109 protein-coding genes and 2 tRNA genes (1 of these 111 only partly in view) are annotated in these 111,865 nt (G+C 73.6%); 47 read left to right on the top strand and 64 right to left on the bottom strand.

The window, feature by feature from the left end; genetic code table 11:
• The 8 genes from ABD249_RS10040 to ABD249_RS10005 all read right to left on the bottom strand — a co-directional run.
• Positions 1–487, bottom strand: partial view of a hypothetical protein gene (locus ABD249_RS10040; RefSeq protein ID WP_344343111.1) — the 5' portion only. The gene continues 128 nt to the left of window position 1, outside the view; only the first 487 of its 615 coding nucleotides appear in the window; it begins with the start codon at positions 485–487; its stop codon lies beyond the left edge, outside the window.
• Entirely contained in the window at positions 487–1,170 is a 684-nt protein-coding gene (locus tag ABD249_RS10035) for a SipW-dependent-type signal peptide-containing protein (RefSeq protein ID WP_344343109.1), read from the bottom strand. The genes ABD249_RS10040 and ABD249_RS10035 overlap by 1 nt, the downstream gene beginning before the upstream one ends.
• A 25-nt stretch (positions 1,171–1,195) precedes the next feature.
• A complete protein-coding gene (locus ABD249_RS10030) occupies positions 1,196–1,867 on the bottom strand; it encodes a SipW-dependent-type signal peptide-containing protein (protein WP_344343107.1) in 672 nt (223 codons plus the stop codon).
• Positions 1,868–2,038: 171 nt separating this feature from the next.
• Positions 2,039–2,794, bottom strand: coding sequence for a signal peptidase I (locus ABD249_RS10025; protein WP_344343105.1), 756 nt, complete (start codon positions 2,792–2,794; stop codon positions 2,039–2,041).
• A gap of 364 nt (positions 2,795–3,158) precedes the next feature.
• A complete protein-coding gene (glpX, locus tag ABD249_RS10020) occupies positions 3,159–4,157 on the bottom strand; it encodes a class II fructose-bisphosphatase (protein ID WP_344343103.1) in 999 nt (332 codons plus the stop codon).
• 127 nt (positions 4,158–4,284) lie between these two features.
• Positions 4,285–5,052 carry a triose-phosphate isomerase family protein gene (locus ABD249_RS10015; RefSeq protein WP_344343101.1) on the bottom strand — a complete coding sequence of 256 codons (768 nt, stop codon included), beginning with the start codon at positions 5,050–5,052 and terminating at the stop codon, positions 4,285–4,287.
• Complete coding sequence (locus ABD249_RS10010) at positions 5,052–5,510, bottom strand: ribose-5-phosphate isomerase (protein WP_344343099.1); 459 nt, start codon at positions 5,508–5,510, stop codon at positions 5,052–5,054. Before ABD249_RS10010 ends, ABD249_RS10015 begins: the two co-directional genes overlap by 1 nt.
• On the bottom strand, positions 5,507–7,240 hold the full coding sequence (locus tag ABD249_RS10005; protein WP_344343097.1) for a dihydroxyacetone kinase family protein: 1,734 nt from the start codon (positions 7,238–7,240) through the stop codon (positions 5,507–5,509). The genes ABD249_RS10010 and ABD249_RS10005 overlap by 4 nt, the downstream gene beginning before the upstream one ends.
• A gap of 127 nt (positions 7,241–7,367) precedes the next feature.
• On the opposite strand from ABD249_RS10005, the gene fbaA reads away from it, so the two are divergent.
• A complete protein-coding gene (fbaA, locus tag ABD249_RS10000; protein ID WP_344343095.1) occupies positions 7,368–8,396 on the top strand; it encodes a class II fructose-bisphosphate aldolase in 1,029 nt (342 codons plus the stop codon).
• A gap of 48 nt (positions 8,397–8,444) precedes the next feature.
• On the opposite strand, the gene ABD249_RS09995 is transcribed toward fbaA, so the two are convergent.
• Positions 8,445–8,825, bottom strand: coding sequence for a DUF2834 domain-containing protein (locus ABD249_RS09995; RefSeq protein WP_344343093.1), 381 nt, complete (start codon positions 8,823–8,825; stop codon positions 8,445–8,447).
• A 53-nt stretch (positions 8,826–8,878) separates the two neighbouring features.
• Between ABD249_RS09995 and ABD249_RS09990 the strand changes: the two genes are divergently transcribed.
• Both ABD249_RS09990 and ABD249_RS09985 read left to right on the top strand, forming a co-directional pair.
• Positions 8,879–9,511: a MerR family transcriptional regulator gene (locus ABD249_RS09990; protein ID WP_344343091.1), complete on the top strand. Its 633-nt coding sequence runs from the start codon at positions 8,879–8,881 to the stop codon at positions 9,509–9,511.
• Between the two features lie 52 nt (positions 9,512–9,563).
• Positions 9,564–10,550, top strand: a complete 987-nt coding sequence (locus ABD249_RS09985) for a hypothetical protein (protein WP_344343089.1) — start codon at positions 9,564–9,566, stop codon at positions 10,548–10,550.
• 58 nt (positions 10,551–10,608) lie between these two features.
• On the opposite strand, the gene ABD249_RS09980 is transcribed toward ABD249_RS09985, so the two are convergent.
• From ABD249_RS09980 to ABD249_RS09965, 4 genes are all read right to left on the bottom strand, one after another.
• The gene (locus ABD249_RS09980) at positions 10,609–11,073 is read right to left on the bottom strand and encodes a hypothetical protein (RefSeq protein ID WP_344343087.1); all 465 of its coding nucleotides are present in this window, start codon (positions 11,071–11,073) and stop codon (positions 10,609–10,611) included.
• A 78-nt stretch (positions 11,074–11,151) separates the two neighbouring features.
• Positions 11,152–11,340 carry a hypothetical protein gene (locus tag ABD249_RS09975; protein ID WP_344343085.1) on the bottom strand — a complete coding sequence of 63 codons (189 nt, stop codon included), beginning with the start codon at positions 11,338–11,340 and terminating at the stop codon, positions 11,152–11,154.
• Between the two features lie 89 nt (positions 11,341–11,429).
• The gene (locus ABD249_RS09970) at positions 11,430–11,750 is read right to left on the bottom strand and encodes a hypothetical protein (RefSeq protein ID WP_344343083.1); all 321 of its coding nucleotides are present in this window, start codon (positions 11,748–11,750) and stop codon (positions 11,430–11,432) included.
• Positions 11,751–11,872: 122 nt separating this feature from the next.
• Positions 11,873–12,847 (bottom strand): 4-hydroxy-3-methylbut-2-enyl diphosphate reductase, encoded by a 975-nt coding sequence (locus ABD249_RS09965; RefSeq protein ID WP_344343922.1) that lies wholly within the window; start codon positions 12,845–12,847, stop codon positions 11,873–11,875.
• Between the two features lie 75 nt (positions 12,848–12,922).
• On the opposite strand from ABD249_RS09965, the gene xseA reads away from it, so the two are divergent.
• A complete protein-coding gene (gene xseA / locus ABD249_RS09960; RefSeq protein WP_344343081.1) occupies positions 12,923–14,137 on the top strand; it encodes an exodeoxyribonuclease VII large subunit in 1,215 nt (404 codons plus the stop codon).
• Between the two features lie 78 nt (positions 14,138–14,215).
• On the opposite strand, the gene ABD249_RS09955 is transcribed toward xseA, so the two are convergent.
• Positions 14,216–15,502, bottom strand: coding sequence for an MFS transporter (locus ABD249_RS09955; protein WP_344343079.1), 1,287 nt, complete (start codon positions 15,500–15,502; stop codon positions 14,216–14,218).
• Positions 15,503–15,538: 36 nt separating this feature from the next.
• Positions 15,539–16,708, bottom strand: a complete 1,170-nt coding sequence (gene argE / locus ABD249_RS09950) for an acetylornithine deacetylase (RefSeq protein WP_344343077.1) — start codon at positions 16,706–16,708, stop codon at positions 15,539–15,541.
• Positions 16,709–16,810: 102 nt separating this feature from the next.
• Here argE and ABD249_RS09945 point away from each other — a divergent pair, with 102 nt between their 5' ends.
• The 8 genes from ABD249_RS09945 to ABD249_RS09910 all read left to right on the top strand — a co-directional run bounded on the left by ABD249_RS09945 (position 16,811) and on the right by ABD249_RS09910 (position 26,929).
• Positions 16,811–17,050, top strand: a complete 240-nt coding sequence (locus ABD249_RS09945) for an exodeoxyribonuclease VII small subunit (protein WP_344343075.1) — start codon at positions 16,811–16,813, stop codon at positions 17,048–17,050.
• The gene (locus ABD249_RS09940; RefSeq protein ID WP_344343073.1) at positions 17,047–17,673 is read left to right on the top strand and encodes a DUF4245 domain-containing protein; all 627 of its coding nucleotides are present in this window, start codon (positions 17,047–17,049) and stop codon (positions 17,671–17,673) included. The genes ABD249_RS09945 and ABD249_RS09940 overlap by 4 nt, the downstream gene beginning before the upstream one ends.
• A 68-nt stretch (positions 17,674–17,741) precedes the next feature.
• Positions 17,742–19,139 carry a class II fumarate hydratase gene (locus tag ABD249_RS09935; protein ID WP_344343071.1) on the top strand — a complete coding sequence of 466 codons (1,398 nt, stop codon included), beginning with the start codon at positions 17,742–17,744 and terminating at the stop codon, positions 19,137–19,139.
• An 87-nt stretch (positions 19,140–19,226) separates the two neighbouring features.
• Positions 19,227–21,281, top strand: a complete 2,055-nt coding sequence (locus tag ABD249_RS09930) for a prolyl oligopeptidase family serine peptidase (RefSeq protein WP_344343069.1) — start codon at positions 19,227–19,229, stop codon at positions 21,279–21,281.
• A complete protein-coding gene (locus ABD249_RS09925) occupies positions 21,278–21,769 on the top strand; it encodes a tetratricopeptide repeat protein (RefSeq protein WP_344343067.1) in 492 nt (163 codons plus the stop codon). Before ABD249_RS09930 ends, ABD249_RS09925 begins: the two co-directional genes overlap by 4 nt.
• Before the next feature lie 40 nt (positions 21,770–21,809).
• Entirely contained in the window at positions 21,810–23,108 is a 1,299-nt protein-coding gene (locus ABD249_RS09920) for an O-acetylhomoserine aminocarboxypropyltransferase/cysteine synthase family protein (RefSeq protein ID WP_344343065.1), read from the top strand.
• Positions 23,105–24,424: an LLM class flavin-dependent oxidoreductase gene (locus tag ABD249_RS09915; protein ID WP_344343063.1), complete on the top strand. Its 1,320-nt coding sequence runs from the start codon at positions 23,105–23,107 to the stop codon at positions 24,422–24,424. The genes ABD249_RS09920 and ABD249_RS09915 overlap by 4 nt, the downstream gene beginning before the upstream one ends.
• Before the next feature lie 141 nt (positions 24,425–24,565).
• Positions 24,566–26,929: a PhoX family protein gene (locus ABD249_RS09910; RefSeq protein ID WP_425546315.1), complete on the top strand. Its 2,364-nt coding sequence runs from the start codon at positions 24,566–24,568 to the stop codon at positions 26,927–26,929.
• 82 nt (positions 26,930–27,011) lie between these two features.
• On the opposite strand, the gene ABD249_RS09905 is transcribed toward ABD249_RS09910, so the two are convergent.
• The 8 genes from ABD249_RS09905 to uppS form a co-directional block, all read right to left on the bottom strand.
• Positions 27,012–28,049: a hypothetical protein gene (locus tag ABD249_RS09905; RefSeq protein WP_344343061.1), complete on the bottom strand. Its 1,038-nt coding sequence runs from the start codon at positions 28,047–28,049 to the stop codon at positions 27,012–27,014.
• 97 nt (positions 28,050–28,146) lie between these two features.
• Positions 28,147–28,827, bottom strand: coding sequence for a methionine ABC transporter permease (locus ABD249_RS09900; RefSeq protein WP_344343059.1), 681 nt, complete (start codon positions 28,825–28,827; stop codon positions 28,147–28,149).
• Positions 28,824–29,855: a methionine ABC transporter ATP-binding protein gene (locus tag ABD249_RS09895; protein WP_344343057.1), complete on the bottom strand. Its 1,032-nt coding sequence runs from the start codon at positions 29,853–29,855 to the stop codon at positions 28,824–28,826. The genes ABD249_RS09900 and ABD249_RS09895 overlap by 4 nt, the downstream gene beginning before the upstream one ends.
• A 66-nt stretch (positions 29,856–29,921) precedes the next feature.
• Positions 29,922–30,824: a MetQ/NlpA family ABC transporter substrate-binding protein gene (locus tag ABD249_RS09890; RefSeq protein ID WP_344343055.1), complete on the bottom strand. Its 903-nt coding sequence runs from the start codon at positions 30,822–30,824 to the stop codon at positions 29,922–29,924.
• Between the two features lie 101 nt (positions 30,825–30,925).
• The gene (locus tag ABD249_RS09885; RefSeq protein ID WP_344343053.1) at positions 30,926–31,474 is read right to left on the bottom strand and encodes a prepilin peptidase; all 549 of its coding nucleotides are present in this window, start codon (positions 31,472–31,474) and stop codon (positions 30,926–30,928) included.
• 58 nt (positions 31,475–31,532) lie between these two features.
• Positions 31,533–32,165 carry a hypothetical protein gene (locus ABD249_RS09880; RefSeq protein WP_344343051.1) on the bottom strand — a complete coding sequence of 211 codons (633 nt, stop codon included), beginning with the start codon at positions 32,163–32,165 and terminating at the stop codon, positions 31,533–31,535.
• Positions 32,166–32,254: 89 nt separating this feature from the next.
• Positions 32,255–33,580 carry an RNA 5'-3' helicase PhoH2 gene (gene phoH2, locus ABD249_RS09875; RefSeq protein ID WP_344343049.1) on the bottom strand — a complete coding sequence of 442 codons (1,326 nt, stop codon included), beginning with the start codon at positions 33,578–33,580 and terminating at the stop codon, positions 32,255–32,257.
• A gap of 230 nt (positions 33,581–33,810) precedes the next feature.
• Positions 33,811–34,581 (bottom strand): polyprenyl diphosphate synthase, encoded by a 771-nt coding sequence (gene uppS / locus ABD249_RS09870; protein WP_344343047.1) that lies wholly within the window; start codon positions 34,579–34,581, stop codon positions 33,811–33,813.
• A gap of 72 nt (positions 34,582–34,653) precedes the next feature.
• Here uppS and trhA point away from each other — a divergent pair, with 72 nt between their 5' ends.
• Together trhA and ABD249_RS09860 are read left to right on the top strand one after the other, a co-directional pair.
• Complete coding sequence (trhA, locus tag ABD249_RS09865) at positions 34,654–35,400, top strand: PAQR family membrane homeostasis protein TrhA (protein WP_344343045.1); 747 nt, start codon at positions 34,654–34,656, stop codon at positions 35,398–35,400.
• Positions 35,401–35,509: 109 nt separating this feature from the next.
• Positions 35,510–36,601: a trypsin-like serine peptidase gene (locus ABD249_RS09860; RefSeq protein ID WP_344343043.1), complete on the top strand. Its 1,092-nt coding sequence runs from the start codon at positions 35,510–35,512 to the stop codon at positions 36,599–36,601.
• A gap of 54 nt (positions 36,602–36,655) precedes the next feature.
• Here the strand turns inward: ABD249_RS09860 and ABD249_RS09855 are convergent, their stop codons facing one another.
• The 8 genes from ABD249_RS09855 to ABD249_RS09820 form a co-directional block, all read right to left on the bottom strand.
• Entirely contained in the window at positions 36,656–37,132 is a 477-nt protein-coding gene (locus ABD249_RS09855; protein WP_344343041.1) for an FBP domain-containing protein, read from the bottom strand.
• 1 nt (position 37,133) lies between these two features.
• Positions 37,134–40,004 carry a preprotein translocase subunit SecA gene (gene secA, locus ABD249_RS09850; RefSeq protein ID WP_344343039.1) on the bottom strand — a complete coding sequence of 957 codons (2,871 nt, stop codon included), beginning with the start codon at positions 40,002–40,004 and terminating at the stop codon, positions 37,134–37,136.
• A 134-nt stretch (positions 40,005–40,138) separates the two neighbouring features.
• Positions 40,139–40,774 carry a ribosome hibernation-promoting factor, HPF/YfiA family gene (hpf, locus tag ABD249_RS09845; protein ID WP_344343037.1) on the bottom strand — a complete coding sequence of 212 codons (636 nt, stop codon included), beginning with the start codon at positions 40,772–40,774 and terminating at the stop codon, positions 40,139–40,141.
• A 110-nt stretch (positions 40,775–40,884) separates the two neighbouring features.
• Entirely contained in the window at positions 40,885–41,514 is a 630-nt protein-coding gene (locus ABD249_RS09840) for a phosphoribosyltransferase family protein (protein ID WP_344343034.1), read from the bottom strand.
• Positions 41,515–41,593: 79 nt separating this feature from the next.
• Entirely contained in the window at positions 41,594–43,237 is a 1,644-nt protein-coding gene (locus tag ABD249_RS09835; protein ID WP_344343032.1) for an LpqB family beta-propeller domain-containing protein, read from the bottom strand.
• Positions 43,238–43,245: 8 nt separating this feature from the next.
• Positions 43,246–44,850: an MtrAB system histidine kinase MtrB gene (mtrB, locus tag ABD249_RS09830; protein ID WP_344343030.1), complete on the bottom strand. Its 1,605-nt coding sequence runs from the start codon at positions 44,848–44,850 to the stop codon at positions 43,246–43,248.
• 10 nt (positions 44,851–44,860) lie between these two features.
• Complete coding sequence (gene mtrA / locus ABD249_RS09825; protein ID WP_344343028.1) at positions 44,861–45,541, bottom strand: MtrAB system response regulator MtrA; 681 nt, start codon at positions 45,539–45,541, stop codon at positions 44,861–44,863.
• A 50-nt stretch (positions 45,542–45,591) separates the two neighbouring features.
• On the bottom strand, positions 45,592–46,857 hold the full coding sequence (locus ABD249_RS09820) for an MFS transporter (protein ID WP_344343026.1): 1,266 nt from the start codon (positions 46,855–46,857) through the stop codon (positions 45,592–45,594).
• 65 nt (positions 46,858–46,922) lie between these two features.
• Here ABD249_RS09820 and ABD249_RS09815 point away from each other — a divergent pair, with 65 nt between their 5' ends.
• Positions 46,923–47,480: an ArsR/SmtB family transcription factor gene (locus ABD249_RS09815; protein WP_344343024.1), complete on the top strand. Its 558-nt coding sequence runs from the start codon at positions 46,923–46,925 to the stop codon at positions 47,478–47,480.
• 206 nt (positions 47,481–47,686) lie between these two features.
• Here ABD249_RS09815 and ABD249_RS09810 read toward each other — a convergent pair whose 3' ends face one another.
• Positions 47,687–49,483 carry an ABC-F family ATP-binding cassette domain-containing protein gene (locus ABD249_RS09810; RefSeq protein WP_344343022.1) on the bottom strand — a complete coding sequence of 599 codons (1,797 nt, stop codon included), beginning with the start codon at positions 49,481–49,483 and terminating at the stop codon, positions 47,687–47,689.
• A gap of 32 nt (positions 49,484–49,515) precedes the next feature.
• Positions 49,516–50,436 (bottom strand): 4-(cytidine 5'-diphospho)-2-C-methyl-D-erythritol kinase, encoded by a 921-nt coding sequence (locus ABD249_RS09805; protein WP_344343020.1) that lies wholly within the window; start codon positions 50,434–50,436, stop codon positions 49,516–49,518.
• 231 nt (positions 50,437–50,667) lie between these two features.
• Here ABD249_RS09805 and ABD249_RS09800 point away from each other — a divergent pair, with 231 nt between their 5' ends.
• On the top strand, positions 50,668–51,054 hold the full coding sequence (locus tag ABD249_RS09800) for an MmcQ/YjbR family DNA-binding protein (protein ID WP_344343018.1): 387 nt from the start codon (positions 50,668–50,670) through the stop codon (positions 51,052–51,054).
• A 128-nt stretch (positions 51,055–51,182) separates the two neighbouring features.
• On the opposite strand, the gene rsmA is transcribed toward ABD249_RS09800, so the two are convergent.
• Together rsmA and ABD249_RS09790 are read right to left on the bottom strand one after the other, a co-directional pair.
• A complete protein-coding gene (gene rsmA, locus ABD249_RS09795) occupies positions 51,183–52,022 on the bottom strand; it encodes a 16S rRNA (adenine(1518)-N(6)/adenine(1519)-N(6))-dimethyltransferase RsmA (RefSeq protein WP_344343016.1) in 840 nt (279 codons plus the stop codon).
• The gene (locus ABD249_RS09790; protein ID WP_344343014.1) at positions 52,013–52,921 is read right to left on the bottom strand and encodes a TatD family hydrolase; all 909 of its coding nucleotides are present in this window, start codon (positions 52,919–52,921) and stop codon (positions 52,013–52,015) included. Before ABD249_RS09790 ends, rsmA begins: the two co-directional genes overlap by 10 nt.
• Positions 52,922–53,072: 151 nt before the next feature.
• On the opposite strand from ABD249_RS09790, the gene ABD249_RS09785 reads away from it, so the two are divergent.
• Together ABD249_RS09785 and ABD249_RS09780 are read left to right on the top strand one after the other, a co-directional pair.
• Positions 53,073–53,591, top strand: a complete 519-nt coding sequence (locus ABD249_RS09785) for a hypothetical protein (protein ID WP_344343012.1) — start codon at positions 53,073–53,075, stop codon at positions 53,589–53,591.
• Positions 53,591–53,962: a hypothetical protein gene (locus ABD249_RS09780; RefSeq protein WP_344343010.1), complete on the top strand. Its 372-nt coding sequence runs from the start codon at positions 53,591–53,593 to the stop codon at positions 53,960–53,962. The genes ABD249_RS09785 and ABD249_RS09780 overlap by 1 nt, the downstream gene beginning before the upstream one ends.
• Positions 53,963–54,078: 116 nt before the next feature.
• Here ABD249_RS09780 and ABD249_RS09775 read toward each other — a convergent pair whose 3' ends face one another.
• The 4 genes from ABD249_RS09775 to rsmI all read right to left on the bottom strand — a co-directional run bounded on the left by ABD249_RS09775 (position 54,079) and on the right by rsmI (position 57,480).
• Complete coding sequence (locus tag ABD249_RS09775; protein WP_344343008.1) at positions 54,079–54,540, bottom strand: SRPBCC domain-containing protein; 462 nt, start codon at positions 54,538–54,540, stop codon at positions 54,079–54,081.
• Positions 54,541–54,624: 84 nt separating this feature from the next.
• Positions 54,625–55,086: a gamma-glutamylcyclotransferase family protein gene (locus ABD249_RS09770; RefSeq protein WP_344343006.1), complete on the bottom strand. Its 462-nt coding sequence runs from the start codon at positions 55,084–55,086 to the stop codon at positions 54,625–54,627.
• Positions 55,083–56,621 (bottom strand): methionine--tRNA ligase, encoded by a 1,539-nt coding sequence (gene metG / locus ABD249_RS09765; protein WP_344343005.1) that lies wholly within the window; start codon positions 56,619–56,621, stop codon positions 55,083–55,085. The genes ABD249_RS09770 and metG overlap by 4 nt, the downstream gene beginning before the upstream one ends.
• 10 nt (positions 56,622–56,631) lie before the next feature.
• The gene (gene rsmI / locus ABD249_RS09760) at positions 56,632–57,480 is read right to left on the bottom strand and encodes a 16S rRNA (cytidine(1402)-2'-O)-methyltransferase (protein WP_344343003.1); all 849 of its coding nucleotides are present in this window, start codon (positions 57,478–57,480) and stop codon (positions 56,632–56,634) included.
• Between the two features lie 63 nt (positions 57,481–57,543).
• Between rsmI and ABD249_RS09755 the strand changes: the two genes are divergently transcribed.
• Positions 57,544–59,097, top strand: coding sequence for a dolichyl-phosphate-mannose--protein mannosyltransferase (locus ABD249_RS09755; RefSeq protein ID WP_344343001.1), 1,554 nt, complete (start codon positions 57,544–57,546; stop codon positions 59,095–59,097).
• Between the two features lie 76 nt (positions 59,098–59,173).
• Here the strand turns inward: ABD249_RS09755 and ABD249_RS09750 are convergent, their stop codons facing one another.
• Positions 59,174–59,785 (bottom strand): TetR/AcrR family transcriptional regulator, encoded by a 612-nt coding sequence (locus ABD249_RS09750; RefSeq protein WP_344342999.1) that lies wholly within the window; start codon positions 59,783–59,785, stop codon positions 59,174–59,176.
• Between the two features lie 38 nt (positions 59,786–59,823).
• Between ABD249_RS09750 and ABD249_RS09745 the strand changes: the two genes are divergently transcribed.
• From ABD249_RS09745 to ABD249_RS09720, 6 genes are all read left to right on the top strand, one after another.
• The gene (locus ABD249_RS09745; RefSeq protein ID WP_344342997.1) at positions 59,824–60,474 is read left to right on the top strand and encodes an NAD(P)H-dependent oxidoreductase; all 651 of its coding nucleotides are present in this window, start codon (positions 59,824–59,826) and stop codon (positions 60,472–60,474) included.
• A 133-nt stretch (positions 60,475–60,607) separates the two neighbouring features.
• Positions 60,608–61,570, top strand: a complete 963-nt coding sequence (locus ABD249_RS09740; protein ID WP_344342995.1) for a hypothetical protein — start codon at positions 60,608–60,610, stop codon at positions 61,568–61,570.
• A gap of 3 nt (positions 61,571–61,573) precedes the next feature.
• Positions 61,574–63,172: an efflux RND transporter periplasmic adaptor subunit gene (locus ABD249_RS09735; RefSeq protein ID WP_344342993.1), complete on the top strand. Its 1,599-nt coding sequence runs from the start codon at positions 61,574–61,576 to the stop codon at positions 63,170–63,172.
• Positions 63,169–63,846, top strand: a complete 678-nt coding sequence (locus ABD249_RS09730) for an ABC transporter ATP-binding protein (protein ID WP_344342991.1) — start codon at positions 63,169–63,171, stop codon at positions 63,844–63,846. The genes ABD249_RS09735 and ABD249_RS09730 overlap by 4 nt, the downstream gene beginning before the upstream one ends.
• 95 nt (positions 63,847–63,941) lie before the next feature.
• Positions 63,942–65,081: an ABC transporter permease gene (locus ABD249_RS09725; protein WP_344342989.1), complete on the top strand. Its 1,140-nt coding sequence runs from the start codon at positions 63,942–63,944 to the stop codon at positions 65,079–65,081.
• Between the two features lie 61 nt (positions 65,082–65,142).
• Positions 65,143–65,808: an alpha/beta hydrolase family protein gene (locus tag ABD249_RS09720; protein ID WP_425546314.1), complete on the top strand. Its 666-nt coding sequence runs from the start codon at positions 65,143–65,145 to the stop codon at positions 65,806–65,808.
• A gap of 53 nt (positions 65,809–65,861) precedes the next feature.
• Here ABD249_RS09720 and ABD249_RS09715 read toward each other — a convergent pair whose 3' ends face one another.
• The 6 genes from ABD249_RS09715 to ABD249_RS09690 all read right to left on the bottom strand — a co-directional run bounded on the left by ABD249_RS09715 (position 65,862) and on the right by ABD249_RS09690 (position 70,262).
• Positions 65,862–66,062: a hypothetical protein gene (locus ABD249_RS09715; protein ID WP_344342987.1), complete on the bottom strand. Its 201-nt coding sequence runs from the start codon at positions 66,060–66,062 to the stop codon at positions 65,862–65,864.
• Positions 66,063–66,067: 5 nt separating this feature from the next.
• Entirely contained in the window at positions 66,068–67,072 is a 1,005-nt protein-coding gene (locus ABD249_RS09710) for a hypothetical protein (protein ID WP_344342985.1), read from the bottom strand.
• A gap of 319 nt (positions 67,073–67,391) precedes the next feature.
• Positions 67,392–68,219 (bottom strand): aldo/keto reductase, encoded by an 828-nt coding sequence (locus ABD249_RS09705; protein ID WP_344342983.1) that lies wholly within the window; start codon positions 68,217–68,219, stop codon positions 67,392–67,394.
• A gap of 110 nt (positions 68,220–68,329) precedes the next feature.
• On the bottom strand, positions 68,330–69,217 hold the full coding sequence (locus ABD249_RS09700) for an alpha/beta hydrolase family protein (RefSeq protein ID WP_344342981.1): 888 nt from the start codon (positions 69,215–69,217) through the stop codon (positions 68,330–68,332).
• Entirely contained in the window at positions 69,217–69,864 is a 648-nt protein-coding gene (locus ABD249_RS09695) for a hypothetical protein (protein WP_344342979.1), read from the bottom strand. Before ABD249_RS09695 ends, ABD249_RS09700 begins: the two co-directional genes overlap by 1 nt.
• A 113-nt stretch (positions 69,865–69,977) precedes the next feature.
• Positions 69,978–70,262, bottom strand: coding sequence for a DUF1540 domain-containing protein (locus ABD249_RS09690; protein WP_344342977.1), 285 nt, complete (start codon positions 70,260–70,262; stop codon positions 69,978–69,980).
• Between the two features lie 191 nt (positions 70,263–70,453).
• On the opposite strand from ABD249_RS09690, the gene ABD249_RS09685 reads away from it, so the two are divergent.
• Positions 70,454–71,143, top strand: coding sequence for a hypothetical protein (locus tag ABD249_RS09685; protein WP_344342975.1), 690 nt, complete (start codon positions 70,454–70,456; stop codon positions 71,141–71,143).
• A 19-nt stretch (positions 71,144–71,162) separates the two neighbouring features.
• On the opposite strand, the gene ABD249_RS09680 is transcribed toward ABD249_RS09685, so the two are convergent.
• Positions 71,163–72,923: a DEAD/DEAH box helicase gene (locus ABD249_RS09680; protein WP_344342973.1), complete on the bottom strand. Its 1,761-nt coding sequence runs from the start codon at positions 72,921–72,923 to the stop codon at positions 71,163–71,165.
• 83 nt (positions 72,924–73,006) lie between these two features.
• Here ABD249_RS09680 and ABD249_RS09675 point away from each other — a divergent pair, with 83 nt between their 5' ends.
• Positions 73,007–73,354, top strand: coding sequence for a hypothetical protein (locus ABD249_RS09675; RefSeq protein ID WP_344342971.1), 348 nt, complete (start codon positions 73,007–73,009; stop codon positions 73,352–73,354).
• 42 nt (positions 73,355–73,396) lie between these two features.
• On the opposite strand, the gene ABD249_RS09670 is transcribed toward ABD249_RS09675, so the two are convergent.
• Positions 73,397–75,088 (bottom strand): ABC-F family ATP-binding cassette domain-containing protein, encoded by a 1,692-nt coding sequence (locus tag ABD249_RS09670; protein WP_344342969.1) that lies wholly within the window; start codon positions 75,086–75,088, stop codon positions 73,397–73,399.
• Positions 75,089–75,169: 81 nt separating this feature from the next.
• Positions 75,170–75,637: a GNAT family N-acetyltransferase gene (locus ABD249_RS09665; protein WP_344342967.1), complete on the bottom strand. Its 468-nt coding sequence runs from the start codon at positions 75,635–75,637 to the stop codon at positions 75,170–75,172.
• Between the two features lie 113 nt (positions 75,638–75,750).
• Between ABD249_RS09665 and ABD249_RS09660 the strand changes: the two genes are divergently transcribed.
• Together ABD249_RS09660 and ABD249_RS09655 are read left to right on the top strand one after the other, a co-directional pair.
• Complete coding sequence (locus tag ABD249_RS09660; RefSeq protein ID WP_344342965.1) at positions 75,751–76,194, top strand: SRPBCC family protein; 444 nt, start codon at positions 75,751–75,753, stop codon at positions 76,192–76,194.
• A gap of 58 nt (positions 76,195–76,252) precedes the next feature.
• The gene (locus ABD249_RS09655; protein ID WP_344342963.1) at positions 76,253–76,438 is read left to right on the top strand and encodes a hypothetical protein; all 186 of its coding nucleotides are present in this window, start codon (positions 76,253–76,255) and stop codon (positions 76,436–76,438) included.
• 5 nt (positions 76,439–76,443) lie between these two features.
• Here ABD249_RS09655 and ABD249_RS09650 read toward each other — a convergent pair whose 3' ends face one another.
• Positions 76,444–77,157: a hypothetical protein gene (locus ABD249_RS09650; RefSeq protein ID WP_344342961.1), complete on the bottom strand. Its 714-nt coding sequence runs from the start codon at positions 77,155–77,157 to the stop codon at positions 76,444–76,446.
• A 16-nt stretch (positions 77,158–77,173) separates the two neighbouring features.
• Positions 77,174–77,374, bottom strand: a complete 201-nt coding sequence (locus ABD249_RS09645) for a hypothetical protein (protein ID WP_344342959.1) — start codon at positions 77,372–77,374, stop codon at positions 77,174–77,176.
• Here ABD249_RS09645 and hrpA point away from each other — a divergent pair.
• Positions 77,316–81,233: an ATP-dependent RNA helicase HrpA gene (gene hrpA / locus ABD249_RS09640; RefSeq protein ID WP_425546313.1), complete on the top strand. Its 3,918-nt coding sequence runs from the start codon at positions 77,316–77,318 to the stop codon at positions 81,231–81,233. The two genes, ABD249_RS09645 and hrpA, sit on opposite strands and share 59 nt — an antisense overlap.
• Positions 81,234–81,254: 21 nt before the next feature.
• On the opposite strand, the gene ABD249_RS09635 is transcribed toward hrpA, so the two are convergent.
• On the bottom strand, positions 81,255–82,985 hold the full coding sequence (locus ABD249_RS09635; RefSeq protein ID WP_344342955.1) for a carboxylesterase/lipase family protein: 1,731 nt from the start codon (positions 82,983–82,985) through the stop codon (positions 81,255–81,257).
• A 52-nt stretch (positions 82,986–83,037) separates the two neighbouring features.
• Here ABD249_RS09635 and ABD249_RS09630 point away from each other — a divergent pair, with 52 nt between their 5' ends.
• The 8 genes from ABD249_RS09630 (at position 83,038) to ABD249_RS09595 (ending at position 91,734) form a co-directional block, all read left to right on the top strand.
• On the top strand, positions 83,038–84,243 hold the full coding sequence (locus ABD249_RS09630) for a thiolase family protein (protein ID WP_425546312.1): 1,206 nt from the start codon (positions 83,038–83,040) through the stop codon (positions 84,241–84,243).
• A 31-nt stretch (positions 84,244–84,274) separates the two neighbouring features.
• The gene (locus ABD249_RS09625) at positions 84,275–85,012 is read left to right on the top strand and encodes an SDR family NAD(P)-dependent oxidoreductase (RefSeq protein ID WP_344342951.1); all 738 of its coding nucleotides are present in this window, start codon (positions 84,275–84,277) and stop codon (positions 85,010–85,012) included.
• An 84-nt stretch (positions 85,013–85,096) separates the two neighbouring features.
• A complete protein-coding gene (locus ABD249_RS09620; protein ID WP_344342949.1) occupies positions 85,097–86,299 on the top strand; it encodes an MFS transporter in 1,203 nt (400 codons plus the stop codon).
• A 73-nt stretch (positions 86,300–86,372) separates the two neighbouring features.
• Complete coding sequence (locus tag ABD249_RS09615) at positions 86,373–87,188, top strand: aldo/keto reductase (RefSeq protein WP_344342947.1); 816 nt, start codon at positions 86,373–86,375, stop codon at positions 87,186–87,188.
• Positions 87,185–88,144, top strand: coding sequence for a TetR/AcrR family transcriptional regulator (locus tag ABD249_RS09610; protein ID WP_344342946.1), 960 nt, complete (start codon positions 87,185–87,187; stop codon positions 88,142–88,144). The genes ABD249_RS09615 and ABD249_RS09610 overlap by 4 nt, the downstream gene beginning before the upstream one ends.
• Positions 88,145–88,251: 107 nt before the next feature.
• On the top strand, positions 88,252–89,142 hold the full coding sequence (locus ABD249_RS09605; RefSeq protein ID WP_344342944.1) for a DUF4349 domain-containing protein: 891 nt from the start codon (positions 88,252–88,254) through the stop codon (positions 89,140–89,142).
• 4 nt (positions 89,143–89,146) lie between these two features.
• A complete protein-coding gene (locus ABD249_RS09600) occupies positions 89,147–90,409 on the top strand; it encodes a chymotrypsin family serine protease (RefSeq protein ID WP_344342943.1) in 1,263 nt (420 codons plus the stop codon).
• 56 nt (positions 90,410–90,465) lie between these two features.
• Positions 90,466–91,734, top strand: coding sequence for a maltokinase N-terminal cap-like domain-containing protein (locus ABD249_RS09595; protein WP_344342941.1), 1,269 nt, complete (start codon positions 90,466–90,468; stop codon positions 91,732–91,734).
• A 15-nt stretch (positions 91,735–91,749) separates the two neighbouring features.
• On the opposite strand, the gene ABD249_RS09590 is transcribed toward ABD249_RS09595, so the two are convergent.
• Complete coding sequence (locus ABD249_RS09590; RefSeq protein ID WP_344342940.1) at positions 91,750–92,091, bottom strand: histone-like nucleoid-structuring protein Lsr2; 342 nt, start codon at positions 92,089–92,091, stop codon at positions 91,750–91,752.
• A gap of 133 nt (positions 92,092–92,224) precedes the next feature.
• Between ABD249_RS09590 and ABD249_RS09585 the strand changes: the two genes are divergently transcribed.
• Positions 92,225–93,262 carry an LCP family protein gene (locus tag ABD249_RS09585; protein ID WP_344342939.1) on the top strand — a complete coding sequence of 346 codons (1,038 nt, stop codon included), beginning with the start codon at positions 92,225–92,227 and terminating at the stop codon, positions 93,260–93,262.
• Positions 93,263–93,413: 151 nt separating this feature from the next.
• Here ABD249_RS09585 and galU read toward each other — a convergent pair whose 3' ends face one another.
• The 4 genes from galU to ABD249_RS09565 all read right to left on the bottom strand — a co-directional run bounded on the left by galU (position 93,414) and on the right by ABD249_RS09565 (position 96,277).
• Positions 93,414–94,298 carry a UTP--glucose-1-phosphate uridylyltransferase GalU gene (gene galU / locus ABD249_RS09580; RefSeq protein ID WP_344342937.1) on the bottom strand — a complete coding sequence of 295 codons (885 nt, stop codon included), beginning with the start codon at positions 94,296–94,298 and terminating at the stop codon, positions 93,414–93,416.
• A gap of 134 nt (positions 94,299–94,432) precedes the next feature.
• Positions 94,433–94,508, bottom strand: a tRNA-Ala gene (locus ABD249_RS09575).
• Between the two features lie 53 nt (positions 94,509–94,561).
• Positions 94,562–95,521, bottom strand: a complete 960-nt coding sequence (locus ABD249_RS09570) for a hypothetical protein (RefSeq protein ID WP_344342936.1) — start codon at positions 95,519–95,521, stop codon at positions 94,562–94,564.
• A 99-nt stretch (positions 95,522–95,620) separates the two neighbouring features.
• The gene (locus ABD249_RS09565; RefSeq protein ID WP_425546311.1) at positions 95,621–96,277 is read right to left on the bottom strand and encodes a GNAT family N-acetyltransferase; all 657 of its coding nucleotides are present in this window, start codon (positions 96,275–96,277) and stop codon (positions 95,621–95,623) included.
• Between the two features lie 30 nt (positions 96,278–96,307).
• Between ABD249_RS09565 and ABD249_RS09560 the strand changes: the two genes are divergently transcribed.
• The 3 genes from ABD249_RS09560 to mscL are packed head-to-tail and all read left to right on the top strand — an operon-like array spanning position 96,308 to position 97,719.
• A complete protein-coding gene (locus tag ABD249_RS09560) occupies positions 96,308–96,880 on the top strand; it encodes a 5-formyltetrahydrofolate cyclo-ligase (protein ID WP_344342934.1) in 573 nt (190 codons plus the stop codon).
• 8 nt (positions 96,881–96,888) lie between these two features.
• Positions 96,889–97,263 carry an FmdB family zinc ribbon protein gene (locus ABD249_RS09555; protein WP_344342933.1) on the top strand — a complete coding sequence of 125 codons (375 nt, stop codon included), beginning with the start codon at positions 96,889–96,891 and terminating at the stop codon, positions 97,261–97,263.
• A 39-nt stretch (positions 97,264–97,302) separates the two neighbouring features.
• The gene (gene mscL, locus ABD249_RS09550) at positions 97,303–97,719 is read left to right on the top strand and encodes a large conductance mechanosensitive channel protein MscL (protein WP_344342932.1); all 417 of its coding nucleotides are present in this window, start codon (positions 97,303–97,305) and stop codon (positions 97,717–97,719) included.
• A 62-nt stretch (positions 97,720–97,781) separates the two neighbouring features.
• On the opposite strand, the gene ABD249_RS09545 is transcribed toward mscL, so the two are convergent.
• The 5 genes from ABD249_RS09545 to ABD249_RS09525 all read right to left on the bottom strand — a co-directional run bounded on the left by ABD249_RS09545 (position 97,782) and on the right by ABD249_RS09525 (position 104,898).
• Positions 97,782–98,801 (bottom strand): LLM class flavin-dependent oxidoreductase, encoded by a 1,020-nt coding sequence (locus tag ABD249_RS09545; protein WP_344342930.1) that lies wholly within the window; start codon positions 98,799–98,801, stop codon positions 97,782–97,784.
• A gap of 41 nt (positions 98,802–98,842) precedes the next feature.
• Positions 98,843–99,022 carry a hypothetical protein gene (locus ABD249_RS09540; RefSeq protein WP_344342929.1) on the bottom strand — a complete coding sequence of 60 codons (180 nt, stop codon included), beginning with the start codon at positions 99,020–99,022 and terminating at the stop codon, positions 98,843–98,845.
• Positions 99,023–99,054: 32 nt separating this feature from the next.
• The gene (locus ABD249_RS09535; protein ID WP_344342927.1) at positions 99,055–102,915 is read right to left on the bottom strand and encodes an AAA family ATPase; all 3,861 of its coding nucleotides are present in this window, start codon (positions 102,913–102,915) and stop codon (positions 99,055–99,057) included.
• A gap of 61 nt (positions 102,916–102,976) precedes the next feature.
• Positions 102,977–103,858: an aldo/keto reductase gene (locus ABD249_RS09530; RefSeq protein WP_344342926.1), complete on the bottom strand. Its 882-nt coding sequence runs from the start codon at positions 103,856–103,858 to the stop codon at positions 102,977–102,979.
• Positions 103,858–104,898: a lipid II:glycine glycyltransferase FemX gene (locus tag ABD249_RS09525; protein ID WP_344342925.1), complete on the bottom strand. Its 1,041-nt coding sequence runs from the start codon at positions 104,896–104,898 to the stop codon at positions 103,858–103,860. Before ABD249_RS09525 ends, ABD249_RS09530 begins: the two co-directional genes overlap by 1 nt.
• A 119-nt stretch (positions 104,899–105,017) precedes the next feature.
• Here ABD249_RS09525 and ABD249_RS09520 point away from each other — a divergent pair, with 119 nt between their 5' ends.
• Complete coding sequence (locus ABD249_RS09520; RefSeq protein WP_344342923.1) at positions 105,018–105,833, top strand: DeoR/GlpR family DNA-binding transcription regulator; 816 nt, start codon at positions 105,018–105,020, stop codon at positions 105,831–105,833.
• 3 nt (positions 105,834–105,836) lie between these two features.
• Here ABD249_RS09520 and ABD249_RS09515 read toward each other — a convergent pair whose 3' ends face one another.
• Positions 105,837–106,706: an aldo/keto reductase gene (locus tag ABD249_RS09515; RefSeq protein ID WP_344342922.1), complete on the bottom strand. Its 870-nt coding sequence runs from the start codon at positions 106,704–106,706 to the stop codon at positions 105,837–105,839.
• 120 nt (positions 106,707–106,826) lie between these two features.
• Between ABD249_RS09515 and ABD249_RS09510 the strand changes: the two genes are divergently transcribed.
• The 4 genes from ABD249_RS09510 to ABD249_RS09495 are packed head-to-tail and all read left to right on the top strand — an operon-like array spanning position 106,827 to position 111,676.
• Positions 106,827–107,630: a class I fructose-bisphosphate aldolase gene (locus ABD249_RS09510; protein ID WP_344342920.1), complete on the top strand. Its 804-nt coding sequence runs from the start codon at positions 106,827–106,829 to the stop codon at positions 107,628–107,630.
• Positions 107,627–108,667: a zinc-dependent dehydrogenase gene (locus tag ABD249_RS09505; protein ID WP_344342919.1), complete on the top strand. Its 1,041-nt coding sequence runs from the start codon at positions 107,627–107,629 to the stop codon at positions 108,665–108,667. The genes ABD249_RS09510 and ABD249_RS09505 overlap by 4 nt, the downstream gene beginning before the upstream one ends.
• A gap of 55 nt (positions 108,668–108,722) precedes the next feature.
• Positions 108,723–110,288 carry an FGGY-family carbohydrate kinase gene (locus tag ABD249_RS09500; RefSeq protein WP_344342917.1) on the top strand — a complete coding sequence of 522 codons (1,566 nt, stop codon included), beginning with the start codon at positions 108,723–108,725 and terminating at the stop codon, positions 110,286–110,288.
• Positions 110,289–110,314: 26 nt separating this feature from the next.
• Complete coding sequence (locus ABD249_RS09495; RefSeq protein ID WP_344342916.1) at positions 110,315–111,676, top strand: sn-glycerol-1-phosphate dehydrogenase; 1,362 nt, start codon at positions 110,315–110,317, stop codon at positions 111,674–111,676.
• A gap of 47 nt (positions 111,677–111,723) precedes the next feature.
• On the opposite strand, the gene ABD249_RS09490 is transcribed toward ABD249_RS09495, so the two are convergent.
• Positions 111,724–111,795, bottom strand: a tRNA-Arg gene (locus tag ABD249_RS09490).
• Positions 111,796–111,865: the final 70 nt, after the last annotated feature.

Genomic DNA, 111,865 nt, shown 5'->3' with positions numbered 1-111,865 from the left:
CCTCTCCCCCGCTCTCGACCGTCTCACCGGCCCCGCTCGCACGGAAGTCGATCGCCGCGGTCGCTCCCCCGATGCGCTGGATCAGCTCGACGTCGATCCTGTACCAGCGCGTCTCCGCAGCGGACTGAGCGCCGAGCTCGATGGCACCATCGACGAGGGTCGCCTCGACGACCGGCGTCGCGCCCGCGGCGCATCCCGTCTCCGACCATGGCGCCGAGCACCACCGGACGGTCGCCGCATAGGCGTTCGGAGTCGCCGCGACCGCGAGCGACAGTTCGATCGTGCCATCCGAGCGCGCGGCGGTGACGCCGACGTCCCACGCGACCGGTCGACCGAGATCCATCGTCGCCATGGCCGCGGCGTCCTGCACGGACTCCAGCCGGATCACCTCGCCCTGGATCACCTCCGTCGACGGCGCGGCGTTCGCAGGCGCCGCCGCGACGAGCGCGAGGCCCGCCGACAGCACGAGGAGGCCGACCGCACGCATCACGTCGAGCCGAGGAAGGGGAACAGGACGGTCATGCCCGACGCGTTCTGCGAGTCGTTCGTCGACCCGATGCTCGGCAGGGTCAGCCGTACGCAGTAGTGCTGGATGGTGGGCGACGGCGTCTGCACGAGGGTCTGCGACACGGTCGCCGCTGTGGTGAGGGGCTGGTCCTCGACGACCGAGACGAAGCCCGTCGCACCCTGTGCGAAGACCGACGAGCACGTCGGCGTCGCAGGCGCCGCGACCGTCCCGGACACGACGCGCACCGAGTAGCGCAGCTGCGCCGCGAGCGCCGTGTTGGCCGCACTCACCGTGCCACCCACGACCGGGGCCTGCAACGTCACCGTGCCCGGCACCGAGCCGGTGGCGAGACGGATGCTGTAGCGGCTGATGCCGGACTGCCCCGGCGCGAGGGCCGTTCCGGCCGTGTAGGCGAGCGTCATGGCGCCCGGCGTTGCCAGGGGATGATCGGTGAAGGCGTTCGCCGCCGCCGGATCGCCGGGTGCGCCCACGATGCCGAACGAGCCCGAGGTCACCGATGTCGTCGCGTACTCCGAGTCGTTCCACGCCGCGAGCGTCGCGGTGGTGCCGACGCCGAGCACGAGGCCTCCCGCGAGCACAGCGCGCAGCCGCACGAGCCATTGGCTCGTGCGGCTGCGCCGCTGTGCTGCGTGCCTGCCCATGTCGCTCGTCGTGCTCCCGTGCCGACTACGGCGCGGTGGACGTGGCGACGAACTGCCAGGTCGCCGTCGTGGTCGTCGTCTGGTTGAGCGTGGCGCCCGACGTGACGACGAAGCACAGCTGCACCGCGGTGCCGGCCGCCGTCACCGGCGTGCCGATCGTGAGCGGCACGGTGCCGCCCGCCACGGAGGCGTTGGACGCGAGCGTCGTGCCCGTGCCGAGGAGGGTGCCGGTCGTGGCGGTCGCGTCGCAGGCAGCGGCGGGTGCGATGGCGTAGACCGAGTAGCCGAGGTTCGCCGCGTTCGCGGTGCCACCGGCCTCGGTCGTCGCAAGCGTGGTGAGGTCGAGCGTCGCGGGGCTCGTCGTGTTCGCTGCGAGGCGCACCCAGAACGGCGCGTACACCGTGCTGTTCGGCGACAGGTTGCCGGCGAGCGGCGTCGTGAACGTGAGGGGCGCAGCGGTCGCGGACGTCGGGTGGTCGGTGAAGCCGGCCGTCGCGCTCGTCGTCGAGCCCTGCAGGTTGAACGTGCCGGCGGTGAAGGTGCCGGTGGCGAACTCGCTGTCGCTCCACACGGCGAGCGTCACGGCGGCGCCGATGCCGAGCACGAGGCCACCGGCGAGGATGGCGCGGATCTTGCGACCGCGGCGACCGCGCTCGGGTGCGACCGCGGGCTCCGCGGCGGTGTCGTGGGCGTGCATGAGCGGCTCCGATTTCGGAAGAGAGACATGAGGACACTTCAAGTGTCGGTGCTTGTCCCCCAAAGGTCAAGGTCGTCGCGTGCATGAGGCGTGCGTCATGGCTCGAACGACGCGCGATGCGTGCGCGGAGGCAGCGCACGACCGCATGCCTCGTGCGAGCAGGGGGACGCGTCAGTCGGCGTGCTGCGCGTCGGCGACCGTGGCGGCACGCTGCTCGCGCGGCCAGAACGCCCACGTGACGAGCGCGGTCGCACCGATCGTGATGCCACCGAGGACGAAGGGGTTCTGGAACCAGACGATGACGTTCGCGAGCCCGGGGATCGACCACAGCACGAGCCGCACGCTCGACTCGGCGTACGGCTCGGGGTCGGGCTGCTCGTTGTCGTCGCCCTGCATGCGGAAGACGACGGCGTCGCCGGACGCATCCACGATCTCGATGACGCGGTGCGTCACCGGCAGCAGCTGCTCCTCGGAGCGGTCGACGGTGACGACGTCGCCGACGGCGATCTCGGATGCCGGGATCTCGCGGACGAACGCGATGGAGCCTGCGGGGATGGTCGGGGACATCGATCCGGTGGCGAACATGACGATCGACACCTTGAGGAGGAATGACGCGGCGACGAGCAGGATGCAGGCGAGCCCGCCGAGGGCCAGCACGTCGAGCACGATGCGCCCGACGAGGCCGCGCGCGCGGCGACCGATGCCGCGGCCACGATCGCGCGGCACGTACGGCGGCGACGCCGTGTCGACGATGCGGTCGACGGGGCTGACCTCGCCTGGGCCGTCGGCGTCCGAGGCGCCGACCTCCCTCGAGGAGGGCGACGAGGGCGACGCGTGATCGGGCTCCTCAGCCGCGGCCGGCGCCGTCGCGACCGATCGCGTCCACGCCGAGGAGGGCCGTGCGCCCGTCGCAGCGGCGGCACGCACCGGCGATCCCGGCGTCGCCGCGTCGCCGTCTCCGCCGGTCCGGGCACGCATGTCGACCGCGGCATCGCCGTCGGCCGCAGCATCGTCGACCTCGTGCGCGAGCTCCCAGTGCGAGCGACCGACCGGCGCGGCATGCCGACGCCGACCGGATGCATGCTGCGGCGCAGCGCCCTCGTCGATCACGACCAGCGCTCCGCGCACTCCGGCGGCTCCGTGCGCAGCGACGTCCGCCGCCACCGCACTCGAGCCTCCCGCATGCCGCCACACGCTACCGGTCGCATCCGGACGATCGCCTGCGCACTGCCACCCCGCACGCGCAGCGACCCCGCAGCGCACGGCGCTGCGGGGTCGCGAGGCGATCGGGTCAGCCCGCGCGCTCGGCGTCGCGGTCGAGCCACTTCGACGCGAGGTGCTCGGCGATGACGCGGCGCGCCGTGCCCGTCTTCGAGCGCAGCACGAGCGACTCGGTGCGGATGAGCGGCCCCTTGCGACGCACGCCGTCGAGCAGGCCGCCGTCGGTGACGCCCGTCGCGACGAAGTACGTGTTGTCGCTCGTCACGAGGTCGTGGACCGACAGGATGCGGTCGAGGTCGTGCCCGGCGGCGACGACCTTCGCGTGCTCGTCGGCGGACTGCGGGTTGAGGCGACCCTCGATGAAGCCGTCGAGCGCCTTGATGGCGCACGCGGTGATGACGCCCTCGGGCGTGCCGCCGACGCCGACGCACATGTCGATGCGCGACTCCCAGCGGGCGGCGTTGATGCCGCCGGCGACGTCGCCGTCGAGCATGAGGCGCGTGCCGGCGCCCGCCGAGCGGATCTCGTCGATGAGGCCCGCGTGGCGCGGTCGGTCGAGCACGGCGACGACCATGTCGGCGACGTCCTTGCCCTTGGCGCGCGCGAGCTCGCGGAGGTTGTCGCCCATCGACTGCGCGAGCGACACGACGCCCTTGCCCTCGGGGCCGCACACGAGCTTGTCCATGTAGAAGGCGTCGACGGGGTCGTACATGGTGCCGCGATCGGCGACGGCGATGACGCTGAGCGCGTTCTGGCGACCCGCGGCGGTGAGCGACGTGCCGTCGATGGGGTCGACGGCGATGTCGCACGACGGGCCGCGGCCGTTGCCGACATGCTCGCCGTTGAACAGCATGGGCGCCTCGTCCTTCTCGCCCTCGCCGATCACGACGACGCCGTCGAAGGCGACGGTGCCGAGGAACGTGCGCATCGCGTCGACCGCAGCCTTGTCGGCGGCGTTCTTGTCGCCGCGGCCGATGAACGGCACGGCGCGGATGGCGGCAGCCTCCGTCGCGCGCACGAGCTCCATGGCGAGGTTGCGATCGGGATGCTGGAAGACGGTGTCGGCCATGTGGCTCCTTCGGCGAGGGTGGCAGGGGCCAGCTGCACCCAGGCTAGTGCCGAGGGCGCCTCGCGCGGCGGGCGCATGCACCGGCCCCCGCATCCGGGTGGACGCGGGGGCCGGCGAGGCGATGCCGTCAGGCGGCGGCGAGCGCCTCGTCGAGCACGCGGCCGAAGCCCGCCGGGTCGTGCGCGAACCGGCCGAGGAACATGCCGTCGACGTCGGGAGCGATGCGCGGCAGCAGCCCGGGCCCCGCCGAGCCGCCGTAGATGACCTGCGCACCCGGGAGCAGTGCGTCGCCGCCGAGGTGGTCGCGCAGCACGCTCGTGACGCCGCGGATGTGCGCCTCCCCCGCGGGCTCGGGCGCGCCGATGGCCCACACGGGCTCGTACGCGACGACGAGCCGCCCGCCGATGCCGCGCTCGCGTGCGAGCCGCAGCGACGCCTCGAGCTGCTGCACGCACGCGGCGGCCGCGGCGGACGCGTCGCCCTGCGCGACCTCGCCGATGCACAGGACGGGCGCGAGCCCGGCCTCGAGCGATGCGGCGACCTTCCGCGCGACGGTCTCGTCGGTCTCGCCGAACATCGCACGGCGCTCGGCGTGGCCGATCTCGACCATCCGCACGCCGTGCTCGACGAGCTCGGGCGCGCCGACCTCGCCCGTGAAGGCGCCCGAGGGCTCCCAGTGCACGTCCTGCGCGCCGACCGTCATGCCCGCGGGCACGGCGATGTCGACGACGGCCGGGATCGACGGGAACGTCGGGATGACGAACGGCTCGACGACGCCCGACGCGACGGCCTCATGCACCCGGCACAGGGCGGCGACGTCGCGCGTCCAGCGCTCCGTCGCCGCCTTGCCGAAGTACATCTTGAGGCTCGAGCCGATCACGAACCTCGCAGGCATCAGTCGCCTTCGTAGGCGCAGATGTCGTCGACGTTCGCCTTCGAGTGGCTCGAGGGGTCGAACGTGTACGTCAGCCACTCCTTCGCGAGCCTGCGCGCGAGCTCGATGCCCACGACCCGCTGCCCCATGCAGAGCACCTGGGCGTCGTTCGAGAGCACGGCGCGCTCGACCGAGTACGAGTCGTGCGCCGTCACGGCGCGGATGCCCTTGACCTTGTTCGCCGAGATCGCGACGCCGAGCCCGGTGCCGCAGATGAGCAGCGCCCGGTCGGCCTCGCCGGCGGCGATGCGCTGCGCGGCGTCGATCGCGACGTTCGGGTAGCTCCTGCCGTCGTCGCCGTCGGGGACGCCGACGTCGACGACGCTGGCGACGAGGTCGTTCGCCTCCAGGTCCGCCTTCAGGATCTCCTTGTAGTCGAAGCCGGCCTTGTCGGATCCGATGATGAGCCGAAGCGTCACTTGTCCTCCTCGAGATGCTGTGCCAGCACGTCCGAGACGGTCGTGCCGATGAGCGCGAACGAGACCGCGCCCGGGTCGGGCGATCCGACCGACTTGTCGCCGTGCGACTTCGCGCGACCGAGCGTGGCCTTGAGCGCCGCGGTCTCCTGCGCCGCCTCCTCCGCCACGCCTGCCGCGTGCGACCAGGCGTCGACGAGCGAGTCGCCCGCCGCGACGCGCTCGCTGAGCTCGTCGGCGAACGGCGTCATGGCGTCGACCATGGTCTTCTGCCCGATCTTGGCCTTGCCGAACTCGACGACGGCGTCGCGTGCCGCCGAGACCGCCGCTGCGACCTCGGTGCGCGTCACGTCCGACGTGTCGCCGAGCTGCTCGGCCATCGAACGCAGGATGCGAGCCCAGATGACGCCGGACGTGCCGCCTGCCCGGTCGCCCCAGGCGTCCGCCGCGCGCAGCAGGGTCGTCTGTGCGCCCGCACCGGCGTCGGCCGCGGCACGGGCCGCGTCGCGACCTGCGTGCGCGCCGCGGCGCATGCCGATGCCGTGGTCGCCGTCGCCGGCGACGGCGTCGAGGCGGCCGAGCTCGTCGGCGGCGCCGTCGATCGCGGTGGCGATCTCGTCGAACGCGGCGCTGATCGTCTGCGCGGCGGCACGGGATGCGTCGGAGGCCTCGGGGATCTCCTGCTCCTCGACCGCGGCGACGACGACGTCCGCGTGCTCCTGCGGGGCGACCGAGCCCTTGCGGTAGCCGGGGGTGTCGGCGGGTGCCTTCCACAGCTCCTCGAGCTCGTCGTCGAGCCACAGCAGCGACAGCGAGCAGCCGGCCATGTCGAACGACGTGCACAGCTCGCCCACGTCGGGCTCGACGACCGTGAGCCCGGCCTCCTCGAGCAGGCGGTGGACGGCGCGGTAGACGACGAAGAGCTCCTCGTACTTCACCGAGCCGAGGCCGTTCAGCAGCGGCACGACGCGCGCGCCCTCGCGGTCGACGCCCGGGGGCACCTCCTCGAGCAGCTTCGAGACGAAGAACTCGGCGAGGCCGTCGGCGGTGGGCACGTCGACCTCGTCGATGCCGGGCTCGCCGTGGATGCCGAGGCCGACCGCCATCTTGCCCTCGGGCACCGTGAAGAGCGGGCCGTCGGCACCGGGCAGCGTGCAGCCGGAGAAGGCGACGCCGAAGGTGCGCGTGCGGTCGCGCGTGAGCTTCGCGATGCGCTCGACGTCGTCGAGGGATGCACCCGACGCGGCGGCCGCGCCCGCGATCTTGAACAGGGCGAGGAGGCCCGCGATGCCGCGACGCTCCTCGGGGCGGTCGGCGGGAGCGCTCCAGATGTCGTCGGTGCCGAGCACGGTGCGCACGTCGTGGCCCTCGGCCTTCAGACGCTCCTGCGCCTCGGTGAAGTTGAGGACGTCGCCCGCGTAGTTGCCGTACGACAGCAGGACGCCCTTGCCCTGGTCGGCGGTCTTCGCGATCGTGTACACCTGCTGCGACGAGGGCGACGCGAAGAGGTTGCCCATGGCTGCTCCGTGCGCGATGCCGGGGCCCACGAGGCCACCGAACGCGGGGTAGTGGCCGCTGCCACCGCCGATCACGAGCGCCACCGTGTCCTCGGAGGACCTGGTGGAGCGGACGACGCCTCCGGGCACCGCGGTGACCCACCGTGCCGATGCGGCTGCGAAGCCCTCGATCATCTCGTCGGCGAAGGCCGACGGCTCATTGAACAGACGCGTCATCGCGTGCTCCCTCGGTTGGAATGCCTCCATCGAACTGCATAGGACATGTCCGTGCAACCTCTTCCCACGCCGGAGGCGACCGCGCTCGTAGACTCGACGCAGCCGCGATCCGCTCGAAGGAGAAGCAATGCCCGTCGCAACGCCCGAACAGTACGCAGAGATGCTCGACAAGGCGAAGTCGAACGCCTTCGCCTACCCCGCGATCAACGTGTCGTCGTCCTCGACGATCAACGCCGTCCTCCAGGGGCTCTCCGAGGCGGGATCGGACGGCATCATCCAGGTCACGACCGGCGGTGCGGACTTCTTCGCGGGCCAGAGCGTCAAGAACCGCGCCGGCGGCGCCATCGCGTTCTCGCGGTTCGTCACCGAGGTCGCGAAGGCGTACCCCGTCACGGTCGCGCTCCACACGGACCACTGCCCGAAGAACGCCCTCGACGACTTCCTGCTGCCGCTCGTCGCGGCCAGCGAGGAGGAGGTCGCCGCCGGGCGCCCCGCGCTCTTCCAGTCGCACATGTGGGACGGCTCGGCCGTGCCGCTCGCCGAGAACCTCGAGATCGCGAAGGAGCTGCTCCCCCGCCTGAAGGCGCTCGACATCATCCTCGAGGTCGAGATCGGCGTCGTGGGCGGCGAGGAGGACGGCGTGAGCCACGAGGGCAGCAACGAGGCGCTCTACACGACCCTCGGCGACGTCGAGCAGGCCGTCGACGCCCTCGGGCTCGGCGAGCAGGGCCGCTACATCGCCGCCCTCACGTTCGGCAACGTCCACGGCGTCTACAAGCCGGGCAACGTCAAGCTGCGCCCCGAGCTGCTCGGCGAGATCCAGGCGGGCATCCAGGCGAGGCACGGCACGGGCGAGAAGCCGCTCGACCTCGTGTTCCACGGCGGCTCGGGCTCGACCGACGCCGAGATCTCGGAGGCCGTGCGCAACGGCGTCATCAAGATGAACATCGACACCGACACGCAGTACGCGTACTCGCGCTCGGTCGCCGGCTCGGTGCTGTCGAGCTACGACGGCTTCCTGAAGATCGACGGCGAGGTCGGGAACAAGAAGGTCTACGACCCGCGCGCGTGGGGCAAGGCGGCCGAGAAGGCCATGGCAGCGCGCGTCGTCGAGGCGACGCAGCAGCTCGGCTCGGCCGGCTGGTCGGGTCGCTGACCCGACGGCGCACGACGAGGCCCCCTGCCGCACGGCAGGGGGCCTTCGTCATGCGGGCTGCGCCGTCGCGCGCGCCCGTCGCTCGAGCGCGAGCTCGCGCAGGCCGAGGAACAGCGGGAACGCGAAGGCGACGGCGATCAGCAGGCTCAGCGGCACGAAGATCCACGCCCAGCGCCGCCAGCCGAGCCTGGCGCCCTCGACGAGCATGAGGATGCCGGCGGCGGTGGCGACGACGAGCAGGTCGACCGTCGCCGACGACGATGCGGCGTTCGCGAACCAGCCCTCGAGGTAGCCGAGGTCGCCCGGGTCGAGGAAGAACGCGACGTTGAACGCCCACGTGCCGACGAGCCCGATCGCGCTGAGCACGAAGAGCGCGATGGCGAGGGCACGGTGCCGCCCGGGGGCGGACGGCGGAGCGGGATGGACCATGGCGACTCCCGTCGTAGATTGACATCGAGACTATCGATAGTCATGATACCGACATGCGCATCGCCGAGCTCAGCCGCCGCACCGGCGTGACGAGCGCCTCCATCAAGCACTACGTGCGCGAGGGGCTGCTGCCCGCCGGCGAGCGCGTCGGCTACAACCAGACCGCCTACGGCGACGAGCACGCGAGCAGGCTCCACCTCATCCGCGCCCTGCTCGACACCGGCGGGCTCTCGGTCGCGGCGACGCGCTCGGTGCTCGCCGCGATCGACGATCCGGCCCTGCCCGTCTCGCACGTGCTGTCCACGGCGCAGGAGGCCGTCTCGCGCACCGACGCCGATCCCTCGACGGATGCGGTCGAGCGCGTGCGCGCGCTCGTGCACGACCGCGGCTGGACGGTGTGCGACGACAACCCCGGCATCGCGCAGTGCGCCGAGGTGCTCGACGGCTTCGCGGGCATCGACCGCGACGACCTCGGCGACATGCTCGAGCGGTACGCCGAGCCCGTCCTCGAGATCGCCCGGGGCGACGTCGCCGCCGTCGCCGCCCATCGGGGCGACCGCGATCGCATGGCCGAGACGGTCGCCGTCGGCACCGCGCTCGGCGACGCCATGCTCGCGGGCCTGCGCCGCATCGCGCAGGAGCACGTGTCCCGCACCTGGGGCCCCGGCGCCGATCCGCAGCCATGACCACCCGCCATCGCATCGCCATCGTCGCGCCGCGCGACGTCGAGGAGCACGCATGACCATCGCACCCGCACCGTCGCCCGTCCGCGCGGCTCCGCTCGGCCTCCCGGCCCCCGACCGCTGGCATCGCGGCCTCGTCGTGCTCGCCGCGGCGATGGGGATGCTCGCCGTCGTCGCCGCCGTGCTCGCCGTCGTCGACCAGCGCGAGATCCTCGGCCAGGGCGCGTGGCTCAAGCCGCTGAAGTTCGCGATCTCGCTCGGCCTCTACGCCGTGACCCTCGCATGGATGCTCGGGCAGCTGCGGCGGTGGCGACGCATCGCCGACGTCGCCGGCACGATCACGGTCGTCGCGATCGTCGCCGAGATCGTCATCATCGTCGGCGCGGCGGCGGCTGGCACGACGAGCCACTTCAACGTCTCGACGCCGCTCGCCGCGGCGCTGTGGGCGGTGATGGGCACCTCGATCGCCGTGCTGTGGATCGCGGGCCTCGTCGTCGCCGTCGCCCTCGCCCTGAACCCCATGCCCGACGCCGCGCGCACGCTCGCGGTGCGCGCCGGCGTCGTGCTCGGCCTCGTCGGCATGGCGCTCGCATTCCTCATGACGGGCCCGACGGCCGCGCAGCTCGACGACTTCCAGGGCATCGCGGGCGCGCACGCCGTCGGCGTCGCGGACGGCGGCGCCGGGCTGCCGCTGCTCGGCTGGAGCACGGTCGCCGGCGACCTGCGCGTGCCGCACTTCGTCGGCATGCACGCGCTGCAGCTGCTGCCGCTCGCCGCGCTCGGCCTCGAGCTCGCAGCGCTGCGCGTGCCGCTGCTGCACGACGGTCGCACCCGCCTCGAGCTCGTCGCGGTCGCGGCCGTCGCCGTCGCGCTGTCGCTCGCGGTGCTCACGGCGCAGGCGCTCTCGGGGCAGTCGGTCGTCGCGCCCGCGGGCGGCATCCTCGTGGCGGGGATCGCGCTGGCCATCGCGACGGCCGGAGGCGCCGCGGCCGTGCTCGTGCGGGGTGCGCGCCGCGCGGCGCGGACGGCCAGCGCCGCCTGATCGGTCGTCCGCGCACGACCGCGCGGCGAGCGGCACGCGCGGCGAGCGACGCGCCGCGTCAGGGCTGGATGCGGTCCGACGCGTTCGGCGGCGGCGGCTGCTGCTGGCCGCCAAGCGGCTGCACCGGGTTCTGCGGCGGCTGCTGCTGCGGCTGCTGCTGCGGCTGCTGCGGCTGCTGCGGCTGCCACGGCTGCGGCTGCTGCCAGCCCTGCTGCTGCGGCTGCTGCCACGCCTGCTGCTGCGGCTGCTGCTGCTGCGCCCTGCCCGCCCGCGAGGTCACGACGTGCGCGACGAGCAGGGCGATGCCGAGCAGGCCGAAGACGAGCGGGCCCCAGACGAAGAAGACGAAGATCGGCGACGTGCCACCCGTGTCGCCCTCGGTCGAGAGGAAGACGGGCAGGAACGTCGTGCCGGGGTACTCCTGCAGCGTCGAGAAGGTCGAGAGCAGGTTCCGCACCAGCGCGAACGCGCCGATGACGAGGCTCGCGATCGCGAGCCGCAGCAGGAGAGGAGATCGTCGCATGCGGCAATCCTGCGCCCTCGATGCTGGACGCGGGCTCGGACGCGGGCTCGGACATCCCGTCCGAGCCCGCGCGAGCGCCTAGAGGCTCGTTCCCAGGCCTGTGCCCGTGCCGTAGCCGTGACGGTTGCGCGTCTGGATCTCGGCGTTCGCCTGCAGGCCCGGGTTCGCCGAGTCCTGCTGGCCGGGCAGCGGGTCGTCGCCGTGCGTCTGCACGCCGGAGCCGGTGAGGGACTGCCAGAATCGGCGCAGTCGGTCGCGGATGCTCATGATGCCTCCTCGCTCGAGCCCGGCGAGGGCGGCGCCCGTCGCCGTCCCCCGACGGTAGCCGTGCACCCTGGACGACGCCAGGGATCCGCTCACTCCCAGTCGCTGCTCTCGTCGACGATCGAGTCGGTGCCCTCGGGCAGCACGGTGTCGTCGACGCCGTCGTCGTCGGTGTCGAGCGAGTGCTGCGCTCCGCCGTGCTCGTCGGGCACGTCGGCCGGGTCGTCGTCGGCGATGTCCTCGTCGCGGTCCTCGTAGCCGTCGGGCACGTCCTGGGCCGAGATGGCCTCGGAGTCGTCGACGCCCGAGGGCGCGGGCTCCTCGGCGGCATCGCCGAGCGTCTCGTCGTAGTCGACGCCCTCGGCGACCTGGTCGCTCCAGTCCCCGGCGTCCTGCACGGTCTCGTCGGTCATGGGATCCTCCGTCCTGCACGCCGCCGGTCGGCGGGCGTCGCATCCAGGATGCCCCCGCGACCGCTCCGCGCGCAGCGCATGTCGCCCGGCGAGGTCGAGGGGATAGGGTCCGGCGCCGCGCGTCAGCGACGCGAGGGGCGAAGCTCCTTCGGCAGCGAGAAGACGAGGTCCTCCTCGGCGGTGCGGACCTCCTCCACGAGCGTCCAGCCCGCATCCGACAGCTCGGCGAGCACCTCGTCGACGAGCACCTCGGGCACGCTCGCGCCGCTCGAGACGCCGATGGTCGCGACGCCCTCGAGCCACTCCTGCCGGATCTCCCGCGACGCGTCGACGCGGTAGGCGGCGCGCGCGCCGTGCTCGAGCGCGACCTCGACGAGTCGCACGGTGTTCGAGGAGTTCGCGCTGCCGACGACGATGACGAGATCGCATCCGGGCGACACCTTCTTCATCGCCACCTGGCGGTTCTGCGTCGCGTAGCAGATGTCGTCGCTCGGCGGATCCTCGAGGTGCGGGAAGCGCTCGCGCAGCCTCCGCACGGTCTCCATGGTCTCGTCGACCGAGAGCGTCGTCTGGCTGAGCCACACGAGCCTCCCGTCCGGCACCTCGACGACGTCGGCCTCCTGCGGCGACTGCACGAGCGTCATGCGATCCGGCGCCTCGCCCATCGTGCCCTCGACCTCCTCGTGGCCGGCGTGGCCGATGAGGAGCATGTGGGCGTGGTCGCGCGCGAAGCGCTGCGCCTCGCGGTGCACCTTCGTCACGAGCGGGCACGTCGCGTCGATGGCCTCGAGCCCGCGCTCCGCGGCGGCCGAGACGACCGCGGGGCTCACGCCGTGCGCGCTGAAGACGACGAGCGCGCCGGGCGGCACCTCGTCGACCTCCTCGACGAAGACGGCGCCGCGTCGCTCCAGCTCGGCGACGACGTGCCGGTTGTGCACGATCTGCTTGCGCACGTAGACGGGTGCACCGTGCTGGGCGAGCGCCTGCTCGACCGTGACGACCGCGCGGTCCACGCCGGCGCAGTAGCCGCGCGGGCTCGCGATGCGGATGCGCCGCGGCCCTGCGTCGCCGGGGTCGACTAGCCTGTTCCGGACGATCGGAGCGCGCGGCGCGGCCAGCGGGATCCGGCCGTTCGTGATCGTCACGACTCGAATCCTACGTTCGGAGGCCGCATGGGCGATCGCGTCACGGGCTCCCCCGAGGAGCCGTGGGCCGTCGGGCGCCTCGCGACCGAGCTGCAGTCGTACGTCGCCCGCCTCGGCGCCGTGTGGGTCGAGGGCGAGCTCACGCAGTGGAACGTGCGTCGCGGCATGGTCTTCGGCAAGGTGAAGGACGTCGACGACGACTTCACGATCGACGCGAAGGCCTTCACCTCGACGCTGCGCGAGCCCTTCTCGCAGGGCGACCGCGTCGTGGCGCTCGTGCAGCCGGAGTACTGGGCGAAGGGCGGCACGCTGTCGATGCAGGTGCGCGCCATGCGCCACGTCGGCCTCGGCGAGCTGCTCGCGCGCCTCGAGGAGCTGCGGCAGCGCCTCGCCGCCGAGGGGCTCTTCGATCCCGCGCGGAAGCGCCGGCTGCCGTTCCTCCCCCACTGCGTCGGGCTCGTCACCGGTCGCGACTCCGACGCGGAGCAGGACGTGCTGCGCAACGCGCGCCTGCGCTGGCCCGGCGTGCGCTTCGAGGTCGTGCACGCGGCCGTGCAGGGCGACGCGGCGCCGCGCGAGGTCGTGCGGGCGATCGAGACGCTCGACGCGCATCCCGACGTCGACGTCATCGTCGTCGCGCGCGGCGGCGGCGACTTCCAGTCGCTCCTGGCCTTCAGCGACGAGCGCGTGCTGCGTGCCGCCGCGGCGGCGACGACCCCGATCGTCTCGGCGATCGGCCACGAGGCCGACCGGCCGCTGCTCGACCTCGTCGCCGACCTGCGCGCCTCCACCCCCACCGATGCCGCGAAGCGCGTCGTGCCCGACGTCGCCGAGCAGCTCGACATGGTCTCGCAGGCGCGCGCCCGCATGCGCTCGCGCATCACGCAGCGCGTCGCGAACGAGGTCGACCGGCTGGCGGCCGTGCGCTCGCGCCCGTCCCTCGCACGCCCCGAGGCCCTCGTCGACGCGCACACGAGCGAGGTGCGGCAGCTCGCGGTGCGCGCCGACGACCTCGCCTCGCGCGCCGTCGAGCGCGCCGAGCACGGCATCCACCGGCTCGCCGACGGCCTGCGCGCCCTGAGCCCGCAGGCGACGCTCGACCGCGGCTACGCCGTCGTCCAGACCGCCTCGGGCGGCGTGCTGCGCGACGCTGCGGACGCCGCGCGCGGCGACGCCCTGCTCGTCACCCTCGCCTCCGGCACGATCGCGGCCGAGGTCGCCGAGGCGCATCCGGCCGACTGACCCTCGCGCGACGGACGCGCCGCGGACGCCGATGGGGGCGGCACGGCCGAGGCCGCGCGCCCCCATCGGCGTCGCAGGTCAGCGCTGGCCGAACCTCCGGCGCACGAAGAAGAGCCCGACGAGCGACAGCACCGCGATGGCCATGTAGTACAGGCTCGGCGCCTGCAGCAGGCCCGTGACGCGCAGCAGCTCGGTGAGCACGAGCGGCGCGATGCCGCCCAGCAGCGTCACGCCGACGTTGTAGGTCACCGACAGCGCCGTGCCGCGGATCTCCGCCGGGAACATCGACGACAGCAGGCCCGGCAGCGGGGCGAAGTAGAAGGCCATGATGAGGCCGAGCAGCGCGATCGACACGATGAGCGCCGGCACGCTGCGCAGCACGACGATGACCTGGAAGATCGGGAACGCGAGCACGAGCGCCGCGATCGCCGCCCACGTCATGACCCGTGCGGGGCCGACGCGGTCGGCGAGCCGACCGACGAAGGGCGAGCCGACGAGCGCGATGGCGCCCGCGACGATGCCGCCGAGGTACGCCGCGGTCGGCGGGATGTCGAGGTTCGTCACGGCGAACGTCGGCATGTACAGGATCATGTAGACCGAGATCGTGGCGACGCCGATGACGGCCGAGCCCGCGAGCAGACGGCCCCAGTGCTCGCGCACGAGCGTGCCGAGCGGCGAGCGCGTGCGCTCGGAGGCGCCGAGCTCGGTGGGCTCGGCGAGACGGGCGCGGATGTAGAGGCCGACCGGGCCGATGAGCAGGCCGACGAAGAACGGCACGCGCCAGCCCCACGAGTCGAGCTGCTCCGTCGTCAGGTACGTGTTGAGCGCGAAGCCGAAGGCCGACGCGAGCAGCATCGAGGCGCCCTGCGCCGCGATCTGCCACGACGCGTAGAACATCTTGCGGTGCGGCGCGGTCTCGATGAGGAACGTCGTGGCCGTGCCGAACTCGCCGCCGGCCGAGAAGCCCTGGATGAGGCGCGACAGCAGGATGACGACGCCGCCCCACACGCCGACGGCGGCATAGCTCGGCGCGACGGCCATGAGCAGCGTGCCGACCATCATGAGCATGAGGGTGATCGTGAGGGCGTTCTTGCGGCCCTTCCGGTCGGCGAACGAGCCGAGGATCATGCCGCCGAGCGGGCGGATGAGGTAGGTCGTCGCGAACGTCGCGAACGTGAGGAGGAGGCCGTACTCGCCCGCGTCGGGGAAGAAGACGCGCGTGATGACGACGGCGAACGAGGCGTAGACGATGATGTCGAACCACTCGAGGGCGGCGCCGATCGACGACGAGATGACCGCCTTGCGGGCGGCGGCGAGCCGTTCGGGCGAGACCTGCGTGGCGGTCTCGGGGGTGCTGGTGCTCATGGATGCTCCGTGGGATGGGATGGGTCGAAGGGGGCGTCAGGCGCGCAGGTCGGCGACGAGGCGGTCGACGAACGCCTCGCACGCGGCGATCTGCGCGAGCTCGACGAACTCGTCGGGCGCGTGGGCCTGGGCGATGTCGCCCGGGCCGCAGACGACGGTGGGGATGCCGGCGTTCGCGAACAGGCCGGCCTCCGTGCCGTAGGTGACCTTGTCGTCGCTCGGCACGGCGCCCCACGCCGCGGCGAGCGCGACGATCTCGGCGTCGGCGGGGGTGTCGACGCCGGGCGCCGCCGCGGTCGTCACGAGCTCGACGGACGCCTGCGGGAACCGCGAGCGCATGTCGGCCTCGATGCGGGCGCACTCGGCGCGGAAGCGCTCGACGAGCGCCTCGTGGTCGACGGTCGTGAGGGCGCGGAACTCGAAGTGGATCGAGCACTCGGCCGGGATGGTGTTCACGGCGATGCCGCCGTCGATGCGGTTGACGCTCACCGACGTGTACGGCACGACGTAGCCCTCGTCGAACGGGCCCTGCTCGCGCATCTCGTCGGCGACGCCCTGCACGAAGCGCACGAGCTCGGCGGCGGCGACGATCGCGTTCTCGCCCTGCGGCGTGAGCGACGAGTGCGCCGCGACGCCGCGCACGTCGACGCGGAAGACGTTCATCGACTTGTGGCCGCGCACGATGCGCATGCTCGTGGGCTCGCCGACGACGCAGCCGCGCGGCAGGTCGCCGCGGCCCGCGAGCTCGGCGACGAGGTCGACGGCGCCGACGCATCCGACCTCCTCGTCGTACGAGAGCGCGAGGTGGATGGGCTCGGACAGCGGCGCCGCGACCATGTCGGCCGCCTTGACGAGCACGACGCCGAGGAACGACTTCATGTCGGCGCTGCCGCGCGCGTAGAGCCGGTCGCCGCGCACCTCGGGCGAGAAGGGGTCGCTCGACCACGTCTGGCCGTCGACGGGCACGACGTCGGTGTGCGCCGACAGCACGATGCCGCCGGTCGTCGAGCCGTCGGCCGCGGGGATCGTCGCGAGCAGGTTCGCCTTCGTGCCCTCGGCGTTCGGGATGCGCGTCGAGGCGACGCCGAGCGCCTCGAGCCGCGCCTCGACGTGCGCGACGAGCTCGAGGTTCGAGTCACGGCTCGTCGTGTCGAACGCGACGAGCGTGCGGATCTCGTCCAGGGTGCTCTCGGACGGCTGGTGCACGGCGGATCCTCTCGGTCTGGGCAGGGATCCCTCGATCCTTCCACCTGGACGGCGAGGTCCTTCCACCCCCGCTGCCGCGTCGGCGGTGCGGCGGTAGGATCGATGCTCGTGAGCGACACCGCTGCGGCATCCGGGCAGACGCCCGCCGACGAGCTCGGCTACGAGGCCGCGCGCGACGAGCTCGTGCGCGTCGTGCAGGCCCTCGAGTCCGGCGACAGCACGCTCGAGCAGTCGCTCGCGCTGTGGGAGCGCGGCAACGCGCTCGCCGAGCGCTGCGAGCACTGGCTCCAGGGCGCGCGCGCCCGACTCGACGCCGCTCGCGGCACCGAGGCGCAGGCATGAGCGCCAAGCCGCCGCGGGTCGTCGCCGAGCTCGGCCGCCCCGAGACGCCCGAGGAGATCGCCGACCGCAAGGCCGCGTCGCGTGCGCGGCACCGGGCGAACCAGACCCTCGTCAACCTCGTCCTGTCCCTGCTGGCATCGCTCGCGATCGTCGCCGTCATCGTCATCGTCGTCATGCGGCCGGGCCCGGCCGCGCCCGAGCCCGTCGACGTCGCCGGCCCCGCCGCCGACGCCTCCGCGTCGCTCGGGGTCGACGTCGTCGCACCCGACGTGCCCGAGGGCTGGGGCGCCAACGCGGCCGAGCTGCGCGACGGCCCCGCCGGCATCGCGCAGTGGTTCGTCGGCTACGTCACCGCCGACGACCAGTTCGCATCCGTGACGCAGGGGGTCGGCGCCGACGCCACCTGGCTCGCCGCGACGACGCGCGAGGCGACCGAGACCGGCACCCTCGACGTCGACGGCGTCGAGTGGACCGTGTCCGACCAGCGCGATCGCGAGTCGGCCGGCAACCTCGCGTGGGTCGCATGGACCGAGACCGACGACTCGACGCTCGTCGTCGCAGGCACCGCCGACGACGCCGAGATGCTCGCGCTCGTCGAGGCCGTCACGGCCGAGCTCGGCTGACGCCGAGCCCCCGAGGACCCCGTGCCGCCACGAGCGGCGGATCAGCACCGAGCAGAGAGGCGAAGAGCATGACCGAGTACCGGATCGAGCACGACACGATGGGCGAGGTGCGCGTCCCCGTCGACGCGCTGTACGCCGCGCAGACGCAGCGCGCCGTCGAGAACTTCCCCATCTCCGGCTCGGGGCTCGAGCCCGCGCAGATCGTCGCGCTCGCGCGCATCAAGCGCGCGGCCGCGATCGCCAACCGGAGCCTCGGCATCCTCGAGGCCGACGTCGCCGACGCGATCGTCGCCGCGGCCGACGAGATCGTGGGCGGCGCGCACCACGACCAGTTCCCCGTCGACACGTACCAGACCGGCTCGGGCACGTCGTCGAACATGAACATGAACGAGGTCCTCGCGACGCTCGCGACGCGCCACCGCGGCTCGGCCGTGCACCCCAACGACCACGTCAACGCCTCGCAGTCGTCGAACGACGTCTTCCCCACCTCCGTGCACGTCGCAGTCACGGGTGCGCTCATCGAGCAGGCCATCCCCGCGCTCGACCACCTCGCGACGGCCCTCGAGGCCAAGGCCGCGCTGTGGAAGGACGCCGTCAAGCCCGGCCGCACCCACCTCATGGACGCGACGCCCGTCACGCTCGGCCAGGAGTTCGGCGGCTACGCGGCGCAGGTGCGCTACGGCATCGAGCGCATCCAGGCGGCGCTCCCCCGCGTCGCCGAGGTGCCGCAGGGCGGCACGGCCGTCGGCACCGGCATCAACACGCCGCTCGGCTTCCCCGAGCAGGTCATCGCCGAGCTCGCCTCGTCGTCGGGCCTGCCCATCACCGAGGCGCGCGACCACTTCGAGGCGCAGGCGAACCGCGACGGCCTCGTCGAGGCGTCGGGCGCGCTGCGCACGATCGCGGTGTCGCTCACGAAGATCTGCAACGACCTGCGCTGGATGGGCTCCGGCCCGAACACGGGCCTCGGCGAGATCGCGATCCCGGACCTGCAGCCCGGATCGTCGATCATGCCCGGCAAGGTGAACCCCGTCGTGCCCGAGGCCGTGCTCATGGTCTGCGCGCGCGTCATCGGCAACGACGCGACCGTCGCATGGTCGGGCGCGTCGGGCTCGTTCGAGCTCAACGTGCAGATCCCCGTCATGGGCACCGCGCTGCTCGAGTCCATCCGCCTGCTGTCGAACGCGTCGCGCGTGCTCGCCGACAAGACCGTCGACGGCCTCGAGGCGAACGTCGAGCGCGCCGCCGCGCTCGCCGGCATGAGCCCGTCGATCGTCACGCCGCTCAACCGCCTCATCGGCTACGAGGCCGCCGCGAAGATCGCCAAGCACTCGGTCAAGGCCGGCATCACGGTGCGCGAGGCCGTCATCGACCTCGGCTACGTCGAGCGCGGCGAGCTCACCGAGGCCGACCTCGACAAGGCCCTCGACCTGCTGTCGATGACGCACCCGGGCGTCGCCCGCTAGCACCGCCCGCCGTGCCCGAGGCCCTCCGCCGCCCCTGCTCGCAGGCTCGGCAGAGGGCCTCGGCTCGTCTCTGACAGCATGGATGGCATGCGTGCATATCCGGCCGTGAGGCGCGACCAGACCGTCGACGAGCTGCACGGGAGGACGATCGCCGACCCGTACCGCTGGCTCGAGGATGCGGACTCGCCCGAGACCGCCGCGTTCGTCGCGGCGCAGAACGCGTTCGCCGAGCCCATCCTCGCCGCGCTGCCCGCGCGCGACGCGTTCCGCGAGCGCGTGACGGCGCTGCTCACGGCGCCCACGCGCGGCTGCCCGTTCGAGCGCGGTGGACGCGTCTTCGCGTGGCGCAACGACGGGCAGAACCAGGACGTGCTCGTCGTCGCCGACAGCGTCGACGAGCTCGAGGGCGGCCGCGTGCTGCTCGACGCCAACGCGCTCTCGGCCGACGGCACCGTGTCGGTGACGGCCGCATCCGTGAGCCCCGACGGCCAGCTGCTCGCCTACGGCGTCGCCGACGGCGGCTCCGACTGGCGCACCCTGCGCGTGCGCGACGTCGTCACGGGCGCCGACCTCGCCGACGAGATCCCGTGGACGAAGTGGAACTCGCCCGTGTGGCTGCCGGGCGAGCGGTCGTTCACGTACTGGGCCTACGACGCCCCGGCAGGCAACGGCCTCACCGACGAGATGGGCGCCGGCCGCCTCATGGCGCACGTCGTCGGCGAGCCGGTCGAGGACGACGCCGTCGTGTGGACGCGGCCGGAGGAGCCGCGCATGTTCGCGCGCCACTGGCCGCGCGACGAGCGCTGGTTCGTGCTCTCGACCGACACGGGCTCCTCGAGCGGCAACGACCTCGCCGTCGCCCGGCACGGCGGCGACGACCGGCTGCGCCTCGTCGACGGGCACGAGCACGAGTGGGATGCCGTCGGCATCCGCGACGACGTGCTCTTCGCGGTCACCGACGAGGGGGCGGCTCGCTACCGCCTCGCCGCGTTCGACCTCGCGACGGGCGCGCAGCGCACCGTCGTGCCCGAGCACGAGACCGACGTGCTGCTCGGCGCCTCCCTCACCGCCGGCGGGCTCGTGCTCGAGTACTCGCACGACGCCTCGCACCGCCTGCAGCTCGCGACCGACGACGGCGCGCTCGGGGACGCGGTGCCGATCGGCGAGGGCGTGAGCCTCACGGGCCTCTCCGCCCGGGCATCGTCGACGACGGTGCACGCGACGACGTCGTCGTTCGTCGACCGCGGCACGCGCCACGTCGTCGAGGTCGACGGCGCGCGGCTCGTGTCGCACCGCACGCTGCCGACGCCCGGCCCCGCCGCGCCCGAGGCGACGACGACGCGCATCCGCGCCACGAGCTCCGACGACGCCGAGGTGCCCGCGTTCGTCGTGCGCCCGGACGGCGACGACGGCACCGAGCCGCGCCCGACGCTCGTGTGGGCGTACGGCGGCTTCAACATCCCCATGAACCCCGGCTTCCGGGCCGTGCTCGCCGCCTGGGTCGACGCGGGCGGCGTGCTCGTGGTGCCGAACCTGCGCGGCGGCGGCGAGTTCGGCTCCGACTGGCACAAGCAGGGCACGAAGGAGCGCAAGCAGCAGGTGTTCGACGACCTGTACGCCGTCGCCGAGCACCTCGTCGCCACGGGGGTCACGACGCCCGAGCGCCTCGTGCTGCACGGCCGCTCGAACGGCGGCCTGCTGGCCGGTGCCGCGCTCACGCAGCGGCCCGAGCTGTGGGCGGCCGTGCTGCCGGGCGTCGGCGTGCTCGACATGCTGCGCTTCCACCGCTTCACGATCGGCTGGGCGTGGACGAGCGACTACGGCGACCCCGACGACGCCGAGGAGTTCGCGGCGCTCGCCGCCTACTCGCCGCTGCACGCGATCCGCGAGGGCGTCGCCTACCCGCCGACGCTCGTGACGACGGGCGACCACGACGACCGCGTCGTGCCCGCGCACTCGTTCAAGTTCGCCGCCGAGCTGCAGCGCGCGCAGGCGGCGAGCGGCGCCGAGGCCCCGATCGTGCTCTCGATCGACACGCGTGCGGGCCACGGCATGGGCAAGCCGAAGGATGCGGCCGCGCTCGAGTTCGCGGACCAGCTGGCCTTCGCCGCGCACCACGCGGGGCTCGAGGTGGCCGGATGAGCGACTGGCAGGAGCGCATCGACGCGTTCTGGGCCGAGCTCGACGAGGACGCCCCGCAGGCGATGATCCGTCGCATGCGGGCGCTCGTCGCCGAGCTCGCCGCCGACGACGCACGCGGACCGTTCGAGCTCGGCGGCGTCTTCGACGCGCTCGGCATGGAGGAGGTCGCTGCGGCGCACTACCGACGCGCGCTCGAGCTCGGGCTCGACGACGAGCGGGCGGCCCGTCTGGCGATCCAGCACGGCTCGACGCTGCGCAACCTCGGCAGGATCGACGAGGCGATCGACGTGCTCGCCCACGCGCCCGACCACGACGCCGTCGGCGACGCGCGCGCGATCTTCCTCGCCCTCGCGCTGCACGACGCGGGCCGCAGCGGCGAGGCCGTCCGCCTGCTCGTCGAGGCGCTCGAGCCGACGCTGCCGTCGTACCGGCGCTCGGTGCGCGCGTACGCCGAGGCGCTGCCCGAGCCGCCTCGTCACGGGGCGTAAGACGCCGTCGCGCGATGGTGCGCGCGTGCCAGCATGACGCATGCTCCGCCGCTCGCCATCCGCTCCCCCGCTGGGCTTCGCGACCAGACAGCTGCAGCCCATCGAGGTCGACGAGCCCATCCGCTCCCGCACCACGCCGCTGCATCTGAGCGCCGGCTTCCCGTTCGACGGGTTCGACGACGCCGCCGAGCACTTCCGCACCGGCGACGGCTACTCGTACACGCGCGTCGCCAACCCGACGATCACGGCGGTCGAGCGGCGCATCGCGGCGCTCGAGGGCGGTGCGGAGGCCGTGCTCGTCGGCAGCGGGCAGGCCGCGATCGCCGTCGCGCTGCTCGGCCTCGTCGGCGCCGGCGGCCACGTGCTCGCCGGCGCGAGCCTCTACGAGGGCACGCGCGGCCTCCTGCTCGACGACCTCGCGCGCCTCGGCGTCGCGACGGACTTCGTCGCCGGCAGCGACCCGGACGCCTGGCGCGCGGCCGTCCGCCCCGAGACGCGCGTCGTGCTCGTCGAGGCGATCCCCAACCCTCGCAACGACCTCGTCGACATCCGTGCGATCGCCGACGTCGCCCACGAGCACGGCATCGCGCTCGTCGTCGACGCCACGCTCGCGACCCCGTACCTGCTGCGCCCCATCGAGCACGGCGCCGACGTCGTCGTGCACTCCGCGAGCAAGTTCCTCGCAGGGCAGGGATCGGTGCTCGGCGGGGCGATCGTGGACGCCGGCACGTTCGACGCCGAGCGCTCCGGCCACCTGTACCCGCACCTCGTCGCGCCGAGCCGAGGCGGCGGGCCCAGCCGCGTCGAGCGCCACGGGCCGCTCGCGCGCATCGCCCACCTGCGCGACGGCGTCGCCGTGCGGCTCGGGCCCACGATCTCGCCCCTCAACGCCTTCCTCGTCGGCCAGGGCCTCGAGACCCTGTCGCTGCGGGTCGAGCGGCAGTCGGCGAACGCCCTCGCGATCGCCACGTTCCTCGACGCGCATCCCTCCGTGGCCTCCGTCGACTACTCGGGGCTGCCCTCGAGCCCGTACCGCGCGCTCGCCGACCGCTACCTCCCGCGCGGACAGGGCTCGGTCTTCGCCTGCACCCTCCACGGCGGGCAGGCCGCCGCCCGGCGGCTCATCGACGCCCTCGCGCTCTTCACGCCGATGACCCACCTCGGCGACGTGCGCTCGCTCATCCTGCATCCGCGCACCACGAGCCACACGCAGCGCACCGACGCCGAGCTGGCGGCCGCGGGCATCGGCCCGGGCACGCTGCGGCTGTCGATCGGCATCGAGGACGTCGACGACCTCGTGCGCGACCTCGAGCGCGGCCTCGCGGCGGCGACGGCATGACGCGCCAGCAGCACCTCGGGTGGTTCCTCGCCCGCGGGTTCGGACCGCACGGGTGGGGGCATCCGTACCTCGACTGGGACTACCGGTGGACGTCGCCGGCGCTCTACCAGCAGTCGGTGCGCGAGCTCGAGCAGGCGAGCGTCGAGCTGCTCGTCATCGAGGACTCGCCCTCGCTCGGCAGCCCCGAGACGCTCGACGTGCGCGTGCGTCACGCGTTCGGCGGTCCGAAGCTCGACCCGCTGCTGCTCGCCCCGTACCTGTTCGCCGCGACCCGGGCGATCGGCATCGCGCCGACGGTGAACCCCGCGTCGCTGCCGCCGTACACCGCCGCGCGGCAGCTCGCCTCGCTGCAGCATCTCTCGGGTCACCGGCTCGGCGTCAACGTCGTCACCGACACGGGCAGCGCTCGGCACTTCGGCGCGGAGCCGCCGCTCGGCCACGACGCCGCCTACGACCGGGCCGAGGAGTGGCTCACGGGCGTGCGGGCATTGTGGCGCTCGTGGCCGGAGGGGGCGCTCGTCGCCGACGTCGCGTCGGGCACGTACGTCGACGGCTCGCTGCTGGATCGCACGCGACATCGCGGCGAGCACTTCGCGTTCGAGGGGCCGCTCAACGCCGTGCCGTTCACCGACGGCGAGCCCGTCGTCGTCTCGCCGGGCGGCTCGGGCCGCGGCCTCGGGTTCGCGGGCGCCCACTCCGACGTGCAGCTCGCGCTCGCGCCGCTCGAGGCGAGCGCCCTGCGGGCGTACCGGGCACGCATCCACGCCGCCGCCGTCGCCGCGGGGAGGTCGGCCGACGACATCCGCGTGCTCTTCGCGATCCAGCCGACGATCGTCGCGAGCGTCGAGGAGGCCGACCGGCTCGTGCGCGCGTCGGCGAACCCCGACGACGCGACGATCGTGCAGCTCGCGCGTGGGCAGTCGAGCGACCTCGAGACCGACCTCGTCTCGCTCGACCTCGACGCTCCCATCCCGCCGGGCACGTTCGGCGACCACGTCTCGCACGGCTCGATCGCGCGGCTCGTCGGCGACCACGACGCCACGACGACGCCGCTGCGCGTCCTGCTCGCCGGGCTCGCCCGCCTGCGGCGCACCGGCGACGGCACGGGGCTCGTCGGCACGGCCGAGGAGCTCGCGGATCGGATCGAGCAGCTCGGCGAGGAGGTCGACAACGACGGCTTCCTGCTGTGGGGCGACCTGCACCCCGTGACGGTGCACCGCACGCTCGACGAGCTCGTGCCCATCCTGCGACGGCGCGGCATCCTGCGCCGGGAGCTCGACGACCGCGGGCTGCGCGCCAACCTGCTGGGCCGCTGACCGACCGCTGGACGTTCGCGGTCGCGTCGGCGGGCAGCCACCGCCAGGCCTCCGACACGACACCTGCCGTCCACCTGCGGAGGGTTCCGTGGTCGAAGCGCTCCCGTCGATCGACGGGCGGCGCTCGAGGAGGGGGCTCCCATGGTCGATGTCGAACGCCGTCGTCTGCTGCCGATGGCCGCGCACGTGCGCGGCAAGCGCAGCGCGGTCACGTGCCAGCTGAAGTGCGCGAACGCGTGCCTCGGAGACGTGTGCAACACGTCGCGCAACGGATACCTGCGCGACATCGTCGATGCCGAGCTCTCGCGCCGCGCGCTGCTGGGCGCAGGCGTCGCCGGCACGGTCGCGCTGCTCACGACGCAGCAGATCGCCGGCGCCTCCTCCGCGCTCGCCGCGCCGCCCGTGCCGGGCGCCGCCTTCGGCTTCGCGCCCATCGCGCCCGTGGCGGCGACGGTCGACGAGCTCACGGTGCCCGAGGGGTTCACGTACCAGCCCATCCTCCGCTGGGGCGACCCGCTCTTCGCCGACTCCCCCGCCTTCGACGCGCTCGACCAGACGGCGGCGAAGCAGCGCAGGCAGTTCGGCTACAACTGCGACTACACCGACATCCTCCGCATCGACGCGACGACGGCGCTGCTGTTCGTGAACCACGAGTACACGAACGAGACGATCATGTTCCCCGCCGTGCAGCTCGCGGGCGAGCAGGCGCGCGTCCGCGCCGTCGGTCGAGCCGCGCACGGCCTCAGCGTCGTCGAGCTCACGCGCACGGACGCCGCATCGGCATGGGAGCCCGTCGTGGGAGCCCGTCGCAACCGCCGCTTCCTCGACGACACCCCGTACGCCATCACGGGCCCGGCGGCCGGCTCGCCGCTGCTGCAGACGATCGCCGACCCGACGGGCACCGTCGCCCTCGGCACGCTCGGCAACTGCGCGGGCGGCACGACGCCGTGGGGCACGATCCTCTCGGGCGAGGAGAACTTCAACGGCTACTTCCGGTCCGCCGCCACGAGCGCCGCCGACCGCCGCTACGGGCTCGCCGACGCCGCGACCGCACGCGGCTGGGAGCTCGACGACCCGCGCTTCGACACCCGCACGCCCGGGTACGAGCACGAGGCGAACCGCTTCGGCTGGATCGTCGAGGTCGATCCGTTCGACCCCGACTCGACGCCTCGCAAGCACACGGCCATGGGTCGCATGAAGCACGAGGGCGCGAACGTCCACGTCGCGGCGAACGGCCGCGTCGCGGCGTACATGGGCGACGACGAGCGCTTCGACTACCTCTACAAGTTCGTCTCGGCCGGCACCTACGTCGAGGGCGCCCGCGCGGCGAACATGACGCTCCTCGAGACGGGCGACCTCTACGTCGCTCGGTTCGAGGGCACCTCGACGGCCGAGATCGACGGCTCGGGCACCGTGCCGAGCGACGGTGCGTTCGACGGCTCCGGCCGCTGGCTGCCGCTCGTCGTCGGCGGCGTCTCGCAGGTCGACGGCATGGCGGTCGACGAGGTGCTCGTGCACACCCGCCTCGCCGCCGACGCCGTGGGCGCGACGAAGATGGACCGCTGCGAGGACGTGGAGCCGAACCCGGCCACGGGGCTCATCTACGTGGCGTGCACGAACAACTCGAACCGCGGCGTGGGCACGAACGCCGTCGCCGACGAGCCGAACCCGCGCACCCAGAACCGCGACGGCCACGTCATCGAGATCGCCGAGGACGGCGGCGACCACACCGGCACGACGTTCCGCTGGAGCATCCTCATGCTGTGCGGCGACCCCGCGCAGGGCGACCAGACCTACTTCTCGGGCTTCCCCGTCGACCAGGTCTCGCCCATCTCCTGCCCCGACAACCTCGCCTTCGACTCCGAGGGCAACCTGTGGGTCTCGACCGACGGCGCCCCCGATGGCATCGGCTACAACGACGGCCTGTTCCGCGTGCGGCTCGAGGGCGCGCAGCGCGGGCTCGTCGAGCAGTTCCTCTCGGTGCCCGTCGAGTCGGAGACGTGCGGCCCCGTCATCCACGACGACGAGTGGCACGTCTTCGTCGCCGTGCAGCACCCGGGCGAGGACGGTGCGTTCGAGACGCCGTCGTCGGTGTGGCCCGACTACGCGCCCGCCGGTGCGACGGGCGTCGACGGCACCTTCCACGGGCCGCGTCCGACGGTCGTGCAGGTGCTGCCGATCGCGGTCGACCCGGGTCCCGGACCGTCGGAGCCCGGCCCGTCGCAGCCCGGGCCGTCGCAGCCCGGGCCGTCGACGTCGCCGTCCGGCTCGCCGAGCGCACCGCCGGTCGTGCCGTCGCCGAGCGACGGGGTGAGCCCGAGCGGCACCTCGGCGCCGGGTGCGTCCGGCGGCGCGGGCGGCGGCGCAGGCGGCGGCCTGCCGCAGACGGGCGCGGGCCTCGCGGCACCGCTCGTCGCGGGTGCGTCCGCCGCGGTCGCGATCGGCGCCGGCCTCCTCGCCCGCATGCGCGGCCGAGGCGACGGCGACGCGGCCGAGCAGTCGTGACGACCGAGCAGTCCTGACCACCGCGCCGTCCTGACCATCGCGCGTCGAGGGCCCGTCGGCATCGCCGACGGGCCCTCGTGCGTCAGCGACCCAGCGCTGCCGCGACCTCGCGATGCAGCTCGAGCAGCGGCACGGTGCGCTCGTGCGGCCCGCGTCCGAAGCCGCACTCGGTCGCGATGCCGAATGGCGGCACCGACCGCGCGGCGGCCCGTGCGCGGCGCAGGGCGCCGTCGACGCCTTCCTCGTGGTGCACGAGGCCGAGCACGGGCGTCGTGCCGCCCCAGTCGACGTCCGACAGCGGGGCGAAGTACGCGGCGTCGTCGCGCTCGATGGGCACGGGGAGGTGGATCCACGCGATCGGGCGCGTCGTCGTGGCCAGCAGCGCGCGCACGACGCTCGCGAGCGTGCCCGCGTCCTCCGGCTGCACGAAGTGCGCCTCCTCGACGTCGCCGTAGCAGAGGTGGTACCCGAGCTCGACGGCCGCGGGCACCCACGCGCCCACGTCGCGCAGGCGCTCGACGACGCCCGCGAGCGCATCCGCACCCCACCACGGCTCGACGACGAACGCGACGTCGCGCTGCCGCTCGAGGATCGCGAACTCGACGGCGGCGTCCCACTGGATCGCGAGGGCGTCGTGCGGGATGGCGGCGAGGATGCGGTCGAGCTCCGCGCGGAGCGCGGCCGCGTAGATCGGCTCGAACGCCGCGCGCGAGCCCGGCTCGAGGAACGCGCCCACGACGGCGATCGGCGTCGGCAGCGACACCTGGAATCGCGTCGCCGCGGGCACGACGCCCTCGTCCTGCAGCCCGCGGAAGACGGCGTACGAGTCGATCGCGGCGTCGGCGTAGCCGAGGTCCGGCAGCGCGACGTCGCCCACGACGCGGAAGGGCCGCACGTCGAACCGGTCGCGGATGCGGAAGCCGGGCTCGCCGACGCGCTCGAGGCCCGTGGCCTCGTCGAGCCTGTGGGTCTGGAACTGGATCCAGTAGAACCGCTCCCCGACCTCGCCGTCGGGGATGCGGGGCACGACGTCGAGGTGCTCGGCGACGGTGCGGAAGACGGATGCCGCGTCGGGCTGCGAGACGCTGCCGACGAGCACGGTGGGACAGGAGGCGCTCATGCGCCCATCCTGCGGCCGCGGCGGCGCGAGCGGCAGGGGCGGCCGCAACGCGGCGTCACGTGGCGCTGCGAGCGACCGCTCCTGCCTCGCCGTGCGGTCAGCGTCGCAGGATGCGCCGGGCGATCGCGTTGCCGAGCGCCTGCACGAGCTGCACGACGATGACGATGAGCACGAGGGCGCTCCACGTCACGACGGGATCGAACTGCCGGAAGCCGTAGGCGATGGCGTAGTTGCCGACGCCCTCGCCACCGACGATGCCCGCGACGGCCGACATGTCGATGATCGCGACGATCGCGAAGGTGTAGCCGAGCACGAGCGGCCCGAGCGCCTCGGGCAGGATCACCGTGCCGATGATGCGCCACGGCCCTGCACCCATGGCGCGGGCCGCCTCGACGACGCCCGGGTCGACCGAGACGAGGTTCTGCTCGACGATGCGCGCGATGCCGAACGTGGCCGCGATCGAGATCGCGAAGACCGCCATGGCGTTGCCGAGCCCCGTGCCGATCGTCGCGCGGGCGATGGGCTGCAGCGCGGCGAGCAGGATGATGAACGGCACCGGCCGGAACGTGTTCACGATCACGTTGAGCACCCAGTACACGACCGGCTGCTGCAGCACGCCGCCGCGGCGCGTGACGTAGACGGCCGTGCCGACGACGAGGCCCGCGACGCCGCCGATGGCGAGGGACGCGGCGACGAGCAGCAGCGTGATGCCCGTCTGCTCGAAGAGCGCCGGCAGCAGCGCCTGCACCTCGGCGAGGAGATCCTGCAGCGCGGTCATGCCGTCACCTCCGTCACGGTCACGCCCGCGCCGATGCCGGCGAGCGCGGCGCGGATCGCCGCGTCGTCGCCCTCGACCGCGATCGTGAGCAGGCCGTACACGCGACCCTGGATGTCGTCCACGCCGCCGTGCACGAGGTGGAAGTCGACGCCGGCGCGCGCGAGGGCGCCGAAGACGCGCGCCTCGCTCGCGCCCTCGTCGGTGAACGCGATCGTGAAGAGCCTGCCGGGCGTGCGCGCACGCAGCTCGGCGAGGGCGTCGCCGTCCGGCAGGGCGCGCACGACCGTGCGCACGAAGCGACGGGCGGTCTCGGTCGTCGGGTTCGTGAACACGTCGTAGGTCGCACCCGACTCGACGACGCGGCCCTGCTCCATGACGGCCACCTTCGTCGCGATGCGGGCGATGACGTCCATCTCGTGCGTGATGACGACGATCGTGACGCCGAGCTCGCGGTTGACGCGGGCGAGGAGGTCGAGCACCTCGTCGGTCGTCTCGGGGTCGAGGGCGCTCGTCGCCTCGTCGGCGAGCAGGATCGACGGGGAGGCCGCGAGCGCGCGGGCGATGCCGACGCGCTGCTGCTGCCCGCCCGAGAGCTGCTCGGGGTAGGCGTCGGCCTTGTCGGCGAGGCCGACGAAGCGCAGCAGCTCGTCGACGCGCGCGCGCCGCTCGGCGCGGGGCGTGCCCACGACCTCGAGCGGGTACGCGACGTTGGCGCGCACCGTGCGCGACCGCAGGAGGTTGAAGCGCTGGAAGATCATGCCGATGCCCTGGCGCACCTCCCGCAGGGCGGCGGGCGCGAGGGTCGTGACCTCGACGCCGTCGATCTCGATCGAGCCGCTCGACACCGGCTCGAGGCCGTTGACGAGGCGCACGAGCGTCGACTTGCCGGCGCCCGAGTAGCCGATGACGCCGAAGACGTCGCCGCGCTCGACGTCGAGGCTCACCGAGTCGACCGCGGTCACGGCCGCATCCCGGCGCCGTCGGCCCGGGTACGTCTTCGTCACGTCGCGGATGGCGATGTGCGGCATGCTGCTCCTCTCGTGGAGACGCGCGAACGCGGGCGCCGAGTGCTCGGCGCCCGCGATGCGTCGGTGCTACTGCTGGTCGCGGATCGACTGCTCGACGTCGGCGAGCGACGAGCGCAGCTCGTCGACCGGGGTGGTCGCGAGGACCGCGGTGCCGCCGGACTGCTCGACGACGCCATCGGTCACGTCCTGCGTCGTCTGGTAGATCTCGACGAGCTGCTGCAGCACGGGGTTCTCGACGTCGTCGGCGCGCACGGCGAAGATGTTGACGTACGGCAGGGCCGACGGGTCCGACGGGTCGTCGGCCGAGATCTCCTCGTCGTCGCCGAGGCCGGCCTGGTCGAGGAAGTCGTTGTTGACGATCGCCGCGGCGACCTCGCCGAGGGAGCCTGCCGTGATGGCGGCATCGACGGCCTGCACCTCGACGCGCGAGCCGTCCTCGACGATGTCCTCGAGCGTCGAGAAGGGCGAGCCGCCGTCCTCGAGCTCGATGAGGCCGGCCGACTGCAGCACGAGCAGGCCGCGCGCCTGGTTCACGGTGTCGTTCGGCACGATGACCGTCTGGCCGTCGGGGATGTCCTCGGCGGAGTCGTACTGCGTCGAGTAGAGGCCCAGCGGGTAGATCGCCGTCGCACCGATCGGCTGCAGGTCGCTGTCGGAGGCGACGTTGTAGTCGGCGAGGTACTGGATGTGCTGGAACTGGTTGATGTCGAGGTCGCCCTCGGTCAGCGCGGGGTTCGGCTGCGTGTACTCGGTGAAGTCGACGACCTCGAGCTCGATGCCCTCGGCTGCGACGGCCTCCTCGTAGGTGGCCCAGTAGGGGTCGGAGGCGCCGACGACGCCGAGGCGCACGGGGTTGCCCTCGGTGCCGAGCTCGGCCTCGGCCTCGCCGCCGGCGGCACCGGCGCAGCCGGCGAGGAGGAGGGTGGATGCGGCGGCGGCCGCTGCGAGGGATCGCGCGAGGTTCGACATGGTGGAGCTCCTGGGCTGTGGTGCGGGGTGCTCCCCACGCTAGGAACCGGGGTGCGGCGCCGACGAATCGCGTCGTCACACGGCGCAACGCGCAGCCCGGCTCAGCCGGTCGCGAGCACGACGGCGACCCCTGCGCCGGCGAGCAGCCACGGCCCGAACGCGACGGATGCAGCGCCGCGCACGCGCGCGACGAGCCCCGCGACGCCGCCGAGCACGACGGCGGCGGCGAGCGTCGCGAGCGGCAGCCACCACGCGAGCGGGGCGACGGCGAGCGCGAGGCCCGCGCCGAGCTTGAGGTCGCCCGCGCCCATCCCGCCCGTCCACCACAGCACGCCGAGCACGAGCGCGACCACGACCGCGAGCACGGGGCCGTGCCACGCGCCGCGCGCACCGGCGATCACGGCGCACGCGGCGCCGATCGCGAGCAGCGGGAGCGTGAGCGCGTTGGGCAGCAGCCGCACCGCGACGTCGATGCGGGCGAGCGCCGGGGCGACGAGCGCTGCGGCGACGACGCCCACGGCCGCGACGCCCGGCGACGCATGCCAGCCCTCCCCCACGCCGAGCGCGACGACGCCGATCGCGAGCGCGACGCCCAGCACGACGTCGTGGGCGCGCACGCGGCGTGCGGCGGCGACGTCGGCCTCGGGCATGCGGGCACGGTAGCCGGGGCGTCGGCGCGCCCTCCGCAGCCGTCCACAGGGCGATGCGTCAGCTCCTGCCGGGCCCCGTGCTCTCGACGACCGTCGGCACGCGACCGATGCGCTCGGGGTGGATGCGCCTGCCCACGACGCTCGTGCGCGTGCGGGTCGCGAGCGCGTGCACCTCGCCGTCCACCGCGACGCGCGAGCGCGCGACGAGCCAGCGCACGCCCGTGGCGGCGGCGAGCGCCGGGCCCGCGAGCACCGCGACGGCGACGAGCACCGCGCGCCACCCCGCGCCCTCCACCTCTCCGCCCTCCGCCCCCATCTCCGCCGCACCCCGCGCGACGCCGACGACGAGCGCGACGACGTCGCCGGCGAGCGCCGTGACCGCGAGGCACGCCCAGCGCTCGAGCGCCCACCACTCGCTCGCCCGCCGCGTCGCGCCGTGCTCGGCGACGTCCATGCGCTGCTGCCGCACGACGACGTGCACCGCGAGCGCGACCATCGCCGCCTGCACCGCCACCGCGACAGCGAGGACGATGCCGAGCGACCCGGTCCACAGCCCCGCCTGCGCCGAGGCCGAGCGACCGGGCAGCACGACGAGCACGACGAGTCCCTGGCCCAGGGCGAGCGCGACGAGGAGGCCGCCGAGGCGCACGCGCGACGGCCGGGCGTCCGCGCCTCGATCCCGCCGTGCCATCCGCCGACGATGCTCCGCCGACCTGGGGATGCGGTGGACGCGCGACGGCCCGCACCCGGGCGGGTGCGGGCCGTCGCGGCGGGCGGCGCCTAGCTGTCGAGCAGGCTCGTCACGAGCGCGGCGATGCGGCTGCGCTCCGAGCGCATGAGCGTCACGTGCCCGAAGAGCGACTCGCCCTTGAGCGTCTCGATGACGCTCGCGACGCCGTCGTGGCGGCCGACGCGCAGGTTGTCGCGCTGCGCGACGTCGTGGGTGAGGACGACGCGGGAGTTCTGCCCGATGCGGCTCAGCACCGTCAGCAGCACGTTGCGCTCGAGCGACTGCGCCTCGTCGACGATCACGAACGCGTCGTGCAGCGACCGACCGCGGATGTGCGTGAGCGGCAGGATCTCGAGCATGCCGCGCGCGGCGACCTCCTCGAGCACGTTGTCGCTCACGAGCGCACCGAGGGTGTCGTAGATCGCCTGCCCCCAGGGGTTCATCTTCTCGTCCTTGTCGCCCGGCAGGTAGCCGAGCTCCTGGCCGCCGACGGCGTACAGGGGGCGGAAGACGATGACCTTCTTGTGGAGGCGACGCTCGAGCACGGCCTCGAGGCCCGCGGCGAGCGCGAGCGCCGACTTGCCCGTGCCCGCCGAGCCGCCGAGCGACACGATGCCGATCTCGTCGTCGAGGAGGAGGTCGATCGCGAGACGCTGCTCGGCCGATCGACCGTGGACGCCGAAGACGTCGCGGTCGCCGCGCACGAGGGTGAGGCTGCCGGGCGACGTCACGCGACCGAGGGCCGATCCGCGCTCGGACGTGATGACGAGGCCCGTGTTGAGCGGCAGGCCGTCGACGAGCGGCGTGACGAGGCGCTCCTGCTCGTAGAGCGTCGCCATCGCGTCGCCCGACAGGGAGATCTCGGCCGTGCCCGTCCAGCCCGACTCGACGGCCTGCTCCGCCAGGTACTCCTCCGCGGCGAGGCCGATCGACGCCGCCTTGACGCGCATGGGCATGTCCTTCGACACGACGCACACGTCGAGGCCGTCGCCGGCGAGGTTGCAGGCGACGGCGAGGATGCGCGAGTCGTTGTCGCCCAGCCGGAGGCCCGAGGGCAGCACGAGCTGGTTCGAGTGGTTGAGCTCGACGCGCAGCGAGCCGCCGCCCTCGGTGGGCACGGGGAAGTCGAGGCGCTCGTGCGTCACGCGCAGGTCGTCGAGGTTCCGCAGCGCCTGGCGGGCGAAGTAGCCGATCTCGGGATCGTGGCGCTTCTTCTCGAGCTCGGCGATGACGACGACGGGGATCACCACCGAGTGCTCGGCGAAGCGGTGCATGGCGCCGGGATCCGACAGCAGCACGGACGTGTCGAGCACGTAGGTGCGCTGCGCGGTCCGCAGTCGATCGTCGATCTCAGGGGCGTGGATGGCCTCGGGCACGTGGGGCTCCTCACCGACATCGTCGGACTCGGGCGGCCGCCTCCCTTCGCGGCTCGACGACCGCGTGGGCGCCGGGCAGATGCCCGACTGAGGCTGACGCTACGCCCGGCGATCGGCGCCGCTCGGAGCGACACGCCACGTGCTCGGCGCGTTCACGGGAACGTCACATTCGGCCCCCATGCCCACGCACCCGGCTCCCTGAGGTGCGAGCGCAGCGAGCCTCGAAGGGCTCAGCGCCCGTAGCGCCGCGACCGCTGGCCGTAGTCGCGCACGGCGCGGAGGAAGTCGACCTCGCGCATGTCGGGTCCGAGCGCCTCCATGAAGTACAGCTCGCTGCGCGCCGACTGCCACAGCATGAAGTCGCTGAGCCGCTGCTCGCCCGACGTGCGGATGACGAGGTCGGGATCCGGCTGCCCCGTCGTGTACAGGTGCTCGCCGATCAGCTCGGGGCTCAGGAGCTCCGCGAGCTCCTGCGTCGTGCCCTCGTGCGACTCGAGGATGCGACGGATCGCCTCGACGACCTCGTGCCTGCCGCCGTAGCCGACGGCGAGGTTCACCTGCATGCCCGGCGCCTCGCGCGAGCGGTCGACGGCGGCGCCGATCGCCGCCGAGAGCATGTCCGGCAGCGCCGCGGACGAGCCGACGTGGCGGATGCGCCAGCCGGTGCCCGTCGAGAGCGCGTCGGCGAGGTCGGCGATGATCGCGAAGAGGTCGTCGAGCTCGGCCGCGTCGCGGCCGGCGAGGTTGTCGTTCGACAGCAGGTAGAGCGTGACGACGCCCACCCCGAGCTCGTCGCACCACTCGAGGAACTCGTGCATCTTCGCCGCGCCCGCGCGATGGCCGTGGCTGACGGTCTCGAGCGCGTTGAGCCGCGCCCAGCGGCGGTTGCCGTCGATGATCATCGCGATGTGCGTCGGCACGGGGGCGTTCGCGAGCTCGCGGCGCAGCTGCCGCTCGTACGCGCGGTAGAGGATGCCCGTCCCGCCGCGTCTCGTCGCCATCCCTCCAATGTACGACGCTCGAACGACCCGAGCATCATGGATGCGGCATTGCGTACGTCGTACGCTGAAGCGATGCAGACCGATGCACCCCGTGGCGACCGCAGCGCCTCCGCGTCCGGCGACGCCGCGGCCGAGCCCCTGCCGCACCTGCCGTTCATCGAGGCCGCTGGCGACGCCGTCGCCGCCTCCGCACGCGAGGAGAAGCCGTCGTGGCGCGGGTGGATCCACCTCGTCACCGCGCCGCTCGCGCTCGTCGCCGGCATCGTGCTGCTCGTCCTCGCCGACACGACCGCCGGCAGGATCTCGTGCGCCGTCTTCATGGCCTCGAGCCTGCTGCTGTTCGGCGTCTCGGCGACGTACCACCGCTTCCACTGGAGCGACCGGGTGCGCATGACGCTCAAGCGCCTCGACCACTCGAACATCTTCCTGCTCATCGCAGGCACCTACACGCCGCTCGCGGTGCTCACGCTCTCGACGGAGCAGGCGACGATCCTGCTGTCGCTCGTGTGGGGCGGCGCCGTCGTCGGCATCCTGTTCCGCGTGCTCTGGGTGTCGGCGCCGCGCTGGCTCTACGTGCCGCTCTACATCGCGCTCGGCTGGGCCGCGGTCGCCTACCTGCCCGCGATCTTCCAGGCGAGCCCTGCGACCGCGATCCTCATCGCCGCGGGCGGCCTCGCCTACACGGTCGGCGCCGTCTTCTACGCGCTCAAGCGCCCGAACCCCGTGCCCGGCCACTTCGGCTTCCACGAGCTCTTCCACGCGTGCACCGTCATCGCGTTCCTGTGCCACTGGACCGCGATCCTCATCGTCGCCGTCTGAGGCGAGGGAGGCGCGAGCGGGTGACGTGCGCGCCGCGTCCAGCACGCGTGCGGCCGGCTCACCGGCACCCGGACGTACGATGCTCTCGTCCGTCTCGGATGGGAGTCCCATGGCCAACGCTCGTCGATCCCGCGCCGCCGCGGTCGCGATCCTCGCGGCCGTGACGCTCACGGGCTGCATCATCCTGCCGCCGCCGCTCGCGCCCGCTCCCCTGCCGACGCAGCCCGCGCCGCAGCCGCAGCCGACGCAGAGCGCCGAGCCGACCGAGACGCTCGACCCCTCGGACCGCGTCCAGCCGGACGAGCCCGTGTCGGAGACCGACCCGACCGCCGACGACGTCGGCGAGTACTACGCCGGCGAGGCGCCCATCACGAGCGACGGCTACTCGCCCGACGCCGCGACCGACGTCGTGCTGCAGCCCACGCGCGGCACGCCGCTGCTGCAGGCCCCCGCCGGCCTGCCCGACTCCGCCGCGGGCGACGAGTACCTGCCGGACGTCGCCCCCTCGCTCACGGGCGACCTCATCCACTCGACGGTCGGCCGCCTCGAGATGACCGACGACGAGGGCGGCGAGTACACGTGCTCGGGCACCGTCGTGAACTCGGGCACGCAGAACGTCGTCATCACCGCCGCGCACTGCGTGTTCAGCGACGACACCCGCAGCGAGATGGCGCGCATCACCTTCACGCCCGCCTACGACGACGGCGACGCGCCGTTCGGCGTGTGGGAGGCCGAGGACTGGTGGTATCCCGAGCAATACATCACCGCGAACGACCGCTGGCTCGACGGCGTCGACGACAACGGCTGGATGGGCTTCGACTTCGGCTACCTGCGGCTCGCGCCGAACGACCAGGGGCAGGAGATCGAAGACGTCGTGGGCGGTCAGGGCGTGAGCTTCATGGCCGAGACGAACGGCATCGTGCTCGCGGGGTACCCGGCGGATCCCGCGCCGTTCGACGGCGAGGTGCAGCGCCTCTGCTCGGACTCGACCGTGACGTACGGCGTCGGCGGCGACCCGAACCTCGGCGTCGACTGCACGATGGGCGGCGGCGCCTCCGGCAGCGGCTGGGTGTCGAACGTCGACCCCGCGACGGGCGCGGGCCTCATCGTGGCCGTCTACTCGAACGGCGGCACCGACGACGCGTACGGCCCGCCGCTCGGCATCACCGCGTACGACGGGCTGCTCGCGATCGAGGGCTAGGGCGCGCGGCGCCGACGGCGCGTCGGCGCGTCGGCGCGTCGGCGCGTCGGCGCGTCAGGCCATGATGCGGCGCGTGAAGGCGCCGAGCCGCTCGAGCATCGCCTCGCCCCGGGCCTGGATGCGGTCGGACGCCGCCATGTGCGGCGGCACGATGCGGATGGAGTGCGAGCACGACAGCGACTCGCAGATGTACGTGCCGAGCGAGTCGCCCGCCCTGCCCGCCTCGCCGGCGCGCGGCGCCGTGAAGAGCCGCACCTGCGTCGCGGGCTGCGTCGAGTGGCACAGCGTGCACATCGCGGCGATGCCGGGCCGCAGCGTCGCCGACGACGAGCGCACGACGATGCCGACGGGCTCGTCGCCGAGCCACTGCACGATGTAGCCGATGCGCGCGGAGTGCGGGCTCCGCCACCCCAGGTACTCGCGCTCCTCCCAGATCGTCTCGTGGAGGCCGGGCATCGTGAGCTGCGCCAGCTGCTGCTCGGTCGCGTTCACGAACGACGAGCGGATCTGCTGCTCGGTGAGCGGCCGCACGTCAGCGCTTCTTCGGCTGCGACCGTCGCTGCGCGCGGTTGCCGCCGGCAGCCGCCGGCTCCTGCTCGTCGGTCGGCTCGGCCTGCCCGAAGGCACCCTTCTGCGCCGGCTGCTGCGGCCGCGTCGGCGCGGCCTTCGCCGCCTGCCGGCGCTGCGGTCGCGACTGGCCCTGCGACTGCGCCGCCGCGGCAGCGGCCGGGTTGCCCGACTTCTGCTTCGCGAGGTTCGTCGCACCCTGCAGCGTCCGTCCGCGCTGGTCGAGCACCGCGACCTCGCCGTCCTCGTCGGGTGCCGAGTACGTGAGCTTCGCGGTGTCGTCCTCGGCCTCGTCGAGGCCGCCGCCCTCGACGGCCGCCGGCGTGCCGCCCGCGCCCTGCTGCACCGTGACGTCGAGGTTGAAGAGGAAGCCGACCGACTCCTCGCGGATCGCCGCCATCATCTGCTGGTAGAGCGTGAAGCCCTCGTTCTGGTACTCGATGACGGGATCGCGCTGCGCCATCGAGCGCAGGCCGATGCCCTCGCGCAGGTAGTCCATCTCGTACAGGTGGTCGCGCCACTTGCGGTCGATGACGCTCAGCACGACGCGGCGCTCGAGCATGCGCATGGCAGCCGGGGTCAGCTGCTCCTCGCGGCGCTCGTAGGCGAGCCGCGCGTCCGACAGGATCTCGTCGGCGATGAACTGCGACGTGAGCCGCGGCCCCGCCTCGGCGATGACCTCGTCGATCGTGATGCCGATCGGGTACATCGTGCGCACCTCGGTCCAGAGCGCCTCGAGGTCCCAGTCGTCGGAGTGGCCCGCGGCCGTGTGCTCCTCGACGAGGTCCTTGATCGACGCCTCGAGGAAGCCCTGCACGCGACCCTGGAGGTCGTCGCCGTCGAGGATGTGCCTGCGGTCGGCGTAGATCGACTCGCGCTGGCGGTTCATGACGTCGTCGTACTTGAGGACGTTCTTGCGCATCTCGGCGTTGCGCGCCTCGATCTGGCCCTGCGCGGAGCGGATGGCGCGCGAGAAGACCTTCGACTCGAGGGGCACGTCGTCGTCCTCGTCGGCGCCGATGGAGAGGAAGCGCTGCGCGACGGGGCCGCCGAACAGGCGCATGAGGTCGTCCTGCATCGACAGGTAGAAGCGGCTCTCGCCCGGGTCGCCCTGTCGGCCGGAGCGACCGCGCAGCTGGTTGTCGATGCGGCGCGACTCGTGCCGCTCGGTGCCGAGCACGTAGAGGCCGCCGACCTCGAGCACCTTCTCGGCCTCGGTGTGCACCTCGGCCTTGACCTGCTCGAACACCTCGTCCCACACGGTCTCGTACTCGTCGGGCGTCTCGACGGGGCTGAGGCCGCGCTCCTCCATCGCCTGCACGGCGAGGTGCTCGGCGTTGCCGCCGAGCATGATGTCGGTGCCTCGACCGGCCATGTTCGTCGCGACGGTCACGGCGCCGAGGCGACCGGCCTGCGCGACGATCGCGGCCTCGCGCGCGTGGTTCTTCGCGTTGAGGACCTCGTGCCGCACGCCGCGCTTGCGCAGCTGGGCCGAGAGGTACTCGCTCTTCTCGACGCTCGTCGTGCCCACGAGCACGGGCTGGCCGGCCTCGTGCCGCTCGACGATGTCCTCGACGACGTGCCGGAACTTGCCCTCGACCGTCGCGTACACGAGGTCGGAGTTGTCCTTGCGGAGCATGGGCTTGTTCGTCGGGATGGGGACGACGCCGAGCTTGTAGGTCGCCATGAACTCGGCGGCCTCGGTCTCGGCCGTTCCCGTCATGCCCGAGAGCTTGTCGTAGAGGCGGAAGTAGTTCTGCAGCGTGACCGTCGCGACCGTCTGGTTCTCGGCCTTGATCTGCACGCCCTCCTTGGCCTCGATCGCCTGGTGGATGCCCTCGTTGAAGCGGCGGCCCTGCATGATGCGGCCCGTGTGCTCGTCGACGATGAGCACCTCGCCGTTCAGCACGACGTAGTCGGTGTCCTTCTTGAACAGCGCCTTCGCCTTGAGGGCCGTGTTGAGGAACGAGATGAGCGGCGTGTTCGCCGACTCGTAGAGGCTGTCGATGCCGAGGGTGTCCTCGACCTTCTCGATGCCGGGCTCGAGCACGCCGACCGTGCGCTTCTTCTCGTCGACCTCGTAGTCCTCGCCGGGCTTGAGGCGCTTCACGAGACGCGCGAACTCGCCGAACCACTTGTTGGCCTCGCCCGCGGCGGGGCCCGAGATGATGAGCGGCGTGCGCGCCTCGTCGATGAGGATCGAGTCGACCTCGTCGACGATGACGAAGGCGTGGCCGCGCTGGACCATCGCCTCCTTCTGGTGCGCCATGTTGTCGCGCAGGTAGTCGAAGCCGAACTCGTTGTTCGTGCCGTACGTGACGTCGGCGGCGTACTGCTGGCGGCGCACCTCGGGGCTCTGGCCCGCGACGATGCAGCCGGTCGTCATGCCGAGGGCGCGCAGGACGCGGCCCATGAGCTCGGCCTGGTAGCTCGCGAGGTAGTCGTTCACCGTCACGACGTGGACGCCGGTGCCGGGGATGGCGTTGAGGTAGGCCGCGACGACGGCGACGAGCGTCTTGCCCTCGCCCGTCTTCATCTCGGCGATGTTGCCGAGGTGCAGCGCCGCGGCGCCCATGATCTGCACGTGGTAGGGCCGCATGCCGAGCGTGCGGCGCGCCGCCTCGCGCACCGCGGCGAAGGCCTCGGGCAGCATCGAGTCGAGCGACTCGCCCGCCTCGAAGCGCGCGCGGAACTCGACGGTCTCCTCGGCGAGCTCAGCGTCGCTGAGGTCCTCGAAGCCCGACTCGAGGGCGTCGACGTCACGCGCGAGTCGCGCGAGCCGTCGCAGGATCCTTCCCTCGCCAGCCCGGAGGACTCGCTCGAAGACGTTCGCCACGGATGTCTCTCCCGTTCGATCGATGTAACGGTTCGATAACCGAGGGTCCATGCTACCCCGGTCGGGCTGGACGCACCGGCGCCGACGTCCGCCTCTGGCGGAACGTCGGCGCCGGGAGTGCAGCCGCGAGGGTCTCAGTCGGAGCCCTCGCCCTCCTCGTCGAGCGTGATGACGCCGTACGACCAGCCCTTCCGTCGGTACACGACGGCGCACTGATCGGTCTCGGCGTCGACGAACAGGTAGAACGGGTGGCCGACGAGCTCCATCTGGTCGACGGCCTCGCGCGTCGTCATGCGCTTCGACGGGAAGTGCTTGCGACGGATGACGACGGGCGACCACTCCTGCTCCTCGTCGACGACCGGCACCTCCCCCGTCGCGACGGCGGTGAGCACGCCGACGTCGGCCGGCGTGACGTCGAGTCCCTGGAAGTCGCCCGTGGCGACCTCGCGCACCGAGGCGCGCTTCGTCGAGCGGTCGGTGCGCTTGTCGTGCATGCGACGCGCGCGCTCCATGAGCTTGTGGAAGGCGGCGTCGAACGCGATGTACTTGTCGGGGCCGTCCGACTCGGAGCGGATGACGCTGCCGGGCACGAGCACGGTGATCTCGACGCGGTCGCCTGCGGCGCCGTTCGGATCCGCGTGGCGCGAGACGCGCGTCGCGATCGAGGTGGCACGGGGCAGCAGCAACGCGATCTTGTCGAGCTTCTCCTCGGCATACGCCTCGAAGCGATCGGTGATGCGAGCCCCTCGGGCGGTGATCTCGACGTCCACGGTGACCTCCAACCAGATCGGGCGACCCGCCCTGTCTGTGGCGGGTGACGCCTGGGTGCGGGCCAGCCTAGCGGTCGTCCGCCATGCGATGTCCACACGCCGGCCGGGCATCAGCCATGACGCGGCACCCGCGCGACCACGACCGCGCCGACCACCTCGGCGCCCGCGAGCCTGGCCGCGCGCACCGCCTCCCGCAGCGTCGCGCCGGTCGTGGCGACGTCGTCGACCACGACGACGCGCGCGCCTCGGAGGCGGGCGGCGTCGCGCGAGCGGACCCGCAGCCCGGCGTGTCGCAGACGGTCGGCCCGGGCGCGCCGCTTCTGCTGCCGCTCCTCGACCTGCACGAGCTCGACCGCCGGGAGCCTCGCCCGACGGGCGAGGATGCGCACGGGGACGAAGCCGCGGCGACGCGTGCCCTCCCTGCTGGCGGGCACGAGCACCGCGAGCACGCCGTCGCCCGCTCCCGCGTCCGCAGCGGTGGCGGCGACGAGCCGGGCGAGCGCCGCCGCGAGCACGCGCAGCGCGGAGGGACGGCCCTCCTCCTTCGCCGCGAGGACGACGGCGCGGGCGGCGCCGTCGTACGTCGCGGCCCAGCGCACGGCCACGCCGTCGCGGTGCTCGACGTGCACGCCTGCGAAGGCGGCGGCGCATGCGGCGCACACGCCACGATCGGGCGCCCCGCATCCGGCGCACGCACGCGGCCAGAGCACCCCGAGGGCCTCGCGGACGGCGTCGTGCATGCCGAGAGCATCCCCGGCGCACGGCGTCGCTCGCGCGCGCAGGCGGGCGGCGGTGGACGGGGCGAGGCTGTGCGGGACGTCAGACCTGCACGGCGACGAGCCGCACGGCGTCGACCTGCGACACCGGCTGCCAGTCGCCCGCGCGCAGCACGAGCAGCTCGCCGACCGCGGACCGCGCGCGCAGCACCGCGGAGGCGCCGACGCCGCCGGCGATCTGCGTGAGGGCGTCCTGCGGCGTCGGCAGCTGCTGCGTCGCACCGCCGATCGTGAGCAGCACGAGCTGCTGGGCGCCGTCCTGCGTCGACGAGAGCACCGCGACGGCCGTGCCGTTCGCCCACGTCACGTCGATCGCCGTGCCGACGACCTGCGGCAGCCGCTGCGGCGGGGCGATCGACACGGGCGCGCCGTCCTCGCGGACGATGCCCGCGACCCACGCGGCCGTGCCGCCGCCCACGTCGGTCACGATCGCGATGCGCGCGCCGTCGCGCGACACCTCGACGTCGCGGATCGTGCCCTGGAGGTCGGGCAGCCCCAGCACGACCTCGCGCTGGCCGTCGGAGGAGACGATGACCTGCGTCGACGCGTCCGGCACCCACCACGCCCATCCGGACCGGTCGAGCGACGGCGCGACCGTCACGCCCGTGTCGAGCACGGCCGGGGCCGCGCCGGGCTGGAGGCGGAGCACCTGGCCCGAGGCGAGCGCGACGGCGAGCCCGTCGTCCTCTCGGATGGTGAGCGCGCTCGCCTCGGCGGCGTCGAGGTCGACGCCGAGGTCGACGTCGAGCGGCGCCCCCTGCCCGACGTACGTGAGCTCGCCGCCCACGAGCACGACGGGGCGTGCGTCGACGGACGGGGTCGCGACGGCCGGCGCGTCGCTCGACGACGCCGAGTAGCCGTCGACGCCCTCGATCGACACGACGACCTCGGTGACGCCCAGCCGCGACATCGACTGCTCGATCTGCAACGCGAGCGTGCTGAGCTCGACGCTCGACGACTCCTGCACCTGCTCGAACGACACCGTCACCTCGGCGAGCTCCTCCTCGAGCACGACGTCGCCGATGCGGACGGCGTCGGCGTCCGCCGCCGTCCACACCGCGGGCTCGAGCCACGCGACGGGGCCCGAGAGCACGGCGTCGACGATGACGGACGGCAGCCGCTCGCTCGCACGCTGGAACCAGCGCACGTCGGGCACGAACGTCGAGCGGTCCTCCGTGAGCCACGCGAGGGTCTGCGGGTCGAAGAGGCGCTCGAAGCTGTACCTGCTGAGCACGAGGCCGTCGGGCGCGGCCGCGATGCGCCACTCGCCGCGCTCCTCGATGAGCACGTACGCGCGTCGCGCCGTGTCGTCGGCGATGGTCGCGAACGCCCCGTGCTCGTCGACGGATCCGACGACGTCGATCGTCGCCTCGACCGTCGTGTCGTCGGTGGAGGTGAGCTGCGGCTGCCCCGAGCGGAGCGTGACGCCCGCGCCCGGATCCCAGTCAGCGCCGTCGGCGAGGTAGTCGCGTGCGATCGAGAAGTCGTCCGCGGGGCTGAGCGCCGCCTGCAGGAAACCCTGCACGATGTCCTCCTGCGAGGCGCCGGGCGACGGCCCCTCGGCGATGAACTCGACGTCGCCGAGGTCGGTGCCCTCGACGACCTCGCCCGCGGAGACGGGACCGGAGTCGGGCAGGCCGACGCAGCCCACGAGCGCGAGCGTCGCGAGCACCGCCGTCGTCGCCATGCGCAGCCTCATGCTCGGCCCTCCACGATGTCGATGGCGCCGGTGTCCTCGGGCGGCAGCGCGATGGGCGAGACGGCGTCGACCGCGCCGCCGCGCGGGATCGTCAGGCGGAAGGCCGTGCCCTCGCCGCGCTGCGACCACACGTCGAGCACGCCGCCGTGCAGGACCGCGTCCTCCTGGCTGATCGCGAGCCCGAGGCCCGTGCCGCCCGTCCTGCGCTGCCGCGACGGATCCGCGCGCCAGAACCGGTCGAACACGCGCCCCGTCTCGTCCTCGGTCATGCCGACGCCGAGGTCGCGCACGGCGATGGCGACCGCGTCGGCGTTCGAGTCGACCGTGACCGTGATGGGCCGGCCCTCGCCGTGGTCGATCGCGTTGCCGAGGAGGTTCTGCAGGATGCGACGGATGCGGCGGGGATCGACCTCGGCGTCGAAGTGGCCGCCGGGCGCGACGAGCCGCACCGCCGAGCCGCGCTCCTCGGCCAGCAGGCGCACCGACTCGATCTCGGTCTCCGCGAGGCGCACGACGTTCGTCGGCTCGATCTCGAGCGTCGCGGCGCCCGCGTCGAAGCGCGACATCTCGAGCAGGTCGATGAGCATGCCCTCGAAGCGGTCGATCTGCGTGTGCAGGAGCTCGGCGGTGCGGGCGGCGACGGGATCGAGGGTGTCGCGCCGGTCGTAGAGCACGTCGCCGGCGAGGCGGATGGTCGTGAGCGGCGTGCGCAGCTCGTGCGACACGTCGGAGACGAAGCGCTGCTGCAGGTTCGACAGCGCCGCGAGTCGCGTGATCTGCGACGAGATGGAGTCGGCCATGTCGTTGAACGACCGCCCGAGCCGGGCGAGCACGTCGTCGCCGCGCACCGCCATGCGCTCGTCGAGCCGACCGCTCGCGAGCTTCGCGCTCGTCGCCGCCGCCTGCTCGACCGGGGCGACGACCATGCGGACGACGACGAGCGTCACGAGCGCCACGAGCGCCAGCAGCGCCACGCCGCCGATGACCATCGTCGTCTGCATGCGCTGCAGCGTGACCTGCGCCTCCTCGAGGCTGTGCACGATGTAGAACTCGTAGCGGCCCGCGCTCGGCACCTCGAGCACCGTGCCGACGATGAGGCCCGGCACGGTGCCGTCGGCCGTCGCGAGGCGCACCGACTGGTAGAAGGGCGTGCCGTCGGATGCGGCGACGGCCGTGACGAGGTCCTCGGTGAGGAGCGTGTCGTCGAAGCCGCGCACGCGCGTGTCGCCGAGGTCGACGGCCGACTGCACCTGCTCGGTCGTGCGCAGCATGGCGTAGGCGGCGAGCGCGGGGTTCGAGATGAAGCCCGCCGCCGCCTGCAGCGCGCTCTCCTGCAGCTGCGCGAGCTCGCCGGTCGTCGACGATCCGGCGGCGTCGGTGAAGACCTGCTGCGCGGCCTCCGTCGCGCGCACCGACTCGAGCAGCGCCTCGTCGCGGCGCTGCTCGAAGATGCTCGCGCCGATCGAGATCGACATGTAGCCGCCGACGACCGCCATCGCCAGCAGCGACAGCAGCACGCTCGTGGCGACGATGCGCAGCTGCAGCGACCGCCGCCACGCTGCCGCGAGGCGCGCAGGCAGCGCTCGCACCCCCGCCTCCATCGGCCGCCGCCTAGGCTGCGACCGCGCCGGCGCGGTAGCCGACGCCGCGCACGGTCGTGACGACGCGGGGCTCGTCGGGGTCGAGCTCGACCTTCGAGCGCAGACGCTGCACGTGGACGTTCACGAGCCGCGTGTCGGCCTTGTACTGGTAGCCCCACACCTGCTCGAGCAGCATCTCGCGGCTGAAGACCTGCGCGGGCTTCGAGGCGAGGGTGACGAGCAGGTCGAACTCGAGGGGCGTGAGCTGGATGCGGCCGTCGCCGCGGCGCACCTCGTGGCCGGGCACGTCGATCGTGATGTCCGCCACCTGCAGCGTCGTCTGCTCGGGCTCGCGGCCCGGGCGCAGGCGCGTGCGGATGCGGGCGACGAGCTCCTTGGGGTTGAACGGCTTGACGATGTAGTCGTCGGCGCCGGACTCGAGGCCGCGGACGACGTCGTTCGCGTCGCCCTTCGCCGTCAGCATGATGATGGGCGTGCCGGACTCGGCACGGATGAGCTGGCAGATCTGGATGCCGTCCATGCCCGGCAGCATGAGGTCGAGCAGCACGAGGTCGGGCTGCACGGCGCGGAACCGCTCGAGCGCGTCGGTGCCGTCCGGGCAGAACTCGAGGTCGAACCCCTCGGCGCGCAGGACGATGCCGATCATCTCCGCCAGGGCGGTGTCGTCGTCGACGACCAGGATCGTGGGCATCGGGCTCCTCTCGCCGCCGCCACGATACCCGAGCGAGCCTCAGCGTCGGCTCAGACCTCCGCGACCATCTCCTCCGCGCCACGTGGACGGGTCGGCAGCGACCGCATCGTGCGCAGCGGGCTGAGGAGGAACGGCGGGATCGCGAGCGCGCCGATCGCGACGCCGACCCACATCGCCGGCACGGTGCCGATCGCGGTGCCGAGCCCGCCCGCGGCCAGCGCGCCGATCGGCATGACGCCCCAGACGACCGTGCGGATGGACGCGTTCATGCGGCCGAGCAGCGGCTTGGGGCACAGGCGCTGGCGAGCGGTGACCTGCACGATGTTGAACACGAGCACCGTGAAGCCGAAGATCGCCTCGCCCACGATGAGCAGCACGACCGCCGCGTCGGGCACGAGCACGGCGAGCGGCAGCAGGACGCCCGCGAGCACGAAGACGACGGTCGACCAGACGATGGCGGGCCCCTCGCCGATCCATCGTGCGATGCGCATGGCGAGCATCGATCCCGCGAGCCCGCCGACCGCGCCGATCGACAGGATGATGCCGTAGACCGCCGGATCGATGCCGAGGATGCGCAGGATCGCGATCGGCAGCAGCGTGAAGACGATCGTCGACCCGAGGTTCGAGAGCGCCACCGTGGCGACGATGCGCCGCAGCAGGTCGTTCGCGGCGACGAACCGCAGCCCCTCGCCGATCTCGACGAGGAGGTGCCGCCGCTCGCTGCGAGGGCGCACGACCTCGCCGTCGCGGATGCCCGAGAGCGCGACGACGCTCACGAGGAAGCCCGCGACGTTCGCGAGCAGCACGAGCGGGGCGGCGAGGAACGACAGCAGGACGCCGGCGAGCGCCGGGCCGCCGAGCCGCATCGTCTGCGCCGTCGCCTCGAGCACGCCGTTCGCGTCGCCGACGTGCTCGTCGGCGACGAGCACGGGGACGAACGACTGGTAGCCGACGTCGAAGAACACCGTCGCGACGCCCACGATCGCGCCGACGACGACGAGGTGCCAGAGCTCGAGGCGTCCGAGCACCGCGAGCAGCGGGACGACGGCGACGGCGAGGGCGCGCACGAGATCGGCCGCGATCATGACGTGCCGCTTGCGCATGCGGTCGAGCCAGGCGCCCGCGGGGAGGCCGACGACGAGGAACGCCGCGGTCTGGGCCGCGTTCAGGTAGCCCATCTCCGCATCCGTCGCCTGCAGCATCGTGACGGCGACGATGGGCATCGCGAGCCCTGCGAGCTGCGCGCCGAGCTGGCTCGTGCCCTCGCCCGCCCACAGCAGCGCGAACCCCGGCTGCCTCCACACGCTGCGTCCCATGCGTCGATGATGGCACACCGATTGGGTTCTCCCAATCGCTTGTGCGCGGATGCGACGATGGAGGCGTGAGCGAGCCGATCACCACGCCCGTCGACGCCGCAGCCGACGCGACCCTCGAGGCGCGCGCCAAGGCGCTCGGATCTCCCATCCGCTGGCGCATCCTGCGCCTGTGCCTGCACGAGCCGCGCACGAACCGCGAGCTCGCGGCCCTGCTCGACCGCAACCCCGCGTCGATGCTGCACCACGTGCGCACGCTCGTCGACGCCGGCTACCTCGCGCCGCAGGAGGCGAGGCGCGGCGCCCGCGGCGCCCGCGAGATCCCCTACCTCGCGACGCGCCTCACGTGGACCGAGGACGAGCAGACGTCGACGTCCGACGTGCTCGTGCGCACGTTCCTCGAGGAGATCGAGGGCCTCGCGCCCGACGACGTCGCCATCATGCGCGCCGGGCTGCGGCTCACGCAGGACGAGCTGCACGAGTACTGGCAGCGCGTCGGCGACGTCGTGCGCGACCTCATGGCCAGGCGCGAGGCCGCGCCGGACCTCGAGCGCGCGTCATGGTCGGTCTTCATGGCCGTGCACCCCGACCGCCAGCAGGACGAGCCCGCCCCACCCGCTCCCTGAGGAGGCCGCGAGCAGCCGTCCCCACCCGCTCCCTGACGAGGCCGCGAGCGCAGCGAGCAGCCGTCCCCACCCGCTCCCCGAGGAGGCCGCGAGCGCAGCGAGCAGCCGCCACACCCGCTCCCTGAGGAGGCCGCGAGCGCAGCGAGCAGCCCCCAACCGCTCCCTGAGGAGGCCGCGAGCGCAGCGAGCAGCCGTCTCGAAGGGCGCTACCCCTCCAGCCGGTCCGCAGCCTCGAGCCACGCCTCCTCGAGCTCCGCGAGACGCTCGTCGAGCTCGCCGAGCTCGCGCTGCATCGCGAGCAGGCGGTCGACGTCGCCCGGGTCGACGATCGCGAAGTCGGCGACGAGCGTCTCGCGCCGCTCGGACGTCTTCTGCACGCGCCGCTCGAGGCTGCGCACCTCGAGCTCGAGCTGCCGTCGCTCGGCCCCCGAGAGCCTCGCCGCCGTGGGTGCGGCACCCGTCGCGTCCATCGGCGTGGCCGTGCGCCCGCGCTGCGCCGCCGCATCCGCCTCGATCCGCAGGTACTCGTCGATCCCACCGGGCAGATGCTGCAGGCGTCCGTCGATGACCGCCCGCTGCTGGTCGGTGACGCGCTCGATGAGGTACCGGTCGTGGCTCACGACGATGAGGCAGCCCGCCCACGAGTCGAGCAGGTCCTCGAGCGCGGCGAGCATGTCGGTGTCGAGGTCGTTCGTCGGCTCGTCGAGGATGAGGACGTTCGGCTCGTCGAGCAGGATGAGCAGCAGCTGCAGGCGGCGCCGCTGGCCGCCCGAGAGGTCGCGGATGGGCGTCGAGAGCTCGTCGGACTGGAAGCCGAGCCGCTCGAGCAGCTGCCCGGGCGTCAGCTCGTCGCCGCCGCTCGCGTACGACGTGCGCAGCCTGCCGATGACGGTGCGCACGGGCTCGTGCTCGTGCTCGCGCAGCTCGGCGAGCTCCTGGCTCAGCTGCGCGACCTTGACCGTCTGGCCCTTCTTCACGCGGCCCGCCGTCGGCGCGAGGGTACCTGCGACGACCTGCAGCAGCGTCGACTTGCCCGCTCCGTTGCGGCCGAGGATGCCCGTGCGCTCGCCGGGCGCGATGAGCCACGTGACGTCGTCGAGCACCGTGCGCTCGCCGAACGACACCGTGACGTCGCGCAGGTCGACGACGTCCTTGCCCAGGCGCGTGGCCGCGAGCTGCGACAGCGCGATGCGGTCGCGCGGCTCGGGCACGTCCTCGATGAGCTGCGTCGCCGCCTCGATGCGGAACTTCGGCTTCGCCGTCCGTGCGGGAGCGCCGCGCCGCAGCCATGCGAGCTCCTTGCGCATGAGGCTCTGGCGCTTGACCTCGGTGACGCGCGAGATGCGGTCGCGCTCGACGCGCTGCAGGATGTAGGCCGCGTAGCCGCCCTCGAACGGCTCGACGATGCCGTCGTGCACCTCCCACGTCGCGGTGCACACCGCGTCGAGGAACCACCGGTCGTGGGTGACGACCGCGAGCGCCCCGCGTCCGGCGCCGAGCCTGCGCACGAGGTGGTCGGCGAGCCACGCGATGCCCTGCACGTCGAGGTGGTTCGTGGGCTCGTCGAGCAGCAGCACGTCCCAGTCGCCGGCGAGCAGGCGCGCGAGCGCGACGCGGCGGCGCTGGCCGCCCGAGAGCGACGCGATCGTCGCATCCCACGGCACGTCGCCCGCGAGGCCCTGCACGATCTCGCGGATGCGGGCGTCGCCAGCCCACTCGTGCTCCTCGCGGTCGCCGACGATCGTCGCCCCGACGGTGCCCTCGCCGTCGAGCACGTCGCGCTGGTCGAGCATGCCGACCTGGAGGCCGCCGCGGTGCGTCACACGCCCGTCGTCGGGGGCGAGCGTGCCGGCGAGGAGCCGCAGGAGGGTGGACTTGCCGTCGCCGTTGCGCCCGACGACGCCGATGCGGTCGCCGTCGTCGAGGCCGAGGGACACGGAGTCGAAGACGACGCGATTCGGATGCGCGAGCCGGAGTCGCTCGGCGCTGAGGAGATGTGCCATGTCCCTCCAGCGTAGGCGGAGGGCGGCCGCGGTCAGTCGATGAGGCGCGCGCCGCCGACCGGGCCCGTGACCTTCGAGGCCGGGATGCGCGCGGCCGAGAGGGCGATCTGCAGCTCGAGCGCCGCGTCGAGGTCGGCGCAGAGGAACGCGCACGTCGGACCCGACCCGGACACGATGCCCGCGAGCGCCCCGTTGCGCTCGCCGAGCTCGAGCGTGCCGGCGAGGCGCGGCGCGAGGTGGAGCGCCGCGGGCTGCAGGTCGTTCGAGAGCACGTCGGCGAGCATGTGCGCGTCGCCCAGGCGCAGCGCCTGCAGCACGCGGGCGTCGACCTCGGGCCTGCGCACGGCGGGCATGATGTCGGCGCGGTGCCGCTTGCGATGCTCGTCGAGCTCGGCGTAGACCTCGGGCGTCGAGAGGCCGTCGTCCGAGAACGCCAGCACCCAGTGCAGCTGCCCCTGCGCGAGCGCGGGGCTCAGCTCGTCGCCTCGACCGGTGCCGACGGCCGTGCCGCCCTGCAGCGCGAACGGCACGTCGGCGCCGAGGCGCGACGCGAGGCGGTGCAGCTCGTCGCGTCCGAGCCTGAGGCCCCACAGCTCGGCGCACGCGACGAGCGTCGCCGCCGCATCCGCCGACCCGCCGCCCATGCCGCCGGCGACGGGCACGTGCTTCTCGATGCGCAGCGCGACGCCGCGCGAGAGCCTCGCGTGCCGCGCGAGCAGCATCGCAGCGCGCACCGCGAGGTTGTCGGCGCCCGTCGAGAGGCCCGAGCAGTCGACGGGGCCTGTGAACTCGACCGAGAAGTCGTCCGCCTCGCGCGCCTCGACGAGCTCGAGCAGGCTCACGGCGTGGTACGCCGTCGCGATCTCGTGATAGCCGTCGTCCTGCAGCGATCCGACGCCGAGGTAGACGTTGATCTTCCCGGGCGCCTTCGCTCTGACGACGCTCGGCTGCACGGCGACGAGCCTACCGAGCCTGCGCGGCCCGATCCTGCACGCGCCCCCGGCGCCCGCCCTCGGCGTTCCGAGGCACGCATCCTGCAGCCAGGTGCCCATCCTGCGTTCCAAGGTGCGCATCTCGACGTCGGGTACCGCGATCGGCGTACCTCCCGTCGAGATGCGTACCTCGCCGCAGCGTGGATGGCCGCGCCCCTCGCCACGCGCAGGCTGCGCGCGTAGGGTGCCGCCATGTCGCATCCGCCGATCGTCGACCCGCGCGCGCCGCACGTCGAGCGCGTGCGACGCCTCGCCCTCGAGCTCCCGGGCGCCGACGAGAAGATCTCGCACGGGGCGCCGGCCTTCTTCACCACGAAGGTCTTCGCGTACGTCGCCGCCCACGAGCGCGTCGACGACGAGCTCGTGCTGCGCGAGCGAGCCCTCAGCGTGCTGCTCGAGGAGGACGAGCGGCGCGCGCTGCTCGCCGAGGGAGCCTTCACCCCCGCGTACACCGGCCCGTCGGGGTGGGTCGCGATCGACCTCGACGCCATCGACGACGCACGCCTCGCGGAGCTGCTCGACGCGTCGTTCCGCGTCACCGCCCCCGCGCGCCGCGTGCGCGAGCTCGACGCGCGCTGACCCGAGCCCCCGAGCGCCCCGAGGTGCGCCTGCTGCACTCAGGTGCGCCTAGAACAGCCCCCCGCCGCCGCAAGCGCACCTCGCAACGAGCGGGCAGCGAGCAGCGCGTCGGGTCAGCGGCACGCCCGTCAGGCCAGCAGCGCACCCGCGCGCACGAACGCGGCGAGGTCGAGCTGCTCGCCGCGCAGCGTCGGCTCGATGCCGACCGACTCGAGCGCCGCCGACGCCTCGGCCGACGAGCCGAAGGTGCTCGACAGCGCCTGCCGCAGCATCTTGCGACGCTGGCCGAACGCCGCGTCGATGACGCGGAAGGTGCCGGCACGCAGCGCCTCGTCGCCAGGGCGCTCGCCGCGGCGGAAGCCCACGAGCACGCTGTCGACGTTCGGCACGGGCCAGAACACCTGCCGCGACACCTCCGCCTCGAGCGCCCACGAGCCCCACCATGCGACCTTCGCGCTCGGCGAGCCGTACGTCTTCGACCCGGGCGGGGCGGCGAGACGGTGCCCCACCTCGGCCTGCACCATGACGAGGATGCGCTCGATCGACGGGAACGTCTCGAGCAGATGGATGAGCACGGGCACCGACACGTTGTACGGCAGGTTCGCGACGACCGCCTCGGGCGCCACGACGACGTCCTCGGGCGCGAGGCGCATCGCATCCTTCGTCACGACGGTGAGCGACGCCTCCGGCTGGTGCTCGGCGACCGTCCGCGGCAGGCGCTGCGCGAGGCGCTCGTCGATCTCGACGGCCGTCACGGCGCATCCGGCCTCCGTGAGCCCGAGCGTCAGCGAGCCGAGGCCCGGCCCGACCTCGAGCACCGAGCGGCCCGCGACGTCGGCGGTGCGCACGATGCGCCGCACCGTGTTGGCGTCGTGCACGAAGTTCTGCCCCCACCGCTTCGTCGGCATGAGGTCGAGGTCGGCCGCGAGGCGGCGGATCTCGGATGCACCCAGGAGGCTCATGCCCACGTCCCGTAGGCGCGGTAGGTGTTCTCGGTGAGCTGGGCGGCGAGCTCGTCGGCGTCGACCTCGCGGCGCTCGGCCATCGCCCGCACCGTCACGGGGATCAGGTAGGGGCTGTTGGGACGCCCGCGATGCGGCGTCGGGGTGAGGAAGGGCGCGTCGGTCTCGACGAGCAGCAGCGCGGGATCGGCGACCGCGACCGCACGGTGGAGGTTCCTCGCGTTGCCGAACGTCACCGTGCCCGCGAAGGACATGTACCAGCCGTGCTCGTTCGCGATGCGTGCGAGCTCCTCGTCGCCCGAGAAGCAGTGGAACACGGTGCGCTCGGGAGCGCCGACGCGCAGCAGCGTCTCGACGACGGCGTCGTGCGCGTCGCGATCGTGGATCTGCAGCGCGATGCCGTGGCGCTTCGCGATGTCGATGTGCGCCTCGAACGACTCGTGCTGCGCGCGCCGGCCGTCCTCGCCCGTGCGGAAGAAGTCGAGCCCCGTCTCGCCGACGGCGCGCACGCGCGGCTCGCCGGCGAGCTCGTCGATGCGGCCGAGGGCGTCGAAGAGCGTGTCGGCGTCGGCGTAGCCGGGCGCCTCGTTCGGATGCAGCGCCACCGCCGCGAGCACGCGCGGATCGGCGGCTGCGAGCGCGGCGGACCACTCCGACGACGGCACGTCGCCACCGACCTGGATGACGCCGGCGACGCCCGCCTCCTCGGCCGCATCGAGGGCCTCGCGGTAGCCGAACGCCTCGCCGTCCTTGATCTCGAGATGCGTGTGGTTGTCGTACACGGGGACGCCGAGCGGCTCGGGCAGCGGCGGCCGCGTGAGATCGCGGCCCGGGCTCGCGCCGCGCTCGCGGATGTGCTCGCCGCCGGGCAGCGAGTGGGGTCCGGGCTCATCGGGCAGCGGCATCCCTCCAGCCTAGGTCGTGGCGCTCGCCCGGCCCTTCGCTCCACCCACCGCATGGCTGTGGAGCGCCTGCCGGACGAACCACTCGCGCCCGCGGTTGTGTGGTGCCTCCCATCTCGCTGCGTCATGCTCGAGGCAGTCGAAGGAGGCCGACATGACCACCATCACGCGCACGACCCTCGCCCTGCTCGCCGCCGGAGCGCTCGCGCTCACCGCCGCGTGCTCGACGACGTCGAGCCCGGGCTCGAGCGACGAGCCGAGCCCCGAGCCGTCGTCGACGACGAGCCCGAGCCCGATCGACGCCGATCCGCCCGCAGCGGGCGACCCGACGCCGATCCCCGACGACGACCCGCGACTGTCGGACGCGATGGGCTCGCAGACCTTCCCGATCGTCGAGTGGGCCGAGGAGGGCACGACGCTCACCGTCATGATCGGCGGGTCGGGCTCGGCCGCATGCGTGCCGGCCCCCGTCGGCGCGACGGTCGAGAGCGAGAGCGCCATCACCGTCGAGTTCACGCCGCCGACGGGCGACCTCATGTGCACCGCCGACTTCCGCGTCTACGGGTGGGAGTTCCCGCTCGACGGCGAGGTGGATGCGACGCAGGGCATCGACGTCACCGTCGAGGGCATGCAGGAGCAGGGCGACCCGGTCGTCGTGCCGCTGGCGCCGTAGTGGTCGACGAGCGGCAGCCGCGCATCGTCGAGGGACGCGCGCTCGAGCGCGATGCGCGGCGGGGGCTCCCGGACGGCGTCGACCCCGCGGCGCTCGCGGACGGGCCCGTCGTCGTGCGCCGCGGGACGGAGCACGTGATCGTCGTCCTCCGTGCGCCGTCGGATGCCGCGCCGCTCGCCGTCACGACCCGGGCTCGCGACGGCGTCGTCGATGCCGTGTTCCAGCCGACGCTCCGTCGGGGGCCGCGCGCCGCTGCCACGACGTGGCACTACGTGCTGCGCCTGCCCGCCGCCGTCGAGCCGGATGCGGCGCTCACGGTGAGGATCGTCGGGCTCGGCGATGCGGTGGAGGTCGCGGTGCCCGCCGCCTGACGCCGTCGCGCCCGCCGCGATCACGGCTGAGCGGTCCCTCGGCCGGCATGCGCAGGCGGCGCACCGCTGAGGCGTGGATCCGGCGGCGCCTCGCCCCACGTGCGCCTCGGTCAGCGTCAGGCCAGCTCGGCCAGCAGCTCGTCGATGCGCTCGAAGTCCTCGTCCATCCCGCCGTCGAGAGCCGACTCGACCATGGCGTCGCACGCCTCCTTCGAGGAGTACGTCGACGTGACGACGAGGTCGGCGAGGCCGGGCGCGACCTCGACGAATTCGAGCACCTCGAGCGTCACCGCGTGCTCGCCCTCGAACTGCCACGTGTGCGTGATCCGCGTCGGCAGCACCTCGTGGTACGAGCCCCAGAACCGGTAGCGGCCGTCGCCGACCTCGACCGTGTAGTCGAAGGATCCGCCCGTGGTCGCGTCGAACCGGTCGAGCCGCACGCTGGAGCCGCGCGGCCCCATCCACCGCACGAAGAGGTCGGCGGTCGTGTGCACGCGGTGCAGCTCCTCGACGCTCGCACGGAAGGTGCGCCGGTGCACGATGCTCTGCTCGCCGACGCGCTCATGGGACGTGGACACGGTGCCTCCTCGACGCGGCGCGCCGATGCGGCCGTCGCCTGCGACGCTAGCCCGGTCGCCCCGGCTCGCGCGAGGGGTGCGCGCTCAGCCCGCGACGCCGTCGCGCGGCACGTACACCCAGGCCTGGCGGCCGGAGGCGAGCGTGACGAGCGTGCGCTCGTAGCCGACCGACTCGTAGCGGTCGGTCGCCGCGAGCGCGTCGTCGTCGAGCGTGAGCACGCCGCCGTCGACGCGATCGGCGACGTCGCCGGAGCGCTCGATGCCGGGATGCTCGTCGCTGCCCGACGCCGCGATCACCGCCGCGTCCGTGATCCGCACGGTCGTGAGCCGCCATCCGACGAGCGAGTCGGGCACCGTCGGCACCGTGCCGCCGAAGAGGGTCTGCTGCACGGACTCCTGCCGCAGCGTGCCGAACGAGAACACGTCGTGCGTCGCGGATGCCTCGGCGTCGCCGCCGACGCTCGCCTCCGCGTCGGTCGCGGGATCGGCCAGCATCGGCTCGTCGTGCGTGGGGCCGCCCGCGACGAACCCGTCGGTCGAGCTCACTGGGCCTCGACGCGCGGGAACAGCGGCGGGATGGTCTCGACCCTGCCAGTGCCGCGCCACGCGGCGGCCTCGCGGATCGGCTGGTCGCGCACGGCACCCTCGCCGCCGACGGCGGCCCACAGCGCCTGCGTCGACCGCGTCATCACCGGCGCGAGCAGGATCGCTGCCGTGCCGATGCCCTGCACGAGCGTCGCGAGCACGGCGTCGAGGTGCTCCTGCTGCGCATCGTCCTTCGCGAGCACCCACGGCGCCTGCTCGGTGACGAAGCCGTTGAGCCGGTCGACGATGCGCATGGCCTGCTCGATCGCCTCGTGGATCTGGAAGCGGTCGATCGCCGCGTCGGCCCGCTCGACGGAGGTCGCGAGCAGCGCGGCGACCTCGGGCACGGGCGCGACGTCCGGCACGACGCCGTCGCGGTACTTGTGCACCATGGCGATCGTGCGGCTCGCGAGGTTGCCGAGGCCGTTGGCGAGCTCGGCGTGGTACCTCGCGTCGAGGTCCTCCCACGAGAACGAGCCGTCGGAGCCGAACGCGATGGCGCGCATGAAGTAGTAGCGGAAGGCGTCGACGCCGAAGACGTCGGTGATCTGCCGCGGCTCGATGCCGGTCGCCTTCGCCTTCGACATCTTCTCGCCGCCGACGAGCAGCCAGCCGTGGCCGAAGACGTGGTCGGACACCTCGATGCCGGCGGCCATCTGCATCGCCGGCCAAATGACGGCGTGGAAGCGGGCGATGTCCTTGCCGACGATGTGGGTCGCTGGCCAGCGACGGGCGAACTGCTCCTCGTCGACGCCGTAGCCGATGGCCGAGACGTAGTTGAGCAACGCCTCGAACCAGACGTAGACGACGTGCGTCTCGTCCCACGGCACGGCGATGCCCCAGTCGAACGTCGAGCGGCTGATCGACAGGTCGGTGAGACCCTGCGCGACGAACTGGCGCACCTCGTTGCGCACGTGCTCGGGCTGCACGTAGTCGGGCCGCGCGTCGTACAGGTCGAGCAGCTGCTGCTGGAACTGCGAGAGCTTGAAGAAGTAGTTCGCCTCGCGCACGGTCTCGACGGGGCGGGAGTGGATGGCGCAGACAAGCTGCCCCTCGTACTCCCCCGTGCCGGGCACGAGGTCGCCGGGCGTCTTGTACTCCTCGCACCCGACGCAGTACTCGGCCTCGAACTCGCCGTGGTAGATCCAGCCGGCGTCGTAGAGGCGCTGCAGGAAGATGCGCACGCCCACCTTGTGGCGCTCGTCGGTCGTGCGGATGAAGTCGTCGTTCGCGATGTCGAGCAGCTCGAGCTGCGGCTTCCAGGCCGACTCGACGAGGCGATCCGTCCACTCCTGCGGCGTCGTCTCGTGCGCGACGGCGGTGCGGAGGATCTTCTGGCCGTGCTCGTCGGTGCCGGTGAGCATGAAGGTGTCGTCGCCGCGCATGCGGTGCCAGCGCGCGAGCACGTCGGTCGCGACCTCGTTGTATGCGTGCCCGATGTGCGGCACGTCGTTGACGTAGTAGATCGGCGTCGTGACCGTGAACCGTGCAGGCATGGGCTCCATCCTACGAAGGTCGGGGCGCACGTGACGCCGGACCACGTGCGGCGAGCGCCGCGTCGTAGAGCTCGCGGCGTCCGCGACCCGTCGTCTCCGCGACGGCGCCGGCCGCATCCTTCATGCGCTCGCCCGCCTCGACGCGTGCCAGCACGTCGGCGACGGCGTCCTCGAGCGACGAGGGTGCGGGCTCGGCGCCACCGATCACGAGCACGATCTCGCCCCGCACGCCCTCCTGCGCCCACGGCAGCAGCTCGGCGGCGGTGCCGCGGCGGACCTCCTCGAAGCGCTTCGTCAGCTCGCGCGCCACGGCGACGGGGCGATCGCCGAGCACGGCGTCCACGTCGGCCAGCGCATCCGCGATGCGATGCGGCGACTCGAACAGCACGACGGTGCGGCGCTCGTCGGCGAGCGCGCGCAGGGCCGCCTGCCGCTCGCCGCGCTTGCGGGGCAGGAAGCCGTCGAAGGCGAAGCGGTCGGTCGGCAGCCCGGAGAGGGCGAGGGCCGTGAGCACCGCGGACGGGCCCGGCAGCACCGTCACGGGCACGTCGGCGGCGATCGCGGCCTGCACGAGGCGGTAGCCGGGGTCGGAGACGGTCGGCATGCCGGCGTCGGTGAGCAGCAGCACGTCGTGCTCGCGCGCCTGCTCGGCGAGCTCGGGCGCGAGCGCGTCCTCCGTGTGCTCGTGCACGGCGACGAGGCGCGGTCGCTCCTCGCGCTCGATGCCGAGCCCCGCGAGCAGTCGCTGCGCGGAGCGGGTGTCCTCGGCGGCGATGGTCGGCGCGGTCGCGAGCGCCTCGCGCAGCCTCGTCGTCGCGTCGCCGAGGTTGCCGATGGGCGTGGCGGCGACGAGGAGCATGGCCCCATCCTCGCAGTCGCGGCGACGGCGTCCCCCGCAGCGGCGGCGTGGGAGGATCGGCGCGTGACGCTGACGGACGCAGCCCCCGAGCCGGCGTCGGCGCACCCTCGAGCCGATCGCGGTCCCGGCCCGCTCGCGCGACTGCAGACGCCCGCGGCGCGACGCGTCATCGACCTCGCCGCCCCCATCGGCGTCGTCGCGCTCGCCGCGGTCCTGCGGCTGACGAACCTCGGCTCGCCGCACGAGCTCGTCTTCGACGAGACGTACTACGTCAAGGACGCGTTCTCCCTGTGGCAGCAGGGGTACGAGGGGCAGTGGCCCGAGGGCGCGAACGAGGCGTTCGTCGCCGGCGAGTCGACGCTGCAGACCGCGGCCGCGTTCGTCGTGCATCCGCCGCTCGGCAAGTGGATCCTCGGCGTGGGCACGGGCATCGGCGGCATCGACGACCCGGCCGCCTGGCGCTGGCCCGCGGCGATCGTCGGCGTGCTCGTCGTCGTGCTGACGCTGCTCGTGGCGCGCGGCCTCACGCACTCGTGGACGTGGGGATCGCTCGCCGGCCTGCTGCTCGCGATCGACGGCCAGGCCATCGTCATGAGCCGCACGGTGCTGCTCGACCACACCCTCGGGCTCTTCGTGCTCGCCGGCGCGGGCGCGCTGCTGCTCGATCGGCGCGGCGCGGCCGCCCGCATCGTGCGCTGGCGGCACGAGCATCCGGGCTCCTGGCTGGGGCCGGCGCTGCTCGCACGACCATGGATCGTCGCGGCGGGCGTCGCGCTCGGCGCCGCGTGCGCCGTGAAGTGGTCGGGGCTGTACTTCGTCGCCGCGTTCGGCCTGTGGTCGGTCGCGCTCGACGCGCTCGACCGGCGTCGCGCGGGCATCCGCGGCTGGCACGTCGGCACGCTGCTGACGCAGGCGCCCGCGAGCCTCGTGCTGCTCATGGCGCCGGCGTGCGCCGTGTACCTCGCATCCTGGATCGGCTGGTTCGGCGGCGGCTACGGCTCGTCGTGGGCGCGCGAGAACCCGGGCGAGCTGCTGACCGGCGTCCTCGCGTGGGTGCCGCCAGGATTCCAGAGCCTGTGGCACTACCACGAGCAGATGTGGACGTTCCACGTCGGCCTCACGAACGACCACCCCTTCGAGAGCCCCGCGTGGCAGTGGCTGCTGCTGCTGCGCCCGACCGCCTTCCTGCTGCATCTCGACGGCGACCTCATGACGTTCATCACGGCGCTGCCGAACCCGGTCGTCTGGTACCCGGCCGTCGCAGCCCTCGCCGTGCTGCTCTATCGGATGGGCTCGCGCCTCGACCGCACCGCCGCGTTCCTCGTGCTCGCCGTCGCCGCCGGCTACGTGCCGTGGCTCGCCTTCCCCGACCGCACGATCTTCGCCTTCTACACGATCGTCTTCGAGCCGTTCCTCGTGATCGGCCTCGCCTACCTGCTGTGGCGGCTCGTGCACGGCCGGGTGCGGCCGCTCACCGCCAGGATCGGCCGCATCGTCGTCACGGTGCTCGTGGTCGCGGCGATCGCGGCCACGATCTTCTTCGCGCCCATCTGGTACGGCGTCTGGGAGCCCGAGGACCTGCTGCGCCTGCGGTACTGGCTGCCCGGCTGGCGCTGAGGCGCACGACGAGCCCGGTGCGCGGTGCGCCGATGCCGAGGGCTCGGAGCCGCGGCCGCGCCTCGCCCGCTCGTGCTCAGCCCGCGGCGCGCGTCACCCCGTCCGAGAGGGTCGCGCCGACCGCGAGGTAGGCCTCGAACGCGGGCCGCACCGCCTCGACGGGCACGTGCCCGGCGGCGACGAGCTGCGCGAGGCCGTGCGCCGCACCCCACGCGCCGACGACGGCGGCCTCGCGCTGCGCCGTCGACAGGTCCGGGGCGATCGCGGCGATCGCCTCGCCGATGAGGGCCTCGTTCGCGGCGATGAGCGCGGACATCTCCTGCCCCGTGCTTCCCGGCTCGCAGACCTCCGGGTCGAAGACCACCGCGAACCCGTGCGGGTGGTCGTGCGCGTAGCCGACGTAGGCGGCGCCCATGGCGACGAACGCGGACCGGGCGTCGGTCGCGCCGTCGCGGGCGGCGCGCTGCGCATCGAGCAGCCTGCCCATGTGGCGGATGCCGAGGCGGCGCAGCAGCGCGAGCCGATCGGGGAAGTGGTGGTACGGGGCGTTGTGGCTGACCCCTGCGCGACGCGCCACCTCGCGGAGGCTGAGCGACGCCGCGCCGCGCTCGGCGAGCAGGCCGTCGGCGGCGGTCTCGAGGGCGCCGGCGAGATCGCCGTGGTGGTACCGCGCCTCGGATCTTGACATGCGCAAGATCGTACCCGATGCTTGGCAGCGTCCAGATTGTGGACACTGTCAAGATCAACGACCGCATCGGAGCGACCATGCGCACCCTCGTCATCGACGGCCACCCGAACCCCGACTCCCTCACGGCGGCGCTCGCCGCCCGCTATGCCGCCGCGAGCGACGACGCACGGCTGCTCGCCGTGCGCGACCTCGACTTCGACCTGGTCCTGCACCGCGGCTACCGCGGCGACCAGCCGATCGAGCCCGACGTCGCGGACGCGCTGCGGGCCATCCGCGACGCCGAGCACGTCGTCGTCGTGACGCCCGTCTGGTGGGGCTCGGTCCCCGCGCTCCTCAAGGGCTTCCTCGACCGGGTGCTCGTCTCCGGCGAGGCCTTCCGCTACACCGAGCGGGGCATGCCCGTGGGCCTGCTGGCCGGCCGCACCGGCAGGCTCGTCGTCACGAGCGACTCCCCGCGCTGGTACCTGCCGCTCGTCGGCGACACGACCGTGCGGCAGCTGCGCACGACGACGCTGCGCTTCTGCGGCATCCGGCCCGTCCGCCTCACGCGTGCGACGGTCGTGCGCGCCTCGACGCCCGAACGCCGCGAGCGCTGGCTCGAGCGGATGGAGCGGGATGCGCGTCGGGACGGAGCGGCGACCGGCGGTCGTCGTCCGGCGACCGAGACGGTCGGGGCGGGTGCGCGCTGACGCGATGCCCGCTGCGCGCCCGGGCCTCTGTCACCAGATGTCGACGATCCGGCTCCCTCGTCGACGCGCGCCTCCCGATGCTGCATGACTGTCGGCTGGCGCCGCGCGCGCCGCCCGACATCGAGGAGGACCCATGATCCGGATCGAGCCCCGCGGACCCCGCTCCTTCGCGATCCTGGCCTTCGCCGGGCTCCTCGCGCTCGCCGGCTGCGCGTCGAGCGGCGACGGCGATGCCGCCCCGGCGGGCGACGTCACGTACGAGGACAGCCCGCTCGCGCAGTACCTGGGCGTCGAGGCCGACGCGTACGACGAGTACGCGGCGCAGGAGGCCGACGTGCAGGAGGCGATCGCCGCCTGCATGGCCGAGGAGGGCTTCGAGTACGTCCCCGTCGTGCTCGAGGCCGAGGACATGCAGGCCGACGTCGAGGCCATGGACGCCGAGGAGTGGGCCGCCCAGCACGGCTACGGCGTGGCCTCGGGCGGCGAGCCCATCGACGACGCGACGATGCAGGAGGACCCGAACGCGGCCTACGTCGAGAGCCTCTCGGTCGGCGAGCAGGAGGCGTGGTCCGAGACCCTCTACGGCCCCGTGCCGAGCGAGGACGAGCTCGCCGAGGACGGCGCGTACGCGTACGACTGGCAGGACGCGGGCTGCCAGGGCGCCGCCGACCACGAGATCCGCGGCGACATGCTCGGCGGTGGCGGCGAGGAGCACGAGCCGCTGCTCGAGGCGATGGCCGCGCTCTACGACGAGGCCGCATCCGACCCCGCGATGGTCGCGGTCGACGCCGAGTGGTCCGAGTGCATGGCGGACGCCGGGCACCAGGACCTCGCGAGCCCGCAGGCGGCCTACGAGCGTGCGATGGAGGCCGGCGACGCGCTCTGGGGCGACGGCACGACCGCGCCGTCGGACGACGCCGTCGCCGATGCACGCGACGACGAGGTCGAGCTCGCGCTCGCCGACCTCGGCTGCCAGGACGAGACCGACCACGAGCAGCGGCGGCTCGCGGTGCAGTTCGCGCTGGAGGACCAGTTCATCGAGGACCACCGCGAGGAGCTCGAGGCGTACCGGGCCTCCTTCGAGCAGGGGTCGTAGCCCGTGGCCGACGACGAGGAGCGGGCGCAGGACGAGGTCGAGCCGGAGGGCGTGCCGGACGCACCCCCGAGGCGCGCGCGTCCCCGTGGCTGGCGACGCATGCTGCGCAGCGACCGTGCGCTGTGGATCACGGCGCTCGTCGCCGTCCTGTCGCTCGTCGCCGGCCTCGCGCTCGGGCGCCTCGTCGTCTCCCCCGGCCAGGCCGCGGCGGACGCCGAGCCGCCGGATGCCGGCCCCATCACCGTGCCGGTCGAGGAGCGCGCGCTGTCGAACGACGTCGTGCTGCGCGGCGACGCCGTGTTCGCCGACGCCGTCGCGGTCCGCGTCGAGACCGCCGAGCTCGGCGGCCCGCCGGTCGTGACCGGCCAGGTGCCGAGCGTCGGGACGATGCTCGACGTCCGATCCGTCGCGCTCGAGGTCGCCGGTCGGCCGCTCATCGTGCTGCCGGGCGAGCTGCCCGCGTACCGGTCGCTGCGCGTGGGCCTCTCCGGCCCCGACGTGCAGCAGCTGCACGCGGCCCTCGCGTCGCTCGGACTCGGCGTCGACGCCACCGCCACCGTCTTCGACGCCTCGACGGCGAACGCCGTCCGCGCGCTCTACGAGCAGGTGGGCTACCCGCTGCCCGCACCGCCGGAGGGCGCGCCCGAGACCCTCGACGCCGCGGAGGCCGCCATGGCCGACGCGGAGTCGGCGGTCGCGCAGGCGCAGGCGGCGGTGCAGGCCGCGTCGTCGGGACCGTCCGCCGTCGAGCGCCGTGAGCAGGACAACCTCGTCGACGCCGCATCGCGTGCGCTGCAGCAGGCGCAGGCCGCACCCGAGCAGGATGCGCTCGAGGTCGCGGCGCTGCAGGACGCCCTCGACCTCGCCGTCCTGCAGCGCGACGCGGCCCTCGCTCCACGCGGCGCCGGCGCCGAGCGCCAGGCGCTCGACCAGGCCGTCGCCGCCCGCGAGCGCGCCCGCGACGACCTCGTCGAGGCGCAGGTGGCCGTGCAGCCGCAGCTGCCCGCGAGCGAGGTCGTCTTCCTGACGGATCTGCCCCGGCGGGTCGACGAGGTGTCCGTCGATCGCGGCGGACGCGTCGAGGGCGACGTCATGTCGGTCTCGGGCGCGACGCTCGAGATCGCGGCGACGGCGAGCGCCTCGGATGCGACGCTGCTGCAGGTCGGCGCCGTCGCGACCTTCGCGCTGCCGGACGGCACGGAGGCGACCGCGACCATCGCGGAGATCGGCGGTGCGACGCCGACGGACGACCCCGCGGCAGCCGGGACGGACGGCGAGGGCGGCGGCGCGTCCGCCGAGCCCGACCGCGTGCCGGTCTCCCTCGCGCCGCAGGCCCTCCCTCCGGAGGCCGCGATGCGGCTGCAGGGCACCAACGTGCGCGTGAGCATCCCGGTCGAGGCGACCGCGGGCACGGTCCTCGCCGTGCCGATCGCCGCGCTCACGGCCGGTCCGGGCGGCGAGTCGCGCGTCGAGGTCGTCCGCGACGACGAGACGGAGCTCGTGGAGGTCACGACCGGGCTCGCCGCCGAGGGCTACGTCGAGGTCGCGCCGGCGGCCGGGCTGCGGCTCGAGCCGGGCGACCTCGTCGTCGTGGGTCGATGAGCGTCGTCGTCGAGCTGCGGTCGGTGACGCGGTCGTTCCCGGGACCGCCCGAGGTGGTCGCGCTGCGCGACGCCCACCTCGCGGTGCGCGCAGGCGACTACGTGTCGATCGTCGGGCCGAGCGGCTCGGGCAAGTCGACGATGCTCGGCATCCTCGGCCTGCTCGATCGGCCGACCGTCGGAGCGTGCCTGGTCGACGGCGTCGACGCCGCGACGCTCGACGACGACGAGCGCGCCGCCCTGCGCGGGCGTGCGATCGGCTTCGTCTTCCAGGCGTTCCACCTCCTCCCGGCCCGGACCGTGCTCGACAACGTGCTGCTCGGGATGCTCTACAACGGCGTCCCGCGCGGCGAGCGGGAGGACCGCGCGCTGGCGTCCCTCGACCGCGTCGGCATGAGCCACCGCGTCGACGCGCTGCCGACGACGCTCTCGGGCGGCGAGCGGCAGCGCGTGGCGATCGCGCGTGCCATCGCGAGCGCGCCGCGGCTGCTCCTGGCCGACGAGCCCACGGGCAACCTCGACGAGCGCACCTCCGGCGAGGTCATGGACCTGTTCGAGCGACTGCGCTCCGACGGGCTGACGCTCGTCGTGATCACGCACGATCGCGCCGTCTCCGACCGCGCCGACCGCACGATCCGCATCGCCGACGGTCGTCTGGCCGAGGTGGAGCGGTGACGCGCGGGAGGCCGCGCGACCCCGACCGCCTCACCGCGCGGGACTTGCTGGCCGAGGCGAGCGCCGGGATCGGCGCACGGCCGGCGCGTCTCGCGATGACGATCGTCAGCACGGTGCTCGGCATCGCGTCCCTCGTCGTCACGATCGGCGTCGCGCAGACCGCTGCCGCGCAGATCGCGAGCCAGTTCGACGCCGTGGCCGCCACGCAGGTCGTGATCGCGCCCGGCACGCAGGACAGCGCAGTCGGCGAGGTCGCCGTCGTGCGCCTGCCGTGGGACGCGGCCGACCGCGTCGAGCGGCTCGCCGGCGTCGAGGATGCAGGGCTCGTCGCGAGCGTCGACCTCGCGGGTGCCGAGATCACGGCGGTGCCGGTGCACGACCCGGCCGCACCCGCCGTCGCGAGTCCCGAGCTCGTCGCCGCCTCGGCCGGGCTGCTCGACGCGGTCCGCGGCCACGTGGTCACGGGTCGATGGTTCGACGCCGGGCACGATGCGCGCGGCGACCGCGTCGCGGTGCTCGGCGAGCGCGCGGCCGAGCGCCTGGGCATCGATCGCGTCGACAGCCAGCCGTCGATCCTCGTGGGCGATGTGCCGTACACGGTGATCGGCATCGTCGCCGGGGTCGAGCGGCGGCAGGACATCCTCGACGCCGCGGTGATCCCGATGGGCACGGCGCGGTTCGAGCTCGACCTCGCGGCGGCGGAGGAGCTGCAGGTCCGCATCGCCGTCGGCGCCGGGCCCGTCGTCGGCCGTCAGGCGCCCATCGCGCTCGACCCGAACGCGCCCGAGCAGTTCGACGTCGCAGCGCCGAGGTCCGGGTCGCAGCTCCAGGAGGACGTCGCGGCGGACGTGAACCTCGTCTTCCTCGTGCTGGGTGCGCTCGCGCTCGTCGCGGGTGGCCTCGGCATCGCGAACCTCACGATGGCGTCGGTGACGGAGCGCACCGGCGAGATCGGCCTGCGCCGAGCCTTCGGCGCCTCACGCGGGCAGATCGGCGCGCAGTTCATGCTGGAGTCGGTCATCGTCGGCCTGCTCGGCGGGCTCATCGGCGCATCCGTCGGCACGGCGTCGATCGTCGGCATCGCCATCGCGCAGGGCTGGACACCGGTGCTCGACCCGCTGCTCGCCGTCGCGGCCGCATCGCTGGGGGCCGTCGTCGGCGCCGGGGCCGGCGTCCTCCCCGCGCGCCGGGCGACGCGCGTCGAGCCGGTCGACGCGCTGCGCGGCGGCCTCTGAGCGCACCGACGTGCCGTGGCCGCGCAGACGGACCGGGGTGCTGCGCGTGCAGGATGGTGGCGTGACCGACGCCGCCCTCGCCATCCCCCACGCCGATGCCGCCGACATCGAGGCCATCGCGACCGAGCCGGACGGCGACGCGTGGGCGACGGTCGTGCTCGCCCACGGCGCGGGCGCGGGGATGCGGCATGCGTTCATGGCGGGCATGGCCCAGGCGCTCGCCGAGGCGGGGCTCCGAGTCGTCCGCTTCGACTTCCCGTACGTCACGGCCGGCAGGCGCTTCCCCGATCGCGCCCCGGCCGCCATCGCGGCATGGCGCACCGTCGCCGACGCCGCGCGAGCGCTCGGCGACGTGCCGCTCGTCGCCGCGGGCAAGTCGTTCGGAGGCCGCATGGCCTCGATGGCCGTCGCCGAGGGCATGCCCGCCGACGCCCTCGCCTACCTCGGCTACCCGCTGCACGCCCCCGGCAAGCCCGAGCGCCTGCGCGACGAGCACCTGTACGGCATCGCCGTGCCCCAGCGCTTCGTGCAGGGCACGATGGACCCGTTCTCCTCCGGCGACCTGCTCGAGGGCGTCGTGGCGCGCATCGGCGCGACCGCCTCGCTCGACGTCGTCGAGGGCGGCGGGCATTCGTTCGAGGTGAAGGGGCGCAAGCGCGCGCCCGAGGTCATCGCGTCCGAGCTCGCCCCGCAGGTCGTCGACTGGATCCGCGCCACCGTCGGCTGACGATGGCTCGGGCACGGCGCCTGGTGCCCGGCGAGGGTCGACCCTGCCCTCGGTCAGCCCGACGGCCCCTGCTGCGCACGTCGCCGCATGGGAGGGATCCCGAAGCCGAGACCGACACGATCCATCACCGCGATGCCGATCGCTCCGGTGACGGGACCGACGACGAAGGCCGGAAGGCCGAGCACGGCGCCGATCGTGAAGGCGACGCATCCGCCGACGGCTGCGTAGATCGACAGGAACAGGACGGAACGCACGAGCGTCATCGGATGTTCGCCGCGAGACAACCACCGACACTGGCGCTCACGATCGTGACGGCCGAATTGCCGCTGAACCGGAACTGCCAAGCACCATCACCGCGCTGCTGCAGGACGGCAGGGACCGCTGTCGCACCGCCCGCGAACGCGAGGCCTTGGTAGCAGCGCCGAGCAGCGGTGCTCGTCAGCGTGCCGGAGACCGTCCGGATCACGGTCCGCGCTGCGATCGCAGCAGCGGCGCGAACCGCAGCAGCTCGAGTGGCAGCGTTGATCGCCACCTGGCCGATCACACGAGCTCCTGCGATGATGAGCGGCACGAACCACACAGGGTCGGCGGTGACCGGAAACGCATGAGACGCGGAGAACTGGACGGTCTGCACGATCTCGTCACCCTGGATCTCGTACCAGGACGGCACGACGATGCCTCGCGCATCGAGTGCCCAAGGAGGCGGGACGACGAGGACCAGCTCATCGCCGCGAGTACCACGTACGCTGCCATCGTCGGCGACCTCGAGTGCCGTGCCAGCGTCCAGGGTCACCGGATAGCGATACGTCCTCGGAGCAGTCGGATCCTGGATCTCGATCAAGGAGCGCACGCCTTCGCTGAGCACCGCCGCGTCCGGCGATTCGAGCACTTGCACGTGAGTGTCGAAGGGAGCGCCATCGTCGACGAAGGACACGGTGCCGCTACCCCCGACCACTGCCGTGGCGTCGCTGGAACCTGGCTGGTGGAATGCGACGCTGACCCCGTCCGCCTCCAGCGTCACCAGCTCGTCCGCCGCCGTCGGTACGGTGACATGCTCGGAGATCTGACCCGGGACGACCTCGACGAGGGACTCGGTCCCGGTGATCTCCTCGATCGCCGTCGCTGCCTCGGATGAGTCCTGCTCGGTCGACGTGCCGGATGGCGCGGTCGACGCTGCGGCGATGGCAGAGTGGATGATCGCCATCGTCATCGCAACGGCGATGCCTCGACGGGCTGCGGCCCTCCATCGGATCGTGCGTGACATCTGCCCATCCCTTCCTGGTGGCGGCGCTTCCGACCACGGCGATGCGGTCTCGTCCCCGAGTGAGGCGAGGGGATGCACGGCCGCACCTCAGGTCGGGCGCCACGGTCCCACATGCGCGGGGCCCGCCCCGACTGCAGCATCGCCGCCTGTGGACAAGTCGGGTTGGCGCAGCGCGACGCCCTACCGTCCGCGCACCTGCTCACGCCGGCTGGGCGGGTGGGTAGGCGTTCCTCCTGTCAGCGCGTCGACGACGCCCCAGCACGACCGACGGGCCGCATCCACGAGGGATGCGGCCCGTCGGCGATCGACGATCGCGGGGTCAGTTGACCTCGGCGGGGTCGGCCGACACGCGGCCCGAGACGCCCTGGTCGAGGCCGTCGATCGTCGCGACCTCGTCGGCGGTGAGCTCGAAGTCGAACACGTCGAGGTTCTCAGCCATGCGCGCGGCGCGGTTCGACTTGGGGAAGACGATGTTGCCGCGCTGCAGGTGCCAGCGCAGCAGCACCTGCGCCCACGACTTCTCGTGGGCCTCGGCGATCGCGGCGACCTGCGACTCGTAGTCGACCTTGCCCTGGCCGAGCGGGCCCCATGCCTCGAGCAGGATGTCGTGCTCGGCGGCGACGGCGGCGGTCTCGCGCTGCTGGAACTGCGGGTGCAGCTCGATCTGGTCGACGACCGGCACAGCGCCGCCCTCGGCGAGCAGCTGCGGCAGGTAGCGGTGGTCGAAGTTCGACACGCCGATGGAGGTCGTGAGGCCCTCCGAGCGCAGCTCCTGGAACGTCGTCCAGGTCTCCTGCCACAGACCCTTCTCGGGGCAGGGCCAGTGGATGAGGTACAGGTCGACGCGGTCGAGGCCGAGCTTCTCGAGGCTCGTGGCCATCGCGTCGCGCGAGGCGCCGCGGCCCTGGTCGTCGTTCCAGCACTTCGTGGTGACGTAGAGCTCGTCGCGCGGGATGCCGGAGGCTGCGATCGCGCGGCCCACGCCCTCCTCGTTGCCGTACACGGCTGCGGTGTCGATGTGGCGGTAGCCGGCCTCGAGCGCGTCGGTGACGATGCGCTCGGTCTCGGCGGGGTTGACCTTGAAGACGCCGAAGCCGAGCTGCGGGATCGACGTGCCGTCGTTGAGGGTGACGCTGGGGATGGTCAAGAGGTTGCTCCTTCTCGTCGGTGAGCGCTGGTCGCGGGGGCCGCACGGGATCACCGCGCGAAGCCTTCGGAGCGCGACGCGCTCGACCCTTCGAGCCTAGCGACGCACCCTCAGCCGAGGACGTCGAGCAGCCAGGCCTTGACGAGCGCCCAGCACTCGCTCCCGGGGTCGAGGTGCGCGAAGTGCTCCTCCCCCGCCACGACCTCGAGCCGCACGTCGTCGCCCGCGGCCGTCGCGGCATCCGCGTACGTCTCGCTCTGCGAGGGCGGCACCGTGACGTCGTCGGCCCCCGTCACGATGAGCTGCGGCACGCCGAGCGGCACCATCTGCGCCGGCGACGTGATGGCGGCGACGTCGGCAGGCACCGGCACGTCGGGGTCGATCTCGAGCAGCGATGCGACGGAGGCGCCGCCGAGGAACTGCTCCTGCGCCGTGACGAGGTCGTTGACGCCGGCCTGGCTCGCCGCGGCGATCGGCACGAGCAGCGGGCCGGCCCCCGGCACGCCCTCGGGCAGCGTCGGGCGACCGGCCGCCCAGAGGGCGAGCTGCCCGCCCGCCGAGTGGCCGACGATCGCCACGCGCGCGAGGTCGAGTCCGGCCTCGGCGCCGACGGTCGCGAGCAGGTCGACGGCGGCGGCGATGTCGTCGAACGTCGCTGGGCGTCCGCCGCCCGCGCCGACGCCGCGATAGTCGACGTTCCAGACGGCGTAGCCGTCGGCCACGAGGTCGGCGGCGACCGCATCCTCGAGCGTGCGGTCGTAGCCGGCCTGCCAGTAGCCGCCGTGCACGAGGATGACCGTCGCCCTCGGCTCGGCCGACGGGAGGATGAGGTCGCAGACCTGGGCGGGGTCGTCGCCGTAGGCGTGGGTCGTGGTCACACCAGCATCCTCGCTCGTGGCCGGGTCCGCCGGCGACGGCGCTCCGTCTCCCACGCAGCCGGCGAGCACGAGCGCGCCCACGCCGCCGAGGCCGCCGAGCAGCGCTCGCCTGGACAGCATCAGCGTCGCCTGGGGATGGTGAGCAGCAGCGTCACGAGCGCGATGGCGAGCGCGATCGCGCCCGTCGCCGTGATCGCGTAGCCCGGCTCCACGCCGAGCACGTTCAAGCCGTATCCGACGGCGCCGACGATCCACGGGAGGAGCACCGCGAGCCACGCCCACCACCGGGCGCCGCTCGCGAGGACCCAGCCCACGACGCCGACGAGCAGCAGGAGGCTCTGCGGATTCAGGAGCCAGCGCACCACGGGCGAGCGCAGGGCGCCGAGCTCGCCGAACTGCAGCGCGACCGTGATCGCGACGACGGCCGCGATGCCGACGATCAGCACCACGATGCCGAGGATCCGGCGGACGGCGGATCCGGGCGCGAGCACGTAGGCCATCGCCACCAGCAGGATGCCGACCGCCAGCCGACCGAGCTCGAGCAGCAGGATCTCCGCCAGCCCGGTGTCGCGACCGCCGAGCGCGAAGATGAGCTGTCCACGCGCTGCGAGGTCGACGATGGTGCCGCCGGCGATCGCCAGGAGTCCTGCGAGCAGCCAGTGCCTGCGGTCGTACGGACGCCCGGGACGCAGCGGCTCGAGCGGCGAGCCGGGCGTCGCCGGCATCTGCACGGTTCGCGGGGGCGGCGGCGCCATGGGATGGGTCATGGCGTCAGCGAACCACCGAGCGCTGGATGCCCGCTGACGCCTCGCCGCGCGTCGCTGGCGTCGGAGGCGCCGGTGCCGCGAGACGTCGGACGCCAGGCGCCAGGCATCAGGCGTCAGGCCGCCTCGTACGTCTCGCAGTGCGCGGTGCCCTGGCCGGAGATCCGCACGGTGTCGGCGAGGCAGAGCGCCGACTGGTTGTGCACGCACTCCGTGCGCTGGCAGGCGCCGACGTGGCTGACGACCTTCGGCAGCCCGCCGTCGATGCCGAGCGGCAGGAACGTGACGCAGCCGGCGCCGGCGCCGGCGACGGTGATGGCGGGTGCGTGACAGCCGTCGTGGTTGTAGCCGCAGGTCGTCGCGCTGCACGACGACACGGTGGGGAGCTGGTCGATGGTCATGGCGTCCTCCTTGCCCTGGCGTCAGCATGCACCCGCCCGGTGCGGCTGTCCAGCAAGGTGAGGCTGCCCTGACCGGGACTTTTCCGGCAAGGGCACCCTCACCCGTCGGCCTGGCCTGCAGCGCGCGCGCAGCCGCCGTGCAGTCGCGTGCGCGAGGCTGGGGTACGCCCCTCGACCCTCCCGGAGCCGTCATGCGCCGCCGTTGCCTCGCCGCCCCCGTCGCCCTCGCGATCCTCCTGAGCGGCTGCGCCGCCGCCGAGCCGGAGGCGTCGCCCTCGGCGTCCGCCGTGGAGTCGCCCATCCCGTCGGCCACGCCGTCGCCCACGCCCACGCCGACCCCGACGCCCACGTCGACGCCCTCCGCCGAGCCGGCAGCCGAGCCGCCTCGGTGCGGCGACGCGTACGTCCTCGATTCCAACCAGAGCAGCAGCATCGGCCAGATCCCCGGCACGGACGAGGAGGTGCTGGCCGCGCTCGCACCACGTCCGGGCTTCGCCGCCGAAGGCGCGCTCGATGGGCTCGCCGTGCTCTGCACCGTGATCACGACGGGCCTCGTCGACGGGCCGCCGAATCCGGACGGCTCGCCCAGCATCGTCGGCGTCTCGACCGCGTTCGTCGACGGAGCCGGCGCTGTGGACGAGGCGATCGCGGCATGGGCCGCGGCGAACGGCTACGCGGCGACGTCGGACGGCGAGCACCCGGAGTACGCCCTCCCTCGGGACGCCGACGGGAACACCCCGAAGAAGATCGTCAGCATCCCCGTCTCGATGTTCGGCTGGGACGAGGCGGAGGTCGCGAGGCAGTCCGCGCTGCTCGGCGTCGAGATCGACCTCGACGACCGGCTGGTGAGCTTCTCCGACTTCACCATCCCGCAGGGCTAGCCGCGAGCACGCCCGCGCGTCAGGAGTCGATGGCGCGGCGCAGGTACTGGATGCGGTCGCGCAGCTGCTGCATCGACGCCTTCGCGACCTCGGGGCCGCCGCAGATGCGACGCGCCTCGGCGTGCACCATGCCGTGGGTCTGCTTGCGCTTCTTCGCGACGATCGAGACGAGCGCGTTGAGCAGCTGGCGATCCTCGCGGAGCGAGCGGAAGAGGGCGTCGGGCTGGGGCGCCGCGGGCTTCTCGGCGATGCGCGCCGCCTGCCTGCGCTGGCGGCGCTGCAGCATCTCCGACACCTCCTCGGGCTCGAGGATGCCGGGGATGCCGATGAAGTCGAGCTCCTCGTCGGTGCCGGGCTCGACGAGCTGCCCGAACTCCTGGTCGCCGAAGAGCACCTTGTCGAACGTCGCCGCGGACGACAGCGCCTGCCACGTGAACGGCGCCGCCTCGCGATCCTCGGGATCGGGCTTCTCGGCCGCCTCCATGAGCGCGTCGTCGAGCAGCTGGTCGTCGTCGGTGGGCTTGCCGAGCGCGTGGTCGCGCTGTCGCTCGAGCTCGGCGGCGCGCTCGAGCAGCACCGGCACCGACGGCAGGAAGATCGTCGCCGTCTCGCCCCTGCGTCGCGAGCGCACGAATCGTCCGATCGCCTGCGCGAAGAACAGCGGCGTCGACGAGCTCGTCGCGTAGACGCCCACCGACAGGCGGGGCACGTCGACGCCCTCGGAGACCATGCGCACCGCGACCATCCAGCGCGACTCGGAGGCCGAGAACTCCTCGATGCGCGCGCTCGAGCCCGCGTCGTCCGAGAGCACGACCGTCACGCGCTCGCGGCAGATCTCCTCGAGGATCGCCGCGTACTGGCGCGCCTGCGCCTGATCGGTCGCGATGACGAGGCCACCGGCGTCGGGCACCTGCTCGCGCACCTGCGTCAGTCGCGCGTCGGCGCTGCGCAGCACCTGCTGGATCCACGTGCCGCCCGGGTCGAGCGCCGTGCGCCACGCGGCGGACGTGATGTCCTTCGCGTCCTCGTGCCCGAGGGTCGCGCGCATCTCGTCGCCCATCGACGTGCGCCACTCCATCGTGCCCGCGTAGGCCATGAAGAGCACGGGACGCACGACGTGGTCGGCGAGCGCCCGCGCGTAGCCGTAGTCGTAGTCGGTGGCGGAGTAGCGCACGCCGTCCTCCGCCGGGGCGTACTCGACGAACGGGATGGGCGCGTCGTCGCTGCGGAAGGGCGTGCCGGTGAGCGACAGCCTGCGCGCGGCGGGCTCGAACGCCTCGCGCACCGCGTCGCCCCAGGACAGCGCGTCGCCGGCGTGATGCACCTCGTCGAGGATGACGAGCGAGGCCGCCGAGCGCGTCATGCGCTCGTGGAGCGCAGGCCGTGCCGCGACCTGCGCGTACGTGACGACGACGCCGTGGAAGTGGCGGCCCGCGTCGCCGTGCGCGTTGCGGAAGCCGGGGTCGAGCCGGATGCCGGCGCGGGCAGCGGCATCGGCCCACTGCGACTTGAGGTGCTCGGTGGGCGCGACGACCGTGAGGCGCCGGACGTCGCCGCGGCGGAGCAGCTCGGACGCGAGCCGCAGGGCGAACGTCGTCTTGCCTGCACCCGGGGTCGCCGCTGCGAGGAAGTCGCGGGGGCTGCGCTCGAAGTAGCGCTCGAGCGCCTCCTGCTGCCAGGCGCGCAGCGTCTGCGCCGTGCCCCATGCCGCGCGCTCGGGGAAGGACGGCGGCAGGTGGTCGGCTGCCCAGGAACCGTAGTGCTGGGGCTCGCTGGACATGTGGCCCAACGGTAGCCCCGACCGCCGACGCGACACGAACGCGTCCAGCCGGCTCGCACGCCCGCGGCGTACGATCCCGTGTCATGCACTTCCCCATCGGACTGCTCGCCATCGCCGCGGCCATCTCGATCGCCGCATGGCGCACGCGTCCGCGCTGGTGGGCGATCGTCGTCGGCGTGCTCATCGCCCTCGGCCTCGTGTGGAGCGTGCTCGGCATCGTCGGCGTCACGGTCACCCTCGGCGGCATCGTCGCGTCGACGATCGGCTGGATCTACCTCGGGCTGTGCATCGCGACGCTGCTCGCGGCCGTCTTCGTGCTCGAGCGACGCGGCCCGGACGGCGAGGAGGCGCCGCCGCTCATCGGCGACAACCCGCTCGACGGCGACACGGACGACGCCGACGACCCGGCACCCGCTCGCGACCTGCCGTAGCGGAGCCGACCCGGCCGCCCGACGCGTCGTCGCGGGCCCGCGTCAGCGAGCGCGCGCGACGCGCCCCTCGTCCCACACGGGCGCATCCGCCTCCACGACCTCGCCGTCGGCGCCGAAGACGAGGAAGCGGTCGAACGTGCGCGCGAACCAGCGATCGTGCGTCACGGCGAGCACCGTGCCCTCGAACCGTCCGAGCGCATCCTCGAGCGACTCGGCCGACACGAGGTCGAGGTTGTCGGTCGGCTCGTCGAGCAGCAGCAGCGTGACGCCCGCGAGCTCGAGCAGCAGGATGCGGAAGCGCGCGCGCTGCCCGCCCGAGAGCTCCTCGTAGCGACGCTCGGCCGCGTGCGCGAGCCCGTACCGGTCGAGCGCGGCGCTCGCGGGCTCCCGCGGCATCCCCTGCCGCTCGTCGTCGCCGCGGTGCAGCACGTCGAGCAGCGTGCGCCCCTCGAGCCCCGCAGCCGCGTGGCTCTGGGCGAACCAGCCGGGCACGACGCGCGCGCCCAGCACCGCGCGGCCGCCGTGCTCGACGCGCTCGATCGTCGCACCGACGCTCGTGACGTGCCCGAGCGTCGCATCCGGATCGGTGCCTCCGTGGGCGAGCAGGCGCAGGAAGTGGCTCTTGCCCGAGCCGTTCGCGCCGAGCACCGCCACCCGGTCGCCGAACCAGACCTCGAGGTCGAACGGCCGCATGAGGCCCGTGAGCTCGAGACCGGTGCAGACGACGGCGCGCTTGCCCGTGCGCGCGCCCCGCAGCCGCATCGAGAGGTCCTGCGCCGGCGGTCGCGCCTCGGGCGGGCCGATGGCCTCGAAGCGGTCGAGCCGCGTGACGGCCGCACGGTAGCGCGAAGCCATGTCGTCGCTGCTCGCCGCCTGCACGCGCAGCGTCTGCACGAGCCTGCGCAGCTGCGCGTGCTGCTCGTCCCATCGCCTGCGCAGCTCGTCGAGCCGGGCGAAGCGCGCCTCGCGGGCCTCGTGGTACGTCGCGAAGCCACCGCCGTGCACCCACGCCGAGGCACCTGCAGGGCTCGCCTCGAGCGTGACGACGCGGTCGGCGGCGTTCGCGAGCAGCTCGCGGTCGTGCGAGACGAGCAGCACGGTCTTCGTCGTCTCGCGCAGCCGCTCCTCGAGCCAGCGCTTGCCGGGCACGTCGAGCGCGTTGTCGGGCTCGTCGAGCAGCAGCACCTCCTCGGGCCCGCGCAGCAGCGCCTCGAGCGCGAGCCGCTTCTGCTCGCCGCCCGAGCAGGTCGCGAGCGCCCGCCACCTCGCCCGCTCGAAGGGCAGGCCGAGCGCCGCCATGGTGCAGCGATCCCACACGACCTCGTGCTCGTAGCCGCCGGCCTCGGCGTAGTCGGCGATCGCCGCCGCGTACGCGAGCTGCGTCTCGGTGTCGTCGCGCTCGAGCATCGCGGCCTCGGCGTCCTGCAGCGCGACGGCGGCGGCGCGGATGCGGTCGGGGGCGACGGCGACGAGCAGGTGCTCGATCGTCGGCTCGTCGTGCTCGCCGACCGCGATCGTCTGGTCCATGACGCCGAGCCCGCCCTGCACCTGCACGCTGCCCGCGTGGGGTCGCAGCGCACCGCGCACGATGCGCAGCAGGGTCGACTTGCCTGCGCCGTTCGCCCCGACGAGCGCGGTCGTGCGCCCCTCGGGCACGCGGAAGCCGACGTCGGTCAGCAGCGGTCGGCCATCCGGCAGCGTGTACGAGATGCCGCCGACGTCGATGAAGCCCATGGGATGCGTCCTGCGGTTCGAGGGCGGGCACGGCCCGGCAGCCCTCGGGTGGGCAGCCGACCAGGCTACGTCATGCGCGCGTCAGGCGCCCGGCGTCGCGTCGTACGTGACCCAGCGCGTGCGCGTGGCGACGCGATCGTAGAGCCGCTGCGCCGTCGCGTTGTCGTCGGCCGTGATCCAGCGCACGACGGACGCGCCCTCGAGCGCCGCGACGCCCCCGAGATGCGCGACGAGCGCATGGCCCACCCCCGCCCCGCGTGCCGACTCCGCCGCGAACAGGTCGTCGAGCCACACCCCGACGGTGCCCGTCGACGGCCGCGCGAAGCGTCGGTGGTGGGCGATGCCGACGAGCTCGCCGTCGGCCTCGGCGACGAGCCCGCGCACCTCGTGGCCGGCATCCGTCAGCCACGACCACACGCGATCGACGACCGCCTCGTCGGGCTCGAGCCGGTAGAAGTCGCGATACGCGCGGAACAGCGTCGCCCACTGCTCGCGATCGCCCTCGCGGACGGGTCGGATGCCGACGGTGGGTCGCACGGTGCCTGCCATGCCTCGATGCTGCCAGGGCCGCCGCCCGCCTCGCACGTCCGCGACGCCGTCCACCCCCTTCCGGCGACCGACGATCCCCTGCCACGCTGATCGCCCGGCCGACAGGAGCATCCGTGTTCGCATTCGAGGAGCGCATCGAGATCGCGCGCGATCCGCAGGCCGTGTTCGCGTTCCTCACGAGCCCCGAGCAGCGCCCGCGGTGGGACCGCTCCGTCGTCTCCGAGCGGCTGCTGTCGCCGGAGCCGGTGCAGGTCGGCAGCCGGGTCCGCACGCGCATGCGCGTCATGGGCAGGGCCGTCGAGTTCGACTGGCTCGTCACCGAGCTCGCACCGCCCACCGCCATGGCCGCGCGCAGCCTCTCCGGCACGATGCCCACGCGCCTGCGCTTCTCCTTCGCGGCGACGGACGTCGGCTGCCGCGTGATCGCGAGCATCGGCGCGGAGCCCGGCGGCATGCTGCGGGTCGTCGAGCCCATCGTCGCCGAGGCCGCGCGCTCGACGCTCGCGTCCGGGCTCGCGCGTGCGCGGACGCTGCTGGAGGCGGAGCCGGAGGCCTGAGCGTCCAGGCGGCCACCGGGTCGACTTCGCTACCATCCACGGGACGGAAGGTGGCACGATGTCCGACCCCGAGATCCCCGCCGAGATGCCCCCGGTGACGCCGGCGTTCCAGGCCGACCTCGACGCCTACACGGCGGGCAGGCTCGACGAGGAGGAGCTCGTCGAGCGCTACATGGACCGCCTGGGCTACGGCGACATGTGGCGACGTCAGCAGCGCCTCGAGCCGGGCGAGCTGCCCGACTGACGCGGTCAGAACTCGAGCATTCGACGCGAGATGCGCGTCTGCTCAGAGCCCTTCGTCGCGGCATCCCCTGGGACCGAGACCTGGAAGCCGAGCTGTCGCAGAGTCTCCACGGCGATCTGCGGCGCGTCGCGGATCGCAGATCTGAGCTGGAGGCTTCGCCACTCCTTGCGTCCCGCGTCCAGACCGGACCTCCAACCGTCGACCGCATCGACGCCGAACTCCTCGATGAGGAAGTGGAGGACGTCTTCGAGGCAAGGGCGGAAGCGCGTCCCACCGAGCGGCAGATGCAGCGACTTCAGGTCGGCCAGCGTGGAACCACCCGGCGTGATGCGTCGCGCGCGTCTCGTCCGGTTCCCACCCGCGACGAGCGCATGCGTGATGGCGTCGCGGTGAGCATGGATCTGCAGGTGCGCATTGGGAACGTCCCCTGACCCGTCACGGACGTACTCGTACCTCAGCAGCGGCTCGGAGCTCGTGGCCCCGAGCACATGGAACTCTGACCGATGGATCGCGAGGTACTCCGCCCGTCCGTCGAAGCCACACTGGTACTTCACGAAGATCCGCAAGATCTCCTTGCCTCGTGCCGTCAGCGGGATGCCGCGAGCCGCGACGGTCGACACCTCGAACCTCTCACCGAGCACGGTCGCGCGCAGTTGAGCGCCACCGGTGCCCAGGACAGCCTCGAGGGTGTCGCTGACTCTCGTCGCGAACGCCAGCACCTGACGTTCGAGAGCGTCAGACGCTGTCATCCAGCAGGTAGTCGAGGGTCTCGAGGCGCACAGCGACCTCGGCCTCGGTCTCGGTCAGACCGCCGCCGACCGCCCTCGCTCGAAGTGCGAGTCGATCGTCGCTTCCGACAGCGTCTCTGAGCCGAGCAGTGAGCGCGTCCCGCTCTGCGATCGCCGCGTCGCGCTCGAGCCGTTCGATGATCGTCATGACTGCCTCCCGTGATCCGAGTATGCACGGCGCGTCCGACACCGGTGCTCGGTGCCGCGGCGCGGCAGGCGTGCGACTTCGCTCACGCCGAACGCGCACGCCGACGCGCGCGGGACGCGAGAGGATGGACGCGATGCACATCGCCTATCCGGAGGACCTGCCGGTCTCCGCGCGCCGCGACGAGATCGCCGCCGCCATCGCGGAGCACCAGGTCGTCATCGTCGCGGGCGAGACGGGCTCGGGCAAGTCGACGCAGCTGCCGAAGATCTGCCTCGACCTCGGCCGTGAGGCCATCGCGCACACGCAGCCGCGCCGCATCGCCGCGCGCACGATCGCCGAGCGCGTCGCCGAGGAGCTGCAGGTCGAGCTGGGCGCCGAGGTCGGCTACCAGGTGCGCTTCACCGACAAGGTCAGCGCCGCCACGAAGGTCGCCGTCATGACCGACGGCGTGCTGCTGAACCGCATCCACCGCGATCCCGACCTGCGCCAGTACGACACGATCATCATCGACGAGGCGCACGAGCGCTCCCTCACGATCGACTTCCTCGTCGGCTACCTGCAGCGCCTCCTCCCCCGCCGTCCCGACCTGCGCATCATCGTCACGTCGGCGACGATCGACCCCGAGTCGTTCTCGCGGCACTTCGGCGGCGCCCCGATCATCGAGGTCTCCGGCCGCACCTACGGCGTCGACGTGCGATACCGCCCGCTCACGCGCGAGGCGATGGACGACGACGGCGACGACGACGACGCGCACGACGACGTCGACCCCATCGACGGCATCCACGACGCCATCCGGGAGATCTGGCGCGACGACGACGGCGACGTGCTCGTGTTCCTCTCGGGCGAGGCCGAGATCCGGGATGCGCAGGACGCGCTCGCGGGCAGGCTCGGCGCGGGCGTCGAGCTGCTGCCGCTGTACGGTCGGCTGTCGTCGGCCGAGCAGCACCGCGTGTTCGAGCGCCGCCCGGCAGGCGTGCGGCACCGCGTCGTGCTCGCGACGAACGTCGCCGAGACGAGCCTCACGGTGCCCGGCATCCGCCACGTCGTCGACACCGGCACCGCGCGCATCTCGCGCTACTCGACGCGCGCGAAGGTGCAGCGCCTGCCGATCGAGGCCATCAGCCAGGCCTCGGCGAACCAGCGCGCGGGCCGCGCGGGCCGCGTCGCGCCCGGCATCGCGATCCGCCTCTACGCCGAGGACGACTTCGCGAAGCGGCCGGCGTTCACCGACCCGGAGATCCTGCGCACGAACCTCGCGTCGGTCATCCTGCAGGCGGCGACGCTCGGGCTGGGGCCGCTCGAGGAGTTCCCGTTCCTGCAGCCGCCCGAGCGGCGCGCGATCGCCGACGGCACCGACCTGCTGCGCGAGCTGCAGGCCGTCGAGCGCTCGGGCGCCGTCACGCGCATCGGCCGCGGCATCGCGCGGCTGCCCGTCGACCCGCGGTTCGCGCGCATGGTGCTCGCGGGCGTCGAGCACGACGTCGCCGACGCCGTCATCCCCATCGTCGCCGCGCTCAGCATCCAGGACCCGCGGGAGCGCCCGCTCGAGCACCGCGCGCGCGCCGACCAGCTGCATGCGCGCTTCGCCGACCCCACGAGCGACTTCATCTCGCTGCTGAACCTGTGGCGCTACCTGCGCGAGGAGCAGCGGCAGCGCTCCGGCAACCAGTTCCGCCGCATGTGCCGCGACGAGCACCTGAACTTCCTGCGCGTGCGCGAGTGGCAGGACGTCGTGCGGCAGCTCGAGCGGTCGCTGCCGAAGGGATCCGTGCCCGCCTCGCGCCGGTCGGAGACGAGCTCGGAGCCGTTCTCGACGAGCGCGGTCGAGATCCACAAGGCGCTGCTCGCGGGCCTCCTCAGCCAGATCGGCGTGCGGGATGCCGAGAAGCGCGACTTCGTCGGCGGTCGCGGCACGCGCTTCCACATCCACCCGTCGTCGACGCTCGGACGCAAGCAGCCGCAGGCGGTCATGGCCGCCGAGCTCGTCGAGACGTCGCGGCTCTTCGCGCGGGTGGTCGCGGGCATCGATCCCGCATGGGCGGAGCCGCTCGCCGGCGACCTCGTGAAGCGGCAGTGGTTCGAGCCGCGCTGGTCGAAGCGGCAGGGGGCGGCGATCGCGACCGAGCGCGTGACGCTGTTCGGCGTGCCGATCGTGCCGCAGCGGCGGATCCAGCTCGCGCGCGTCGATGCGATCCTCGCTCGCGACCTCCTCATCCGCCACGGGCTCGTCGAGGGCGACTGGAGCGTGCGCGAGCGGTTCCTCGAGGCCAACCAGGCGCTGCGGGACGAGATCGAGGGCCTCGAGGAGCGGCAGCGGCGCCGCGACCTGCTGCTCGACGACGAGCGCATCGTCGAGCTCTACGATGCCCGCATCCCCATGCACGTCACGGATGCGCGCGCCTTCCAGCGCTGGTGGCGGGATGCGCGCACCGAGACGCCCGACCTGCTGACGTTCACGCGCGAGGACCTCCTCGGCCGTGACGACGCCCCCGACGAGGAGCAGTTCCCGACGACGTGGCGGCAGGGCGACCAGACCCTGCTGCTGTCGTACCGCTTCGAGCCGGGCGCCGACGACGACGGGCTCACGGTGCACGTGCCGATCGCGCTGCTGCCGCGCCTGAGCCCGGCCGGCTTCGACTGGCTCGTGCCCGGCATGCGCGAGGAGCTGCTCACCGCGATGATCAAGGCGCTGCCGAAGCACGTGCGCCGCACGGTCGTGCCGGCCGCCGACTGGGCGCGGGGCATGCTCGCCGACCTGCCCGCGACGCCCACGGATGCGTCGCTCGCGCAGGTGCTCGCCGACCGCATCCGCCGCGTCGCGCACACGCCCGCCGACGCCTCCGACGTCGACGAGGCGCGCGTGCCGACGCACCTGCGGCCGCGCTTCGTCGTCGAGGGCGCGAAGGGGAAGGTGCTCGGCGCCGGTCGCGATCTCGCGGCGCTGCAGGCGAGGCTCGCACAGCGCGCGACGGTCGAGGTCGCCGCCGTCGTCACGCACGACATCGAGCGCGAGGGCGTCGCGGGCTTCGAGTCCGACCTGCCGCGGCACGTCGACGTCCGACAGGGGCAGGGCACCGTGCGCGCCTACCCGGGGCATCGCCTCGCGAAGGGCGGCCGCATCGACGTCGCGCTGTTCTCGACGGAGGCGGAGCGCGACGCCGCCGAGCACGCCGCCGTGCGCCGCATGCTCGCCGACGCCGTGCAGTCGCCGCAGTCGTACGTGCAGGCCAACCTGTCGAACGCCGAGCGGCTCGCGCTCGGCGCCTCCCCCTACCCGTCGACGGCGCGGCTGTTCGACGACGTGCTGCTCGCGATCGTCGACGAGGAGCTGGGGATCGGGGGGCCGGTGCGCTCGGCGCAGGACTTCGCGCGCATCCGCATCGCCGTGTCGCTCGGCCTCGTCGAGCGCATGTTCGACGTCACGGCGCGCGTCGCCGCCATCCTCACCGCGGCGCGCGCGGCCGACGCCGCCATCCGCGACACCTCGTCGCTCGCGTTCATGGCGCAGCTCGCCGACGCCCGCGCGACGCTCGACGGCCTCGTGCACGACGGCTTCATCGTCGCGACGGGCGTCGCACGGCTCGGCCGCATGCCCGTGTACGTCAAGGCGGTCGAGCACCGCGTCCGGCGCCTGCCGGAGGCCGCGCACCGCGACGTGCAGTGGATGGCCGAGGTGCAGGAGGCCGTCGCCGCCCTGCGTGCCGCAGGCGGCGCGATCCCGCTGCCCGCCACCGCGCCCGAGCGGCTGCGCGAGGCGCGCTGGATGATCGAGGAGCTGCGCGTGAGCCTCTTCGCGCAGTCGCTCGGCGCGCGCGGACCCGTCTCGGTGCAGCGCGTGCGTCGCGCCCTCGCGTCGTGACGACGCGCTGACCCGTCCGCCTCAGGGGCGGGGACGCCGTGGTGCGACGCCGGCCTCGACGAGCGGCACGATGCGCGCCCAGCCGTGCGCGTCGACCGTCCCGGCGTGCGGGGTCGGCGCGTCGTCGGCGGCCGGCGCCGCATCCGCGACCGGCGCGTCGAGGTCGGCCGGTGCGCCGAGGATGCGCGTCGCGCCGGGCGCCGCGCTCCAGGGCTGCCAGCCGGGGTCCCCGTCGCGCGCGAACGCCACCATCGCGCCGTGGACGACGTCCGCGAGCGCCTGCGGTGCGTCGGCACCGAGGAGCGCGTCGGCGTGCGCGTCGCCGAGGGCGTCGAACGCGAAGGGCACGTCGACGCAGTGCACGGCACCGCCGCGCGTGGGCGACGCCCAGTCGAATCGGTAGACCCACGTGTCGGCCGCTTCGGAGGCTGCGGGCGCCGCGCGCACGGCGGGGTCGGGATGCTCGAGGCGCTGCCGCTCGCGGACGCGCGCGGCAGCGGCGTGCTCGCGCGCTCGCGCAGCGCCGACGACGGATCCGCCGAACACGAGGTCCGAGAGGTATCGGCCCGCGAGGGCGCCGGCGCCGGCGCGAGCGACGTCGGCGTTCGCCGCGACGTACGCACGACGGGCGATGCGATCGAGCCGCGCGGCGCCGAGCGTGACGGCGCTCGGGATCGCGCGCAGCAGGCCCGGGCCGATGCCGCGCAGCCGCGGCGGCAGGAGCGCCGCGGTCAGCAGGAGCTCGTCGTGCATCGCGCCGACCACGACGGGCACGCCGCTGCCGCGTCCGGCTCGGAGCGCATCCATCGTCGGCTCGGGCAGGAGGTCGCCGTCGACGACCGGGCCGAGCGCGAGCAGCTCGTCGGCGAGCGCGTAGACGCCGCTGCCCGCGCCGCGACGGGCGAGCGGCTCGGCGCGCAGCACGTCGGCCTCGCTCGTGCGTCGCAGCAGCTCGAGCGTCGGCACGCCACCGTGCGCGCCGACGCGCAGCCGGTCGCCGAGCCGGGCCGCGAGCGCCCTCGCCGTCGACTCCGGCACGTCGGCGAGCGCGGGCGACGCCGCCCACGCCTGCGCGAACAGCCCGGCCGCCGCGGGCATCCCGAGCAGCGTGAGCACGGCACCGCCACCGGCGGACTGCCCCGCGATCGTCACGCGCGCCGGATCGCCGCCGAAGGCGCCGACGTGCCGCTGCACCCACGCGAGCGCGCACAGCCAGTCGCGCACGCCCCGGTTCTGCACCGCGTCGTCGCCCTCGACCCATCCGAAGCCGTCGAAGCCGAGGCGGTACGAGACGACGACCGTCACGACGCCGTCGCGCGCGAACGCGCCGTTGCCGTACCAGGGGCTCGCCGCCGAGCCCGACGTGTAGCCGCCGCCGTGGATCCACACCATGACCGGCAGGCCGGCTCCGGGGCTCGGATCGGGCGACCACACCGAGAGGGTGAGCGTGTCGTCGCCCGGCACGCTCGGCTCGGGGATGAGGGCGCGCGGGTCGGCCTCGCGCTGCGGCGTCGCGCCGAACGCGAGCGCATCGCGGGTGCCATCCCACGGCACTCGTGGCACGGGTGCCGCGAGCCGCAGCTCGTCGACGGGCGCCTCGGCGTACGGGATGCCGCGGAAGGCCGCGACGTCGCGACCGGCGCCGTGCGCCGAGCCGATGCGCTCCCAGCGACCGCGCACGCGTCCGGAGGGCGTCGCGACGACGACGTCGGCGGCGTCGCCGTGGGCTCGAGGGTCGGTCGCGTCGTCCACGCCGACCACGGTACGCAGCGCACCTCCCGCGCACCTGTGCTCGCCGCGCACGATGGCGGGGTCGATCCGTGGGCTCCTCGTCGCTAGGTTGGGGTGCGTGAGCGCCGTCATCGTCGACGTCCTGCGCACCGCGTCCGGCCGGGGCAAGCCCGGCGGTGCGCTGTCCGCCTGGCATCCCGCAGCCCTGCTGGGCACCGTCATCGCCGAGCTCGTCGACCGTGCCGGCATCGACCCCGCGCTCGTCGACGACGTCTACGCCGGATGCGTGACGCAGGTCGGCAGGCAGAGCCAGAACGTCGCGCGCTCGGCCGCGCTCGCCGCCGGGCTGCCGCTCACGGTGCCGGGCACGACGATCGACCGCCAGTGCGGGTCGAGCCAGCAGGCCATCCACTTCGCGCATGCGGCCGTCGCCGCCGGCCTCGCCGAGTGCGTCGTCGCGTGCGGCGTCGAGCTCATGTCGACGCACCCCATCGGCTCCGCCGCGCTCGGCGAGGACCCCATCCCGGCGCAGGTGCACGGCCGCTTCCCCGGCCTCACGCACCAGGGCGTCGCCGCCGAGCTCGTCGCCGCACGGCACGGCATCGGCCGCGACGCGCAGGACGAGTACGCCGCCCGCAGCCATGCGCGCGCCGCCGCCGTCGCCTGGGGCGACGAGATCCTGCCCGTCGCCGGGCTGTCGGGCGAGCACATCGTCGACGAGACCATCCGCGCCGGCACGACGACCGACCGCCTCGCCGGCCTGCAGCCGGCGTTCCGCACCGACGAGCTCGCCGCCCGGCATCCCGAGCTGGCCTGGGCGGTGACGGCCGGCAACGCCTCGCCGCTCACCGACGGCGCGAGCGCCGTGCTCGTGACGTCCGAGGACTTCGCCCTGCGCCACGGCCTGCGACCGCGCGTGCGGATCGTCGACTCCGTCGTCGTCGGCTCGGATCCCGTCGAGATGCTCTCGGGCGTCATCCCGGCCACGACGCGCATCCTCGAGCGCAACCGCCTGCGCATCGAGGACGTGGACCTCGTGGAGGTCAACGAGGCGTTCGCCGCCATCCCGCTCGCCTGGCTCGCCGCGATCGGCGGCGACGGCGATCGGCTCAACGCCCGCGGCGGCGCCATCGCGCTCGGCCACGCGCTCGGCTCGAGCGGCACGCGCATCATGACGACGCTCGTGCACGGCCTCGAGCGCGGCCACGGCCGGCTCGGCCTGCAGACGATGTGCGAGGGCGGCGGCATGGCCAACGCGACCCTCGTCGAGCGGCTCTGACCGCCCACCGACCACGACCCTGGAGGACCCCTTGGACATCGCAGGAACGAGCGCCCTCGTCACGGGCGGCGCGAGCGGGCTCGGCGCCGCGACCGCCGCGATGCTGCGGGATGCCGGCGCGCACGTCGTCGTCGCCGACATGCGCGAGAGCGACGCGGAGGGCATCCGCTCGGTCGTCGCCGACGTCACGGACGAGCGGCAGGTGCAGGATGCGATCGACGCCGCGAGCGACGCCGCTCCCCTGCGCATCGTCGTGCAGTGCGCCGGCATCGCGACGGCCGAGCGCATGGTGGGCCGCGACGGGCCGCTCGCGCTCGAGCGCTTCGCGCGCGTCGTGCAGGTGAACCTCGTCGGCACCTTCAACGTCGCCCGCCTCGCGGCCGCGCGGATGCAGGAGGGCGAGCCCGTCGGCGAGGAGCGCGGCGTGCTCGTGCACACCGCGTCCGTCGCGGCGTTCGACGGCCAGGTGGGGCAGGCGGCGTACTCGGCGTCGAAGGGCGGCGTCGCGGCGATGACGCTGCCGCTCGCGCGCGAGCTGGCCCGCAGCCGCATCCGCGTCATGACGATCGCGCCGGGCATCTTCCGTACGCCGATGATGGAGGGGCTGCCGGAGGCCGCGCAGGCGTCGCTCGCCGAGCAGATCCCCCATCCGTCGCGCCTCGGCGAGCCCAGCGAGTACGCCGCCCTCGTGCGGCACGTCGTCGAGAACCCGATGCTGAACGGCGAGACGATCCGCCTCGACGGCGCGATCCGCATGGCCCCGCGCTGACGCGTCCCGGCCCGCCACGTCCCTCGCCGACCGCTCACGTTGGTCGACCGATCCAGGCCCGTCGCCGAAATGTAGGCTCGGCGCATGCGTGCGTACGGAGAGGTGCTGGCGACCCCGGGCGTCGCGCGCATCATGGCCGCGCAGCTCATGGCACGGTTCCCGCAGGGCATGTACTCGCTCGGCCTGCTGCTGCACGTCGAGCGCACGTTCGACTCCTACGCGGCCGCCGGCCTCGTGCTCGCCGCGCTCTCGATCGGGCAGGGCGCCGCCGGTCCGCTCACGACGCGCTGGATGGGCCGCTGGGGCACGCGCCCCGTGCTCGCGCTCACGCTCGTCGTGGCCGCCGCGAGCCTCCTCGCCATCGCGCTCGTGCCCATGGGGCTCGCCGCCATGACCGCCGTCGGCGCCGTCGCCGGGCTCGCGATGCCGCCCATCACGCCGGCCGTGCGCACGCTCTACCCGACGATGGTCACGCAGCGCATGCTCTCGCGGCTGTTCTCGCTCGACGCGACGCTGCAGGAGATCATCTGGGTCGTCGGCCCCGTGGCCATCACGTTCGTCTCGACGCAGATCGGCACCGTCGAGGGCCTCGTGTCGGCGGCGGTCGTGCAGGTGCTCGGCGGCGTGTGGTTCATCCTGTCGCCCGAGGTCGGGCGCATGCGCATCCCGCCGTCGGGAAAGCGCATCGGCGGCGTGCTGAAGAAGGTGCCGGTCGTGCTCGTCGTCGTCACGGGCATGCTGCTCATCGGCGGGTTCGCGGCGTCCGAGGCGGCGGTCGTGTCGGTGTTCGGCCACGAGGGCTTCGAGGCCGGGATGGTGATCGCGGCGAACGCGTTCGGGTCGCTCGTCGGCGGCCTCGCCCTCGGCGGCGTGATCATCCGTCGCCGCTCGCTCGCGATCCGCATCGCCGTGTGCGCGCTGGGCTTCGGGCTCGCGTGCCTCATCCTCGACTTCTGGTGGCTCGCCCTGATGTTCTTCCTCGCGGGCATCGGCATCGCGCCCGCGCTCTCGGCGATGTCGTCGATCGTCGCGGCGACCGTCCGCTTCTCGGACACCCCCGAGGCGTACGGATGGATCGGCTCGGGCCAGCTGATCGGCGCGGCCGTCGGGTCGGCCGCCGCGGGCATCCTCATCGACTGGCAGGGCCCCATCGGCGGCTTCGCCGTCGCCTTCGTGCTGGCGAGCGCCGCCGCGATCGTCGCATGGGTGCTGCGCCACCGGCAGCCGGACCTCACGCAGGGCATCGGCGAGCCGCCCGAGACGGCACCCATCGAGCTCGCGCGCTGACGACGCCGGACGCGGCGGACCCGCGGATCCGCGCGCTCGCCGGGCGCACGGCATCCGCTGCCAGGATGGGTGCATGGTCGACCAGCTGCCCCTCCTGAACGGCTCGAGCATCCCCGCGATCGGCCTCGGCCTGTACAAGGTGCCGCCCGCCGAGGCCGCACGCGTCATCGACGACGGCCTCGCAGCCGGCTACCGCCTCATCGACGGCGCCGCGATGTACGACAACGAGGCCGAGATGGGTGCCGCCGTGCGCGCGAGCGGAATGCGCGACGCGCTGCAGGTCGTCACGAAGTTCTGGGGCGATCCCGAGCAGTCGTACGACGCCGTGCTGCGCGACTTCGCGGCGAGCGAGGCGCGGATGGGGCTCGACGTCGTCGACGGCTACATGATCCACTGGCCGCGCGCGCCCCGCGACACGTACGTCGAGACGTGGCGCGCCTTCCAGGCGCTGCGCGACGAGGGCCGCGTGCGATGGATCGCGGTGGCGAACTTCGGCGCCGACGAGCTGCAGCGCCTCTTCGACGAGACGGGCGAGTGGCCCGTGATCAACCAGGTCGAGTCGCATCCGTGGCTCCCCCAGCACGACCTGCGCGCCTTCCACGCGAAGCACGGCATCGTGACGCAGGCGTGGAGCCCGCTCGGCCGCGGACGCCTGCTCGACCACCCCGTGCTCGTCGCGATCGCCGACGAGGTGGGTGCGACGCCCGCGCAGGTCGTGCTGCGCTGGCACCTGCAGCTCGGGGGCGCCGCGGCGCCGAAGTCGATGCACGCGTCGCGCCTCGCCGAGAACATCGCGCCGATCGCGCCCCTGCCCGACGAGGCGATGGAGCGCATCGCCGCGCTCGAGTCGGGCGAGCGCACCGGCACCGCGCCCGAGGATCGCCCGTGACGCGATCCGGCTCGACGCCCGCGCCGGGGGTGCCGACGCTGCCGCATGCCGTCGCGATCGCCTGGGGCGTCGCCGAGCTGCCGCAGCGCGGACCGAAGCGCGAGCTGTCGACCGAGCGCATCGTCGACGCCGCGATCGGCATCGCGGACGCCGACGGACTCGATGCCGTGAGCATGGGCCGGGTCGCGACGGCGCTCGGCTTCACGCCCATGTCGCTCTACCGGTACGTCACCGGCAAGGACGACCTGCTGCTGCTCATGCTCGACACGGCCTCCGCGATCCCGACGCCCCCGACCGAGGGCGACTGGCGCACGCGGCTGCGCGCGTGGGCGACGTCGGTGCGCGCCGGCTACCAGCGGCATCCGTGGCTCACGAGCCTGCCGCCGTCGGCGACGCCGACGACGCCCAACCGGCTGTCGATCCTCGACGGCGCGCTCGGCGCCATGGAGGACCTCGACCTGCCCGACGAGTCGAAGCTCGCGATCTCGCTGCTGCTCATGGGATACGTGGGCCTGTTCGGCGAGGCGGGCCACGGCACGGCGATCGACGACGAGATGCGTGCGGCGCTGCGCGAGCTCGTGACGCCGCAGCGCTTCCCGCACCTCGCCGAGGGCGTGCACGCCGGCCTGTTCGACGAGCCGCTCGCGAGCACCGACAAGGCCTTCTTCTTCGGCCTCAACCGTCTGCTCGACGGCCTGCAGGCATGGCTCGAGCGCGGCGGGCTCGACGACGCCGCCTTCGATCGCGTGCCGCCGACGGTCGTCGACGACCGCAAGGTCAAGGAGGCGCTCAAGGCGGTGCGCGAGGCGGAGGCGAGGCTCGCCGAGGCGCGCAGCGACGCGCAGCGCGTGGCCGACCGGGCGATCGAGCGCGAGGCCGCCGCCGAGGAGCGGGCGCGCGAGCGCGAGACGCGAGCGCAGGAGAAGGCCGAGGCGAGGACGCGCAAGCGCAGCTGAGCGCGGCCGCCGAGCCGGTCGTCGGCACGGCGCGGCGCGCCGCGGACGTCCGAGTCGCCGCCGCGGTTGGGATGTGCGCGACGCGGGGCGCGGCCTACCGTCGCAGCATGCGCATCCTCGCTCCCCTGGCCGCCGTCGCGGCCCTGCTCCTCGTCGGCTGCGCGCCGATGCTCCCCGGCGGCTCGAGCTCGAGCGAGTCGGCGCCGCTGCCCGCCCCGGCCACGGAGCCCTTCGCGGGCGAGGAGGGCGCACCGCTCGACGCGGCCGGCATGCCGGCCGTCGATGCTGCCGAGCAGGCGGTCGTCGTCGTCGGGTGGGTGTCGCTCGTCGCCTCGGAGCCCGTCGAGGCGGCCGACGCCGCGGCCGAGCTCGCGCAGGACGCCGGCGGGGTCGTCGCATCGCGCACGGAGTCGGCCGGTGCCGGCGACGTGGCCGAGCGCGCCGAGCTCACGCTCCGCGTGCCGGCCGACGTCGTGGAGGCGCTGCTCGTCGACCTGCGCACGCTCGGCGACGTGCGCGACGTCGACGTGTCGAGCACCGACGTCGCCCAGCAGGTGCGCGACCTCGACGTGCGCGTCGCCTCGGTGCGCGCATCCGTCGACCGCCTCACGACGCTGCTCGCGAGCGCGGCGGACACGCAGACGCTCCTCGAGATCGAGGAGCAGCTCACGGCGCGCACGAGCGAGCTCGAGTCCCTGCTCGCCCAGCAGGCGTCGCTCGCCGACCAGGTCGCGCTGTCCACCATCACGGTGTCGATCGCGTCGGAGGCGATCGAGCCGGCCGCGCCCGCGACCTTCGTCGACGGGCTCGTCGCGGGCTGGGAGTCGGTCGTCGCCGTCGCGGGCGCGGCGCTCGTCGCGGCCGGCGCCGCCCTGCCGTGGCTCGTCGTGCTCGCGATCCCCGCAGCCATCCTCGTCGTCGTGCTGCGGCGGCGCCGACGAATCGGCGTGTCCCCCAGCGCGCCTTCGCAGGGGGATGCCGCGCCGCTCGTACCCTGACGCCGTGAGACGTGGATCGCGCTGGCCGGCACTGCTCGTCGGCGTGCTCATCGTCCCCCTCCTCGCGCCCGTGGCGGCGCTCGCAGCACCGAGCGTCCCCCAGGCTGCGAGCGCGGATCCGCAGACCACCCAGATCGCGCAGCTCGCGCTCCTCGACGAGGTCGCGCGCTGGGATGCGCTGCAGGCCGAGTCGCGGCTCGGGTCGACCGAGATCGATCCCGACACGGGCTCCATCACGATCGGCTGGGTCGGCGACGTGCCCTCCGAGGTGCAGGCGCTCGCCGAGGACGACGGCATGACCGTGTCGTTCGTCGCCGAGCAGCAGAGCTCGCAGGCGCTGACGTCGAGCCTCCTCGACGCCGCGACGTCGCTGCCGAGCGATGCCCCCGTCACGTTCGAGGTGGACGGCGAGGCCGTGACCGTCGCCGTGCCGACGCCCGAGGCCGCCGCTGCGGCGGGCGTCGAGGCGCTGCCGCTCGACGGCGAGGCCGTCGCCGCGATCGAGGACGCCGTGGCCGAGGCCGCAGGAGATGCCGTCGACGTGACGGTCGAGGCGGTCGACGACGTGCCGGACACCACGGGTCGCCGCGGCGACACGCAGGACCTGCTGGGCGGCTCGACGTACGCGACGCGGCTGCCGTCGGGCGCGAACCAGTTCTGCACGAGCGGGTTCCAGGCGGTCTCCGGCCACCTGCAGCACTTCATCACCGCGGCGCACTGCAGCAACTGGCAGGACGGCCTCACGGTGCTCTCCTCCGGCGGCACGCGGCTCGGCGTGACCGTCGGAGCCGGCGTGCTCGTCGCGGGCGCAGACTCGTACGACCTGCAGCTCGCGCGCCTCGACCTCGACATCCGCAACCGCTCCGACATCTACACGAGCGACACCACGGCCCTGCCGGTGACCGGCTGGCTCCGCTCGCTGCCCACCGGCGCGTACCTCTGCAAGTCGGGCTCGACGTCCGGCAACGCGTGCAACCTGCAGGTCACCGGCCCCGGCGTCGCCTGCTACGGCCTCGCCTCCGGCGGCACGCAGTGCGTCGACATCGTGCGCGTCTCGTCGACCTCGGGCACGTCGTTCTGCCTCGGCGACTCGGGCGGCCCCGTGTACGCGTGGGGCGAGGGCGGCACGGTGCAGGCTGCGGGCGTCGTGAGCGGCGTCCGGCTCGCCGCGCCGGGCGATCGCTGCTCGACGCTCGGCTACGTCGCACCCATCGCCGACCTCATGCGCGTCATGCCCGGCGTGCAGCTGCGCGCGATCACGCTCTGACGCCACCTCGCCCCTACCCCTTGCCCCGAGACGCCGCGCGCCGCGAGGGTGGACCCATGGCATTCGACCCCGTTGAGACCCTCGCCGCGATCGCCGCGTGGGCCCCCGACCGCCGCTGGTACCCGTTCAAGGGCACGGATGCGACGATCTCGCTCGAGGCCGTGCTGCCGGTGCGCGACGACGTCGCGATCGTGCTGCTGCGCGCGGGCTCCGCGACGCTGCAGGTGCCCGTCGCCCTGCGCGACGAGCCCGGGGACGCGCCGATCGGGCAGGTCGAGGGCGGCTGGCTCGTCGATGCCGCGCACGACGCCGACGCGCTGCAGTCGCTCCTCCAGCCCTCCGCGAGCGTCGAGGTCGACGGCGTCGTGCCGCCTGCGTCGAGCGTGCGGGTGATCTCGGGCGAGCAGTCGAACACGTCCGTCATCGGGGATGCGTCGCCTGCCTGGATCGCGAAGGTCTTCCGCGTCGTCGATGAGGGCGACCATCCCGACGTCGTCGTCACGGGCGCCCTCACCCGCGCGCGCAACGATCGCGTGCCGGCGCTCGTCGCCGCGACGCGTGCGACGTGGCAGCACGACGGGCGCACGCGCTCGGCGGGGCTCGTGGCCGTCTCGGAGTTCGTCGCGGGCGCCGACGACGCCTGGGAGCTCGTGCGCGGCGACGCCGTGCGCGCCCTGCGCGGCGAGCCGCGCGACGAACTCGACGTCGCGGACCTCGGCCGCGCCGTGGCCGAGGTGCACGTCTCGCTCGCCGAGACGCTCGGCGCGCGCGGCGCCGACGAGGCCGCCTCCGCCGCGTTCGTCGCGAGCCTGCGCGACCGCGTCGCCTGGGCCCGTCGCGAGTCGCGCGGCGCGCTCGCGCACCTCGACGACCGCATCGACGCCCACGTCGAGACGCTCGACGCGCTGCGCGTCGGCCTCGTGCAGCGCATCCACGGCGACCTGCACCTCGGCCAGGTGCTGCGGCAGCCGGGGCGCGGCTACCTGCTGCTCGACTTCGAGGGCGAGCCGCTGCGCCCGCTCGCCGAGCGCCTGCTGCCGGAGCCGACCGAGCGCGACGTCGCCGGCATGCTGCGGTCCTTCGACTACGCCGCGGGCTCCGCGGCGCTCGAGTGCGGCGTCGACGTCGCCGACGCCGCCGACTGGGCGGCGAGCACCGAGGCCGCATTCCTCGCCGGCTACCGGTCGGTGCGCGGCGAGGGCGATCCTGCGCTCATCCGGGCGCTGCTCGTCGACAAGGCGCTCTACGAGGTCGTCTACGAGGTGCGCAGCCGCCCCGACTGGGTGCCGATCCCCCGCTCGGCGCTCGAGCGCCTGCTCGCCTAGCGGCGAGCGCTCGCGTCAGCGGGCCTCGTACGCCTCGACGACGTTCGCCGGGATGCGGCCTCGCGTCGCGACCTGGTAGCCGTTCGCGGCCGCCCACTCGCGGATGGCCTGCACGTCCTTCGACGCGCGCGACGAGCCGCGGCTCGCCGACGACGACGAGCGGCTGCCGGCGCTCACGCGGCGCGACGCGTGGATCCACGGCTCGAGCGCGTCGCGGAGCTCCTCCGCGTGCGCGTGCGTGAGGTCGATCTCGTACTGCGCGCCGTCGAGCGCGAACGTCACGGTGCGCCCCGCGTCGTCCGCCAGGGGCTCGCCGGAGATGTCGTCGACGATCTCCACGGTGGTCTTCTTCGCCATGCCCTCATGCTAATGCGCAATTCCCGGAATGCCGAATTGCGACGGGGTGATTCACCGAATTGTCGCGATGCGAATGCGAATGCGCATTCTGCGCCCGAGATCGGGGCACAGGATCCTCTCGTACCCTCGAGGCATGGAGACGAGCACCGACGAGACCACGTCCGCACGGCGGAGGAAGCCCTGGTCACGACGTCGCAAGGTGGTGGTCGGCATCGCCTCCGCGCTCGTGCTGGCGCTCGTGGCGGCGGTGGGCGTCTTCGCCCTGCGGCTCCAGTCGTCCACGTCCGAGGTCGAGACGGTCGAGGACGCCTTCCCCGACGACTCGATGCGCCCGGATGCCGACGCCGCCGACTCCGATCCCCTCAACTACCTGCTGCTCGGCAGCGACTCGCGCGGCGAGGGCGGCTCGCTGCTCGACTCGCTCGGCGACCGCGCCGACACGATCCTGCTCGTGCACGTCCCGAGCGATCGCGAGACCGTGCAGGTCATGTCGATCATGCGCGACTCGTACGTCGACATCCCCGGCTACGGCTCGGCGAAGGTCAACGCCGCGCTCTCCTACGGTGGCGTGCCGCTCATGGTCGCGACGGTCGAGCAGCTCATCGACCAGCGCATCGACGACGTCGCCATCATCGACTTCGCGGGCTTCGAGGGACTGACGGATGCGCTCGGAGGCGTGACGGTGCAGAACGAGGTCGCGTTCTCCGCCGCGCACTCCGGGCCCGTGCACACGTTCGAGGCGGGCGAGATCACGCTCGACGGCGCCGAGGCGCTCGACTACGTGCGCGAGCGCTACGCCTTCCCCGACGGCGACTACCAGCGCGTCCGCAACCAGCAGGCGTTCATGAGCGGGCTGCTCGCCGCGCTCCTCGACCCGTCGGTCGTCGCGAACCCGCTCGCCATCACGGAGCTCGTCGAGGTCATGGCGCCCTACATGGCGACGACGGGCGGACTCGGCACCACCTCGATCCTCGGCGTCGCGACGCAGTTCGTCGGCGCGGGCATCCCCGACGTCCGCACCTTCACGATGCCGACGACCGGCACCGGCACCGTCGGCAGCGAGTCGGTCGTGCTCGTCGACGACGTCGCGCTGCAGCTCGTGCGCGATGCCTTCCAGCAGGACTCGATGACCGACTTCCAGGCGCCGGCGCCGATCACGACGACGCCGTAGGGGCGGGGCCGACGTCAGCGTCGGCACTGGTCACCGACTGGTCACGTTCCGCGTCGACCGGTCACGTCCTGCGTCGAATGGTCGCTGCTGCACCTCGAACGCAGGACGCGACCACTCGGCACGGGGCGTGGGCCCACCGCCCCACCCAGCGTCAGTCGAGCGTCGCGACGAACGACCTCAGCCACGACCGGAACTCCGGGCCGAGGTCCTCGCGCTCGCTCGCGAGCGTCACGGTCGCCTCGAGCAGGCCCATGCGGTCGCCCGTGTCGAAGCGGCGGCCGGTGAAGACGACGCCGACGAGGCCGTGGTCGTCGTCGAGCGCCGCCTCGCGCAGCGCGTCGGTGAGCTGGATCTCGCCGCCCACGCCGGGCTCCGTGCGCTCGAGGACGTCGAAGATGCCGGGGCGCAGCACGTAGCGGCCGATGATGGCGAGGTTCGAGGGCGCCGTGCCGGGCGCGGGCTTCTCGACGAGATCGCGCACGCGCACGACGTCGTGCTCCGCGGTGGGCTCGACCGTGGCGATGCCGTAGCGGTGGGCCTGCGCCGGGTCGACGACCATGAGCGCGACGACGCTCATGCCGGTCGACTCGTGGACGTCGAGCATGCGCTGCAGCACGGGGGTCGCGGCGTCGATGATGTCGTCGCCCAGCAGCACGGCGAACGACTGGTCGCCCACGTGCGGCCGCGCGCGCAGCACGGCGTGGCCGAGGCCCAGCGGGTCGCCCTGGCGGACGTAGTGCATCTGCGCGAGGCCCGTCGACTGGCGCACCTCGGCGAGGCGCTGCACGTCGCCCTTCGCGATGAGCGTCGCCTCGAGCTCCGTCGCGCGGTCGAAGTGGTTCTCGAGCGCGTTCTTGTTGCGTCCCGTGATCATGAGCACGTCGTGCAGGCCGGCCTCGACGGCCTCCGTCACGACGTACTGGATCGCCGGGCGATCGACGACGGGCAGCATCTCCTTCGGCAGCGCCTTCGTCGCCGGGAGGAATCGGGTGCCGAGGCCGGCTGCGGGCACGACGGCCTTGGTCACTCGCGTCATGGCCGAATCGTATCGAGCACGGATGACGCATCGGTGCGCCGAGGAGGGCCTTGCGCTCGCACGCCGGACCACCCGGTCGCGACGGCCCCGACACGACGAAGGCCGCGATGCGTCATGCATCGCGGCCTCATGCCTGGTGGACCCGGGGGGAATCGAACCCCCGACCTTCTCATTGCGAACGAGACGCGCTACCAACTGCGCCACGGGCCCGGACCAGACGAGCATAGCCCGTCGGCGGCGCCGTGCGAAATCGTGGCGACGCGTCAGCCGACGCGGCGGCGGAACGCGGCCGAGGCGTCGAACGCGCCCTCGTCGTCGTCGACGCGACCCATCGACGCGAAGCGCGACGGCGGCGCCGGGACGGGCACGTGGACGGGCTCGTCGGCACGCTCGGCGGCGGGCTCGACCGGCTCCGCGACGCGGGCGGCCGGCTCGTGGTCGACGTCGACCTCGCCCGTGACGAGCTGCTCGAACGACGTGGGCAGCGGGGTCACGAGCGCGACCTGCTCGCCCTCGGCGACGATGCGTCGCGCGTGGTCGCGCAGCACCTCGATGGGCTCGCGAGCGGTGCGCTGCTCGGGCACGGGCACGGGCGTCCACGCGCGGGACGCGAGCTCGTCGTCGAGGGCGACCGAGCGTGCGGGAGCGGTCGCGGGAGCCTGGGGCAGCGTCGTCCGCGCGACGTCGCGCAGCGAGGCGTTCGTGCGGTTCACCGCGACGAGGCCGACGACGGCGAGCATCGCGACGACCCCGGCGAGGACGAGCAGCGGCAGCGCCTGCGGCAGGAGCGCGCCGGCGGCGGCGACGCCGACCGATGCCAGCAGCATGAGCGTGCAGGCCAGGCGCGTGCGGCGCAGGCGCTGCCTGCGGGACGCGCTGCCCGCGACGGCCGCGCGGACCTCGCGCTCGACGCGGCGGATCTGGTCGTCGAGCTCGCGCGCCTTCGCGACGGCCTCGGCTCGCGCGATCGCCTGCTGCAGCCGCGTCTCCTTCTCGACGACGCGCTGCTGGCGCGCGATGTCGCGGGCGGTCGCGGCGATGTGCACCTCCGGCGGGGCCTCGGCCGTCTGGGCCATGATGCGCAGCGTCTGCTGCAGCCGGACGGCGTTGCGCTCCGTCGCCAGGTACTCCCGCCGGCGCACGAGCAGCGGCACGAGGTACGCGAGCCACACGAGCGCGGCGAGCGCGAACACCACCGTGGTGCCGAGTCCCGCGAGCTGCATGCGAGCACGCTACGGCCGGCGTCGGCCGAGCTCGGGGACGCGCGCGGCGATTCGCCGCGATCGCCTCCGGATGCGTCGCGAGACGCGTCGACGACGGCGTCAGCCGGCCCGCGGCTCGCTGCGCGGACCCACCTCGACGGGGTAGACGGAGCGGTCGAACGACGGCACGCGGCCGGCACGCCAGCGCGCGAGCACGGGCTCGGCCAGCTCCTCGCGCACGAGCGCGAAGCAGAGGTGATCGCGCCAGTCGCCGTCGATGTGGATGTAGCGCACGCGCAGGCCCTCGAAGCGGAAGCCGAGCTTCTCGACGACGCGCAGCGAGGCGACGTTCTCGGGCCGGATGCAGATCTCCATGCGGTGCATGCCGAGGCCGAAGAGGCAGTGGTCGGTCGCGAGCGCCACCGCGGCCGGCGTCACGCCGCGGCCCGCGAACCGCTCGGCGACCCAGTACCCGAGCGTCGCGCTCGACAGCGCCCCGCCCGCGATGCCCGACACGTTGAGCTGGCCGGCGAGCTCGCCGTCGACCTCGATCGCGAAGGGGATGCCCGAGCCGTCGCGCTCGGCGTCGAGGAGGCTGCGGATGCTCGAGCGCGTGTCGAAGCGGCCCGTCGGCGCCCGCCCGGGAAGCGTCGCCTCCCACCGCTGCAGCCATCCGCGGTTGTCGACGAGCTCGCGCTCGAGGGCGCGGGCATCCCGCATGCGGATCCCGCGGATGACGACGCCGTCGTCCTCCAGGCGGGGCGTGCTGGAGATCACGCGGACGAGCCTATGCCTACGATGGTGCGCATGGTGGACGCGCAGACCGAGAAGCGGGCGATCCGCGAACGGGTGCGCGCATCGCGTCGCGCACGCACCCCCGAGGCGCGCAGCGAGGCCGACGCGGCCATCGCCGCCGTCGCCGCGACCCTGCTGCAGGAGCATGGCGCGACGCAGGTCGCCGCCTACCTCTCGCTGCCCGACGAGCCCGGCACGAACGGCATCCTCGCGTGGGCGCGCGAGCACGGCGTGCGCGTGCTCCTGCCCATCGTCCGCCAGGACGGGCTGCTCGACTGGGCCGAGCAGGGCGACGCGATCGGCGAGGGCGCGTTCGGGCTGCCCGAGCCGACCGGCGAGGTGCTGCCGCCCACGGTGCTGTGCGACGTCGACCTCATCCTCGCGCCCGCCTCCGCCATCGATCGTCGCGGCATGCGGCTCGGCTGGGGCCGCGGATACTTCGACAAGGCGCTCGGCGCGCTCGCGCAGCGGCCGCCCGTGTACGCGATCGCCTTCGACGATGAGATCCTGGACGTCGTGCCCGACGAGGCGCACGACCAGCCCGTCGACGGAGCGATCACGCCGTCCGGGCGCCTGACCTTCTAGGAGACCCCATGCCCGTCTACGCGTACCAGTGCACCGAGTGCGGCACCGCCATCGAGGTGCGGCAGTCGTTCACCGACGACGCCCTGACGGTGTGCGAGGTCTGCGGCGGCCGCCTCCGCAAGCGCTTCGACGCCATCGGCGTCTCGTTCAAGGGCTCGGGCTTCTACCGCACCGACTCGCGCGCCGCAGGCGAGGGCTCGAGGGGATCGGGATCCTCGGGGTCCGGCGACTCGGGCTCGAAGGGATCCGGGTCGAAGGACTCCGGCTCGACGGGGTCCGGGTCGTCGGGCTCGGGATCGTCGGGATCCGGATCGTCGGGCTCGAAGGACTCCGGATCGAAGGGATCCGGCTCGTCCTCGTCGTCCTCCTCGTCCTCGAGCTGACCGACCCGACCGACCACACGCACCGAGGGAGCACGCACCATGCAGGGATTCAAGGAGTTCATCCTCCGCGGCAACGTCATCGAGCTCGCGACCGCCGTCATCATCGGCACGGCGTTCACGGCGATCGTGACCGCGCTCGTCGAGGGCATCTTCACGCCGATCATCGCGAGCCTGTTCGACACGAGCGACATCGCCGAGGCGACCTGGAGCATCACGCCCACGCTGCAGATCGGCACGGGCGCCGTCATCGCGGCGGTCATCAACTTCCTGCTCATCGCGGCCGTCGTCTACTTCGCGCTCATCCTGCCCATGGCGCGCTTCAAGGAGCGTCAGGCGAAGCGTCGCGGCACGACCGAGGCGGCGGCGAAGGAGACCGACGTCGACGTCCTGCAGGACATCCGCGAGCTGCTGCGGCAGCAGGCGATCTCCGGCGGCACCGCCTCGCCGAAGGCGTAGCGCCACCCTTCGAGACGGCTGCTCGCTGCGCTCGCGGCCTCCTCAGGGAGCGGGTGGGTGGCTCAGCTCGCGTGCCAGCCGAGGGCCGGCGCGACGTGGCGAGCGAACGACTCGACGATGCGCAGGTTCGGCTCGACGCCCAGCTGCGAGGGGATCGTCAGCAGCAGCGTGTCGCACTCCATGACCGCGCGATCCGCACGCAGCTGCTCGATGAGCCGATCCGGCTCGGCGGCGTACGTGCGCCCGAACGTCGAACGCAGGCCGTCGATGACGCCCACCTGGTCGCGCCCGGCCGCACCGCCGAAGAGCAGCGCGTCCTCCTGCGTCGTGATGGGGAAGATGCTGCGGCTCACCGAGGTCTGCGGCGTGCCCGCGTGGCCGGCGTCGCGCCACGCGTCGCGGTAGGCGGCGAGCTGCTCGGCCTGCAGGTCGCCGAAGGCGAGGCCGCGCTCCTCGGTGAGCAGGGTCGACGACATGAGGTGCATGCCGCGCTCGCCCGTGCGCACGGCGGTGTCGCGCGTGCCCGCGCCCCACCACACGTTGCCGCGCAGGCTCGGCGAGTGCGGCTCGATGCGCTGCATGCCGCTGCCGCCGCCGAAGGGGCTGTGCGGGTCGCGCTCGGCGATCCCCTCCCCCTCGATCGCCCGCAGGAACAGGTCGAGGTTGCGTGCTGCGAGGTCGGCGCCGCGCTCGTCGTCGCCGCGGTAGCCGAAGTGCTCGTAGCCGCGCACGACGGTCTCGGGGCTGCCGCGCGAGATGCCGAGCATGAGCCGCCCGTTCGCGATGAGGTCGAGCGCCGCCGCCTCCTCCGCGAGGTAGAGCGGGTTCTCGTAGCGCATGTCGATGACGCCCGTGCCGACGTGGATGCGCGACGTGCGCGCCGCCATCGCCGACAGGATCGGCATGGGCGCGGCATGCTGGCGCGCGAAGTGGTGCACGCGGACGCCGGCGACGTCGACGCCGAGCTCGTCCATCGCGACCGCGAGGTCGATGGCCTGCAGCAGGTTGTCCTGCGCCGTGAGGGTGCGACCACCGCCGAGAGGTCCGTGGTGGCCGAAGGAGAGGGTGCCGAAGCGTCGCACGCCCTCAGCCTAGCCACGTGGGCGCGACGCGCTCGCCGCGGTCAGCCCCAGTGCGGCGGCCGGTCCCCGCGCAGGCGGTCGTCGTTCTCGGTCGACTGCTGCCGCTCGGGCGCCGGCTCGCGGGAGGCGCCGTCGACGGGACCCGTCGACACGCGCCTGCCGCGCCTGCGCACGACGACGGGCTCGGGCGCGACGTCCTCGACGAGGCCGTCGGCGCGCACGCGCGGCTCCTCGCCGCCGGCCTCTTGCGCCGTCACGCGTCGGCGCCGGCGCCGACGAGCTCGGCGATGCGCGCCGCGACGGCGTCGGGATCGGTGAAGAGCTCGAACGCGTGGACGCGCATCGTGTGCCAGCCGAGCCTGCGGAGATGCTCGGGCCGCACGCGCAGGCTCTCGCGCAGCGGTCGCTCGTCGTCGTCGTGGTCCGTCTCGATCGCCGCGCACACGCCGCCGTTCGCGACCACGAGCGGCAGGCCCTGGTAGTCGACGGTCGTGCGCAGGCCGAGGGCCTCGAGGCGACGCGCGAGGTCGGCGAGCAGCGGGTCGCCGCCGTGCTGGGACCGCGGCACGTGCGGCCGCTCGGCCTCGAGCAGCACGTCGCGCAGCACGGCGGCGCCGTGCTCGAGCCGCTGGTCGACGAGGTCCGACGACTGGAAGCCCGACACGAGCGTCATGGCCTTGCGCGCCCGCGTCATCGCGACGGCGAGCATGCGGTCGCCACCGGGCTCCGCGAGCCTGCCGAGGTCGACCGTGCGGCCGTAGCGGGTGCGTGCGTAGCCGACGGAGAAGATGACGCGGTCGCGGCTGAGGGCGTTGGCGTGGGCGACGTCGGCGACGACGAACGGCTCGTCCGAGTCGGCGACGACGAAGTCCGCGAAGGCACCGGGCTGCCCGAGCGCCTGCACGACGGCCTGCTGCACGCGCACCTCGTGGCGCTCGTTGCCCGTGACGACCATGAGCGACTCGTGCGGGCGGGTGCGGGCGTGGTGGGTCACGAGCGCGATGACGCGCTCGACCTCGGCGTCGGGGCTCTCGACGAGGGCCGACTGCTGATCCGGCAGCCCCCACGCGTCCTGCACGGTCGACACGGTGAGGGAGGCGTGGCCGAGGTAGGTGCCGGCCCACGGCAGCGTCTCGATCGCGTCGTCGTAGAAGCGGCGCGAGACGGTCTCGATGAGGTCGGCCCCGCCCGTGCGGTACGTGCGGGCGAGGCGGTGCACGGGCAGCACCTCGGCGAGGCGTGCCAGCGCGGACTCGCCGTGCAGCTCGTCGGGGCTGCCGAGCTCCTGCGACGGGCGGACGCCGAGCGCCGAGATGCCGACGTCGAAGGGCGAGGGGATCTGCGTCGCAGGGTCGCCGATCGCGACGACCTGCGGCGCGCGCGTGATGGCGCCGACGGCCTCCGCGAGGGTCACGGCGCCCGCGTCGAGCACGACGACGACGTCGAAGGGGATGCTGCGGGCGACGCGATGCACGTCGTAGGGGCTCGCGATCCAGACGGGCGCGATGGCGCGGGACACGTGGGGCGCGCGTCCCTGCAGCGTCGCGGGGTCGAGGCCGCCGGAGCGCAGCAGCGTGCGCAGCGCCTCCGCCTCGTCGGCGTGGTCGGCGATCGCGAGCCGCCACGACTGCGCGAGCTGCCATGCCAGGCGCGCGCTCGCGCCGTCGACGTGGGCCTCGTCGACGAGCGCGAAGTCCGACTCGAGCCGCTCGAGCACGGTCGTGTTGCCGCGCAGCAGCGCACGCTCGCGCTGCAGCAGCTGCTCGAGGGCCGACTGCCACCATGCGAGGTCGAGCTCGTGCGAGACCTCGCCGTGCTCGACGTGCCGCGTGGCGAGGTCGGCGACGAGCGGCTCGAGCTCGAGCTCGGCGAGCGTCGACATGAGGGTCGCGCGCTCCTGGATGGAGTCGAGCGCGGCCGACGGGGCGGCGAGCTCGTCGAGCCGCGCCTGCAGCGCGTCGAGCGGCAGGTCGACGAGGCTCGGCGCGTCGGTGCCGGCGAGCGCGGCGTCGATGCCCTCGAGCGCCCTCGATGCGTCGCGGTGCAGCGCCTCGAGGCCGCCGAGGCCCGTGGGCACGCTCGGCACGGCGCCGTCGGGCGCCCACCTGGCCCACTGCGTGCGCTGGCGCTGCACGGCGACGAGCGACTCGTGGAGGTCGTGCACGATCGCGCCGGGGCGCACGTACTCGAGGGCGTGCCGCTTGAGACGGCGGCGCTGCATGGCGCCGAGCGCCGCGTTCGCCTCGCGACGCGGACCCGTCGCCGTGATGAGCTCGCCGAGCGGACGGTCGAAGACCGAGGGCGTGAAGCGGTCGAGCGTCTCGCGGATGTCGGCGAGCAGGCGCAGCTGCACGCCGAGCTCGGCGACGGAGGCGAACGGGCGCAGCTTCGTCGCGCCCAGCACGCGCCTGCCCTCCTCCACGAGCCCCGTGACGCCGCCGTGCGCGAGCCGCGACGCGTCGTCGCGCGCCGTGGCCGCGTCGCCGTCGTTCGTGAAGTTCGCCCCGTACCAGGGCGTGTCCTCGGGGCCGAAGCGGAACTGACCGAGCTCGGCCGCCTGCACCATGGTCGCGGCGGTGCGCGGACGGTCCTGCGCGAGCCTGCGGACCGTGTCGGGGGCGAGGCGCGCCTGCGTCTGCGGCGGCGTCGGGAGCATCGCGAGGCGCGAGAGCTCGCGCAGGCAGTCGAGCACCGAGACCCCGAGCTCGTCGTCGACGCGCCGCAGCGCGCGCCGGTAGTCGAGCAGCACCTTCCGCAGCCGCTCGAGCGCGTCGTCGATCTCGCCCTGCTCGGGCCGCTGGGCCTGCTCGGAGCGCGTGATGGCGGCGATCAGGTCGCGACGCAGCGTCTGCGGACGCACGGCGAGCCCGGGCAGGCCCGTGGCGGCCAGGCGGTCGACGACGCCCTGCGTCGTCGCGCGCCGCGGGCTGACGACGAGCACGCGCCGGTCGTCGTCGACGAGGGCGGCGATCGCGTTGACGACGGTCTGCGTCACGCCGGTGCCGGGCAGCGCCTCGACGACGACCGAGTTGCCCGCGACGATCTCGCCGACGACGGCATCCTGCTCGGCGTCCGCGTCGAGCACGAGGCGGTCGGACTGCGGCGAGCGCTCGTCGAGCGGCAGCTGCGTCACGGCGGCACGCCCCTCGCGCAGGCGCCAGCGCGCCGCCTCGTCGCCGGCGACGGCATCGAGCACGGTGTGCGGCACCGGGCGCAGGTCGGCGGCCATGGCCGGGCCGACCTCCGCGAAGGTCGAGACGACGAGGCGCGGCAGCACCTGGAATCCCGGCACGTGCGCCGCGGCGAGGCGGATGCGGTCGAGCACGGGGTTGGGCGTGAAGGTGCCCTCGTGGTCGGCGAGCGACACGAGCGTGCGCTCGTCGAGCTCGACGCCGTGCACCGTGCGCAGGACGTGCGCGAGGCGCGGGTTGAGGAAGGGGCGCCCGCGCAGCTGCAGCTCGAAGTCACGGCCGCGGCGACGCACGACCAGCGGGCGCAGCAGCACCGGGCCGTGGATCTCGCCGTGCTCGTGCGGGAAGCGGGCGATGCCGATGCCGAGGTGCACGGCGTCGATGCTGCGCGATGCCGCGAGGTCGATGCCCTTCGAGGCGATCGCCGCGGCCGCGTTGCGCGCCGCGCGCAGCGCGAGGTCGTCGCGGATGAGGCTCGACAGCGCCGTCGGGCGACCCGTGATGAACTGCGCGAGGCCGCCGGGATGCGTCGTCGACAGCTCGATGCGCGTGGCGGTCGTGTCGATGAAGGCCGCGAGCGGCGAGCGGCCGCCGACGCGCTCGACCTCGAGCCGCCACGACTGCCAGTCGCGGCGACGCGTCGTCATGGACTGTCGGTCGGGCTCGGCGGGCGGGGCGGGCTCGGCCGACGCCTGCGGCGCGGGCGCCGAGGCTCCGACGAGCTCGTGGCCGGAGGTCGCGTGCTGCGGGGCGGCGGCGGGCGCGTCGGCCTCCCCCGCGTCGTCGCGCGTCACGGCATCGGCGTCGACCGCGTCGGCCTCGACGCCGTCGACCTCCGTCGTCCAGAACGGCGCGTCCGAGGACGCGCGTCGGTCGCCGGCAGCCTCGCCGGGCCTGCCCGCATCGTCGTCGTCTCGCCGCACGTCCTCACGATACGAGCGGAAGCGCGCCGATCGGCGGCACCGGGCCGGGGTGTCCGCGGAATCAGCGCCACTCGCGCGCGCTGCGGGCGCGCCAGTACTCCTGCGGCGCCTGCACGAGCGACGCGGTGGCGCGAGCGATCGCGGCGCCGTCGACGTCGACCGCCGCGAGGTTCGCGGCGAGCTGCGCGGGCGTCACGGCACCCGAGAGGACCACGACGCGCGGGTCGATCGCGAGCGCGGCCCCGATCGCCTCCGCGTCCGCGCGATCGCCGGGCAGCGCGTCGAGCACGGCGCCGTTCGCGAGCGCCTCCTTCACGACGACCGTCCAGCCGGCGTCGGCGGCGGCGACGAGCGCATCGCCGACGGATCGCTCGAGCACGTTCCACGTCGCCTGCACGGCGCCGAGCGGCGCGACCTCCAGCGCACGCAGGAGCACCTCCGCCTGCCGCGGCCCGGACGTCGACAGGCCGACGCGCACGCCGCCGTCCGCGATCGCCCGCAGCCGTGCGAGCACCGCGTCGTCGCCGAGCACGCCGCTGTCGGGCGTCACCGAGTGCACGAGGTACACGTCGGGGGCGGTGCCGAGGGCCGCGCACGTCTCGTCCCACTGCCGCTCGAGCATCGCGAGCGAGTGGTCCTTGCGCTCGTGCTGCTCGGCGTCGATGCGCCAGTCGGCCGTGTACGCGTAGCCCCACTTCGACTCGATCGTGAGCGACTCGCGACGTCCCGGACGCGCGGAGAGCCACTCGCCGAGGAACTGCTCGGCGAGCCCGTAGCCGCGGGCGGCGTCGACGAAGCGCACGCCGGCATCCCACGCGGCGTCGAGCATCGCGTGCGTGCGCTCGCGCATCCCGTCGACCGTGCGGTCCGGCAGGTCGACGTCGTGGCCGCGCGTGATGTAGCCGGGGCGGCCGAGCGCCGCGAGGCCGAGCCCGATGCGCATCAGTACCAGGCGTCCCGCGTGCGACGCGTGTAGAGCGCGCGCAGGTAGCGGCCCGCCTTCTGCCACAGCCGGTAGCGGCCGTTGAGCGGCAGCTCGAACGACGGCATGTAGCGCACGGGCTCGGGCGCCCACGCCGTCTTGAAGACGTAGAGCCCGCGGATGTCGCTCGTCTCCCACTCGGCGGGGTCCGGCACGTTCGCGAGCTCGTAGCCCGTCACGCCCTCGGCGTGGAGGCGCTGCATGATCGCCCACTGCATCGCGTACGGCGCGAAGCTCTTCGGGTTCTCGCGCTGCGAGCCCGCATCCTTGTACCAGGCGGTGTCGCCGAAGCGGATGACGAACGCGCTCGCGACGGTCTCGCCCTCGTACGTGGCGTAGAAGAAGCGACCCTGGCCCTCGTCGTCGTACACGTCCCAGATGCGCTGGAAGTACGAGTGGGGGCGGAAGTACCCGCCGGTGCGCTCGCGCACGGCGTCGATGAGCTCGTGCATGCGCGCCGTCGACTCGGGCGTCATGGGCACCTCGTCGATCGTGACGCCCTGCTTGGCGGCCGAGCGGTACGAGTTGCGCGCGCGCTTCTTGAAGCGCGCGGCGACCTCGTCGAGCGAGCCCGACAGGTCGACCATGACGGCGTGCTCGTACTGGCTCGAGACCGTGCGCACCCAGCCCGCGGCCTCGAACGCCTCGACGAGCCGCTCGTCGTACGCCTGGAAGACCTCGGCCTTCACGGCGAACACGTGCTTCGGGTACGACCGCGCCCGCTCGGTGAGCGCCGCGACGTGCGCGGGCGTCACGCCGGCGATGCGCGCCGCGTGGTAGAGCGTGCCGGCCAGCGGCGCCTTCCGCGCGAAGAGCTGCACGGGGTACTGGTCGCCGTCGACGTCGATGCGGTCGCGCAGCGCCGTCCACGGCGAGCCCTCTCGCGTGCGCGCCCAGGCGCTCGACTGCATGTAGTGGGCGCGTGCCTGCGCGGCGAGCACCTCGGCGTCCCACGCCTCGGCCTCGTCGGGGCGGGCCGCGGCGGGCTCGATGACGGTCATGCGGTCCTCGGGGTTCGGGTGCCGGCCGGCGTCGGCGGCCGTGGTCGCCAGGCTCGGCGACGCGGTGTCCAGGGTAGCGTCGCCGACGCGCGGAGGTCGGCTCGCTAGGCTCCACGATCGTGGGCATCGACGAGCACGGCGACGCGACGCGCGCGCAGGAGCCGTCGCGCGGCGCCGGTCGCAGCGAGCGCCTGCAGCTGCTCGCCGAGGCGGTGCTCGAGGCGGGCTCGCTGCCGGTCGACGAGATCGTGCAGCGCTTCGCCGTGTCGACGATGACGGCGTACCGCGACGTCGCCGAGCTCGAGCGGCAGGGCGTCGTCGTGCGCTCGAAGGGCATCGTGGTCGCGGCCGCGTCGTCGCTCAACGAGACGACGGCGCGCTTCCGCCTCACGCAGCACACGGATGCGAAGGCCTCGATCGCGCGGGCGGCGGGCGAGCTCGTGCGCCCGGGCATGTCGCTGCTGCTCGACGACTCGTCGTCGGCGCTCGCGCTGCTGCGCGTCGTCGCCGACCGCGTGCCGCTCACGGTCGCGACGCACTCGCAGGTCACCGCGCGCGAGGTCGAGGCGCATCCCGCCGTCGAGCTCTTCGTCGCAGGCGGCCAGTACCGCCGGGCGACCGAGTCGTTCTACGGCCCGGCGACGACCTCGGCCATCCGACTCCTGCACGCCGACGCGACGTTCATGTCCGTCACCGCGATCCGCGGCGCGACGGCGTACCACCCGTACGAGGAGGTCGCGGAGGTCAAGCGCGCGATGCTCGACGCGGCCGAGCTGCGCGTGCTGCTCGCCGACCACTCGAAGTTCGGGCGGCACGCGCTGCACGTCATCGGCGACGTGTCGCGCTTCGACGTCGTCGTCGTCGACGCTGCGACGGACGAGGTGCACCTGCGGCCGTTCCACGACGCGGGCGTCCGGGTCGTCGTCGCGCCCTGAGCCTCAGAACTCCTCGTCGGTCGCCGGGTCCTTGCCCGCGCGCTCGCCCGTCTCGAGCGTCGCGATCGCCGCGTGCTCGTCGGGCGTGAGCGCGAAGCCGAACACGTCGAGGTTCGCCAGGCGGCGATCGGGGTCGCCGGACTTCGGCACGGGCGGCGCGCCGATCTCGACGAGCCAGCGCAGCGCGACCTGCGCGGGGGTCACGCCGTGCGCGCGCGCGGCGGCGACGAGGGGCTCGGCGTCGAGCAGGCCCTTGCCGCGTCCGAGCGGGCCCCACGCCTGCGCCACGACGCCGCGCCCGGCGAGCCCGGCGCGCAGCGCCGCCTGCGGCAGCCGCGGATGCAGCTCGACCTGGTCGACGACGGGCAGCACGCCCGTCTCGGCCTCCAGCCGGTCGATCTGCTCGAGCGAGAAGTTCGACACGCCGATCGAGGCGACGACGCCGTCCTCGCGCAGCCGCACGAGGGCGCGCCACGTGTCGACGTACCGGTCGAGCCTCGGCAGCGGCCAGTGCACGAGGCACAGGTCGATGCGATCGAGCCCGAGGATGCGCCTGCTCGACTCGACGGCGCGCAGCGTCTCCTCGTAGCCCTGGTCGCCGCCGCGCACCTTCGTCGTCACCTGCACCTCGCCGTCGGCGAGACCCGCGTCGCGGATGCCCTGCCCGACGCCGAGCTCGTTGTGGTACCTCGCGGCCGTGTCGACCTGGCGGTAGCCCGCGAGGATCGACGCGGCGACGGCCGCGCGCGCGGCCTCGTGGTCGAGCTTCCAGGTGCCGAGCGAGACCGTCGAGAGCCAGCCGCCGTCGGCGAGCGGGATGCGCGGCGGCACGAGCGCGTCGGCGTGCGTCGAGGACGACGCAGCGGTTGACACCGTGTGATCCGAAGAGAAATGATTCACACTGAGAGTTGTTACCAGAACCACTCCGCCTTGGCTACGTCGACGTGCCGCACGCCGGTGCCCGGAGTGGTCCCGCACCCCGAGAGGACCGCAGTGCACGGCACCGACATCCGCCTGGCCCGCCTGTTCGACGATGCGAGCGGACGCTCGCTCATCACCGCGTACGACCACGGCCAGTCGTTCCCCCTCGGCGCCAGGTCCGGTCCCCCGCGTCGCACGCTCGAGCAGATCGTCGCCGGCGGCCCCGAGGGCGTGCTGCTCACGCCCGGCATGCTCGCGCAGCACGCCGACCTCTTCGCCCGCCGAGGCGCTCCCTCGGTCGTGCTCCGCGCCGACTGGACGCTGCTCGACGAGCCCGACAAGCACGAGCTGGGCGAGCGCTACCGCGTGCTCGTCGATCCCGCGGAGGCCGTCGCCCTCGGCGCCGACGCCATCGTGATGTACCTCATCGCGCGCCCCACCGACGGCGGCATGTTCGCCGACAACGTCGCCGCCGTCGCGAAGGCCGCGCAGCAGGCGTCGCGCGCCGGCATCCCCCTCATCGTCGAGACGACGCTGTGGGGCCTGCGCAACGAGGACCGCAAGGACCCCGAGCGCCTCGCGACCGTCTCGCGCATCGCCGCCGAGCTCGGCGCGCACGCGATCAAGACCGAGTACGTCGGCGACCCCGACGTGCAGCGCGGCATCGTCGAGACCGTCGGCGACCTGCCGGTGCTGACGCTCGGCGGCGCCCGCGGCGACGACGAGGCGGTGGCCGCCGCCGCCGAGGGCGCGATCGCGTCGGGTGCGCGCGGCCTCATCTTCGGCCGCAACATCTGGCAGGCCGACGACATCGTCGCCACCACCCGCCGCCTCTCGGCCGTCACGCACGGTCGCACCGAGGACGACGCCCGATGAGGGCGCTCGTCTTCGCAGGCCCCGGCGAGGTGCGCGTCGAGGACGTGCCGACGCCGACCGCGGGACCGGGCGAGCTGCTGCTCGACGTCGGCGCCAACACGGTGTGCGGCACCGACGTGCGCATCATCCGCGGCGAGAAGACCGCGGGCATCGACCACGGCGTCGTGCTCGGCCACGAGGTCGCCGGGCGCATCGCCGAGGTCGGCGAGGGCGTCGAGGGCTTCGCGGTCGGCGACCTCGTCGGCCTCGCACCCGTCGTGACGTGCGGCACGTGCCACGCGTGCACGCGCGGCATGGAGCAGGTCTGCCCCAACGCCTCCATCGTCGGGTACCGCATCGACGGCGGCCTCGCCGAGCGGATGCTCGTGCCCGCGCACGCCGTCGCCCGCGGCAACGTCGTGCGCTCCCCGAAGGAGGTGCCGGTCGAGCACCTCTCGCTCGCCGAGCCGCTGTCGTGCTGCCTCTCGGCGCACCGCACCTACCGCGTCGAGATCGGCGACACCGTCGTCATCCTCGGCGCCGGCCCCATCGGCCTCATCCACACGCAGCTCGCCCTGCGCGCCGGCGCCCGGCAGGTCATCGTCTCCGACCCGTCCGGTCCGCGTCGCGAGATCGCCGAGTCGTTCGGCGCCACGACGGTCGACCCGACCGCCGTCGACCTCGGCGAGGCCGTGCGGGATGCGACGGACGGCCTGGGCGCCGACGTCGCCGTCGTCTGCATCGGCATGCCCCGACTGCTCGCCGACGCCCTCGGCATCGTGCGCCTCGGCGGCCGCGTCAACGCCTTCGCCGGCTTCCCGTCGGGCGCGACGGCCGAGATCGACCCGAACCTCATCCACTACCGCGAGATCACCGTGACCGGGGCCGCCAACTCGCGCCGCTCCGACTACCGCGACGCCGTGCGGCTCATCGCCGACGGCGCCATCGACGTCGCGCGGCTCGTGACGCACCGGTTCCCCCTCGACCAGGCGGTCGAGGCCATCGAGGCCTCGGCATCCGGAGACGGCATCAAGGTGGCTGTGATGCCATCGCTCTGAGCCGGCCCCACCGCCGTACCCGCAGGACACGCATTTCGACGAAGAAGGAGCGACCATGTCCGCAACCCGCCCCCCGCAGGGCCCCTACGTCCTCGGCATCGACTTCGGCACCGAGAGCTGCCGCGTCGCCGTCGTCGACGTCTCCGGCAGCCCCGTGACGTTCGCGGCGACGCCCTACACGACGAGCCACCCGCGCTCCGGCTGGGCCGAGCAGAGCCCCGAGGACTGGTGGGACGCGCTCGAGGCGTCGACCGCACGCGTGCTGAAGGACTCCGGCATCCCCGCCCACGAGATCGCCGGCATCTCGTACGACGCGACGTCGATGACGGTCGTCGCCCTGAAGGCCGACGGTCGTCACCTCGCCCCGGCGATCATGTGGATGGACGTGCGCGCCGTCGAGCAGGCCAAGCGTGCCGAGGGCTCGTCGTCGGTCGCGCTGCGCTACAACGGCGACGGCGCAGCGCCGGCATCCCCCGAGTGGTTCCCCTTCAAGGCCGCGTGGCTCAAGGAGCACCAGCCGGACGTCTACCGCGACGCCGACTACCTCGTCGACGCCCCCGACTGGATCACCCACCGGCTCACGGGCGAGTGGACGCTGAACATCAACTCGGCCGCGCACCGCATGTACTACAACCGCGACGAGGGCGGCTGGCCCACCGACTTCTACGAGACGATCGGCGTCGGCGACGTCTTCGACAAGATCCCCGAGCGCGTCCTCGACCTCGGCACGCCCGTCGGCGGCCTCTCGGCGAAGGCGGCGCGCGCGCTCGGCCTCCGCCCGGGCACGCCCGTCGCGCAGGGCTGCGTCGACGCGTGGGCGGGCCAGCTCGGCCTCGGCGTCGTCGAGCCCGGCACGTTCGCGCTCATCACGGGCTCGTCGCACGTGCTCACGGGGCAGACCGCGAAGTCCGTCAGCGGGAAGGGCTTCTTCGGCGGCTACACCGACGGCGTCATCCCCGGCCAGTACACGGTCGAGGGCGGCCAGGTCTCGACCGGCTCCGTGCTCAAGTGGTTCAAGGACAACTTCGCCCGCGACGTCGTGGCAGCTGCGGAGCGCACGGGCCTCAACGCCTACGACATCCTCAACCAGCAGTCGCGGCACCTGCCCCCCGGCGCCGAGGGGCTCGTCGTCAACGAGTACTTCCAGGGCAACCGCACGCCGTACACCGACGGTCAGGCGCGCGGCATCCTGTGGGGCCTGAGCCTGCACCACGGCCCGGAGCACATCTACCGCGCCATCCAGGAGTCGGTCTGCTACGGCACCGAGCACAACCTCCGCGCCATGCGCGAGGCCGGCATCGACGTGCAGAAGATCGTCGCGTGCGGCGGGGCGACGAACAGCCCCGACTGGATGCAGATGCACGCCGACGTCACGGGCGTCCCCATCACGCTCACCGCGGTCGGCGACGCCGTCGTGCTCGGCTCGGCCATCCTCGCGGCGACCGGCGCCGGCCTCTTCGACTCGGTGCAGGACGCCGCGAAGGCGATGGTCACGGAGACCGAGACCATCGAGCCGAACGCCGAGCGGCACGAGGAGTACGGCTACTTCGTCGACGCGTACATCGACACGTACCCGCGCCTGCGCGACCGCATCCACGACATGCAGGACCACATCGCCTGATCCAGGCGCGAGACGGAGCGAGCACCATGACCGCACTCATCGAGCGTGCCGTGGAGCGCGCCACCGACACCCGCGCCATCGTCGCCGGGGCCGACGTGCTGTCGCGCGTCGGCCCCCTCGTCGCCGAGCTCCTCCCGGGACGCACGGCGATCGTCGTCGCCGACGAGACGACGTGGGCCGTCGCGGGCGAGGCCACGACGGCCTCGCTCGCCGCGGCGGGCGTCGCGCTCGCCGAGCCGTACGTGCTGCCGGGCACGCCCCCGCCCTACGCGGGCTACGAGGCCGTGGAGGCGCTGCGCGACCACCTCGCACCCCTCGACGTCGTCGTGGTGCTCGTGGGCGCCGGCACCCTCAACGACATCGCGAAGCTCGCCTCGGGCGAGCTGGAGCGGCCGTACGTGTGCGTCGCGACCGCGCCGTCGATGGACGGCTACGCCGCCTTCGGCGCGTCGATCGCAAAGGACGGCTACAAGCAGACGATGACGTGCCCGGCACCCATCGCCGTCGTCGCCGACCACCGCGTCCTCGCCGCAGCCCCCGGCCGCATGACGGCCTCGGGCGTGGGCGACCTCGTCGAGAAGCTGCCGGGCGGCGCCGACTGGATCCTCGCGGAGGCCCTCGGCGCCGAGCCGCTCGACGCCGACGTCTGGGCGCTCGTGCAGGAGCCGCTGCGCGCCGCCCTCGCCGACCCGGAGGGCATCCGCGACGGCGACGTCGCCGCGACGGTCGGGCTCGCCGACGGGCTCGTGCTGTCGGGGCTCGCGATGCAGGCCCACCAGTCGTCGCGTCCCGCATCCGGCGCCGGCCACCAGTGCTCGCACCTGTGGGAGATGGAGGGCCTCGGCGTCCACGACGACCCGCCCCTGTCGCACGGCCTGAAGGTGGGACTCGGCACCATCATGCTCACGGCGCTGTACGAGGAGGCGCTGCGGCGCGACCTCGGTGCGCTCGACGTCGACGCGGCCGTCGACGCCTTCCCCGAGTGGGCCGCCATCGCCCGCAGCATCCGCCGCGAGGGCTTCTCGGAGCAGCTGCTGCCGGCCGCGCTCGCGCAGAGCGAGGCGAAGCATCCGAGCCCCGAGACCCTGCTCGCCCGGCTGACCATCCTGCGCGACGCGTGGCCGACGCTCTCGGAGCGCCTGCGTGCGCAGCTGCTGCCCGCCGACGAGGTCGAGCGCATCCTCGCGACGGTCGGCGCCGTGACGCACCCGTCGCAGATCGGGCTGAGCCCCGAGGCCTTCCGCGCGACCTACACGCGCGCCATGCGCATCCGCAGCCGATACACGCTGCTCGACGTGCTGCACGAGGCCGGCGTGCTCGACGAGTGCATCGACGCGCTCTTCGCGCCCGGCGGCTTCTGGGCCGAGCGCCCGTTCCCGGCCGCCTGACGCCTGGCGGACGCCTGCACCTGTGGTGGCGCTCGTCGCGCCCGCGGTGCCCCTGGAGGGACTCGAACCCCCAACCCTCTCCTTAGGACGGAGCTGCTCTTCCATTGAGCTACAGAGGCCGGGCCGTCACGAGGACGGCTTCGCGTCCAGCCTACCGAAGCGCCGGACACGCGACGACGCCCGCGACCT

The organism is Agrococcus versicolor, assembly GCF_039531815.1.
Lineage (GTDB): Bacteria > Actinomycetota > Actinomycetes > Actinomycetales > Microbacteriaceae > Agrococcus > Agrococcus versicolor.
Note: the sequence above shows the minus strand (reverse complement) of the source record. Positions and strands in the feature narration are given on the sequence as shown.

What these genes read in the sequence shown, in the direction of transcription:
- ABD249_RS09905 (WP_344343061.1), bottom strand. Translation starts at nt 28,049, where the DNA reads ATGAGCGCCTCCTGTCCCACCGTGCTCGTCGGCAGCGTCTCGCAGCCC.
- ABD249_RS09820 (WP_344343026.1), bottom strand. Translation starts at nt 46,857, where the DNA reads ATGGGACGCAGCGTGTGGAGGCAGCCGGGGTTCGCGCTGCTGTGGGCG.
- ABD249_RS09810 (WP_344343022.1), bottom strand. Translation starts at nt 49,483, where the DNA reads ATGGCACATCTCCTCAGCGCCGAGCGACTCCGGCTCGCGCATCCGAAT.
- ABD249_RS09730 (WP_344342991.1), top strand. Translation starts at nt 63,169, where the DNA reads ATGAGCGTCGTCGTCGAGCTGCGGTCGGTGACGCGGTCGTTCCCGGGA.
- ABD249_RS09835 (WP_344343032.1), bottom strand. Translation starts at nt 43,237, where the DNA reads ATGGCGACGACGGCGGTGCTCGCGACGCTCGCGCTCGTGGGCTGCGTC.
- ABD249_RS09880 (WP_344343051.1), bottom strand. Translation starts at nt 32,165, where the DNA reads ATGGCACGGCGGGATCGAGGCGCGGACGCCCGGCCGTCGCGCGTGCGC.
- ABD249_RS10035 (WP_344343109.1), bottom strand. Translation starts at nt 1,170, where the DNA reads ATGGGCAGGCACGCAGCACAGCGGCGCAGCCGCACGAGCCAATGGCTC.
- metG (WP_344343005.1), bottom strand. Translation starts at nt 56,621, where the DNA reads ATGCCTGCACGGTTCACGGTCACGACGCCGATCTACTACGTCAACGAC.
- ABD249_RS09570 (WP_344342936.1), bottom strand. Translation starts at nt 95,521, where the DNA reads ATGCAGCTCGCGGGACTCGGCACCACGGTGGTGTTCGCGCTCGCCGCG.
- ABD249_RS09985 (WP_344343089.1), top strand. Translation starts at nt 9,564, where the DNA reads ATGACCATCGCACCCGCACCGTCGCCCGTCCGCGCGGCTCCGCTCGGC.
- ABD249_RS09920 (WP_344343065.1), top strand. Translation starts at nt 21,810, where the DNA reads ATGCTCCGCCGCTCGCCATCCGCTCCCCCGCTGGGCTTCGCGACCAGA.
- mtrB (WP_344343030.1), bottom strand. Translation starts at nt 44,850, where the DNA reads ATGGAGGCGGGGGTGCGAGCGCTGCCTGCGCGCCTCGCGGCAGCGTGG.
- ABD249_RS09505 (WP_344342919.1), top strand. Translation starts at nt 107,627, where the DNA reads ATGAGGGCGCTCGTCTTCGCAGGCCCCGGCGAGGTGCGCGTCGAGGAC.
- ABD249_RS09595 (WP_344342941.1), top strand. Translation starts at nt 90,466, where the DNA reads ATGGCATTCGACCCCGTTGAGACCCTCGCCGCGATCGCCGCGTGGGCC.
- ABD249_RS09930 (WP_344343069.1), top strand. Translation starts at nt 19,227, where the DNA reads ATGCGTGCATATCCGGCCGTGAGGCGCGACCAGACCGTCGACGAGCTG.
- ABD249_RS09860 (WP_344343043.1), top strand. Translation starts at nt 35,510, where the DNA reads ATGGCCAACGCTCGTCGATCCCGCGCCGCCGCGGTCGCGATCCTCGCG.
- ABD249_RS09885 (WP_344343053.1), bottom strand. Translation starts at nt 31,474, where the DNA reads ATGCCCGAGGCCGACGTCGCCGCCGCACGCCGCGTGCGCGCCCACGAC.
- ABD249_RS09915 (WP_344343063.1), top strand. Translation starts at nt 23,105, where the DNA reads ATGACGCGCCAGCAGCACCTCGGGTGGTTCCTCGCCCGCGGGTTCGGA.
- xseA (WP_344343081.1), top strand. Translation starts at nt 12,923, where the DNA reads ATGGGCGATCGCGTCACGGGCTCCCCCGAGGAGCCGTGGGCCGTCGGG.
- fbaA (WP_344343095.1), top strand. Translation starts at nt 7,368, where the DNA reads ATGCCCGTCGCAACGCCCGAACAGTACGCAGAGATGCTCGACAAGGCG.
- ABD249_RS09590 (WP_344342940.1), bottom strand. Translation starts at nt 92,091, where the DNA reads ATGGCGAAGAAGACCACCGTGGAGATCGTCGACGACATCTCCGGCGAG.
- ABD249_RS09655 (WP_344342963.1), top strand. Translation starts at nt 76,253, where the DNA reads ATGTCCGACCCCGAGATCCCCGCCGAGATGCCCCCGGTGACGCCGGCG.
- ABD249_RS09980 (WP_344343087.1), bottom strand. Translation starts at nt 11,073, where the DNA reads ATGCGACGATCTCCTCTCCTGCTGCGGCTCGCGATCGCGAGCCTCGTC.
- rsmI (WP_344343003.1), bottom strand. Translation starts at nt 57,480, where the DNA reads ATGCTCCTCGTCGCCGCCACGCCCATCGGCAACCTCGGCGACGCGACG.
- ABD249_RS09895 (WP_344343057.1), bottom strand. Translation starts at nt 29,855, where the DNA reads ATGCCGCACATCGCCATCCGCGACGTGACGAAGACGTACCCGGGCCGA.
- ABD249_RS09620 (WP_344342949.1), top strand. Translation starts at nt 85,097, where the DNA reads ATGCGTGCGTACGGAGAGGTGCTGGCGACCCCGGGCGTCGCGCGCATC.
- ABD249_RS09750 (WP_344342999.1), bottom strand. Translation starts at nt 59,785, where the DNA reads ATGTCAAGATCCGAGGCGCGGTACCACCACGGCGATCTCGCCGGCGCC.
- ABD249_RS09585 (WP_344342939.1), top strand. Translation starts at nt 92,225, where the DNA reads ATGGAGACGAGCACCGACGAGACCACGTCCGCACGGCGGAGGAAGCCC.
- glpX (WP_344343103.1), bottom strand. Translation starts at nt 4,157, where the DNA reads ATGGCCGACACCGTCTTCCAGCATCCCGATCGCAACCTCGCCATGGAG.
- ABD249_RS09955 (WP_344343079.1), bottom strand. Translation starts at nt 15,502, where the DNA reads ATGAGCACCAGCACCCCCGAGACCGCCACGCAGGTCTCGCCCGAACGG.
- ABD249_RS09940 (WP_344343073.1), top strand. Translation starts at nt 17,047, where the DNA reads ATGAGCGCCAAGCCGCCGCGGGTCGTCGCCGAGCTCGGCCGCCCCGAG.
- uppS (WP_344343047.1), bottom strand. Translation starts at nt 34,581, where the DNA reads ATGGCGACGAGACGCGGCGGGACGGGCATCCTCTACCGCGCGTACGAG.
- ABD249_RS10030 (WP_344343107.1), bottom strand. Translation starts at nt 1,867, where the DNA reads ATGCACGCCCACGACACCGCCGCGGAGCCCGCGGTCGCACCCGAGCGC.
- ABD249_RS09700 (WP_344342981.1), bottom strand. Translation starts at nt 69,217, where the DNA reads ATGCTGTCCAGGCGAGCGCTGCTCGGCGGCCTCGGCGGCGTGGGCGCG.
- ABD249_RS09680 (WP_344342973.1), bottom strand. Translation starts at nt 72,923, where the DNA reads ATGTCCAGCGAGCCCCAGCACTACGGTTCCTGGGCAGCCGACCACCTG.
- ABD249_RS09665 (WP_344342967.1), bottom strand. Translation starts at nt 75,637, where the DNA reads ATGGCAGGCACCGTGCGACCCACCGTCGGCATCCGACCCGTCCGCGAG.
- ABD249_RS09615 (WP_344342947.1), top strand. Translation starts at nt 86,373, where the DNA reads ATGGTCGACCAGCTGCCCCTCCTGAACGGCTCGAGCATCCCCGCGATC.
- ABD249_RS09675 (WP_344342971.1), top strand. Translation starts at nt 73,007, where the DNA reads ATGCACTTCCCCATCGGACTGCTCGCCATCGCCGCGGCCATCTCGATC.
- ABD249_RS09890 (WP_344343055.1), bottom strand. Translation starts at nt 30,824, where the DNA reads ATGTCGAACCTCGCGCGATCCCTCGCAGCGGCCGCCGCCGCATCCACC.
- ABD249_RS10005 (WP_344343097.1), bottom strand. Translation starts at nt 7,240, where the DNA reads ATGACGCGTCTGTTCAATGAGCCGTCGGCCTTCGCCGACGAGATGATC.
- ABD249_RS09785 (WP_344343012.1), top strand. Translation starts at nt 53,073, where the DNA reads ATGACCACCATCACGCGCACGACCCTCGCCCTGCTCGCCGCCGGAGCG.
- ABD249_RS09725 (WP_344342989.1), top strand. Translation starts at nt 63,942, where the DNA reads ATGACGATCGTCAGCACGGTGCTCGGCATCGCGTCCCTCGTCGTCACG.
- ABD249_RS09630 (WP_425546312.1), top strand. Translation starts at nt 83,038, where the DNA reads ATGGCGGGGTCGATCCGTGGGCTCCTCGTCGCTAGGTTGGGGTGCGTG.
- ABD249_RS09605 (WP_344342944.1), top strand. Translation starts at nt 88,252, where the DNA reads ATGCGCATCCTCGCTCCCCTGGCCGCCGTCGCGGCCCTGCTCCTCGTC.
- ABD249_RS09560 (WP_344342934.1), top strand. Translation starts at nt 96,308, where the DNA reads ATGGTGGACGCGCAGACCGAGAAGCGGGCGATCCGCGAACGGGTGCGC.
- ABD249_RS09645 (WP_344342959.1), bottom strand. Translation starts at nt 77,374, where the DNA reads ATGACGATCATCGAACGGCTCGAGCGCGACGCGGCGATCGCAGAGCGG.
- ABD249_RS09840 (WP_344343034.1), bottom strand. Translation starts at nt 41,514, where the DNA reads ATGCACGACGCCGTCCGCGAGGCCCTCGGGGTGCTCTGGCCGCGTGCG.
- ABD249_RS09910 (WP_425546315.1), top strand. Translation starts at nt 24,566, where the DNA reads ATGGTCGATGTCGAACGCCGTCGTCTGCTGCCGATGGCCGCGCACGTG.
- ABD249_RS09990 (WP_344343091.1), top strand. Translation starts at nt 8,879, where the DNA reads ATGCGCATCGCCGAGCTCAGCCGCCGCACCGGCGTGACGAGCGCCTCC.
- ABD249_RS09500 (WP_344342917.1), top strand. Translation starts at nt 108,723, where the DNA reads ATGTCCGCAACCCGCCCCCCGCAGGGCCCCTACGTCCTCGGCATCGAC.
- ABD249_RS09495 (WP_344342916.1), top strand. Translation starts at nt 110,315, where the DNA reads ATGACCGCACTCATCGAGCGTGCCGTGGAGCGCGCCACCGACACCCGC.
- ABD249_RS09970 (WP_344343083.1), bottom strand. Translation starts at nt 11,750, where the DNA reads ATGACCGACGAGACCGTGCAGGACGCCGGGGACTGGAGCGACCAGGTC.
- galU (WP_344342937.1), bottom strand. Translation starts at nt 94,298, where the DNA reads ATGACGCGAGTGACCAAGGCCGTCGTGCCCGCAGCCGGCCTCGGCACC.
- ABD249_RS09525 (WP_344342925.1), bottom strand. Translation starts at nt 104,898, where the DNA reads ATGACCGTCATCGAGCCCGCCGCGGCCCGCCCCGACGAGGCCGAGGCG.
- ABD249_RS09975 (WP_344343085.1), bottom strand. Translation starts at nt 11,340, where the DNA reads ATGAGCATCCGCGACCGACTGCGCCGATTCTGGCAGTCCCTCACCGGC.
- ABD249_RS09695 (WP_344342979.1), bottom strand. Translation starts at nt 69,864, where the DNA reads ATGACCCATCCCATGGCGCCGCCGCCCCCGCGAACCGTGCAGATGCCG.
- ABD249_RS09740 (WP_344342995.1), top strand. Translation starts at nt 60,608, where the DNA reads ATGATCCGGATCGAGCCCCGCGGACCCCGCTCCTTCGCGATCCTGGCC.
- ABD249_RS09685 (WP_344342975.1), top strand. Translation starts at nt 70,454, where the DNA reads ATGCGCCGCCGTTGCCTCGCCGCCCCCGTCGCCCTCGCGATCCTCCTG.
- ABD249_RS09995 (WP_344343093.1), bottom strand. Translation starts at nt 8,825, where the DNA reads ATGGTCCATCCCGCTCCGCCGTCCGCCCCCGGGCGGCACCGTGCCCTC.
- ABD249_RS09800 (WP_344343018.1), top strand. Translation starts at nt 50,668, where the DNA reads ATGTCGCATCCGCCGATCGTCGACCCGCGCGCGCCGCACGTCGAGCGC.
- ABD249_RS09555 (WP_344342933.1), top strand. Translation starts at nt 96,889, where the DNA reads ATGCCCGTCTACGCGTACCAGTGCACCGAGTGCGGCACCGCCATCGAG.
- ABD249_RS09945 (WP_344343075.1), top strand. Translation starts at nt 16,811, where the DNA reads ATGCTCGTGAGCGACACCGCTGCGGCATCCGGGCAGACGCCCGCCGAC.
- ABD249_RS09670 (WP_344342969.1), bottom strand. Translation starts at nt 75,088, where the DNA reads ATGGGCTTCATCGACGTCGGCGGCATCTCGTACACGCTGCCGGATGGC.
- ABD249_RS09935 (WP_344343071.1), top strand. Translation starts at nt 17,742, where the DNA reads ATGACCGAGTACCGGATCGAGCACGACACGATGGGCGAGGTGCGCGTC.
- ABD249_RS09530 (WP_344342926.1), bottom strand. Translation starts at nt 103,858, where the DNA reads ATGCGCATCGGGCTCGGCCTCGCGGCGCTCGGCCGCCCCGGCTACATC.
- mscL (WP_344342932.1), top strand. Translation starts at nt 97,303, where the DNA reads ATGCAGGGATTCAAGGAGTTCATCCTCCGCGGCAACGTCATCGAGCTC.
- ABD249_RS10015 (WP_344343101.1), bottom strand. Translation starts at nt 5,052, where the DNA reads ATGCCTGCGAGGTTCGTGATCGGCTCGAGCCTCAAGATGTACTTCGGC.
- trhA (WP_344343045.1), top strand. Translation starts at nt 34,654, where the DNA reads ATGCAGACCGATGCACCCCGTGGCGACCGCAGCGCCTCCGCGTCCGGC.
- ABD249_RS09925 (WP_344343067.1), top strand. Translation starts at nt 21,278, where the DNA reads ATGAGCGACTGGCAGGAGCGCATCGACGCGTTCTGGGCCGAGCTCGAC.
- ABD249_RS09710 (WP_344342985.1), bottom strand. Translation starts at nt 67,072, where the DNA reads ATGTCACGCACGATCCGATGGAGGGCCGCAGCCCGTCGAGGCATCGCC.
- ABD249_RS09690 (WP_344342977.1), bottom strand. Translation starts at nt 70,262, where the DNA reads ATGACCATCGACCAGCTCCCCACCGTGTCGTCGTGCAGCGCGACGACC.
- ABD249_RS09790 (WP_344343014.1), bottom strand. Translation starts at nt 52,921, where the DNA reads ATGCCGCTGCCCGATGAGCCCGGACCCCACTCGCTGCCCGGCGGCGAG.
- mtrA (WP_344343028.1), bottom strand. Translation starts at nt 45,541, where the DNA reads ATGCCCACGATCCTGGTCGTCGACGACGACACCGCCCTGGCGGAGATG.
- ABD249_RS09900 (WP_344343059.1), bottom strand. Translation starts at nt 28,827, where the DNA reads ATGACCGCGCTGCAGGATCTCCTCGCCGAGGTGCAGGCGCTGCTGCCG.